Raw genomic sequence first — 110359 nt, 5'->3', positions numbered from 1 at the left:
CCTTCATCACGATCTCGCCGGTCAGCGGGTTGGAGAAGCCCACGTGCAGCACGCTCTCGATGCCGCGCGCGGTGGCGGCGGCCCGTTCCAGGGCGGCCGCGATGGCCCGGTGGTGCGGTTCGAGGTCGGCGCGCAGCTGCCGGCCGAGCGAGGTGAGGGCGACGCGGCGGCTGGTACGGATGAACAGCGGGGCGCCGACGCGGCGTTCGAGGCGCTGGATCAACTGGCTGACCCGCGCGCGCGAGAGCCGCATGCGGTCGGCCGTGCGGCCGAAGTGCAACTCGTCGGCGAGCAGCAGAAAGCACTCCAGTTCATCGCGTTCCATCGGCGTTCCCCCAGGTGGATCGGATCGGTAAGCCTGGTTGAACGAACGTTGCGATCTTCGCCGTTGTTCCGCCCCGCGCGCTGATCGAGGGTGAGTGAGCCGACAACAACCCATCACCGTCGCGCAACACGCAATGGGCAGAGGAACAGAGGACATCGTCATGAGCAAGCAGAGAGAGTCAGCCGCCCTGAAGCCCCAGGAGTGGGGCGTCCTGCTCGTCCTGTGCGGCGCGATCTTCCTGGAGGGCATCGATGTGGCCATGCTCAATGTGGCCCTGCCGTCCATCCGCGCCGACCTGGGCCTGTCCACCGGAGACCTGCAGTGGGTCATGAGCGCCTACGTCCTCGGCTACGGCGGCTTCATGCTGCTCGGCGGCCGGGCGGCGGACCTCTTCGGGCGCCGCCAGATGTTCGTCCTGTGGCTCACCGTCTTCCTGCTCTTCTCGGGCCTTGGCGGGTTCGCCACCGAGGGCTGGATGCTGATCGTCGCCCGCTTCGTCACCGGGGTCGCTGCCGCCTTCATGACCCCCGCGGGCCTCTCCATCATCACCACCGGCTTCGAGGAGGGACCGCGGCGCAACAAGGCCCTGCTCTTCTACTCCGGCACCGCAGCGGGCGGCTTCTCGATCGGCCTGGTCATCGGCGGACTGCTGGCCTCGGTCGGCTGGCGCTGGGTCTTCTTCGCCCCCGTCGTGCTCTCCGCGGTGATCCTGCTGGCCGCGCTCGCCTTCGTGCCCAAGTCGCCGCGCCCCGACCGCACCGGGCAGGGCATCGACCTGGCGGGCGGCGTCACCGTCACGGCCGCCATCGTGCTGCTCGTCCTCGGCGTGGAGCGCGCATCCCACACGAGCCTCGCCGCCACCCTCACCACGCTCGCCGCAGGTCTCGCGCTCCTCGGAGCCTTCGTCGCCGTCGAGCGCCGTTCCGCATCGCCGCTGGTCCGCCTCGGCATCTTCCGCAGCGGTGCGCTCGTCCGCGCCAACCTCGCCGGGCTGCTCTTCGCCGGGGGCTTCTTCGGATTCCAGTTCCTGGTCGTCCTCTACCTCCAGGAGCTGCGCGGCTGGTCCATTCTCGAGACCAGCTTCGCGATGATCGTCATCGGCGTCGACGCGGCGCTCTCGCCCACCCTCACGCCCAAGCTCGTCGAGCGCTTCGGCAACGCCCGGGTGATCTTCGGCGGTCTGCTCCTCGCGGCGCTCGCGTACGCCCTGTTCCTGCCGGTCGGCGCGGACTGGACGTACCTGGCGATGTTCCCGAGCCTGATCATTCTCAGTCTCGGCTTCGCCCTGGCCTACGGCCCGCTCACCATCGTCGCCACCGAGGGCGTCAAGGAGGAGGAGCAGGGCCTGGCGGGCGGACTCCTCTACACCTCCTTCCAGTTCGGCGCGGCGCTCGGCCTCTCCGCGGTCACCGCCGTCAACGTCGCCGCCACCGCCTCGTCCGCACCGGCGGACCTCCTCGACGGCTACCGCGCCGCCCTGTGGGTCCCGCTCGCCGCGGTCCTGCCGGCCGCGCTGATCGCCGCCTTCGGACTCCGCTCACGGGCGGGCAGGGTGACCGCGGCCAGCACACCCGCCGAGGAGCGCGCGGACCTTTCGGCGACCCACTGATCGCCCCACTCATCGATCCACTTCACCGATCCGCTCAGCGAAGGAGCACCCGGTCATGACCACCACCAGGACCAGTGACTTCTCCACGGTGCAGGACACGTTCTCAGCCGGATCCGGACTGACGGTCAGGGAGTGGTCAGTTCGTAGAAGCCCCTGCCGAACGTGGCCGCCACCAGGCGGTGGTTCCCGGCGTCGTACTCGATGTCGTCCACCGGCACCGCGGGCATGCCACGGCCAAGGCGCGACCAGTGGCCACCCTTGCCGCCGGAGGTGAAGACGCCCTGGTCGGTGCCGATGTGGAGCTTGCCACCCCGGGCGATGACGAGGTCGTTGACCGGGGCGTCCGGCAGATTGCCCGACAGGTCCTTCCAGTGCTTGCCGCCGTCCGCGCTGCCGTATACGTGGGGCGTGGCCGAGCCCGCGCGATAGGCGGAGTGGGTGGTGTAGACGCGGTCGGGGTCGTGCGGGTCGACGACGACCCGGGTCACCCAGGGGCGGCCCTGGGCGAGTTTCGTCCAGTGCGCGCCGGCGTCCTTGGTGACCCAGACGCGGCCGTCGTCCGTGCCGACGTAGACGGTGCGGCCGTCCGCGGCCGGGGCGATCGAGGTGATCGTGCCGTAGTTGGTGTAGATCGGGTCGGGTCCCGGACCGCCGGACAGATCGGGGCTGATGGCCTGCCAGGTGGCGCCGCCGTCCGTGGAGCGGTTGAGCACCTCGGCGCCGTAGTAGAGGACCTTGGGGTCACGGGGGTCGAAGACGACCGGCGTGAACCAGTTGCGGCGCTTGAATGTCGTCTTGTCGGCGAAGTAGGTCAGCGTGTCGCCGCCGTCCGCCGAGCTGAAGCAATTCCCGTACTGGTAGCAGGCGTAGACGTTGTTCACGTCGGTCGGGTTGATCAGGTTCTCCTCGCCGTCCCCGCCGAGGTACTCGTTGAAGCCGTCGCCGCCCCAGGAACGTATCGAGCCGTTGTCCTGTGCGCCTCCGGAGATCCGCGAGGTGTCCTGCGGCGATATGGCCGCGCTGTAGAGCTGGGTGTATGGCTCGTGGCGGGCCTTGACCCAGCCGCCGTCGCCGTTCGCGTCGGAGCGGTAGACGCCGCCGTCGTTGCCCAGGTAGACGCGGCCGGGGTGGCGCGGGTCCCAGACCATCGCGTGCTGGTCGACGTGGATGCTGGTGTCGTCGGCCGTCCAGGTGGCGGCGCCGTCCTTCGACGTCATCAGCGGTACTCCGGCGACCTGTACATGCCCGGCGTCGCGCGGATCGGTCCAGATCTTCCCGAACCACCAGCCGAACGTGGACTGTGAATCGGTGAGTTTCTTGTCCGTGGGCGTCCGCTGCCAGGTGTCGCCCGCGTCCGTCGAGGCGTAGAAGCCCTCGAAGGTTCCTTCCGTCTTGTTGACGATGGCGTACGCCCGATCGCCCGCGACGGCGAGACCGATCCGGCCGACGCCCGAGCCCTGCGCGGGAAGGCCGCCGCCGAGCCGCTGCCAGGTCCTGCCGTCGTCGCCCGACCGGAAGACGCCCGAGCCCTCGCCGCCGTAGGTGCGGCGTTCGGGCGTGCGGCGGTGGTCCCACAGGACGGCGTACAGCTTTCCGCCCCGCACGATGATCTCGGTGGCGCCGGTGAACTCGTTGGCGCCGGACAGGATCCGCTGCCAGGTCCTGCCGCCGTTCTCCGAGCGGTAGACGCCGCGGTCGCCGCCGCCGTTGTAGAGGGAGCCGGCCGCCGCCACGTAGATGCGGCGCGGGTTGTCCGGGTCCACGGTGATCGCGCTGATCGCGCCGGAGTCGCGCAGCCCGGACGGCGTCCAGTGCTTGCCGCCGTCGGTGCTGCGGTAGAGGCCTGTTCCTTCGTACGTGATGCTGCCGCCACCGGGGTTGGGCTCGCCGGTACCGGCGTACAGGGTGCCGTCGGGTGCGGTGGCGATCGCGCCCATCGACTGCGTCCAGTCGTCGGGCCAGGCGGACTTGAAGGTCTGCCCGGCGTCCGTGCTGCGCCAGACGCCACCGCTGGCCGCGGCGGCGTACAGCGTGTCCGCACGCTTCGGGTCGAGGGCGAGCGAGACGATGCGCCCGCCGATGTTCGTCGGCCCGACGGACTTCCACCGGCCGCCGGTGGTGGGCAGTTGACGCGCCTGCGCGGCGGCGTCCTCGTGCGCGTGGCGCGGAATCGACTCTCCGGGGACGGTCTTCTGCAGGTAGCGGTACTCGGCGGGCGCGGCAGGACCGCGTACCGGGCGGTAGACGTCCCCCGGTGGCGTGGGGCCCGCGGCGGCCGGAGCGGTGAACACGAGCACGCCCGCGAGCGGGGCGAGGACCAGGTGAAGCAGGCGTCTGCGACGCATGGACTCCCTCTCCTTCGTCATGGCCATATCAAGCCGTGACCCTATGAGAGGGGGGTGGGGGGCCAATAGGCCGCAAGTCGGCCTTTGTGAGGGGGGATTGAAGGGGGTGTCAGCCGAGCCCGGCTCAGTGCTGTTGCGTCGCCGGCCCGAACCGGCGGCGGTACGCGGAGGGCGTGAGGCCCGTCTCGCGGCGCATCAAGGCGCGCAGATTGGCGGTGCTCCCGAGGCCGCTGCGGCGGGCGACCACGTCGAATCCGGTCACCCCTCGCTCGATCAACCGGCAGGCCAGCGTGAGGCGTTCGCCGGTGAGCCACGCGAGGGGTGTGGTGCCGAGCTGAGCCTGGAAGCGGCGGTGCAGCGTCGCCGGGCTCAGTGCGGCGCGCGCCGCGAGATCGGGCACGGAGAGCGGTGAGTCAAGCCGCTCCTGCGCCCAGGCGAGCACCGGGGCGAGGGACTCGTCCCGCACGTCCGGTACGGGCCGCTCCACGAACTGCCGTTGTCCGCCGTCCCGGTGGGCGGCGAACACCAGGCGCCGGCTGACCGCGTTGGCGACCTCGGCGCCGTGGTCCCGGCGGACCACGTGCAGCCCGAGGTCGAGGGCGGCGGCGCTGCCCGCGGCGGTGAGGATGTCGCCGTCGTCGACGAAGAGCACATCCGGTTCGAGCCGTACGCCGGGGAAGCGGGCCCGGAAGGAGTCGGCCCACTGCCAGTGCGCGGTGGCCCGGCGCCCTTCGAGCACCCCGGCCTCGGCCAGGGTGAAGGCGCCGCTGCAGAACCCGACGAGCCGGGCCCCACGGGCGTGCGCCCGGCGGACGGCGTCGAGGACGGCCGGGCGCCGTGGCACCTCGACGTCGGGCCGGTTGGGCACGATCAGGGTGTCCGCCGACTCGGCCGCCTCAAGGCCCGCGACACCGGTGAGCGTGAAGAACCCGTCCCGCATCAGGGTGCGGGGCTCGGGCGAGCAGAGCGAGAACTCGTACAAGTCACGCCCGAGTTCGGGCCTGCGCAGCCCGAACACCTCAGTGGCACAGCCGAGTTCGAAGGGATTGGAGTTGGCATCGACGATCACGACAACACGATGCAGCGGCCCGCGACGACCACCGTCATCACCATCACCGTCACCCTGAGAGGATCCTTGCGCCATGAGCTATTTCTACCACTCGCGTGATCGCTGCCGGACGGCGGAAGGTGGAGCCATGAGCAACAACGAACCCATCGCCCTGACCAAGGCCCTGGCCTCCTTCGACGCCCTGTGGAGCCCGCGCATCGTCACCCAGGTCAATGACTACGACGTACGCGTGGCCAAGGTCGAGGGCGAGCACCTCTGGCACGTCCACGACGACACCGACGAGTTCTTCCTCGTCCTCGAAGGCGAACTGCGCATCTCCCTGCGCGAGCCGACCGGGGAACGCACGGTCACCCTCCCCAAGGGTTCGGTCTTCACCGTCCCGCGCGGCACCGAACACAAGCCGTCCGCACCGTCCGGCGCCGCGATCCTCGTCCTCGAACCCACCGGCACCTCGACGGTCGGCGACCGCCACGAGGACATCCCGGACCACGTCGACGCGACGACGGGGCACCGCCTCACACCGTAGGCGGACTCAGGCGCCCACGGTCCCGTCGACGCCCTCGCGCAGAAAGTCCGCGTGCCCGTTGTGGCGGCCGTACTCCACCAGCACGTGCACCATCACCATCCGCAGCGACACCTCTTCGCCCCACCGCGGCTGATACCCGGCCAGCTCCAGGGAGTCGGCCTGCCGCTCGATGCGGCGCGAGTTCTCCACCTCCGCTTCCCAGGCGGCGAACGCCTCGGCCCTGGTCGACGCACTCGCGTCGTACGCCGCCTGGAAGTCGATCTTGTCGGACCAGACCATGGGCGCGTCATTGTCCTCGAACGGCCGCCGGAACCAGGCGCGTTCCACCTCGGCCATGTGCCGCACGAGCCCGAGCAGCGACAGCGTCGACGGCGGCATCGACTGCTGCCGCAGCTCCTCGTCGCCGAGCCCTTCGCACTTCATGGCGAGGGTCGCCCGCTGATGGTCGAGAAACCCCCGCAACGTCTCACGCTCGGTGCCGAGCCTTGGCGGGTCTGTGCGGTTGTCGCCGGGCATGGTTCGCGCTCCTCGTCTCTGCACTGAAGGCGGGCGATGGATGTCCCTTGGAATCGATCATCTCAGCTCCGCCTGGGCGGCCGCCGGAGTAGTGAAGAGCGAGTGGCGTATATACCACTCGGTGCCGAACAGCCGCTCCCGGGCGTCAGACGAAAGGCCGGCGATCACCCCTGGCAAGGCTCCCCGCTCCACCTCGGATCGGTGAGCCAGTACGGCGGCGATCTTCTGCTCCATCCAGGGGCGGATGTCGACGGTCGCGGCGATGAGTTCATCGGGAACGCTGTAGACCGCCTTCCGCGCGTCGATCACATCCCTGAGCGCCGGCACGGCCGAGTGAGGGTGAGTGGCCAGGTACAGGGTGCGCGGCTGCCAAGGGTCCCCGGCCTGTGGGTAGAGCTTGCCGAGCCCCGCGGCCTGGACAGCCAGCATGGTCACCCGATGGGTGTGCACGTGGTCAGGGTGGCCCGGCAATCCTCCGTAGGCATCGTGGGTGATGACGATGTCCGGGCGGACCTCCCGGACATGCCCCACGAGCCGCCCTACTGCCTCGTCCAGCGGCGCATCGCACAGCCGCAGGCGGCCAGGGGCCGACTGCGGCACCTTCGCGTCGGCGTAGCCGAGCATCCGCGGTCGGCCGGCGCCGAGGATCGTCAGCGCCTCGGCCAGCTCTGCGGTGCGCGATGTGCCCTCGGCCCAGGTCGCTGTGACGACCGCGGTGCGCGCGCCGGCAGCCGCGTGGCGGGCCAGTACGCCGCCCGCCGACAGCGACTCGTCGTCCGGGTGGGCGAAGACCGCGAGCAGGCTCGGCAAGGGCATGGGTGGGACACCTTCCGGAGAGGGGCTGCCGGATCGTATTCGCGCCCAGCGTCGTGCGCTGAACTATCCGCTCTTCAAAGGCGGTTGACGTCGTAGGCAGGTCGCCGAGATCGCGGTATGCCGGGAGTTGACCCGTCAACCTCGAGAGAGACGAGGCAGCCATGTGGACCGTCGTTTTCTGGAAGGCCACCGCGGAGCGCGCGCTCCGTACCTTCGCGCAGTCACTGGGCGCCGTGCTCGTCGCCGGGGCGACCAGTCTCCTGGACGTCGACTGGGAGGCGGCGCTCGCCACCGCCGCGATGGCGACGCTGCTCGCCGTCCTCACGGCGGTCGGCGCCGGCAAGGTGGGGACCGGAGGGCCCGGCATCACGGAGACCCCGACCGCCCGGCGCGGCGGGGCCACCCCCTGACCCGAGCGGCCAGTCCTCTTCCCCCAGGGTTGCCGTCAGGCGTTCCTGATCGAGCGTCACCTGTACGTCCATGCCGCGGGCCACGGCCTCGGTGAAGGCGGCGGGAGCGATGTCGTGGACGAGGAAGGCGAAGTGCAGGGTGAACGGGCGTCGGTACGGGTCCGGTTGTCCGTCGGCGTCGAGTCGAAGGTTGGCGTTCCAGGCGGCCTGGCAGAGCACGGAGACGAGGAGTCCGAGGAACTCGGCGTCGTGCAGGGCGTCGGCGTGGTCGATCAGGACGGCCAGGTCCTTCGTGTCGTGGCCGTGGTCGTGCAGGTCGTGGCGGTCGTGCCAGCCGTGCCAGTCGTGCAGGCAGTCCACCAGTGCGTCCCAGTTGTGGCCGAAGTAGCCGGGGAAGGCCAACTCCCGGGCGAAGGCGGCGAACAGGGCTCCGGGATCCACCAACTCGCGGGCATCCAGGCGGAACACGCGGCCACCGTGGAGGTGAAGTTCGTCGGACTCCGCACTCAGCCACGGGTCGTCATGGCGCGTGAAGACGACCCAGGGCGGGCGGCGTTCGGTGAGGGTGAGGGCCACGGGCTATGCCTCCGGAAGCAGTCGCCCCGCCTCCACCCGCACCCGCTCGCCCCGGAACCGCTGCCGCAGCCTGCGGTCGTGGGACACCACGACCAGCGTGCCCCGGTACTCCGCGAGCGCCGCGTCCAGCTCCTCGACCAGCGCGGGGGAGAGGTGGTTCGTCGGCTCGTCCAGGAGGAGCAGGTCGGCAGGGCGGGTCACCAGGCGGGCCAGTGCCAGGCGGCGCCGCTGTCCCACGGAGAGGCCCCGCACCGGCACGCCGAAGTCCTCCTCCCGGAAGAGGCCAAGGGCGAGGAGCCCCGGCGCGTGGTCCTCGGGCAGGCCCGGCAGGCCTGCCGCGAACGCGTCGAGGAGGGTCTTGGTGGTGTCCTTGTCCGCGATGTACGCGATCTCCTGGGGCAAGTGGCCCACGCGCGCCGGGAGTTCGACCTGCCCGCGATCTGCGGCGACCACCCCCGCGAGCACACCGAGCAGCGTCGACTTGCCCGCGCCGTTCGCCCCGGTGACCAGGGTGCGCGAGCCCGGTTCGAGGAGCAGGTGCTCGACGGCGAGGCGCTCGCCCACCGTGACGTCCGTCAGCGAAGCCGGACGTACGAAGGGGTGGTCACCGCCCTCGATGCCGTCACCGACCGTGAAGTGCAGCGGGTCCGGCGGGCGCGGCACCGGCTCGGCGCGCAGTCTGCGCAGCCGCTCGCGCGCATTGCGTACGACACCGGACAGCTGGCCCTCCACCGAGCGCTGATGGCCCGCGAAGCGCGGGCTCTCGCTCATCCGCCAGCCCGTCGCGAGGCGGTCGGAACCGCCCTCCGCGAGCCGCTCCTGGCGCGCCACCTCGTCGCTCCACCGCCGGTAGCGCTCCTCCCAGCGGCGCCGGGCCGTGGTGCGCTGCTCCAGATAGCCGTGCCAGCCGCCGCCGTAGCGCGCCGCCGACCTGCGGTCGCCGTCGACCTCGACGATCACCTCGGCGACCCGGTCCAGGAACACCCGGTCGTGGGTCACGGCGACGACGGTGCCCCGGTGGCCGCGCAGCCGCTCCTCCAGCCAGCCGAGCGCCTGGTCGTCCAGGTGGTTGGTCGGCTCGTCCAGGAGGAGGAGTTCGGGCTGCGGGGCGAGCACACAGGCCAGCGCGAGGCGTGCGGCCTCGCCGCCGGAGAGGGAGCCGAGGGCGCGTGAACGCTCCAGGTGGGGTACGCCGAGCCCGTGCAGCGCGGCCTCCAGGCGGGCGTCGGCGCGGTAGCCGTCACGCGCCTCGAAGGCGGCGAGGAGATCCCCGTACGCGGCAAGGCCGTCCGGCCCCGCCGAGCCGAGCGCGGCCTCCGCCTCGCCGATCCGCCGCTCCAGATCCCGCAGTTCGGCCAGCGCGTCGTCCACCGCGTCCTGCACGGTGGCGTGCGGCGGAAGGCGCAGCGTCTGGGCGAGATAGCCGGTGCCGCCGTCGGACACGACGGCCACCTCGCCGTCGGCGGGGACGTGCTCGCCCGCCATCAGACGGAGCAGCGTCGACTTGCCCGAGCCGTTCTCGCCGATGACACAGGCCTTCTCGCCGGGGCGCACCGAGAGCGAGACCCGTTCCAGGACGGGCCGTTCCGGATAGCCGTACGACACGTCGCGCAGGACGAGTTGACTCACGGTGTGCGCATCCCCCTCGGCTCAGGCGGGCTGACCGAACAGCTCCCGCAGTACATCCTCCATCGTGACCATCCCGGCCAGTCTGCCGTCCGAGCCGAGCACCGCCGCCACATGGGTGCGGCTGCCGCGCATCGCGGTCAGCACGTCGTCCAGCGGCGTGGACTCACGCACCTGCGCGATCTTCCGCATGTCCGGCACCCGGAACGGCAGATCGCGCGGCGCCCGGTCGAGCGCGTCCTTGACGTGCAGATAGCCGACGATGCGGCGGCCGTCGTCCACGACGGGGAAGCGGGAGAACCCGGACTCAGACGAGAGCCGCTCCAACTGCTCCGGCGTCACGCCCACATGCGCGTACACGACCCGCTCCAAGGGGAGCACCACGTCCCGGACCGGGCGGCGGCCCAGTTCGAGCGCGTCGTGCAGCCGTTCCTGGGCACGGTCGTCGAGCAGACCCGCGTCACCGGAGTCCTTGACCATCCGGGCCAGCTCGTCGTCCGAGAACGTCGCGGCGACCTCGTCCTTCACCTCGACCCTGAGCAGTTTCAGGAGGCCGTTGGCGAACGCGTTGATCGCGAAGATCACAGGGCGCAGCGCACGGGCGACGGCGACCAGCGGCGGACCGAGCAGCAGCGCCGAGCGCACCGGCTCGGCGAGCGCGATGTTCTTGGGGATCATCTCGCCGAGCAGCATGTGCAGATACGTCGCCAGGGCGAGCGCGATGACGAACGAGATCGGGTGGACCAGACCGTGCGGCACGCCGACCGCGTCGAACAGCGGCTCAAGCAGATGCGCGATCGCGGGCTCGGCGACGATGCCGAGCACCAGGGTGCACAGTGTGATGCCGAGCTGGGCCGCCGCCAGCAGCGCCGACACGTGCTGCAGACCCCACAGCACGCTCTTGGCACGCCGGTCGCCGTCCTCGGCGTACGGCTCGATCTGGCTCCTGCGTACGGAGATGAGCGCGAACTCGGCGCCCACGAAGAAGGCGTTGACGACGAGCGTCGCCAGGCCGATCAGCAACTGGACGGCGGTCATCGCTCCTCCTCCTGGTGGTCGTCGTGCAGGGGCGCGTGCAGCAGGACGCGGGCGGCGCGGCGGCCGCGGGCGTCCACGACGTCGAGCCGCCAGCCGCCCACCTCGACGCTGTCGCCCTCGGCCGGTATGCGGCCGAGCTCGGTGGCGACCAGCCCTGCGAGCGTCTCGTATGGCCCCTCGGGCGTGCGCAGGCCGACGCGGGCCAGCTGGTCGGTGCGGGCCGAGCCGTCGGCGGAGTAGAGCGTCCGGCCTGCGTCGTCGGTGCCCGCTGGGGCGATGTCGGGCGTCTCGTGCGGATCGTGCTCGTCCCGCACCTCGCCGACGACCTCCTCGACGATGTCCTCCAGGGTCGCGACCCCGGCGGTGCCGCCGTACTCGTCGATGACCACGGCCATCGTGCGCTTGCCGGAGAGCCGGTCCAGAAGCCGGTCGACGGTCAGCGACTCCGGGACCAGCAGCGGCTCGCGCATCAGCTCGGCGACGGGGAAGCGGGCCCTGCGCTCGGCCGGTATCGCCAGGACGTCCTTGATGTGCGCGACACCGACGACCGAGTCGAGGTTGCCGCGGTAGACGGGGAAGCGGGACAGGCCCGTGGCCCGCGTCGCGTTCGCGACGTCCTCGCAGGTGGCGAGGGCGTCGAGGGCGATGACCTGCACGCGCGGCGTCATCACGTTCTCCGCGGAGAGATCGGCGAGGTTCAGGGTGCGTACGAACAGCTCGGCGGTGTCCGCCTCCAGGGCGCCCTCCTTGGCGGAGTGCCGGGCGAGCGCCACCAGCTCCTTGGGGCTGCGCGCGCTGGCCAGCTCCTCGGTGGGCTGGATGCCGAAGCGGCGTACGGAGTGGTTCGCCGTGTTGTTCAGATGCGCGATGAAGGGGCGGAACGCGGCGCTGAACAGGCGCTGCGGAGTCGCCACCCGCTTGGCGACGGCCAGCGGCGACGAGATCGCCCAGTTCTTGGGCACCAGCTCGCCGACGACCATCAGGAAGACCGTCGACAGGGCCGTGCCGATGACCAGGGCCACCGACGAGGACACCGATGCGGAGATGCCCATGGAGCGCAGCGGGCCCGCGATCAGCTTGGCGATGGAGGGCTCGGAGAGCATGCCGACCACCAGGTTGGTGACGGTGATGCCGAGCTGCGCCCCGGAGAGCTGGAAGGTGAGGTTCTTGACGGCCTTGAGGGCGCCCGCGGCGCCGCGCTCGCCCCGTTCGGCCGCTCGTTCCAGTTCGCTGCGCTCGACCGTGGTGAGGGAGAACTCCGCCGCCACGAAGACGCCGCACGCCAGCGACAGGAGCACCGCCACGAGGAGCAGGAGCACTTCGGTCATCGGGTCACCTCCGTCCCATGATCGGACAGGGACCGGGGGAATGCGCGATGTCGGGTACTGGGAGGCTCGCCCATGGGCGGACGCTCACACCTTTCCGTTTGAATCTCAGTTGAATCTCAGTTGAATCGAGTGGTCCGTACATAGTAAAGGACCAGCAAAATCCGCTCGTGCGGGCGTCCGCGGACTGGGATCTAGAGGTGCTTCACCCAGCGGCTCCACTGCGGCTCGGGCGCGTACCCGGCGGCGCGCCAGGCATGCCGCGCGAGCTCGTTGCGGTCGAGGACCATCGCGTCGCCGCGGCGCCCCCCAAGTCCCAGGAAGCGCTCCTCGGCCGCGGCGAGCAGCGCCGAGCCGACGCCCTGACGCCGCTGGTCCGGGTGCACGGCGAGGCGGTAGAGGTGACAGCGCCAGCCGTCGAAACCGGCTATCGCGGTGCCGGCGATGACGCCGTCGCGCTCGGCGATGAGCAGGGCCTCGGGGTCGCGCTCGACGAGCCGGGCCACTCCGGCCCGGTCGTCGCTGATGCTCGTTCCCTCCGCGGCCTCGCGCCAGAACCGCAGCACGGTGTCGATGTCGGACGGGGTCGCACAGCGGATGTGGAGATCACTCATGGGGAGATGCAATCAAGTCGCCGTGCGGTCTGGCGACCGGTTTCCGTGCCTGGGAGCGATGTGACGCGCGACGTGCCGTGCGCCGCGGTCCGTGTCAGGGCGAAAGGCCGACGAGCCTGCCGCTGTCGTTCCACAGCGCCTGCGCCACCTCGTCCCTGCGGGCCAGATCGGACGGGTCCGGCCAGCTGAGCCGCGCGCGCCGCAGGGCGACGAGCACGCGTCCTGCCGGGGCCGGCACACCGCCGACGGCCAGGTCGGCCAAGGTGTTCGCGGCGTCGGGGCGGCTGTTGAGATCGCGGCTGAACCTGCGCAGCGGCCGGCCGACGACCGGAGTGCCGAGCAGCGCCCAGGCCGTACGCAGCGGGAACGACAGCTGCTTGGCCAGGCCTGTCCCGAAGACCTGCCCGGGATCGTAGGCGACGACGGTGCGGCGATCGTTGCGGAAGCCGGGGTGCTCGGACAGCGATCGTGCGGTGAGCACGGCGCACAGCTTGGACGCGGTGTACGCGTGCTCGCCCGCCTTGCGCGGCTTGGCGTCGAGGCCGGGGTCCCGGTCGGGGTGCGCGAGCAGTTCCGCGTCGGCGTGCCGGGGCGGCGTCAGTCCGGCGTGGTTGGCGGGGTCGTAGGTGCCGCTCGTGGTCAGCACCACGGTCGCCGTGTCCGCGAGCGCCGGAAGCAGCAGGCGCAGCAACAGGTGGTGCGCGAGGTGATTGACGGCGAAGGCCGTCTCGAAGCCGTCGACCGTGCGACGGGTGACGTCGGGGAGGACCATTCCGGCGTTGAGCACCAAGGCGTCGACGGGGGTGTCGCCGAGCCGCTCGCGGACCGTCGTCGCGAAGGCGCGCACCGAGGCGAGGTCCGCCAGGTCGAGCGGGATCCGGTCGCCTACCGCCGGGATCCGATCGCCGATAGCCGTCGTCCGGCGTGCGCCCAGGATCAGCCGTACGTCGCCCGACCGCGTAAGACGCTCGGCCGCGATCGCTCCGAAGCCGGACGTGCCGCCGGTCATCACCATCGTGGACACGCTGCCCCCTCGGAAACCGCAGGACCGGGACGCCGTTCAGCCTAGTGAAGGGCCCGCGATGTCGCCCCCGTCGCGGGACCGCGTCAGGGCCGGTTCGCGGCGTCCACCCCTGGGGGGCCAAGTAACGTACGGCGACGCCGAGGTACGAGAACTGACGCGCGGAGCAGCGCGCCGCGGGCGAAGGAGTGCAGCGATGGGCACGGCGGCGAATCCTCCTGCCGAAGGAGAGCTGACCAGGCGGCTCGGGGTGCCGGACGCGGTGGTGATCGGCCTGGGCTCGATGATCGGCGCGGGCATCTTCGCCGCGCTCGCACCGGCGGCCGGCGCGGCCGGATCCGGGCTCCTGACGGCGCTCGCCCTCGCCGCGGTGGTGGCCTACTGCAACGCCACGTCCTCCGCACGGCTCGCCGCCCGCTACCCGGCGTCCGGCGGCACCTACGTCTACGGCCGCGAGCGCCTCGGTGACTTCTGGGGCTACCTGGCCGGCTGGAGCTTCGTGGTCGGCAAGACCGCCTCCTGCGCGGCGATGGCGCTGACCGTGGGGTCGTACGCCTGGCCCGCCCAGGCCCACGCGGTGGCGGTGGCCGCGGTGGTGGCGCTGACCGCGGTCAACTACACCGGCATCCAGAAGACCGCCTGGCTCACGCGTGCCGTCGTCGCCGTCGTCCTCGCCGTGCTCGCCGCAGTCGTGGTCGTCTGCCTGACCGGCTCCAGCGCCGACACCTCGCGCCTCGAGTGGGGACCGGACGCCTCCTGGACCGGGGTGCTGCAGGCCGCCGGGCTGCTGTTCTTCGCCTTCGCCGGGTACGCGCGCATCGCCACCCTCGGCGAGGAGGTCCGCGACCCGGCACGCACCATTCCGCGGGCGATCCCGCTCGCCCTCGGCATCACTCTCATCGTCTACGCGGCCGTCGCGATCGCCGTCCTGAGCGTCCTCGGAGCCGGGCGGCTCGCGGAGTCGGGCGCACCGCTGTCGGACGCGGTGCGAGCCGCCGGTGCGACATGGCTGACGCCGGTGGTCCGCGCGGGAGCGGCCGTCGCCGCACTCGGCTCGCTGCTCGCGCTGATCCTCGGAGTCTCCCGCACCACACTGGCCATGGCCCGTGACCGTCATCTCCCGTACGTCCTGTCCGCCGTGCACCCGCGCTTCAAAGTGCCGCACCGCGCCGAACTCGCCGTCGGCGCGGTCGTCGCCGTCCTGGCGGCCACCGTCGACGTGCGCGGGGCGATCGGTTTCTCCGCCTTCGGCGTACTGGCCTACTACGCCATCGCCAACGCCTCCGCGCTCACCCTCACTTCAACGGAGGGCCGCCCACCCCGAGCCATCCCCCTCCTCGGCCTGACCGGCTGCCTCCTGCTCGCCTTCACCCTGCCCGCGGCGTCGGTCACTTGGGGCGCGGCGGTCCTGTGCCTGGGGGCCGCGGCCTACGGCATCCGCCGCGCCGTGGCGGCCCGAGGGGCGTGATGGCCCTGGGGGTTGGCCGGGGGCCTGGGGCGCACTGCCGGGCTCAGGGGGCGAGGCTCTCCACCGCGAGCACCGGGTCGAGAGGTGCCACGAGCTCCTTGACGGCGACGGCCACGAGGCGCGCAGGCACATCGTGGTCCAGCAGGGACGTCACGTACTCGATGGCCTCCGCAGGAGACAACACCGGCAGCCGCTGCCGCAGGACCCGCACAGCACGCATCCGCCCACGCCCGGCGGCGACTTCACGCATCTCATCGTGCAGGTCGTCCACCGCCGTGCGCACGGGCAACCCGCGGATGCGGGCTCGATAGTCGGCCTCCCACTCGCCGCTCACCGCCGAGACGACACCGATCCGGTGCAGTCCTCCGTCGACACGGTCGACGAGGTACGGCCCGTTGCCCACCAGCAGGAACTCCGGGTTCCGGGTGCGCACGAACTCCTCGGCCTGCCAGTGGACGATCCACACCAGCTCATGCTCCTCGGCATCCACCACGGCCATCCGCATCGCGTCCCCCGCGGCCAACTGCTGCTGGTAGTCCCGCTCCAGCTGCTCTTCGACGGCTCGAACGGCGGCTTCTCGCTCCATCACGCGTACGGCATCTCCTGCGGCCGGTGCTTGAAGGCGACGAGGGCAGGATTCGAACCTGCGTCCACCCGGAGACAGAGCCGGGCGCTCCTCCGCAGAGCTTCCTCGTCGCTGTGGCGATCATTGCCGGAGGTGTCGCGCGGGGCAACTGATTTCCGTGGGGCGGGGGTTGGTGTGGGTCAGAGCCACTCTTGGGCCGCGGCGCGTTTGCCCTTGCCGGAGAAGATTCCCGCCGAGCGGAGGGCACCGGCCATCAGGGGGTCGGCTACGGGGACTCCGTGTACGAGCTCGGGTGTCCGGCGGAAGGCGACCGGCTCGGCCGTGGGCCGGGGCGCGGTCCAGGCGCCGGCCACCGGGTCCACCCGATGCCGGGCGCAGACCGCCTCGACCAGCGAGCGTGGGCAGTCCTCCTCGCCCCGGAGCACCTCCCATGGGAGGGGAAGGTCCGCCCAGACGTAGGTGTCCGGGTGCAGTCCGCCGCCGCTCATCCGGTGCCAGTACGCCACGTCGGCCGCCATCAGCCGGGGCACCTTGCCGGGGCAGACCTCGTCCAGGATCGCCGCCTCGCCCAGCTCGTGGAGCAGTGCGAACCAATGCGCCCGGGCCGTGTTCCACGCCTGCGCGGCCTGGTTCCACGTCGACGAGTCGTCGCCGGGGCGCACGACCATCGTGGCGCGCTCCAGGGGGTGCCGGTTCCAGGCGTCCTCAAGGAGGTCGGCCACCTGGCGCAGGAAGCCGTTCCAGCGCACAAGGAGTCGAGTGAGGTCCTCGTCGGACACCGCCGCCAACACCTCGGCCCGCGGGTGCACATGGGCGACGGCGAACCAGCAGGTCCGCTCGGGCCGCGCCCGCAGCCGCCCGAACAGGGCCTCGGCCACCTCGTCGTAGACCTGTCGCTGCCGGCCGTTGGTGAAGACGCTGCGCATGTAGCCCCGCGCCGTGACGTACGCGATGAAGGCCGCCGAGTCGGGGTCCGCGGCGAAGAGTTCGTACGGCAGGGCGTGGGCGAGGGCGCCCTTGCCCGTCATGGTCAGTTCGCGGCGGCGCTGCTCGTGGATGAGCCGCGCCAGTTTCGCCTCCATCCGGCGCAGCAGCCGGAAGCGCTTGTTGTACTGGCGCTTGGAGATCTCGCCGAGACCGGCCGCGGTGCGCTCGGCGCGGTCTAGGCGGTCCATGCCGAAGTCGTTCTGCCCGTACGCGCGGCCGATGTCCTCGCCCGCCCGCCGGATCACCGCCTCGATCCGGGCCGGATCGTCCCCCGCGCCCTCCGGGAAGTCCGGCAGGTCCTTGAAGAGGGTTGCCGCGCGGGCGAGTTGGCGCTGGGCGCCGACCGGGCGGGCGAATTCCTCGCGCATCGAGGTGTAGCCGTGCCAGATGTTGCGCAGCGAGTGCTCGGCGGCCTTGGCGAGCGCCGCCTCGGTCGCCGTGTCGAGGTCGGTGCCCTGGGCGGCGTACAAATCCTGGATGAGCCGCGCCACGTCCTCCGGGCGCTTGCGCAGCGTGAGCGAGGCGTGCAGTTCACGCAGGAGGTGTTGTTCGGCTGTCGGCGGCGGCATGCGCTTCAGCCTGTCATCGCCGTGATCAGTTCCCAACTGGTTATCCCGCCCCGGGGCGGTCGGGCGGGGTGGCTCAGAACCGAACTTTAGAAAGTTTTTCTAGAAAGTGGCTCTAGATAGTGTCGTGGCTGGTACAGACTCTCTTCCATGGTCAACAGTGAGTCCGGGCCGGTGCACCAGCCGCTGCCCGGCAACCCCTATGCCCAGCCGGTGCCTTCCGCCGGCGGCAAGCGCAGGCGCCGTGTCGTCCTCGGCGTCGGCGCGCTCGCTCTGGTGCTCGTAGGCGGGGGCGTCTTCGCCGTCATGCGTGGGGACGGCGGCGGGGGAGGTTCCCGCGAGCCCGTGGCCGCGCAGACACGGCAATCGCCGGACGGGGCAGAGGAGTCGGCGGGCCCGGAGCAGGACGCCGACGACAAGGACGACGGGCCCGCCGCCGTCATCGATGTCAATGCGGGGCGCAAGCCGGGTGAGGCGAAGGCCTGGCTCGCCATGAACGAGATCAAGCTGCCGGGCAAGGGCGCACAGCTCTTCGACGTGTGGCACGTGCCCGGGATCGTGGCACAGGCCGAGCACGACCAAGTCACCGGCTACAAGGCGGCCGACGGTACGAAGGAATGGTCGGTGCCGCTGCCCGGCGAGGTGTGCGACACCCCGGTGAACCCCACGCCGGACGGCAAGGTCGTGGTCGCGTACACGAAGTCGAAATCCGACCAGAAGGCCAAGTGCGATCAGCTTCAGGTGATCGATCTGAAGAACGGTGCGAAGGGCTGGCACAAGGAGCTGGTGCAGAAGGGGTCCCTTGACAGCACCAGGACGACGCACGTCGCGATCACGGGCGACACCGCCCTGGTCGACCAGGACATGATCGCGCACGCCTATCGGATCCGGGACGGCAAGCGGCTGTTCACGACCGAGAAGGAGCGCGAAGGGAACTGCTATCTGTACGGCGTCGCGGGCGGCGGCAAGCTGCTCCAGGTCGAGAGCTGCATCAGCGGGAACGACGTCTCGCACAGCCGGCTCACTAAGCTCGACCCCCGCACTGGCGACGTCAAGTGGCGCTACCGCAGCAAGAAGGGCTGGAGCGTCGAGAAGGTCTACTCCACCGATCCCGTCGTCGTCGCGGTCCGCAACCGCGAGGAGTCGGAGAAGTGGGCCGTCGTCGCCGTCGATGACAAGGGGAAGCAGCGGTCCTGGGTCACGCTCGACCGCGGCCCGCACGAGTTCGAGATGTGCGCCATGGCGGGGGACTCCGGCGAGGGCGTACAGAACTGCCCGGGAGGCGCCGTCGGCAAGGACACGCTCTATCTCGCGAGCGAGCCCCCGCAGGGCGACATCCTGGGGCCCAACAAGGTCGTCGCCTTCGACCTCGACTCCGGGAAGGAGAAGTGGGCCGGGTCGGGCGAGGACAAGCGGCAGGTCACACCGGTGGCGGTGGGCGGCAAGGACCGGCCGGGGGTGATCGTGTACGCGCGGCCGCAGAGCGAAAAGGGCAACGGGCAGACGGTGCGGTTCGGCCCCCGCGGAGGGAAGCCGGACGTGCTGCTCAGGCACACCTCGGCGGCCCGGCGCATCGAGGTCGGCATGTTCGCGGGCTACACGCTGTACGCCGACGGACGGTTCTTCGTGACGCCGACGAGCCTGAGCGGCAAGAGCAATGGCGCCGAGGGCGAAGAGGGGAACGGCCGGATGCTCTCCTTCGGCCGGTGATGCCGGCGCTGGGGGCGCTTCCGGCGGCCCCGCCGGTGACACCCCGGCAGCGCAGTGAACAGCCCTACCCGCACCAGTAGTTGGAGTCACGATGACGCAGCCCTTCCCGCCGCCCGAGCAGTCCCCCCAGGGGTCCTTCGGCCCGCCCCCGCCGGACCAGGCCTCCGGCTTCGGCCCGCCGCCCGGCGGCTTCGGTCCGCCTCCGCCCCATCAGCCGTCCGTGCCCGTCGTGCCGACGGTGCCCACGGCGCCCATGGGGCCACCGGGCGGCGGCAGAGGGGCCGGGCGCCGCACCGCGATAGTCGTCGCGGTCGTCACCGCGATCACCCTGATCGTCGGCGGCGGCGTCTGGTACGCCGTGTCGTCCGGCGGCGGGTCGAAGGACAAGACCTCGGCCAAGCCGGGCGGCGACCGCGAGAAGGCCAGGTACATCAAGCCCAAGGAGAAGGTCCCGGCGGACGCCAAGGCTTTTTTCAGCACCAAGGCCCTGCAGCCCGAGCTGCCCAAGGGCGAGAGCACCTGGAACTCCAAGGGTTCCTGGCTCACCGACAAGGTGTACGCCAAGGCCTCGGTCAGCAAGATCGTCGGTGTCGAGGCCACATCGGGGAAGCGGCTGTGGGACCTGCCCAAGCCCGGTGAGTCGTGCGCGGGTTCCCCGGACGTCGGCAAGGACGGCATCGCCGCGGTGGTCACGGGGGCCACCGTGAAGGACGACCGTGGCGCCCGCGGCCCGTGCACCGAGGTGACCGCGTTCGACGTCGACACCGGCGAGGAACTCTGGACGGAGTCGATCACCATCGGCTACCAGAAGGAGAAGACACCGTTCAATCAAGTCACCATCAGCGGCGACACGGTGGCCGTCGGCGGCCTGTACGGCGGTGCGGCGTTCGACCTGCGCACCGGCAAGGTCCTGTGGGAGCCGAAGCAGGGGGAGAAGTGCCGCGACGTCGGCTACAGCGGCGGCGAGCAGCTGGTGGCGGTGCGCTCCTGCGGCGACTTCGGTGCGGAGCGGTACCGGGTCCAGGTCCTCGACCCGGCCACCGGCAAGGCGCAGTGGACCCACAAGCTGCCCGCCGGTGTGCAGACTCCCAGCGTGGTCTCCAGCAAGCCGGTGGTCGTGGCCCTCGACTCCGGTGAGATCGGTCCGTCGGGCGCGACGAGCGCCTTCTCCCTCGATGAGCGCGGCAAGCTGCGGGCGAGAATCTCGCTGCCGGCCGAGAAATACCTGCATGCGTGCGGCAAGACGTCCGTCATCCAGGACTGCCGGGGCATCGTCGCGGGCAACGACAGGCTGTACGTCCCCACCAAGCAGCGCGACGGGGCGAAGAAGTTCTCCTCCACGAACGAGATCGTGGCCTTCTCCCTGGCCACAGGGAAGACGACGGGGCAGATGCTGCCGGCGGGCGACGCAAGTCCCGTCTTCCCGATCCGGATGGACGGCGGAAACGTCCTCGTCTACAAGTCCGCCCCGTTCGCGAAGGTGGTCTCCGTCGACGGCAGGACACTGAAGGGGGAGAAAGTCCTCCTTGACGCCCGCACCCGGCCCAGCACGCTGTTGCCCATGCAGCACGAACTGGTCTTCACCCACAACAAGCTGTACATCAGCTCCGACCTGCTCGCCCGGCCCAGCTCGAAGGCGCAGGAGACGGTCATGATGTACGGGTTCGCCGCCAAGTAGGCAGCCGCAGCATTTGCCCCATGGCGGCGAGCACCGACGGCTCGACCCGGTAGTAGACCCAGGTGCCGCGCCGCTCGGAGGTCAGCAGGCCCGCCTCGCGGAGCTTCTTGAGGTGGTGGGAGACGGTCGGCTGGGAGACGCCGACGTCGGAGATGTCGCACACGCATGCCTCGCCGCCCTCGTGCGACGCGACCAGCGAGAACAGTCGAAGCCTGACCGGGTCGCCGAGCGCCTTGAACATCGCGGCCGTCCGCACCGCCTCGTCGGCGGTGAGGGGGCGCTCGGTCAGCGGCGGGCAGCAGGGCTCGACGTCCGGCTCGAGGAGCGGCAGGGCCTTCGTGTTCGACATACGTCTATGTTGACATACGTCGAATCAAAGGATGCGTGGATCGGCGGCACCCTTGCTTTGATAGGTGTCTATGTTGACGCACATCAATACAGGTGCGATGCTGGCTTCCATGGAAGACATCGATGGATGTCGAAACAAGACTGGGGAGTCACCGTGACTGCGCCGATCAACCACGAGCCCGCCACCACCCTGCCCACCGTGGTGATCGGGGCAGGCCCCATCGGCCTGGCCGCCGCCGCGCACCTCGTCGGGCGGGGCATCGAGCCGCTGGTCCTGGAGGCGGGACGGGAAGCCGGCAGCGCCGTGCGCGAGTGGTCGCACGTACGCCTCTTCTCCACCTGGGCCGAGGTCGTCGACCCCGCGGCCGAGAAGCTCCTGGCCCCCACGGGCTGGGTGCGGCCGGACGGTGCCACCTATCCCACCGGCGGCGACTGGGCGGAGAGGTACCTGCGGCCGCTGGCCGACGTCCTGGGTGACCGGGTGCGCTTCGGTGCGACGGTGACCGGCGTGTCCCGCCAGGGCCGCGACCGCGTCGTCGACGCCGACCGCGACCGGCAGCCCTTCACCGTGCACGTCCAGAACGCCGACGGCAGTGAGCAGCGGATCGTCGCCCGCGCCGTCGTCGACGCCTCCGGCACCTGGTCGACGCCCGGCCCGATCGGCGGCGACGGCCTGCCCGCCCTCGGCGAGCGCGCCGCGGCCGCGCGCATCTCGTACCGCGTGCCCGACCTCAACGACCCGTCCGTACGCGCCCGTTACGCGGGCAGGCGCACCGCCGTCATCGGCTCCGGCGCCTCCGCGTTCACCGCGCTCGCCTACCTGGCCGACCTCACCAAGGAAGCCCCGGGCACCCACGCCACGTGGATCCTGCGGCGCGGCATCAGCGGCTCGACCTTCGGCGGCGGCGAGGCGGACCAACTGCCCGCCCGCGGCGCCCTGGGCCTCGCGGCCAAGGCCGCGGTCGACGAAGGGCACGCCGATGCCGTCACCGGATTCCGCACCGATGCCGTCGAGCGGAGCGGCGATCGCCTTGTGCTCGTGGCCGAGGACGGGCGCCGTCTCGACCCGGTCGACGAGGTCATCGTCCTGACCGGCTTCCGCCCCGACCTGTCCTTCCTGAACGAGCTGCGCCTCGGCCTCGACGAGCGCCTGCAGGCCCCGGTCGAACTGGCCCCGCTCATCGACCCCAACGTCCACTCCTGCGGCACCGTCTACCCGCACGGCGTGGGCGAGCTCTCCCACCCGGAGCAGGATGTCTACCTGGTCGGCATGAAGTCCTACGGCCGCGCCCCGACCTTCCTCGCCATGACCGGCTACGAGCAGGTCCGCTCCATCGCCGCATCCCTCGCCGGAGACCAAGAGGCCGCCGAGCGCGTGGAGTTGACCCTGCCGGAGACCGGGGTCTGCGGCGGCGCCGGCCTCTTCGACGAACCGGAAGCCACACCTTCCGAAGGAGGCGGCTGCTGCGCGGCACCGTCCACCCTGCAGATCGGCACTGGCGCCCCGGCCGCCACATCGGGCGGCTGCTGACCGACCCCGCCGCAGCCGCATCACCGGACGAACGCGCGACGCTCTCGACGTAGAGGAAATGCGCTCGACGGACTCCGCTTCGGCCACCGTTCGGGAGGACCCTGGAGGGAGGCCGCACCGGCCGCGCCGTGCTCCCCTCCGCGGCCGGTTCGCCTCGACTGTGGGCGCAGGCGCCGCGGGAATGCGTCGGCGCCCACAGGGTTGCCGACCACGCGATGGCAAAGACCCGCCCGGTGGGAGGCGTACGCGGTAGTCGGCCGTGACGGCTCCCCTCGGTCACGGCCGACCCGCCTCAACCATGGGGGCGGCAATGCGGGAGTGTGCCTGCCCCCGTGGGAGTGCAGGACCGGTGGCATCGTCGTCGGCTGAGTACCGGGGCGGTTCGGTGTCACCGGCTCCCCGCTCGGCTTCCCGGGGCGGCGCCACTCACACAGGTTGAAAGGTGAATGCCGTCCCGCGTCTAGACAGGTACGCCGATCCGGCCGCCCGCCGCCCGTGTGTGAAGATCTGCGCATGGTGTGGCTGACGAAACGTGTGAGGCGAACCTTCGGACTGGTGGCCGCGACGAGCGCGGCGCTGGCCCTGACGGCCTGCGGTCAGGGTGACTCCGGAGACGGGGTCTCCAGAGGCGGGGGCTCCGCCAAGGGGGACTCCGCGACCTGGAGCACCGGGGATCGCGAGGAGCGGTACAAGCGCGTCATCGAAGACCCCCACCCGCGCCCCGCCGACGTCATCGAGGCGGCCGGCGCGCCCGCAGGCGTGGCCCGCGCGGACGACGGCTCGCTGCTCCTGACGTACGAGGCCGGGAACGTCGAGGACGACGAGGGGCCCGCCGCCTCCGCCTGGCGCGTCGTCGCTCCCGACGGCAGGACGGTCGCCGAGCATGCGGAGCACACGGACGCGGAGGCGGTGCGGGCCCGGTTCAAGGGCGTGCGCGGGGGCTTCGTGAGCGTCCCGCCGGGGGAGGGCGCCGATGGGGCGTACGGCATCGACGTACACGGCAAACGGCACAAGGTCACCACCAAGGAGACCCCGCTGGGCACCCGTCCCGGCGACATCCTGCTCGCCGAGCTGGAGCCGACCCTCGTCTACCGGCCGGCCACCCGCACCGTGGCGCCCCCGGCCGCGGTCTCCGACGACGCCCGCCACATCGCCGTCGACGAGCGGGGCACGGCCTGGACCCTGAACCAGCCCCTGGCCGCGGAGGGCGACAGCATCGTCCGGCAGCGCGCCGGCCGCACCCTCCGCTCCACCCCCGTCCCGAAGCGGTACCAGGGCGGCAAACTCACCGCGCGTGGCGGCACGGCGGCGGTGGCCCTCCTGCAGGAGGAAAGCGTGCGCGGCCTCCTGGTGACGACGGACGGCGGCGGGCAGTGGCGCACGCTCACCGGCGGCGGCATTCCGTGGCAGGACCTGAAGCGTGGCCCGGAGTTCCTGGTCCTGGAGGCGCTGTCGGACGGGCGGCTGCTCGTCGGCGAGGAAGATGGCCGGCAGTGGATCGCCGACGACCCCACCAACCGAACCTTCCACGTGCTCAAGACGCCGAAGACCTTCACCTCGCTCACCGTCCACGGCACGACCCTGTACGGCATCGTGGACGCGACGACGGCGACGTACGACCTGGTGGACGGCGAAGGCCTGTGGAGTTCTCGCGACGGCGGCCGCACGTGGCAGCGCTACGAGGAGCGCGGCTGACGGCCCAACACCTCATGCACGGCCCGTCTCCTCACTCACCGCGCAGCTCCTCGATGACCGGGCCGAACGCCTCGAAGTACGGCTCGAGAATCGTCAGATACGAGAAGCCGAAACGCTCCCGCTGCGCACGCACCTGATCGGCGATGTCCCGCACGGAACCGACCAGGAGGTGCGGCAGGTCGAGCGCCTCGTCCTCGGTGAGGTGCGGGACGTGTTCCAGGAGGGGCCTGACCGCCGCGCGCGGGTCAGGGGTCACCGCGACCATCTGCGCGAGGAAGTTCAGCTCGGCGGGCTCGGCACGCCCCGCCGCGAACCGCCGATAGACGGCGACCCGCTCCTGAAGTTCGTCGGCTGTGAGGTGACTCATCTTGCCCGCGGTGTCACCGGGCACCGGCCGCGCCCCGGTGAACGCGGCTATGTCGGCGTGCTGCGCGGTCAGCTTCAGCATGCGGTCGCCGTTGCCGCCGATCACCACCGGCGGGCGGGGCCGCTGCACGGGCTGCGGCTGATGCTCGTCGGAGGCGAAGAGCCGGTCCAACTCCTCGACGGTACGCCGCAGATGGGACACCCGCTCACCCGGCGAGCCATAGGGAAGACCTGCGATGTCGTGTTCCGCCTGTACATAGCCGGTGCCGAGGCCCAGTTCGAGGCGGCCGCCGGTGAGCGCGTCAGTGGTCGCCACCTCACGGGCGAGCAGCGCCGGGTTCCAGAAACCCGCGTTCAGGACGAACGTGCCGACGCGCGGCCGCTCGGTGGCCTCCGCCGCGGCGACGACCGAGGGGAACGGGGCGGGCGCGCCCAGGTGGTCGGGGACCAGGATGACGTCGTAACCGAGTTGCTCCGCCTTGCGGCACTTCTTGCGCCACTCGTCGCCGGTGGCGGGCGTGACCATGTTGACGCCGAAACGGAACGGGCGAACCATGAACTCCCCTTGTGTATATGGACAGTTGGCACAGCGATGCCCAGTCCATCACTCATGCGCGATGGCCGCCAGCACATTCATGCGCGATGCACGCAGCGCGGGGAGCAGCGCCGCCGCGAGCCCGACGACCACCGATCCAAGGACCACCGCGATCACCGTCGACCAGGGGATCGCGAACGCCTTCATGTCCTGCAGGGCGAGCACCTGTTGCGCGCAGACGCCCCACACCAGACCGAGCGCGAGCCCGAGCAGCGCGCCGAACACGGCGATCACCACCGACTCCAGGCGGATCATCCGGCGCAGCTGCCGCCGCGCGAGCCCGATGGCCCGCAGCAGGCCGATCTCACGGGTGCGCTCGACGACCGACAGGGCAAGGGTGTTGACGACGCCGAGCACCGCGATGATGATCGCGAGGCCCAGGAGCGCGTACACGAGATAGAGCATCACGGCGATCTGCTCGCGGATCAGCTCCTTGTAGTCGGCCTGGTCACGGACCTGCACCTGCGGATACGGGTCGAGTGACTTCTCCAGGCGGTCGCGCAGCGCATCGGGTTCCGTGCCCGGGGCCGCGTTCACGTACACCGCGGAGTCCTGGCCGCCCGGTACGTACTCCTCGACCGTGCCGATGCCGAAGAAGAACCCGCCCTCCACACCGAAGCCCTCGGCGCCCTCCTGGTTGGTGAGCGCGCCCACGGTCAGTTCGGTCCTGCGCCCGCCGGGGAACTCCACCGGCAGCTTCTCTCCCACGCGGACCTCGTGCTTGTCCGCGAAGTCCCGCTCCATGGCGATGTTTCCGGGCGCGAGCGCCTGGGCGGACCCGCCCGCCACATACGTGATGCGGGCGACGTCGTCGAGCCGCTTGTCGTAGCCCGCGGCAGTCGTCTCCACGCTCTTCCCGTCCGGCATCGCCACCTTCACCGGAGTGAACCGCTGCCGCACGACGAGCCCGGCGCCCTCGGTGTCCCGCACCTTCTGGGTGATCTCTTTCGAGAACGGGATGAAATTGCTGTTCTGTACGACGAAGTCGGCGCCGAGGGTCCGGTCGATCTGCTGGTCGAAGGACTTGGTCATGGACGCGCTCGCCACCGACATGCCGGTCACCAGGGCGAGCCCCACCATCAGCGCGGCCGCCGTGGCCCCGGTGCGGCGCGGATTGCGCAGCGCGTTGCGCTGGCTCATCCGCCCGATGGAACCGAACACGGCGGGGAACGCGCCGCCCAGGACCCGGATCACCGGGCGCACCAGAAGCGGTCCCGCGATGACGGTGGCGATGAGCGTCAGAACCAGGCCGAGCCCAAGCAGGGACGCAGCCGACGAGGTCTTCTCGGACGTCGCGCAGCCCACCAGGGCGGCGGCCCCGGCCAGCGCGACCAGCGAGCCGATCAGCGCGCGCACCTTCAACGGCCGCCCCACGCCCGCGATCTCGGCGTCGGCCAGTGCGGCCATCGGCGAGACCTGCGCCGCGCGCCGCGCCGGGAGATACGCCGCGACGAACGTGACGCCCACCCCGACGACGTACGAAGCCACGGGAGTCGCCCACCCGATGACCATCTCGGTGGACTTCAGGTTCATCCCGAGCAGGCCCATCAGCTCGATGAGACCGGCCGCGAGACCGATCCCCACCGCGAGCCCCACCGTCGAGCCGACCACGCCGAGCAGCACCGCCTCGGTCAGGACGGAGCGGCGGACCTGCCGGCGGTCGGCGCCGAGGGCCCGCAGCAGGCCCAGTTCGCGGGTGCGCTGCGCGATGAGCATCGAGAAGGTGTTGACGATCAGGAAGATGCCGACCAGGACGGCGATCCCGGCGAAGCCGAGCATCACGTACTTGATGACGTCGAGGAATCCGCCGAGCTCGGACGCGGCCGAATCGGCCTGTTCGTCGGCGGTCTTCAGGTCGTAGCCGGAGCCGAGCTCGGCCGCGACACGGCGCTTGAGGACGGTGTCGCTCACGCCCGCCGCGGCGTCCACCGAGATGCCCGTCGCCGCGTCCTTGTCGCCCAGGAGTTCACGCTGGGCGGTCGGGGTGTCGAGGTAGACCAGGGCCGCGCCGGGGTTGGTGGTGGTGAACGTGACGATGCCGACGACCTCGACCTTGAAGGAGCCGGGACCGGCGAGCACCGTGAGGGTGTCGCCGATCTCCACGTCCTTCTTGTCGGCGGTGTCCGCGTCGAGCAGCGCCTGGTCCTTGCCGCGCGGCGCGTGCCCCGATGTCAGCTCGACCGGGCTGCGGTCGGTGACCAGCCAGTTCGTGGCGATGGTGGGCGCGCCGGTGGTCGGTCCCACCGAGTCGTTCTCGCTGTCGACGACGGTGATGTTGTCGACGGCCGCGTCGATACGGGTCCTTGCCACCCCGTCGACCTTCGACACGCGGTCGGCGAGGCTCGCCGGGATTGTCGGCGTCTGCCCCGACGGGATCGCCTCGTCGAGGTCCTCCTTCGGCTCGACGGTCACATCGGCCGACGTCGAGGCGAAGAGCCGGTCGAAGGTGCGGGCCACCGTGTCCGAGAAGATCAGGCTGCCCGCGACGAACGCCACCGAGAGGATCACGGCGAGCGCGGAGAGCAGCAGCCTGCCCTTGTGCGCGAGAAAACTGCGGAGTGTCGCCTTCAGCATGGCCGCGCCCCGCCTCAGCTCTCGTCGGTCGTGCTGTCCGCGCCGTCACGGGGCTGTGCGTGGATCACGTCGAACCGTTTCAGGCGCTCCAGGACCGACTCCGCCGTCGGGCGCGGCATCTCGTCGACGATCCGGCCGTCCGCGAGGAAGAGCACCAGGTCGGCGTGGGCGGCCGCGCCCGGGTCGTGGGTGACCATGACGACCGTCTGCTCCAGCTTGTCGACCGCTTCGCGCAGGAAGCCGAGCACTTCGAGGCCCGCGCGCGAGTCGAGGTTCCCGGTCGGCTCGTCGGCGAAGATCAGCTCCGGGCGGGATGCGAGCGCCCGCGCGCACGCCACGCGCTGCTGCTGCCCGCCGGACAGCTGGGCGGGCCGGTGCTTGAGACGGTCGCGCAGGCCCAGCGTGTCGATGACGTGCTCCAGCCATTCGCGGTCGGGGCGCTGTCCCGCGATGTCCATCGGCAGCGTGATGTTCTCCAGGGCGTTGAGAGTGGGGATGAGGTTGAAGGACTGGAACATGAACCCGATGCGGTCCCGCCGCAGCTGCGTCAGCTCCCGCTCCTTGAGCCCCGTGATCTCGGTGTCGCCGAGCCACACCTGGCCCGCCGAAACGGTGTCGAGCCCGGCCAGGAGGTGCATCAGCGTGGACTTCCCCGATCCGGACGGGCCCATGACCGCCGTGAACCGCCCGCGTGCGATGTCCACGTCGACCGAGTCGAGGGCGAGCACCGTCGTCTCGCCGGATCCGTACGCCTTGGTCAGGCCACGCGCGCGTGCCGCCACCCCGGCGGGCTCCGAGCGGTCCGTGGCCGGTGCCGAAGCAGGTGTGGACAAGGCCGCCTCCTGGGTTGTGGCCGGTTCCAACTCCCGTGACCCTGCTGAGAGTAGAGGGTGGGGGCGGGCGCCCGGTATCCCTCCGAGGTCGTGCCCCTGAGACGTATGTAAGGGGCACGGTATTGGCTCTCTTGCGGGTGCTAGCGGCGCGGCGCTAGCTTGATGGCATGGCGAAGACTCAGCTGAACGTACGGGTGGACGAGGGCACCGCCCGGGCCGCGAGAGAGCGCGCGCTGGCCCGCGGGATGAGCGTCAACCGGTACATCGAGGAACTGGTCAAGCAGGACGCGGGCGAAGTGGGACACACCTTCGTCGAGGCGGCCGCAGACTTCATGAAGCAGTACGAATCCGTGTTCGTCGAAGAGTTCGGTCCCGAGCGCGAGGGTCGACGTTAAGCCCTTGAACCTCAGAATCGATCTTGCCTGGCTGTTGATGATCGCCGAACACAAGACGCCCGGAGACCCGCAGGTCACCGACTGGGGTGCCCTGGTGGCCGCCGTCAGCCGGCACGAGGCGGAGATATTCGGCGTACCCGTCTACGAGAGCCCGCACGACCGCGCGGCCGCCCTGCTCCAGATGCTCCTGCACATCCCCGCCCTGGAACGCTCCAACGCCCTGTTCGCCGTGTCCGCCGCCTACGCCTATCTCGTCGCGAGCGGCCTCAAGGTCGTCACATCCGCCGAGCAGGTGCGCGACCTCGCCCGCCTGGTCAAGGAGGACAACGCGAGCGTGCACGCCATCGCGGACGTGCTGCGGCAGTGGAGCCTGTGACTGACCGCGGCGGAACCGGTCTTCAGAGGTCGGTGGCCCGCTCGTGGCGCGGCTCGTACAGGCCGACCTCGCCGCCGCCCGGCAGCTTGAACCGGGTGAGAAGACCCCAGCCCGCGTCGGTCACCGGCTGGGTGAACCGGACGCCCTTGCCGGTCAGTTGACGCACCGTCCCCTCCACGTCGTCACACATGAGATAGAGCTCGTGCGACTCCGGCCCCGGAGTGGGGTGTACGGCGACCTCGGCGGGCGGCAGCCTGAAGATGAGCCAGCCGCCGCCGGCGTCGACGTGCGGGTACTCCAGTACGTCGCGGAAGAAGGCGCGGTCGGCCTCCGCGTCGTTGCTGTAGACGATGATGTGCGCACCATTGATCATGCGGTGAGGATAGGTTCGACGAGACCGCCGAGCCGTAGGAGGACGCAGATGTCTGCCGCCATCCAGCCGATGATCGTCACCCCTGACCTGGACCGCCTGCTGCGGTTCTACAAGGAACTGCTCGGAGCCGAGGAGGTTTCGCGCGTCCCGGAGGAAGGGCCCACGTTCTTCGTGAACCTGCGCATCGGCGACTCGGAACTCGGCATCGTCTCGAACAAGGAGGTGCCGCTCGACACACCGCAGCGGATGCTCCTGAGCGTGGCGGTGGAGAGCGTGGACGACCGCCTGAAGCACGCCGAGCCTCTCGGGGGAGAGGTGCTCGCGCCGCCCAACGACATGCCGTGGGGGCAGCGCGTCGGGCACATCAAGGACCCGGACGGCAACAAGATCAACCTCACGCAACCGGTCTGACGCCCTGTCGGGGCTCTCAGTCTCCTTCTGGGCGGCGGGCGGAGCCGAGTACGCAGTACGAACTGGGCAGCCGTGGCCCCTTCGCGGGTACCAGGAAGCGCCGGTACGGGCCGATCTCGAACCCCGCGTCCCGCAGCGCGGCCAGCGGGTCCCGCGCGACGTGACAGCCGCCGAAGAGCAGGGGCCAGACCGTACGGTCAAGCACGCGCTGCGCACGCGCCATCGCCTTGCCGGGCGCCACGCCGTGCTCGAAGAACCGCAGCTCGCCGCCGGGCCGCAGGACGCGCCGCAGCTCGGCGAGGGCGCGGGGCACGTCGCGCACACTGCACAGCACCAGGGAGGCCACCGCTCCGTCGAAGGCCTCGCTCTTGACGGGCAGGGCCTCGGCCGCACCCGGCACCACGTCGACCGGGACCTCGGCCCGCACGGCCGCGGACGCGGCCAACTGCCGCAGAATGCGCTCCGGTTCGATCGCCACGACCTCGGACACGGCGGTGGGGTAGTGCGCGAAGTTCAGGCCGTTGCCCGCGCCGACCTCGATCACACGACCGGAGAGCCCGGCGAGCAGCTCCTTGCGGTGGGCGCCGACCACGCGCTCGGCGGCCACGCTCTGACGTGCGTAGAAACGGGCGAAGACCGGGTGGTGCACGGCGTCCCGGGACACAGCCTTGGCGGAGCGAGGCGACATGGGCACTCCTCAGCAGGGTGAGCGGATACCGCAATGGTGCCCCGCCGGGGCCGGTTTCCCCCACGCCGGCCGCAGCGAGTCGGGCCGACGGGGCTCCGGGGTTACGCCACCGGGGGCGGCCCGCGGGGCAGGTGCTGGGCTTGGGCTCCGGCGCTGCGGTAGCTGCCGGGGCGCGGGCTGTGCGGCCACCGCTGCGGGCCCGATTACGCGAAAGCCGCCGGGCCACGGCCCGGCGTGCTCGAAGCCGGGGACCCTCAGGGAAACGGAACGACGGCCTCCGAAATCTTCCCCCGCATCAGCCCACTGCCCCGCAGCCGCGAAGGGGGAGGGGACGATGGGCTCCGAGGTCCCGTCCCGCGTCAGCCCGGTGGCCCCCCAGACTCTCCGCGCCCCTGGTGCCTCCCGTGCCGCGAAGAGGGAAGGGGTGACGGGCTCCGAGGTCCCGCCCCGCGTCAGCCGGGTGGCCTCGCAGGCTTCCCCCGCCCCCGGTGCCTCCCGTGCTGCGAAGGGGGAAGGGGTGACGGGCTCCGAGGTCCCGTCCCGCGTCAGCCCGGTAGCCCCCCAGACTCTCCGCGCCCCCGGCGCCTCCCGTGCCGCGACGGGGGAAGGGGTGACGGGCCCCAAGGTCCCGCCCCCGTCAGCCACTGACCCTCAGGCTTCCGGTACTCCCGGCGCCTGCCGCGCTGTGAAGGGGGAAGGGGTGACGGGCTCCCGAGTTCCCGCCCTGCGTCAGCCCATTCGCCCCTCAGCCTTCCGGCGCGCCCAGCGTCGCGCATAGGGAAGGGGGACAAGACCCGAAGGTCCTGCCCCCCCGTCAGCCCAGTGGCCGTCAGACCTCCCGCGCCCCCGGCGCCTCCCGTGCAGTGAAAGCCGCCGCGTCCCACTTCCCGCCCAGCTCGGGGCCCAGCCAACTCCCCGCTCGGGTGCGGAAGTCGGGCCCTGAGAGGGCGCCCGCCCCCGCCGGGATCGCGCCCAGGAGGTTTGTTCCGGCCGACTGCGGCAGGTCCGCGAGGTTGCAGCGGGAGGCCAGGTCCGGGGCGGTCGGCCAGCTGCCGACCGTCACGCCCAACGGCGTCAGCTCGCGGGCGCGGAGCGCCTCCGCGGTCAGGGTCGTCGTGTTGAGCGTGCCGAGGCCCGCCGACGCGACCAAAAGGACCGGCGCGGCAAGGAGCCGCGCGGCATCGGCGAGGGTGGCGCCCTCGTCGTCGAAGCGGACGAGCAGGCCGCCCGCGCCCTCGATCAGGACCAGATCGTGCTCGGCCGCCAACTTCTCGGCCGCATCGGCCACTTCGTGCGGGCGGATCGGCGCCATCCCGGCCCGCCGCGCGGCGGTGTTCGGCGCCAACGGCTCGGGAAAGCGGGCCAGTTCGAGGGTGGTGACGGCATCACCCGCAAGGCGCACCACCTCCTGCGCGTCCCCCGGCTCGCCGGGCGCGACCCCGGTCTGCGCGGGCTTGAGCACGGCGACGCTCCGTCCCGCGGCAACCGCGAGTGCGGCCACCGCGGCCGTCGTCACGGTCTTCCCGATCTCGGTGCCCGTGCCGGACACCACGAGGACCGTCATGTCAGGCCTCCTTTGCTGCCGCGGATGCGGCGTGGCCGGTGCGTGTCACGTACCTGCAGCCCTTCGCGTGTGGCGGCGGGCATGGTTGTTGTGCCGGTCTTGCCGCTTTTGGCGCCTGTGCCGGACACGACGAGGACTGTCATGTCAGCCCTCCTTCGCCGCCGCGCACACCGCGCGCCCGATCCGTGCCACGTCGTCGTCGCCCGTGATGAAGGGCGGCATCGCGTAGATCAGGTCGCGGAACGGTCGTACCCACACGCCTTCGCGTGTCGCGGCGCGCGTGGCCGCTGCCATGTCGACCGGGTGGTCGAGCTGGACGACACCGATCGCGCCGAGCACACGTACGTCCCGTACGCCCGGCAGCGCGGCCGCCTCGCCGAGCGTGCCGCGCAGGCCCGTCTCGATGCGCTTGACCTCGGTCTGCCAGTCCTGCCCGAGCAGCAGGTCGATCGAGGCGCAGGCCACCGCGGCGGCGAGCGGATTGCCCATGAACGTGGGGCCGTGGGCAAGCACCGGCACCTCGCCGCGCGAGATGCCGTCGGCGACCCTCGCCGTGCACAGCGTGGCCGCCATCGTCAGATAGCCGCCGGTCAGGGCCTTGCCCACGCACATGACGTCGGGCGTGACGCCCGCGTGGTCCGCGGCGAACAGCCGGCCCGTGCGGCCGAACCCCGTCGCGATCTCGTCGAAGACGAGCAGCACGTCGTGCTCGTCGCACGCCTCGCGCAGCACCCGCAGATAGGCGGGGGAGTGGAACCGCATCCCGCCCGCGCCCTGCACCACCGGTTCCACGATGACCGCGGCAAGCTCGTCGGCGTGCCGCCCGATCAGCTCCCGCAGATGCTCCGCGTACACATCGTCGTACGCATCGAAACCCGCCGGCGGGGCGTCCGCGAAGACCTGCTGGGGCAGCACGCCCTGCCACAGCTCGTGCATGCCGCCATCGGGGTCGCACACCGCCATCGGCTGCCAGGTGTCGCCGTGGTAGCCGCCGCGCCAGGTCAGCATCCGCCGCTTGGCGGGACGGCCCAGCGAGCGCCAGTGCTGCAGGCACATCTTGACGGCGACCTCGACCGACACCGAACCGGAGTCCGCGAGGAAGACATGCTCCAGACCGTCGGGCGACATGTCGACAAGCCGCTTCGCCAAGCCGATCGCGGGCTCATGGGTGAGCCCGCCGAACATGACATGGCTCATCCGCTCCAGCTGGCCGCGGACCGCGTCGTTGAGCACCGGGTGGTTGTAGCCGTGGATCGCCGACCACCAGGACGACATGCCGTCGACCAGTTCGCCCCCGCCGTCCGCGAGCCGGAGCCGTACGCCGCTCGCCGACTCGACGACCAGGGGCTCCTGGCGGCCGGGCATGGGGCCGTAGGGGTGCCACACATGGCGGCGGTCGAGTTCGAGCAGTTCCGATACGGGGAGGTCAGGCATTGGGCGCCAGATCCGTTCCCGCTCCCCGGCGGCGTACGGCCACCAGATCCGTACGCACCTCGGAGCTCTCGGGGCTCTCCGAGGCCACCGAAGCCGCCGCGGCCACGGACGGCTCCGACGGCTCGGACGAACCACAGGGACCGCAACCGCCCCCGCCGTGCGACCCGCAGCCGCCTCCACTCTCCCCGTGCGACCCGCAGCCACCCCCGACCTCGCCGTGCGACCCGCACCCGGCCGCCGCGATCGCGTCCGCCCGGTGCTCCGGCAGCGTCACGGTGCCCGCGCCCTCGACCTCGAAGCCGGCGTCCGCGATCATCTCCAGGTCGGTCTTGCCCGCCTGGCCCTCACTGGTCAAGTAGTCGCCGAGGAAGATCGAGTTGGCGAGGTGCAGGGCGAGCGGCTGCATCGTGCGCAGATGCACCTCGCGGCCGCCCGCGATGCGTACCTCCACATCGGGGCAGACAAAGCGGACCATCGCGAGGATGCGCAGACAGCGCTGCGGGGTGAGGTTCCACTCCTTGGCCAGCGGGGTGCCCTCGAAGGGGATCAGGAAGTTGACCGGCACCGAGTCGGGGTCGAGGTCGCGCAGCGCGTAGACCACGTCCACGAGGTCCTCGTCCGTCTCGCCCATGCCCGCGATCAGACCCGAGCAGGCGGACAGGCCCGCGGCCTGCGCCTGCTGCACCGTGTCCACGCGGTCGGCGTAGGTGTGGGTCGTGGTGATCTCGCCGTACGTGCCCTCGGACGTATTCAGATTGTGGTTGTACGCGTCCGCGCCCGCCGTGCGCAGTTTGTCCGCCTGGCCCGCGGAGAGCAGACCGAGGCAGGCACACACCTCGATGCCCTCGTTCTGCTCCTTGATCGCCTCGATGGTCTGCGAGACCCGGTCGACGTCACGGTCCGTCGGCCCGCGGCCGCTGGCGACCAGGCAGACCCGCTTGGCGCCGCCCGCGACACCCGCGGCGGCGGCCTGCGAGGCCTCGTCGGGCTTCAGCCAGGTGTACTTGAGGATCCCGGCCGTGGAGCCGAGGCGTTGCGAACAGTACGAGCAGTCCTCGGGGCACAGGCCCGACTTGAGATTGACCAGATAGTTGAGCTTCACCCGTCGCCCGAACCACTGGCGCCGTACCTTCCCGGCGGCCGACACCACGTCGAGCAGCTCGTCGTCGGAGGTGGCCAGCACGGCCAGCGCCTCTTCACGGGTCGGCAGCTCGCGCCGAAGCCCCTTGTCCACCAGCGTGTTCAGCAGATCCATGGCGCTGATCCTTACGTACGAGAGCCTGCCTTTCCAAGGAGAGTTCGCACAACAGAAACGCTTTGAGGTGTGGGTATTGCCACATCCTGGCCTGGTGGCCGGACGGCTAGGGTCTGTGCACTGTCTACAAACGCACCGTCCGCAACCCCACTGTCCGCAACCGGCCCCTGACCATGCCCCGGAGGAATCCCATGGCGAGCTCGCCGTTCGACTGGATCGACGAGCAGGCGAGCCTGCGCGCACGGGCCGGCCTTGTCCGCACTCTGCGTCCCCGCCCCGCTGACGCTCCCGGCCTCCTCGACCTGGCGAGCAACGACTACCTGGGCCTGGCGCGGCACCCCGAGATCACCGAGGGCGCGGCGGCCGCGGCGCGCCGCTGGGGCGGCGGGGCGACCGGATCGCGCCTGGTGACGGGATCCACCGAGCTGCACGCGGACCTTGAGCGCGAACTCGCCGAGTTCTGCGGCTTCGAGTCCGCCCTCGTGCTGTCCTCCGGATACGCCGCGAACCTCGCCGCGGTCACGGCGCTCGCCCCGCACGGCTCGCTGATCGTCTCCGACGGGGGCAACCACGCCTCGCTGATCGACGGCTGCCGCCTCGCGCGCGGCACGACCCAGGTGGTTCCGCACTCCGATCCCGCCGCGGTGCGCAAGACGCTCGACGGCCATCGCGGCCCGGCGGTCGTCGTGTCGGACACGGTCTTCTCGGTGGACGGCGACGCGGCCCCGCTGGCCGAACTCTCCGCAGCCGCCGGTGAGTTCGGCGCCGGTCTGATCGTGGATGACGCCCATGGCCTCGGCGTGCTCGGCGACGGCGGCCGCGGCGCACCGCAGGCGGCCGGGCTCGCGGGCAGCCCGCACACCGTGGCCACGGTCACCCTGTCGAAGTCCTTCGGCAGCCAGGGCGGCGCGGTGCTCGGCCCCGCCAAGGTCATCGACCACCTGATCAACGCGGCCCGCACCTTCATCTTCGACACGGGGCTCGCCCCGGCAGCCGTCGGTGCCGCGCTGGCCGCCCTGCGGCTGCTGCGCGCCGAGCCCGAGCGGGCGGCGCGGGCCCGCGCGGTCGCGGCCGAGCTGCATGAACGCCTCACGGCGGAAGGTCTGCAGTCGGTGCGCCCCGACGCGGCCGTCGTCTCGGTGCGCGCCCCGTCGCCGGAGGCCGCCGTGTGCTGGGCCGCCGGCTGCCGCGGCGCGGGCCTGGCCGTCGGCTGTTTCCGTCCGCCGTCGGTCCCCGACGGCATCTCGCGGTTGCGGCTGACCGCCCGTGCGGATCTCACCGGCGCGCAGATTGCCGATGCCGTACGAGTGATCAGCCGCACCGCACCCCGGTAGTCACCGGGGGTCCGCCCGTCACCGGAGGCCGTGGACGAAGGCCTCCCAGGTGGCGTGCGGGAAGAGCAGGGCGGGCCCTGCGGTGTGCTTGGAGTCGCGCACGGCGAGCAGTCCCGACTTCGGCCCTGAAGTCAGCGGGGCTGTCTCGACGCAGTTGTTCATTCCGTTGCTGTGGGTGCTGCGCTGCCACCGTGCGCCGTGCAGAGACGTGCTGTCGGATACGTACCGAGGCAATGCAGTCATGGTGCCCCCTTACGCGCCGTCACCTATCCCGGCGATGTGATCCGTTGATTCCTCGGGTGAAAGTGCTTGTCCTAGAAGGGAGTTGAAGGCATCCGTGTATGCCTGGAGGTCTTCTTTCCGTTCGAGGTAGAGGCTACTCGTCAAATGGTCGAGAACAACCACATCCAGATCAGCAATGTTCGGAAATGAGAAGATAACGAAAGAACCGAGGAGTCCCCTGTGCTCTCCCGCGGCGAACGGCAGCACCTGCAACCGCACATGGGGCAGCTGTGCCGCCTCCTGTATCCGCTTCAGTTGCCCCGCGAGCACCTGCGCCCCGCCGATCTGCCGGTGCAGCACCGATTCGTCCAGGATCACGCTCAGTCGCAGCGGCCGTCTCGCGCGCAGCACGTCCTGGCGGGCCAGACGCACCTCCACCAGCGCGTCCACCTGCTCGTCCGGCAGACCGTCCAGCGCGGCCCGGGTCACCGCTCGCGCGTAGTCGGGCGTCTGGAGCAGACCGGGCACGACATTGGTCTCCAGGGTGCGGACGCGGCAGGCCTGTGATTCCAGACTGATGAAATCGCGGTACGCCGGTGGCAGCAGCCCGCGGTAGGCGTGCCACCAGTGGTGACGCCCGCCGCGGTCGTCGGCGCCCGCCAACGCCACCAGCAACTGGCGGAGTTGGGCATCCTTCACCTCGTACGCGTCGAGGAGGAGATGTACGTCCGCGGCCTTGACACCGCTACGCCCGGTCTCGATCCGGCTCACCTTCGACTGGTGCCAGCCGACCCGGCTCGCGGCCTGGCCGCTGGTGAGCCCCGCGAGCGTGCGCAGCGCACGCAGTTCGGCGCCGAGCTTGCGGCGGCGCACCGCGGGACCGTGCTGCATGTCCGTCTCCTTTCCGACGGAGCCTCATTTTCCGGCCTCCCCCGGTCTCTCACGGGCGACAGTAGAGGAAGTGCCGGTCTCGCGCCCAAATACGGTCTGTCGTAGCAGAGTTCACCGCTTTGAGCGACAGATATATGCACATCTCGGTGGATCGCCACACGTGAGGGGCCCAGTAGTGGCAGTCTGGCGCGAAGCACCATTCCGGGACTGTCCTCGTGCCTTCCGCTACGAGTCGGAGTCCAGTCCCGGTGGGAAAGGGACAGCGTCGCCATGGCAGACCTTCAGGAAGCATCCGTCACTCTGCCGAGCGATCCTGCCTCGGTCTCCGCGGCCCGGAAGTACGTGTCGAACGTCCTCACGGAGTGGGGCCTGCCCGGCGACGCCGAAGTGGCCGACACGGTCCGGCTCATCGTCTCCGAACTGGCCACCAACGCCGTGCAGCACACCCTCGGACAGTCGCCCACCTTCACCGTGGGCATCGAGCTGGACCGCGAGGAGCAGCTGCGCATCGGCGTCACCGACAGTCACCCCCGCTACCCCAAGCGGCTGCCCGCCGCCGTCCAGCAGGACAACGGCCGCGGCATGGTGATCATCCGCTGGCTGACCGTCGAATGCGGCGGCAGACTCTCGGTCACCCCCACCCCCGAAGGCGGCAAGACCGTCTGGATCGCGCTGCCGTGGACGGGGGCGGTCCGGGGCGAGGTGCCGTCGCCCTCGTCCTCAACCCGCTGAGCGCCCGAACGCCCCACGGAGCAGGGCCCGGAAGGTGTCGGCCGCCGGGTGCGAACCGTCGGTGCGGTGGACGACCGAGATCGTACGGCGGAGACTTCCCGGCTCCAGCGGCCGGACCCCCACCGGGGTGGCCGCCGTCCGCGCCACCATCTCCGGTACGACGGCGACGCCGAGACCGGCGCTGACCAGCGCGCACACCAGCGCGTAGCCCGGAGTCTCGACAAGCACCGAGGGGGTCGCCCCGGCCCGTGCGAGCGCCGACTCCACGCCGTGCCGGGGCGGATGCGTCGGCGCCATGCTGATCAGCGGCTGCCCGGCGAGCTCGGCGAGCGGCAGCCGCGACGAGAGGCCCGCCAGCGCGTGCCCGGGCGAGGTCACCAGGACCAACTCCTCGACCAGGACCGGCTCCGCGCTCACGGACGCGGGCAACGGCACCGGATCCGACGGCTCATAGGTGTGCGTGAGCGCCAGGTCGACCTCGCCCGCCGCGACGGCAGCCACACCGAGCGGCGGCTCATAGCCCCGCAGCGTCAGCTCGATGTCCGGATGGGCACGGCGGAACGCGGTCAGCGCGGGCGGCACCAGATGGATGCCTGCCGTGGTGAAGGTCCCCACGCGCAGCCGGCCGCCGGACAGGCCCGACAGCTGGGCCAGTTCGTGCCGCGCCCGCTCCATCTCGTCCAGGACCCGGCGCGCCCGGGCCAGCAGCAGCTCGCCCGCACCGGTCAGCCGCGCCCCGCGGTGATGCCGGACGAGGAGCGGGGTGCCCGCCTCCCGCTCCAGCTTGGCCAGCTGCTGGGAGAGGGCGGGCACGGTGTAGCCGAGGCGCTCGGCGGCGCGGGTGATCGACCCGGCCTCGGAGACCGCCACCAGTGCGGCGAGCCGCGTCGGGTCGTACATGGTGTCTCCCGTGTCTCCCGCCGCGGCGGGCCGTCGGCGTGGGGGTAAACGCCTGCTTAAGGCAGACACAGGATATTCCACATACCTGCTGAAGGCAGAAGAACGGCAGGCTGGGGCCATGGACGCACAACTGGTCGCCTTCACCGGAGTCGCCGCGGGCATGGTCGCCATGCCGGGCGCCGACTTCGCCGTGGTGGTGCGCAACGCCATCGCCTCCCGCCGCGCCGGGGTCACCTGCGCGATCGGTGTCGCGGGCGGGCTCCTGGTGCACACGGCGCTCGCGGTGGCCGGGGTCGCGGCGGTGCTCGCGGCGGTGCCGACCCTCTTCCGGGCGCTGCAGATCGTCGGCGGCGGCTATGTGCTCTACCTGGGCTACCGCGCCCTGCGGTCGGTGGCGCGGCCGGTGCGGGGTGCCGGTGCGCCGGGGGAGGAGGAGAAGGCGGTGGGCGGCAGCCTGCGGCAGGGGTTCCTCACCAATGCCCTCAACCCCAAGGCACCCATCACGTTCCTCAGCGTGCTGCCCCAGTTCGTGCCCGCGGGGAGCCCCGCGATGCCCAGGACGCTGCTGCTGGCGTCCATCATCGTGGCGCTCGCCCTGGTGTGGTTCCCGGTCGTCGCGCTTCTGGTGGACCGGCTCGGCCGCTGGCTGCGCCGGCCGCGTACCGCCCGGGCGATCGAGGGTGTCACCGGCGGCGCGCTGAGCGTCCTCGGCCTGGTGCTGCTCATCGAGGCGGCTCTGGCGTGACGTCCTGCCGCGCGGCCGTGCGGCGGGCCAGGCGGGGGAGTACGCGGGGGAGCACGCCCCACAGGCCCCCGCACACGAGCAGCGTGCCCGCGCTCGCGATGATCCCGCCGGTGCGGCCCACCGCCACGTCCACGACCAGGAGCACCGATCCGGCGAGGGCGAACATCAGGACGGCCATGCCGGCCCTGGCGAGCTGCGAAGAGACCCGCACGATCAGCGGTTTGGCACGCTGCTGGAACAGCGCCCGATGCACCGCGGCCGGCGCCGTGAACAGGGCCGCCGCAAGGACGGCGAGCAGCAGCGTGGTGACGTAGGTGGCGCGCTGCACGTCGTCCAGGGTCCGGAAGCGGGGCGTGAAGGCGAGGGTCAGCAGGAAGGCGAAGAGGATCTGCACGCCGGTCTGCGTGACCCTCAACTCCTGGAGGATCTCCGAGAAGTTGCGGTCCGCGCGCTCGAACGGCGTCTCGTTGCGGGTGTCGTGAGCGGCGTGGGAGCCATTGTCGTCGGCCATGCCGCACGAGTATCCGGGTCGGCGCGCGCCAAGCGCGGCGGACGCGCCGGGCGACGACGCCGGCCGAAGGGCCGGCCGCCGCCGCCCGGCGGCAGGTCAGCGCACCCTGCCGTACGAGACGCTCTTGCTCCAGATCTTCTCGAGCCGCACCACGGTGTTCGACTTCGGGGCGTGCCAGATCCGGCCCTTACCCGCGTAGATGCCGACGTGGTAGACGTTCCGGCCGGAGTGGAAGAAGACCAGGTCGCCGCGTGAGCGGTTGGACGCGGAGACGTGCCGGGTCTTGTTGTACTGCTGTGCGGCGGTGCGCGGGAGCTTCTTGCCGGCGCGCTTGAACGAGTAGAGCGTCAGGCCCGAGCAGTCGAACCGGTTGGGCCCCGCGGCGCCGTAGCGGTAGGGCGAGCCCTTCTTGGACGCAGCGATCTTCAGGGCCTTCGTTCCGTGTGTCGCGGCCTGGGCCTCCGTCGTGAGCCCTGGAGCCACGAGGGTGCCGCCGACGACGGCGAGCGTGAGAGCCGATGCGCAACCGGCCCTGGTGAGCAGCGACGGAACATGATTCAGCGCGGTCATGCGCAACCCTTCGTCAGCCGCCTGTGAAGGATGACCTGTCGGATTCGGGCTGACAAAGTTGCCCGGCCGCGGTGTGCGGCTTCACCCCAAGGGCCGTTGTCCGGACCTTCCGGACCGACCCGTCGTGCCTGGGTCCTCCACTCCTGCCGGTGCACCGATGTCGACCGGGCATCCGGGCGGCGGCAGGACTCGGCGTCCGCCCGGACCGCCCCGCCGCTGTGGCGGGGGCTTGTCGTCGGAAGGGATCTTGACCCGTCAACGGCGAGAAAACCGAGCCGAAACGGCGTTTTGTGAGGCTCCTCACGGCTGAACCGTTCAGGTGGACAACGCCGGATAAGGGCACCCTTCGCAGGGCTCGACGATCGCTCTACCAGCACCGGAAGGAGTCATTCCGGCCGTCGCGTACACCGCTGACGCACCTGTGACCGACCCCGTTGACGACGACCTGCTACGCCGAACGGGGTAGCCCGTCTGGTCCGTTTGAGACCGGCCCCGGACGGCTACAGCCCTGCCGGGCAGCCGACTTGATGGGGAATCAGGGCGCCGAAGGGGGCGGGACGGTGACCCGGCAGGACCGCCGCTCCCCGTCGAGCACGCGCAGCGCCCGCGCCAACGTCGGTGCGTGCACGGCGGTCTCGCCCCGCTGGTGCATCAACGTCAGCGCGTCCCGCAGCGCGGTGGCGCTGCCGACCAGGGCCTGGGCGGCGCGCAGTCCGCCGTACGTGTCGGACGCGCGGGCGGGGTTGATCCGGCCCAGCAGATCGACCACTTCGAGGTACCGGTCGATCAACTCGCCCTCGGCGCGGGTCAGTGCGGGCAGCGGAGGCAGTTCGGGCGGCAGCATCACCGGCTCACCTCGCGTCCGGGGTGCGGAGCGAGTCCTTGCTGCCGCGGAGCGAATCCTTGCGGCTGGGGATGATCCGGTCCACCAGGCCGTACGCGAGCGCTTCGGGCGCGCTGAGGATCTTGTCCCGCTCGATGTCCGCCGCGATGCGCTCCGGGCTCTGCCCCGTGTGCCGTACGAGGAGTTCCTCCAGGAGCGCACGGGTGCGCTGCAGCTCGGCCGCCTGAATCGCGAGGTCAGATGTCTGGCCCTGGATCGGCTCGCTGATCGAGGGCTGATGGATCAACACCCGGGCGCCGGGCAGCGCGTGGCGCTTTCCGTGGGTGCCGGCGGCAAGGAGGACCGCGGCCGCCGACGCGGCCTGACCCAGGCAGGTCGTCTCCACGTCGCAGGTGACGAACCGGATGGTGTCGTAGATCGCCGTCATCGCACTGAACGAGCCGCCGGGGGAGTTGATGTAGAGCGAGATGTCGCGGTCCGGCGCCAGGTATTCGAGGTGCATGAACTGCGCCATCACGTCGTTGGCCGAGGTGTCGTCGATCGGGGTGCCCAGGAAGACGATGCGCTCCTCGAGCAGCTTCGAGTACGGATCGAGAGTCCGCTTTCCCGAGCTGGTGCGCTCGGTGAACTCGGGCAGGACATAGCGGGCGGACGGTCGGTTCATGGCACGTCACTCCTCTTCCCGGGACCGGATGCGCCGGCCCGTGGCTCCTGTAGAAAATGTACAGGACGTACGTAACGATGGTCGGTGACGGCGGGTGAAACCGGTGGACAGAGATCACGAGAGCGGCAGACTGGCGCGCATGACCTCAACGGACCCCAAGGCCGACCTTTGCCGCTACCTGCAGTCCGCCCGCGACGCCCTGCTGTGGAAGCTCGAAGGCCTCTCCGGGTACGACGTCCGCCGCCCGCTGACGCCGACCGGCACCAACCTGCTGGGCCTGGTGAAGCACACGGCGGGCGTGGAACTCGGCTATCTCGGCGACACGTTCGGGCGCCCGTCCGGCGAGCCGCTGCCCTGGCTCGACGACGGCGCCGAGGGCAACGCGGACATGTGGGCCGCCGCCGACGAGTCACGTGAGTTCATCGTGGAGCTCTACCGCCGGGCATGGGCACACGCGGACGCGACGCTCGACGCGCTGGACCTGGACACGATCGGCAAGGTGCCGTGGTGGCCGAGCGGCAGGGACGAGGTGACGCTCCATCACGCCGTGGTGCGCGTGATCGCCGACACGCACCGGCACGCGGGCCACGCCGACATCGTCCGGGAACTCATCGACGGCGCCGTGGGCATGAACGAGGGCAACGACAGCATGCCGTCCAACGACAAGGCGTGGTGGGAGAACCATCGCGAACGCCTGGAACGGGTGGCCCGGGAGGCCGACCCGCAGGCGTGACAGCCCCGTTGGCGCGTTGGCCGAACCTGCCGCGGGGCCGTAGTGTCTGCCCGTCGCAGGCGAAGAGGATCACGGGGGGCAGCGGTGATGTGGACGAGGTGCCGCAGAGCGGCAGGTACGGCGATGGCCGTGGGGATGGTCGTCGTGGCCACCGGGTGCTTGCCGAAGGATTCGACCGACGCCCCGAAGGAGTCGCCCGACGAGCCGAAAGCGAAGGACTCGGCGTCCGCGTCCGCGTCCCCGTCGCTGTCGCCGTCTCCGTCCCGGCCGCTGACGGCCAAGAAGCTGAAGTCCCTCCTGCTGCGTGAGGGCGAAGTGCCGCAGGTGGACAGCGCGCCCGTACAGGGTCCCGTTGCCAAGTACGATCCGCGGGTTCTGGTGCCGGGCCCTGGATGCCAGGACGTGTTCGACGCCCTCGTCTCGCACGACGCGTCCACGTCCGTGATCCAGGACTTCTGGTGGAAGGACAACCAGTGGGGCGGCCGGACCTGGCTGGCCTCGTATGCCGGGCAGGGGGCGGCAGAGCAGTTCCAAGGGCTCAAGAAGGGGCTCAAGACCTGCAAGACGTTGGTGGGGACGACCCCGGACCAGAAGCTCAACTCCCGGATCACCATGGCGAAGGCGCCCGAATTGGGCGACGAGGCGGTCGCCTTCGACCTGAGCATGGACGGCCCGGGTGACACCGTGCTGACCGACCGTCAGACCTTCGTGCGGGTGGGCGCCCTCACCGTGAACATGAGCGACCGCAACGCGCAGCGCAATCCCGGGTTCCCGCTCGACGTGGTGATCGACAAGCAGGTCGCCCGGCTCACGCAGGAACCGCGCACCTGACCCCGGTGGACGCGGTGTGCGGACCTACGCCTCGGATCCGTAGGTCCCGTACTCCGGAAGTCCGGTCGATGCGAAGACATGCACCGACAGGCCGCCCGGTGTCGTCTGCTGGCTGACGAGCCGCAGACCGGCCGGCGCGCCGCCGTCCGGGAACAGCCGCCGGCCGCTGCCCACCACGACCGGGGCGATCGCGAGCCGCAGCGTGTCGACGAGCCCGGCGGCCAGCAGCGACTGGGCGAGCCGGGCGCTGCCGTGGATCTGCAGCTCCCGGCCGGGCTGCCGCTTCACCTCGGCGACCTGGGCGGGGACGTCGCCGGACAGGACGGTGGTCGGGTTCCAGTCGGCCTCGGTCAGGCTGTGGGAGGCCACGTACTTCGGCAGGCCGTTCATGATCCCGGCGAAGGGGTGGTCGGTCATCTGCGGCCAGTCCCGCGCGAAGTTCTGGTAGGTGCGGCGGCCGAAAAGCAGCGCGTCCGCCTCGCCGAGCCAGGTGCCGGCAAGGCGCTCGAACTCCTCGTCCAGGTGCGGCACGAACCAGCCACCCCGCGTGAAGCCGTCACTGGTGTCCTCGTCCGGGGCCCCCGGACCCTGGGAGACACCGTCGAGCGACAGGAACTCCTGCACGACCAGTTGCATCACGCACCACACTCTCTTCGGCAGCCACGACGGCGCCACTGTCCCATGCCCTCGGCGGCAGGTTCGGCCGACAGGCTGGGGGCCGCTCGCGCGCGGGAAGGAGCCGGGTCCGTACGCGAAGGAGGTTACGCAGCGTGACGCTGCGGGGGCGGGTGGCGGTTAAGCTGGGGGACATGGCCTACGAGATTCCGGTGACGCAAGCCCGAGCAGAGCTCGCCGATCTGATCAACCGCGTTGTGTACGGCGGTGAGCGCGTGGTCGTCACCCGGCACGGCAAGCCGCTCGTGGCCCTGGTCTCCGCCGCCGACCTGGAGCGGCTGCAGGAGCTTCCGGACGCCGCCGATGAGCAGGTGGTCAGCTCCGTCTCGTCGGTGCGCTCCACGTCGTCGTCGGGCGCGGGCCGGCAGCAGCGTTTCGGAATCGCCGCCGAACACCGGGGTCCCAACGCCACGTAGCCGCACCGCCTGGTCAGCGGGTCGGCACAGCCGTCTTCGTGCTGGTGGATCCGGTGCGAGATTCAAAGAGAAGGATCGTACGTTTTACGGGGTGACCTCACTCTGCGGCCGGTCCCGTCGCGCGTCAAGAAGGGGTAGTCGCCTACGTCGCGTGGCGGCCCGCGCGGCCCGCCGAGTATGGGCGAACCCAGCTGACGGTCATCGAACGGTCAAGTACTGGTTAACCTCGCTGAAACTCCGTCCAACTAGCCTGCGACGCCACGCCACCAGGGGATTTCGTAACCGGGGTGCGCAAGATCCAGCGCAATGCCTGTGTGTTACATCTATATCCGTCGCGGTGGCCGCGGCAGCCGGACCCCGCACGGTCCGGAGCGAGGACTGTGAGGTGGGACGCGTGCAACTGACCCCGCACGAGCAGGAGAGACTGCTCATTCATGTGGCCGCTGACGTGGCCGAGAAGCGAAGGGCGCGGGGGCTGCTGCTCAACCACCCCGAGGCGATCGCCCTGATCACTTCGCACATTCTCGAGGGCGCCCGCGACGGCCGGACCGTCGCCGAACTGATGTCGTCGGGGCGCAAGGTGCTCACCCGTGACGACGTCATGAGCGGCATCCCGGAGATGATCCACGACGTCCAGGTGGAGGCCACCTTCCCGGACGGCACCAAGCTCGTCACCGTCCACGACCCGATCGTCTGACGGGGGTTCCTGAGCCATGACTTCGGTGCACCCGCCGATACCCGGCGAGATCCTCTTCGCGGACGAGCCCGTCGCCTACAACGAGGGCCGCGCGACCACCGCCCTCACCGTCCTCAACGCCGCCGACCGCCCCATACAGGTCGGCTCCCACTACCACTTCGCCGAGGCCAACCCCGGTCTCGACTTCGACCGTGCGGCCGCGCACGGCAAGCGGCTCAACATCGCCGCCGGCACCGCCGTGCGCTTCGAGCCCGGAATCCCCGTCGACGTCGAACTCGTCCCGCTGGCCGGCAAGCGCATCGTGCCCGGCCTGCGCGGCGAGACCGGAGGTGCCCTCGATGCCTGAGCTGTCCCGTGCCGCGTACGCCGATCTGTTCGGCCCCACCACGGGCGACCGGATCCGGCTCGCCGACACCGACCTCCTCGTCGAGATCGAGGAGGACCGCTCCGGCGGACCCGGACGCTCCGGTGACGAGTCGGTGTTCGGCGGCGGCAAGGTCATCCGCGAGTCGATGGGGCAGTCCCGCACGACCCGCGCCGAAGGCACACCCGACACCGTCATCACCGGCGCCGTGATCATCGACCACTGGGGCATCGTCAAGGCCGACATCGGCATGCGTGACGGACGCATCACCGGCATCGGCAAGTCCGGCAACCCGGACACCATGGACGGCGTACACCCCGATCTCGTCATCGGCCCGGAGACCGAAGTCCTCGCGGGCAACGGCAAGATCCTCACCGCCGGCGGCATCGACACCCACATCCACTTCATCTCGCCGACCATCGTCGACGAGGCGCTCGCCTCCGGCGTCACCACCCTCATCGGGGGTGGCACGGGGCCCGCCGAGGGCAGCAAGGCGACCACCATCACGCCCGGCTCCTGGCACCTGGCCCGGATGTTCGCGGCGATGGAGTCAAGCCCCGTCAACATCGGCTTCCTCGGCAAGGGCAACACGGTCTCCAGCGAGTCCATGCACGCCCAACTGCGGGCCGGCGCGGTGAGCTTCAAGATCCATGAGGACTGGGGCGCCACGCCCGCCACCATCGACGCCTGTCTGAACGTCTGCGAGGACACCGGCGCCCAACTCGCCGTCCACACCGACACCCTGAACGAGGCGGGCTTCGTCGACGCCACGTTCGGCGCCGTCGCGGGACGCACCCTGCACGCCTTCCACGTCGAGGGCGCGGGCGGCGGGCACGCCCCGGACATGATCACGGCGGTGTCGCTGCCGAACATGCTGCCGAGCTCCACCAACCCGACCCGGCCGCACACCGTCAACACCGTCGAGGAACACCTCGACATGCTGATGGTCTGCCACCACCTCAACCCGGCGGTCCCCGAGGACCTCGCCTTCGCCGAGTCACGCATCCGGCCCACCACCATCGGGGCCGAGGACATCCTGCACGACCTCGGCGCCATCTCGATCATGTCGTCGGACTCACAGGCCATGGGGCGCATCGGCGAGGTCGTCATGCGAACCTGGCAGACCGCGCACGTGATGAAGCGTCGGCGTGGCTCCCTGCCGGGAGACACGCGCGCGGACAACCGGCGTGCGCGTCGCTATGTCGCCAAGTACACGATCAACCCGGCCGTCGCGCAGGGCATCGACCACGAGATCGGCTCGGTCGAGACCGGCAAGCTCGCCGACCTCGTGCTGTGGGACCCGGCGTTCTTCGGCGTCAAGCCGCAGGTCGTCATCAAGGGCGGGCAGATCGCGTACGCGCAGATGGGCGACGCCAACGCCTCCATCCCCACGCCGCAGCCGGTCCTTCCGCGGCCCATGTTCGGCGCGCGGGGCGCGGCACCGGGGCTTAACTCGGTCAACTTCGTAACCCAGTCCGCGCTCGACGACGGGCTGCCCGAACGGCTCGGCCTGGCCAAGGAGTTCACCGCGATCCGCTCTACGCGGGGGCGTACCAAGGCCGACATGCGCGAGAACGACGCCCTGCCGCGGGTGGAGGTCGCTCCCGACAGCTTCGCCGTCACCATCGACGGGGAGCTGGTCGAACCGTCACCCGCCGCCGAACTGCCGCTCGCGCAGCGGTATTTCCTGTTCTGATGGCGGATGTGCGTGATGTCTAGGGCCGCACTGCTCGTTCTGGCCGACGGCCGCTTTCCCGCCGGAGGGCACGCGCACTCCGGCGGGGCCGAAGAGGCCGTCAAGGCGGGGCGGGTCAGCGGAGCCGCGAGCCTGGAGTCCTTCTGCCGGGGGCGGCTGCACACGACGGGGCTCGTGTCCGCCGCGCTGGCCGCGGCCGCCGCGCTGGGGATCGATCCGCTGGATCTTGACGAGGCCGCCGACGCCCGTACGCCGTCGCCCGCGCTGCGGGTGGCCGGGCGGCGGCTCGGGCGGCAGATGATGCGGGCCGCGCGGGCGGCGTGGCCCGATCCCTCGCTGGACCAACTGGCCGCCGCCCGTCCCAAGGGCGCGCATCAGCCGGTCGTGCTCGGGCTTGCCGCCCGGGCTGCGGGGCTTGGGCCCGAGGATGCCGCGTACTGCTCCGCGTACGAGTGCGTCAGCGGGCCCGCGACCGCGACGGTGCGGTTGCTGAGCCTTGATCCCTTTGACGCCACGGGGGTGCTGGCCCGGCTCGCCCCCGAGCTCGACCTCGTCGCGCGGGAGGCGGCGGAGGCCGCGCGATGCGCTCTCGACGAGGGTGTCGACGCGCTGCCCGCGGCATCCGCACCGCTCCTGGAGGTCGGGGCGGAGGCCCACGCGGCGTGGCCTGTGCGGTTGTTCGCGTCGTAGAGATCGCCCCCCCCGAGGGCTTGAAGTGGCCGCCGCACAGGGCGAAATGAACTGCTGAACCAGAGGAGTCGCACCATGCATCTCGATCACTCCCACGACGAAGCCGCCGCCGTGAGCGCCGACGCACATCGTCCCGACGGACGCCGCCGTGCCCTGCGCATCGGGCTCGGCGGGCCCGTGGGGTCCGGCAAGACCGCCACCGTCGCCGCGCTCTGCAAGGCGTTGCGGGACGAACTGGCGCTCGCCGTCGTCACGAACGACATCTACACCCGCGAGGACGCCGAGTTCCTGCTGCGCGAAGCCGTGCTGCCGCCCGAGCGGATCACCGCCGTGGAGACCGGGGCCTGCCCGCACACTGCGATCCGCGACGACATCTCCGCCAACCTGGAGGCCGTCGAGGACCTGGAGGACGAAGTCGGGCCGCTGGACCTGATCCTGGTCGAGTCCGGCGGAGACAACCTCACCGCCACCTTCTCCAAGGGGCTCATCGACGGGCAGATCTTCGTGATCGACGTCGCCGGCGGCGACGACATTCCGCGCAAGGGCGGACCCGGTGTCACCACCGCCGATCTGCTCGTCGTGAACAAGACGGACCTCGCGCCGTACGTCGGCTCCGACCTCGGCCGGATGGCGGCGGACGCCAAGGCGCAGCGCGCCGAACTGCCCGTCGTATTCCAGTCGTTGAGGTCCGAAGAGGGTGTCGGGCCGGTGGCCGCCTGGGTGCGTGAGCAGTACGCCGCCTGGACCGCGTCCGCATGACCGTCGCGATCGCGGCCTCCGGGGTCCGCGCCACCGCCCGTATCGGCGCGCGGGGCAACGGCCGGGGCGGCACCGACCTGCCCGTGCTCGACGGGGAAGGCCCGCTCGCCGTGCGCCGCACCCGCTCGGCGGGAAAGGGCGCCCACGTCACGCTCGTCGGGGCGATGAGCGCGCCGCTCGGGGGCGACCGGCTGACCGTGGAGGCCGCCGCCCACGCGGGGGCCCGCCTGCGCGTCGGGTCCGCCGCGGCCACGCTCGCGCTGCCGGGCCAGTCGAAGGAGCCCGCGCGCTACGACGTACGGATCACGGTCGGTGACGATGCCGAGCTGCGCTGGCTGCCCGAGCAGTTGATCTCCGTACGCGACAGCGAGCTGCGCGTCACCACGCGGGCCGAGCTCGCCGCGGGCGCGAGCCTGGTGCTGCGGGAGGAGCAGGTGCTCGGCCGGACCGGGGAAGGGCCTGGGCGGCTCACCAGCCGGCTCACCGTGCGCCGCGCCGGACGGCCGCTGCTCGACCAGGAGCTGTCCTGCGGGCCCGGCGCACCCGGGGGATGGGACGGGCCCGCCGCCCTCGCCGGGCATCGCGCCATCGGGCAACTGGTCGTCGTACACCCGGAGTTCGAGCAGGAGAAGCCCGCGCCCGCGCTGCTCGGCGACGGGGCGGTCCGGATGCCGCTCGCCGGTCCCGGCGTCCTCGTCACCGTCGTCGCGCCGGACGCGCTGCGCGTGCGGCGCGCCCTCGACGAGGCGTTGCGCACTCTGACGTGAACGGGGGCATATCCGCTCAGCGGAGTTCCCTGCACCGCCTATCGGATTGGCAACTGGGGGTGGGAGTTGGCCTGCGGTTGGAGTGTCTCTCACCTGCGATGATGGTCCGCTGACGTCCACGGTTGTTCGCGGCTGTGCGTCGGCGTTGTCACGCGGATAGTCACTCGGAGGGCGCTCACATGCCGGTCCCCAGGTCACAATCACAATCTTGAGTCTCCGACGAACCTGGGGCGGTGGCAGGGTCAGGTTTGCCTCGCGACCAGTCCGCCCGCCCGTGCCTGGCGTAGGATCGCGCAGCGAATGAAAGCGCCCTGTGTCCAGGCGAGTTGGGGGAACCTTGGAAGCAGCGCGGGTCTTCTTCGGCCTGACAGCACCGTTGGTCGTGTCCTGGGAGCGAAAATGGTTCACGGCTCGTCCTGGGCTATCGGTTTTGCTCACACTCGTGTACGGCACCTACGCCATAGCTCCATACATCGATGAGCCCAGGTCTTGGAGCGCGTTAGCAACTGCAGCACTGCTAGCGCTGGGCTGCATCCTGCTCTACCGGTCTCCATCCACCCCGTCTCTCGGGTTCTCGATCACGAGTCCACTGCCCACGGGAGTGAGCACCAGCAAACAGCTAGGCGTCGTGACGGTGATGCTTGCCGTGCTAGCCGGCATATGGACAGCGTGGGCTACAGCCTCGATGTTCGTCGATCACCTGCTACAAAATGACACGCTGGCCGTGATGCTCTCCGCTCTACTCATTGCAGTCTTCGGTGGGGGAGCCTTTGTCAAGGCGGCAACCGACCCCGTGGTAGAAGAGGTCTATAGGCTACCTAACGGGTCAAATAGGGATACCGCCCTTGCGTTGATTCGTAGCGGCGGTCGGGGTATCGGCCTCATCGAGCGTGGGCTGCTGTTCGCTTTCCTCGCCGCTGGTCAACCCGAGGCCGCCGCCTTGGTGTTGGCGGCCAAAGCGTTGGCACGTGCTCCAGTCGATCACGTCAACCAAGCATCGAAGTACTTCCTTACCGGTACGCTGGCAAGTGTCATCGCAGCATTGGTCATGAGTGTGGCTGCACGCGCGGCAGTGGGGCTGCCTATCCTCTAGGAGGATCTTTGGGACTGCGGCAGCACCCCTTCGTCCGTGAGTTGCTAACCCTGCACTTGCCCACAGATGACTATGTGGTGGCCGGAAGCGGCCCATTGCTTGCGCATGGTCTCAGGCAGGACGTGAATGATCTCGACATCGTGGCACGTGCGGACGCCTGGAAGATCGCTTTGAGCATGGCCGACGCCACGGTACCTCCGTCAGGTCATGGTCTGATGGTGGTGCTCTTCGATGGCGACATCGAGATCTTCGACCGGTGGCTGCCGGGGGCGCCAGATGCTGACGAATTGATCAATTCGGCGGAGCTGGTAGAAGGTATCCCTTTTTGTCCACTCTCTCGGGTCCTGGAGTGGAAAACGCGCTCCAATCGGGAAAAGGATATGCGGGATATTAAGCTGATTATGGAACGTGTGGATGTAAAGTGAGCATTCCCGTCTGCTCACCCTGCAGGTCGGCGCGTAGGTCGGCGGAGCGGCTTTGGGCTGGAGCTGCTTTGGGGCGAGTGATCATGGCCCCGTAAGCTCATCGCGAGTCGGGCAGTCTGTGGACCTGCCCGTTAAAGCACGACGTTGGGGCCATGATCTTAGAGGCTCGCCCCAAAGTGGCTGCGTAAAGCCGTGGAGCCGACCGCCCCGGCCGATGGGCCTCGTCCATGGGAGCGGGTTCGACGGCATCGCGCCGCCGCCGCGATCCGGCCTCGGTTTGTAAGCACAAAGCGTCTTTTGCCTGTACGGCTCCTCCCCCTTGCCCCATGCTTGCTCTTCTCCCCTTGTGGGTGCGGATGGGCGACGACGCGTGCGCCCCGCTGGCGGAGACATGGCGAGGGCTCGCGCGTCGGCGCCCATCCGGCGCCGACGCACTCTGTGCGGCTCACGATTCCTTGCGGATCGACCTAACTCTGTTAGGCCTCTGGTTTTTGGGGTTCTAGGGGTCTGCCTGTACGTATGCGACTAGGGCATGTTGTTGCTCTTGGTCTTTTCCCTCTTCAGAGGCCGGATCGCGGCGGCGGCGCGATGCCGGCGTATACGCGTCACCGCGGGCGTTGGCCCTCAGGCGTGGGCGGTGTTGGCGACCCTGGCGGTACATGGTCTGCGAGCGGAGCGAGCCTCTTGATGATGTAGGGAAACTTTGTCCGCGCTGCGGTTCCTAGAGCGGGCTCGACTGCTCGATGATCCAAGTTCGATAGGCAGGCGTGGCATCGGTGATCGGCATGGTGATGATGCTGGGCACTTTGTACGGATGCTCTCGTTGCGTTCGAGCGATGATCTCGGGAACGCGATCCGGCACAGTGCGCAGGGTGGCAAGCGCCTCGTCGGCTTCGTGAACCTCGCCCTCCCACCTGTACGTGGTGCTGACCGGACTGACGTGCCCAACAGCGCACAGCCGATCGGTCACCATGTTGCGCACCAGGGACTTGAGCCACTTCGCATCCGGCGCGGTGATCAGGACTGCGCAGACCTCCGTCACAGGGATGTCCCTCGATCCTCTCGGAGCCGGGTGTTCAGCTCCACGGCCTCATCCTTGGTTCGGGCGGCTGTTCCCCACCCGGTCATGACCTTGCCGTCAAAACCGAGACCCACCCAGCGGCCGGACATGCTGATCCCGTGGGGGTGCAGTACGAAGTAGAGAGTCCCCTTCGAACGCACCGGACCATCGTTGGCTACGTACCAACCCATGAGGACTTCTTGGTCCCATAGGCGGAGCTCCCCACGCCAGTGGTAGCCACCTGCTTCGACACTGAGGCCGCGAGCCATGGTGTCGAGGTGAATCAACTCCTCTTGCTGCGCGAAGCTGACCTGCTGCGCTGCGATGGCCTCTTCCCCGCCCCTTGAGGTCTGCCACGTCATCCACCAAGTGCCCGACAGGTCGATTCGGTGTGCGGGTTGGCCAGCCAACTCGTTGACGGTGATCCCCAACGCGTGCGCGATGGCTACGGCAACGGACAGTACGGGCTGTTGCTCGCCGGCTTCGTACCGCCTGACCTGGCGGCGATCGACGCCTGCGGCTGCGGCCAGATCGGCCTGAGACATGCCCAACTCGCCACGCCGTTTTTTGATCACTTCATGCAACTCCATGCTTCCCATATTAGGGGACGCCTTAGTCCTTGACGAGCGGACACATTGGTCCCCATGATGAGAGGAAGAATTAGTCCTCTCCTGGAGGGCTAAAAAGTAGGGGGCTGTTTGTCGCCTCGGGTGACTGTGCCGCTCCCTCCCTTCGATCAAGGAGTAACCGTCGTGCGGATCATGCCTCTGAACCCGGAGCGTTGGACGTCTGTGATGTTGATGCAGGCCCCGGAGCCGAAGATCAAGAACAAGAAGACGGACGAGAAGGCGTACGACACGAACACGGGCGAACTGCTGATGAGCGTCAACGTCGCTCTGATCAACATCGACGGCAAGCCGGACGTAGACACCTTCACCATCCCGGAGTCCGGGATCGCCGAGGGTCTGGTGCCGGGGATGCAGGTGACCTTGGTCGAGCCGTTCGGCCGCCCGTGGGAAAACGACTTCGGGCACGGCATCAGCTACCGCGCAACCGCCGTGATGGCCGCTCAGGTTCCGGCCATGGCCAACGGCAAGGGTTGATCGCCATGACCGAACTCTTAGTGCTTGCCGCCCTGTTGGTGCTGGTCGCCCTGATAGCGCGGGCCAAGGCTCCGGCCGTGTACTGGTCGCTGTTCGGCCTCCCGGCTGCTCTGTACCGGATCCTCTCGGCCTACCGGCAGACCATGGAAGCCTGTGAGCTGACGGTCTCCCCTCCCTGGTGGAGGGTGCTCGCCAAGAACGCGACCAGCCAGCAGGATGCACGGCCCGGCGTCCCGAAGGTGCGCGGGATCCGCCCGACCACCACGGGATTGCGGCTGCGGCTTCACCTGGCGGCAGGTCTGGCCCCAGACGATGTGGTCAAGTCGGCTGACCGGCTGCGGCATGCCTGGCGCGTGTACTCGATGCACGTCGCCGAACTCAAACCCGGCGTGGTCGAGCTGCGCATGACCGGCTTCGACATCCTCGACCGCGTACGGATGCCGCGCCGGCTGGCCCCTGGCCCACTGTCCGCGGTAGTGGCCCTGCGCGAGGACGGACGCCCCTTCGTCCGCGACTACCGCAAGATCCCCCACGCGTTGACGCTGGGCGCGAGCGACTCCGGTAAGTCGATGTACCAGCGGTGTCTGATCAAAGCCCTCGCCCCGCTGGATGTGGCGCTGGTCGGCATCGACTGCAAGCGCGGTGTGGAGCAGGCCCCGTTCGCGGAACGTCTCTCCGCCCTGGCCACCGACCCGGATCAGGGCACAAGGGCTGCTTGACGCCCTGGTGACGGAGATGGAAGACCGCTTCGACCTGCTGTGCCTGCATCAGGGCATCGCCCCGGGCACTGCTCTTCAAGACATCACCTCTGACATCTGGGGCCTGCCCAGGCACCTGCGTCCGGTGCCGATCGTGGTGCTGATCGATCAGATCGCCGAACTGTTCTTCGTGGTTTCCACCGAGGACCGCAAGCGCCGCGATCACGTCGTCACCCAGCTCGTGCGCCTGGCCCAGCTGTCCCGTGCGGTCGGTATCTATCTGGAAGTGAACGCGCAGCGCTTCGGTACCGATCTCGGCAAGGGTGCTACCGCCCTGCGTGCCCAGTTGACCGGCCGTGTGGTGCACCGCTGCAACGACAAGCAGACCGCGGAAATGGGATTGGGCGACATCAGTGATCTCGCCGTACCGGCCGCTACCGCCATCGCCCCGGAGCGCCGCGGCACCGCGATTGCCGGGGACACCTCGGGCGGCTGGACCCGGATCCGCACCCCCAAGACCAGCCTGGGGGAGGTGGCCACGGTGTGCCGCCAGTACGCCCACCTGGTCCCCATGATCCCGGCCCTGCGCCCCTTCCGCCCGGCCCGCACGGAGGTCCCGGCTCCCGCGAAGGCCCTGTAGCCACACCCCCTCAACGGTCGGCGTGACCACTCTCGCGCCAACTCCCTACCCCCTCCATGCCTGATCCAGGAAGGACCACCCGTCATGTGCGCGAACTGCGACGACTTGAACCGCACGGTGCTGCTCCTCGGCTTCCTGTGCATCTACGCCGAACAGCCGGGCGCCGACCAGGACTTCGCCGATGTCGTTGGCGGCGCTCTGGCCTCCTCGCTGCCGATCGACTCCGCTCCGACGTTCTTCGACCCGTCCGGGGAGTGAGCGCCATGGCCGCGAAGAAGACCCCGGCCCGCAAGCTCACGGCCGCGAAGTGCAAGCCGTGCAAGGGCACGGGAGAGGTCTCCCGCCCCGTCCGTGTCGGCCGTAAGCACCGCGTCGTCGGCGAACAGACCGGGATGTGCCTGGCCTGCTTCGGCTCCGGAGAAGCCCCCACCAACTGAACACCGCCGGTACCGGGCGGCCGGACTCCACACCCCGCCCGGTACCGGCCCCAACTCACCAAAGGAGCACGTGATGGACCTGTTTGGAACCTCACCCAAGACCGCTCAGACACCGAGGTCCGTACCGAAGCGCGAGTGTCCGCAGTGCTGGCGCCACGCCTACGACCCCCAAATTCACCGGGGCCTGCGGGGGGACTGCGCTGCATGCGTTGACCACATGATCAACGGCTGCCCCGGCTTCAACCGCCGCTGAACGCCACAACCTGCCCAACTACGCGAAGGAGGTGAAGACATGTCCCGCTCGATCCGTCCCGATGCCGTCCTCATCCAAGCCGTGATTGCCGGAGCCCTGTCCTTTGCCCACCTGCACGACATCGCCGACGCGGCCGGACAGACCGGCTGGAAAGCCTGGGCCTACCCGATCTCGGTAGACCTGCTCCTCGTCGCGGCCTGGCGACGGCTCCGTACCGGAGACACCCCGCGCCTGGCCTGGTTCTGGTTCGTGGTCGCCCTGATCGCCTCGCTCGGTGCGAACGTCGCCACCGCGGGCTTCCTCGACCTGGCCCACGTCCCGGCCTGGCTGCGCTTCCTGGTTGCCGGCTGGCCCGCGCTCGCTTTCCTCGGCGGCACCCTCCTGGCCCACCACCCCGACCACGCACCCGAACCGGTGGCGACGCTGCCCGCCGTGCCGACCGAATCGGCCCCCGCTGAACACGTGGTTGAGCCGGTGGCCGAAGCGCTCGATGCCCCCGAACCTGCTCCCAACGCTCCCGCACTTCCTGCTGCTGAGCCCGTGGTGAAGGTTCCGCGGGCGCTCGTGGATCGCGCTCAGAAGATCGCTGACGCTCACCGCGCCTCGACCGGTGGCCCGATCGACTCCACCACCCTGCGTACCCGCCTGGGTGTGCCCGCTCCCATGGCTGAGGCCATCACCCTCCAACTCGCCTGAAAGGACAGACCTGTCATGACCGTTCCGCTCTGGCTCGCGCTTGCGGTCGTCGGCTACCTCGGCGTCAAGCTCTTCCGTCCGCCGCTCTGGCTCGTCGCCCTGCTCCTCCTCGGCGGCTACCTGCTGTCCGACAGCCTCTTCGCCCCACTCATCGACACCCAGGTCAAGTAACCCCACCCAGAAGGGAGATCCACCGATGTTCAAGCCCAAGTACCCCACCCCGGACACCTACCCCACGATCAACACCGCCGTGCCCCCGGCCCCCGATCACAACCCCGCTCCGGCGCCTCAGCCCGCTCCCCTGGCCCGCACCTCGGCAGCCGTCGAGCTGGTCAAGAGCAACCCCGTGCTGGTCCTTGGCGGGCTTGTCGTCGGCGGTTTGCTGCTGACCTCGATGTTCCTCGCCATCGCCATCACGGCCGGCTCGCTCGCCCTGCTCGCCGTGGTCATCCGCTCGCTCATGAACGACCGACGCTGACCGGCCCCCGGGGCGGCCTCAACCGCCAAGTCTCATCCGCCCCGGACGGCACGGCCCCTACCCGATCAAGCAACCGGAAGGAAGTCCCATCATGCACGCAACCCGTACCCGCATCTGCGGCCACTGCGACGGATTCGCCGCCGCCGCCATCGACGCCGGATACCGGCTCCCGGACGGCACCCGAGCCACTGAGACGGCACTCTGCCCCGCCTGCGACGGCAAGGGAACCTACCTTGCGCCCGCCCGGCCGCGGGCTGCTGTGGTCACGAAGGCGGGTGCCAACGCATGAAGACCGCCACCCTGACCGCTCACCTTGAAGCCGACACCCCGACCCGGCTCAGCATCTTCGGCGACCGGCCGCACGAGGCGTTCGTCAGCCTGCGTATCGGCGGCGGCCTGATCGACATCTCCCTTATCGCCGTTCCCGGCACCGCCGATGCCCTACGCGACCTCGCCACCCAGGCCACCCAGGCGGCTCAGGTCCTGGACGACATGGCCAAGGACCCTGCGGCGGTGACGGCATGAGCACCTCGCCACGCAAGCGGCGTGTTCTGGATCTGTGCTGCGGTGTCGGTGGCGCCGGTATGGGCTACCACCGGGCTGGCTTCGAGGTCGTCGGCGTCGACCTGCACCCTCAGCCGAACTATCCCTTTGAGTTCCACCAGGCCGACGCGCTCGACTTCGTCCGCGAGCACGGTGCCGGCTTCGACCTCATCCATGGCTCATGGCCGTGCCAGCACCACAGCGCCCTGACCAAGGGCACCAACCAGGGCCGCGAATACCCCGACCTGATCCCCGCCGGCAGGGCCGCGATGCTCACCACCGGCCGCCCCTTAGTGATCGAAAACGTGCAAGGTTCCACCGTCCGACGTGATCTCACGCTGTGCGGGGAGATGTTCGGCCTCGCAGTGATCCGGCACCGCTACTTCGAGATCCACGGCTTCCCGACCTTGCAGTACCCGCACGTGCCTCACCGGGGACGGGTAGCCGGCATGCGGCACGGCCAGTGGTATCAGGGCCCCTATTTCGCGGTCTACGGCGAAGGCGGCGGCAAAGGCACGGTCCCACAGTGGCAACAGGCGATGGGCATCGACTGGACCGACGTCCGCCACGAGATCGCCGAAGCCATTCCCCCCGCGTACACCCAACACCTCGCAGAACAGTTCCTCGACCACCTCGCGGCGGAGGTGACGGCATGACCACCCCACTCCCCAACATCCAATCCCTCACCGTGTGGCAGCCCTGGGCATCGGCCATCGCCTACGGCACCAAGAAGATCGAAAACCGCACATGGCCCACCGCCTACCGCGGCCTGCTCCTCATCCATGCCGGACTCACCCAAGACCGCCACGCCTGGAATGCCCCGCTCGCCCGGCCGTTCCTGCGCCGGCCGCAGCCCAAAGGCGCCATCGTCGCCGTGGCCCGGCTCATCGACTGCCACGCCCCGGACGGCTACTGCACCCTGTGGTCGGCCCCCGGACAGTGGCACTGGAAGCTCACCGATGTGACTCGGCTGTCCGAGCCGCTGCCCTGGCCTGGCGACCGCGGGCTGTGGACCCCACCTGACGGACTCCTGTCGGCTCCCCTCCTTGCTGAGGCGCTCGGGGTGGCCCATGACTGACACCACGTTGGACCCCACCGCCCTGGGCGATCTGCTTCGGGTGGCTGCGGCCCCGGACTTCGACCGCTGGCGTGATCAGATCCGCCGCACTGGGGGCTGCGCCAACCCCATCCACCTGACCGGCTGGACCACCACCCAGGACAAGACCACAGGCCAACTGCTGCACCACACCACGAGTGACGACCAACCCGGCGGACGGCTCCGGGTCGCCTGCGGAAACCGCCGTGCCTCGCGCTGTCCGCCCTGCTCCTACCTGTATGCCGGGGACGCCTACCGCCTCATCCGTGCGGGCCTGTGCGGTGACGACGCCATGCACATCCCGGCCACCGTGCGCGAGCGTCCCCGCGTCTTCCTCACCCTCACCGCACCCTCATTCGGGCCCGTCCACAATCAGCCCGACACTGGCCGCTGCCGCTGCGGAAACCGGCACCGTGACGACGATCCGGCCCTTGGGACCGCGCTCAACCCGAGCACCTACGACTACGCCGGGGCGGTGCTGTTCAACAACCATGCCGGGGACCTGTGGCACCGCTTCATCAACCGGCTACGCCGTGAGATCGCCTTACGCGCCGGACTCACCCAACGCGAGTTCGCCGACGTCGCCCGGCTGTCGTACGGCAAGGTCGCCGAATTCCAGAACCGCGGCGCCATCCACTTCCATGCCGTGATCCGCCTCGACGGACCGGAAGGCTCTGCCAGCCAACCCCCGGCCTGGGCCACGCTCGACCTACTCACCGACGCGATCAACGCAGCCCACCACCACCCCTACACCGCGGTCCGCGTGCCGGCCGTTTCCAACCAGCCCGCCCGCGATCTGTCCTGGGGCACGGTGCTCGATGTCCGGCCCATCACCGCGTTCGCCACCGACGACATCAACGAAGGCAAGGTCGCCGCCTACGTCGCCAAGTACGCCACCAAAGCAGCCGAATCCACCGGCGCCACCGACCGCGCCGTGTACTGCGCAACCTGCCGAGGCTCCGGCGGCTTCCCCACCATCGAGCACGTCGACGGCACCCCGGTCTATTGCCGCACCTGTGAAGGCTCCGGCATGGGCCAAGACCCGGCCACCCTGCCCGTGCCCGACCACATCCGGCGCCTCATGGTCGCCTGCTCCGAGCTTCAACGCGTCTACCCGAAACGGATGCTGGCCCGCTGGGCTCACATGCTCGGCTTCCGCGGCCACTTCCTCACCAAGTCCCGCGCCTACTCCTCGACCTTCACCGAACGCCGACAGGTCCGCGCCGACTACCGCGCCGACCAGCAACGCCAAGCCCTTGGCCTACCCGACCCGGACACCACCCTGGTCCTCGCGCACTGGAGCTACGCCGGACACGGCCACACCCCCGGAGAGTCCTGGCTCGCCGCCGGCATCGCCGAAGACATCCGCACCAACCGCGAAACCGCACGTGAAGCCCTGCAAGACCAACATGGACTGGAAGGAGCCGCAGCATGACGACCACTCCCGCTCAACTCCTCACCGTGCCGGAGGTCATGGTGCGGCTCAAGTTCGGACACTCCAAGGTCTACGACCTGATTCGTTCCAAGCGCCTCGTCTCCATCACCGAGGGACGCGCCCGCCGCATCCCCGAAAGCTCGCTCCAGGACTACATCCGCGAGCGGCTCGTGGAGGCGGCCTGATGACAAAGCGACGCAGCAGGGGTGACGGCGGCCTCCACTGGGACGCCAAGCGGCAACGCTGGATCGCCACCGCGAGCCTGGGCCACGACTCAAGCGGCAAGCGGATCGTGAAGCGAGCGAGTGGTACGACGAAGACAGCAGCCAAGAACAAGCTCAAGGAGGTGCTGCGCGACTACGAAGACGGTCTCGCCATCGCGCCCACCGACTACACGGTCAAGGACGCCGTGACCAACTGGCTCGCCTACGGTCTCCCTGGTCGGGATGAGCGCAGCACCCTCGGCACCTACCGGAGCCTCTGTAAGAATCACCTGATCCCCGATCTTGGAGCAAGGAAGCTGCGTGACCTTAGTGCCGACGATGTGGACAGGTGGTTGCAGCGGAAGGCCGCAATCCTCAGTACGTCCTCGCTCACGATGGTTCGTGCCTGCTTGAACCGCTCCGTGAAGCGAGCCATGGCGCGAGACAAAGTGAAACGCAATGTAGTTGAGCTGAGCGATGTGCCGAACGGACAGCCTGGGCGCCCCTCGAAGTCCTTGTCTCTGGCGCAGGCTGAGGGAATTCTCGTCGCGGCGGAGGACTCACGGCTCTACGCGTACATCGTCGTGTCTCTGCTCACCGGGGGCCGTACCGAGGAACTCCGCCCACTGCGCTGGGAACACGTGGACCTTGAGGGTGATCCGGACGCGGTGCCTGCGATCCCTCCACACATCGCGGTGTGGCGTTCGGTCCGGCGCACGGGGGATACCAAGACTCGGAAGTCCCGTCGCACGCTGGCTCTGCCCGGCCGGACTATCGACGCTCTCAAGGTCCAGCGAAAGCGTCAGGATATGCAACGCCAGGCCGCAGGCGCCAAGTGGCAGGAGAACGGGCTCGTGTTCGCCTCGGCTGTCGGTACGCAGTTGGACGCGACGAACGTGCGACACGAGTTCCGCCGAGTCCTCGGGCAGGTCAAGGCCCAAGGGGTCGAGATCAAGCCTCACGAGTGGACTGCGCGAGAGACCCGGACGTCCTTCGTGTCGATCCTCTCCGACAACGGAGTGCCGATTGAAGAGATTTCGCGGCTGGTGGGGCACTCCAGTCAGGTCACGACCGAGACCGTGTATCGGAAGCAGCTCCGTCCTGTGATCCAGACGGGGGCGACCGTCATGGATGACATTTTCCGGCGCCCTCCGGAGACGTAGTCACTCAGTTAGTCACGCATGCAGTGGTCGGGGCCTGATTCCTCAGGGGATTGGGCCTCTTACCTGGACGAACCGCTCACCGGTTCCAGCGGCCCGGTTATCGGATTGGTAAAGAAACAGCGGCCCTGTCTGTCGCACTGAACCCGATGACCGCCAGGATCCTCCTACTGTTCGAAAATCGACAGGGAAATCGACAGGGGGAGGAACCAGTTGAGACGCACCACAGCATTCGGCGCCGCGGGCACGCTCATCACGGGCTCGCTCATAGCGGGCGCGATCATGGCGCCCGTCGCGAGCGCCGACGCCCGCCGGAGCGGCACCAGCGCTGAAGCCCGCCAGCGGACCGGCGCCGAGGCCCGCGGTGTCGCGCTCGCCGCGCAGCGCGCGGCCAAGGCCGGCATCGACTGGCAGGCATGCCCCGCGGACTGGGGCCTGGACAAGGCGATCAAGTGCGGCTGGGTCACCGTCCCGCTCGACTACGCCAAGCCCAACGGCAAGAAGATCAAGCTCGCCGTCGACCGCATCGGCAGCACGGGGACGAAGGAGGAGCGCCAGGGCGCGCTGCTCTACAACCCCGGCGGCCCGGGCGCCTCCGGCCTCCGCTTCCCCAACCGCGTCGTCACCAAGGCGAAGCTGTGGGAGAAGACGGCCAAGGCGTACGACTTCGTGGGCTTCGAGCCGCGCGGTGTCGGCCACTCGGCGCCCATCTCCTGTGTCGACCCGCAGGAGTTCGTCAAGGCCCCCAAGCTCGACCCGGTCCCGGACTCCGAGGCCGACAAGAGCGCCCAGCGCAAGCTCGCCGCCGAGTACGCGGCCGGCTGTGCCGAGCGCAGCGGCGAGATGCTGCCGCACATGACCACGCCGAACACCGCACGTGACCTGGATGTCATCCGGGCCGCGCTCGGTGAGAAGAAGCTGAACTTCCTCGGCGTCTCCTACGGCACCTACCTCGGCGCGGTCTACGGGACGCTGTTCCCGTCGCACGTCCGTCGTATGGTCGTGGACTCGGTGGTCAACCCCTCGAAGGAGAAGATCTGGTACGAGGCCAACCTCGACCAGGACGTCGCCTTCGAGATCCGTCTCAAGGACTGGATGAAGTGGGTCGCCAAGTACGACGCCACCTTCCACCTCGGCGACACCGCCGGGAAGGTCGCCGGGAACTGGGACAAGCTGCGCGCCGCGGCGAAGAAGGAGCCGCTGGGCGGAGTCGTCGGCCCCGCCGAGCTCATCGCCTACTTCCAGAGCGCTCCGTACTACGACTCCGCCTGGGTCGAGATCGCCACGAACTTCTCCAAGTACGTGGCCGGTGACGCCAAGCCGCTGATCGAGGCAGCCAGCCCCGACCTGTCGGACACCGCGGGCAACATCGCGTCGGAGAACGGCAACGCCGTGTACACGGCTGTCGAGTGCGCGGACGCCAAGTGGCCCACCAGCTGGAAGAAGTGGGACCGCGACAACACCCGTATCCACCGTGACAACCCGTTCATGACGTGGTCCAACGCCTGGATGAACCTGCCCTGCGCGACGTGGAAGAGCAAGCAGCACGAGCCGGTCGAGGTCAAGTCCGGCAAGGGCCTGCCGCCCGTCCTCATCGCCCAGGCGACCCGCGACGCGGCCACGCCGTACGAGGGTGCGGTCGAGCTGCACAAGCGGTTCAAGGGCTCGCGTCTGATCACGGAGAAGGACGCCGGCTCGCACGGCATCACGAACCTGGTCAACCCGTGCCTCAACGACCGTGTCGAGGCCTACCTGCTCACCGGCAAGCTGGACAGCAAGGACGTGACGTGCGCCCCGCACGCCACGCCCAAGCCGTAACGGCACGCCGCTAGGCATGTGAGCGAGGGGGCGACCGGATCATCCCGGTCGCCCCCTTCGCTATGCGGCCTCTTGCGCGATCGCGGCCTTGCGCGGCTCGGCGATCGCCTCGTAGTCCGCGGTCCGCAGCGCCAGCGAACGGTCCAGACGGGCCGCGTTGAAGAAGATCTCGTCGTGGGCGAGGAGCGCCGGATCCACGACCAGTTCGAGCTCCGGGTCGAAGGAGAACGGCAGGATCGTGCCGCTCACGCTGCCCGCGAGCCGCTCCGCCGCCTCCTGCGTGGCGAAGCCGGCGTACGTCCCGCCGAGCAGCTGCTTGACGGCGTTCAGGTCGACGCGCCGGTCACCGGGCACCACCGCGAGCACATACCGCTTCGTCTTCTTGCCGATCTTCACCATCACCACGATGCACTTGGCGGCCTCCTGGAGGGTGTTGCCCCGCAGCGCGCTCACCGCCTCCGTGGCGCCCTCCGCCTCGTGCTCGATGACGCGGTACGCCGCGCCCCGCTCGTCGAGGAGTCCGATCAGCTTGGTGTACTGGGTGTGTTCGCTCATGGGCAGACCGTACGTCAAGAGATCAACTCAGCGGCATCCGGGGGAATTTCCGCTTGCTCGCCGCGGCGGCCCGCTCGGCCTCCTCCGCCTTCACGACAGCGGCGTACTTGTCGACGTACTCCTGGCCGGAGAGCCCGAGGATGGCGTACATGATCTCGTCCGTCACGGCGCGAAGCACCGCCTTCTCGTTCTCCATGCCCGCGTACCGCGAGAAGTCCAGGGGCGCCCCGAAACGGATCGTGACGCGCTGGAAGTTCGGCACCTTCTGGCCCGGCGGCTGCGCCTCGAACGTGCCGATCATCGCGCACGGGATCACCTGAACCTGCGCCTTCAGAGCCATCGCGGCGACGCCGACCTTGCCCTTGTAGAGGCGGCCGTCGTGCGAGCGGGTGCCCTCCGGGTAGATGCCGAGCAGCTCGCCCTTGCGCAGCACGCCGAGGCCCTCGCGGATCGCGGCCTGGCCCGCCTCCTTGCCGGAGCGGTCCACGGGGATCTGCCCCGCGCTGTGGAAGAACGCGGCCGTGAGGCGGCCCCTGATTCCCGGCCCCGTGAAGTACTCGGCCTTCGCAAGGAACGTGATCCGCCGCTTGATGATGGCGGGCATCAGGAAGTGGTCCGAGAACGAGAGATGGTTGCCCGCCACGATCGCCGCACCTGATTCCGGTACGTGCTCAAGACCCTCGATGCGCGGCCGGAACATCAGCCGCAGCAGCGGCCCGAGCACGACGTACTTGAGAAGGTAATAGAACACCCGGCTGCTTCCTCACTTCTGCGGACCGGCCTGGCGCTGCGTCGTCGCAGGTCACTGGTCTTCTCGCAGCGGTCAGTGTAAGTGCGGCACCGCCCGGTGTAACTACCCCCGATCCGCGGTGTGTTGGCCAGATACGGGAGAAGGGACCGAAACCCGTGGGTCCCGGTCCCTTCGTGTAACTGTGCCCGGCTAGGGGAGTCGAACCCATTGAGCCTACGGAGACGGCGAACCGAACCCTGAAGATCACGCCCAGCGCACCTAGCGCATTACCGGAGCCCTTAAGGCGTACTGCGGAATCGGTGGCCCCGTCAAGGCGCGCGCCTAAGCCTGGAACAGGGGCATCGCCACGTTGCGTTCCTGCTCCGTCAGGGCGAGGTCCGGCGCCACCAGGGCCGTGGTGGCACCCTCCGCCGCCGTCTCGCTGACGCGCCAGAGACGGTTGCCGAGCGCGGGGCGTTCCGAGAGGGGGACGACGCGCACGCCGGTGGTGAACCGGGTGAGGCTGGAGTCGCGGACGACGAGGCGTGCGCCGCGCCTGCCGTGGACGAGGATGGCGTCGGTGGGGGAGTTCTCCAGGGCGCCGCGCCGGGCCAGGTCCGCGACGGTGCCCAGGATCGCGAGCCGCGAGGCGTCGGCGACGAACACCGCGTGCCGGGCCCGGTTGTAGACCGCGGGCAGACCGACCTGGATCACATTGCCGGAGATCATCACCTGCCCGGCGGCGGGGCCGCGCGCGGTGCCGATGTGGATGCCCTGCGCCACCCCCTCGACGACATTGTCGGTGACACGGGCGGTGGCCAGGGTGTGCCCGGCCAGGACGATGCCCTGCAGCGCACCGCCCAACTGGGCGGCGGTGCCGGCCGCGACAAGGGTGTGCAGCCGTTCGCGCGGCGTCGCGTTGACCCGGGTCGAGGCCACGCTGCGCCGGGCCGGGCCCAGGGTGAGCCCCGGAGTGCGGGCCATCAGCGCGGCGACCTCGGCCTGCAGGCCCGCCCGGATCTGCGTCAGCTGGAGGCCGTAGCGGGTCGCGCTGGGGTCGGCGGCGATGCGGGCCAGTTCCGATGCGATCACTACGGGGGAGATCCTGATCGGCGTCGACGTGGGGACGTACTGGATGCGATTGCGGCTGACGAGCGCGGAGTTCGCGTCGAGGACGAGGATCCCGATCTGGCGCACCCCCACCTCCAACCGGTTGTCCTCGAAGGCCACTTCGGGCACGACGCCGGCGCCGAACGGCCCGCGGAAGGTGAGGCAGGCCGCCGAACGGTCGTCCCCCGCGGTGTCCGCGCACGCCACGTCGCAGTCGCGCACCCGGACCTTGGTGCAGCCGGTGAAGGTCAGCGCGCCGTCGAGGTGTTCGGTGGTGGTCGGCGCGCCCTCCGCCCGCAGCCGGGAGACCTCTACCTCCGTACAGCCCTCGAAGAACAGCGCGCACTTGTCCTTGGTCGGGGCGAGCACGGTCGCGGAGCCGACGCCGGTGACGACGACCCGGTGGCGTCCGGTCACCCGGATCGGCTGGTCGATGACGAACCGGCCCGCCGCCAGGCACAGTTCACCGCCGGTCGACGGCAGCAGATCCACCGCCGACTGCAGATCCTCGCCGGGGAACGCGGTGACCGTGCAGGTGCCCCGGGGCAGCCGGGTCAGCTGGGGGAACTTGGGGCGGCCGTCCTCGATGACCGTCTGCGCGTCGAAGTCGACCAGGGCGAGCGGCAGCGCGGTGTGCGGCGTGCCGTCCGGCGGTGCCGCCGAGAGCCGCTCCACGCCGTCCGCCGACGCCGGGCGCAGCCGCGCGCCCCACCAGTCGCCGGACAGATAGCTCCCGGTGCCCGCGCTGAACCGCAGGCCCAGGTCGACGCCGCGGACGAGCGCCGTGACCTGGTTCGCCGCACCCACGGACTGACCGTCCCAGCGGCGGACCACCAGGCCCGTCGCACCGCCAGTGGCGGACACGGGGCGGTTGAGCACCAGGACGTCCCCCGCCACGTCCGGCGTGACGGAGGCGATGGAGTACAGCTCGCCGTGCGGCGCCCGGTCCGCGCGCCGGCTGCGCCGGCCGACCTCCACCAGGTCCTGCTGTGCGAACTTCACCGCGGGTGCGGCGGCCAGGGTCACCTGGGTGCCGCTGAAGGCCTTGACCCGGGCGGTGGCCGCTCCGTTGTCGGCCGCCCAGACGAACCGGGCGGTGGCCGCGGTGCCGCCGTCCAGGACCTCCACGCGCAGCATCCCGTCGGGCAGCAGGCCGAGCGGATCGCCCGGCGGATCACAAGGGTCAGGGGTCACCTCGGAGTCGGCCCGCGTGACGCTCAGGCGCCCGGTGGAGAGCCGAGGGAAGGCGAGGGCATCCAACGCCGCCCGGGCGGACCCCGCCACGGTGGGCACGACCCGCAGCCGGTAGCCGACCCGGGTGCGGGCACTCGCGTCCAGCGGCTCAAGGGCGGGATCGGCGATCTCCGCCCAGTCCTCGGCGGGCTGGACGTGCTCGCTGAACACATCGAGGAAGACCACGGCCCGCCCGACGCCCGGAATGCCCGGCGGGGTCTCCTGGGAGAAGTAGCTGAACGGGGCGGGCGCGAACGCGCACAGTCCGTCCGCCCAGATCCGCCCGGCTTGGACGGTGACCTGGCGCAGCGCGGGTATCGGGTTCTGGACGAAACCGACCTGGAACGCCGGGCTGCCATCGGGCACCCCGCCCGAAGGCCCCACCACATCGCGCACCGCGTCGGCCGCGGCACGCGCCGCCGCGTCGAGATTGAGATTCCACTCGTGGTCCAGGAGGACCCGGCCCTGCTGCATCCGCGCACCGGTCCAGCGCTCGGCGTCCCGCAGCGGGACCTTGGTGTAGTCGCCGGTCATCGTTCCTCCCAGGGCGCGACGGACACCTCGGCGGTGAGGCCGAGAGGGGTGAATTCGCCGATCCGGCGGCGGAGCCGGCGGATCCGGGACGCGCGCCGGGTGCGGTGGTACGCGCCCACCTCGCCGCCGTCGCCCGCGGCGGCAAGGAGCGGATGCTCGGGCTCCAGCTCCAGGCAGTAGTAGCCGGACGACTCGAACGCGTCGGAGACGAAGGCGGGGGCCGGTGCGGTGCGGGAGCGATACGTCGCCGGATGCCGGGCCGGGGTGGAGAGTTCGGGCCCGAGGTAGCTGGTCCGGATGCAGCCTTCCTGCTGTTGTACGACGTCCACGCCGTCGGCGAAGACGCAGTCGCGGGCGTCGACGGCGTCCACCCGGACCGGACCCGCGAACGTGACCGAGTCGGCGTGCAGCACCGGCCCGAAACGGTTCACCGGGCCGACCGCGTCCGTCGGCACGCCCTGGTCCGCCGGGCCGCAGGCGCGGAATCGGCGCAGTCGGCCGTCGACCACGCACTCGGTCAACTCGACGGGGCGCGCGGACAGTTCGGCACGGACCGGGCCGAGCACGCAGCGCGTGGCGGAGAGCGCAAGCTCCCAGGCGTCGCGGTGGGTCCGCAGCCCGCCCGCGCCCGGATCCATCGTGAGCCCTTCGAGGTGCAGCCCGGCGAGATGCTCCCCGGCGGTCAGCGAGCCCTTCAGGAAGAAGCCCTCCAGGCTGATGTGCGCCCCGGCGAGGTCGATGCCGAGGTCGCCGACGACCACCGGGGTGACCAGGGGAGGGGCGACGATCCGCCAATGGGGCAGCCGCGGGGTGAAGGACTGCGCCGGCGGCGCGGCGAGGCGGTCACCGGCGAGCAGCCGGATCTCCACGTCGGGTGCCCCGGCGACGGACTCCTCGGGTGCGAGCCCGGCGCTGCGGGCCTCGGCCAGCTGGAAGGCGTCGGTGAGGTTCGTCGCGATGCCGGGGCCGCCGGCCGTCGACACCTCGACCACCACGCGCGCCGCCGGGGCGGCGTCCGTGAGGGCGGCGAGCGCGCCCACCCGGCCAGGCACGGCCCGGTACCAGGTCGCCCGCACCGGCCCGTTGAGCTCGCTGCCGAGCTGCACGAACCCGCGCTGCGCGTCGACGAGCACCTGGGTTTCCGCGGGCGGGGCGGTGACGGTACCGGTGGCCGGCACGCTCCCGAACCGGAGTCGCTCCCACGAGACGGGCCCCTCCTTGGTGGACAGCGCGATCAGCGGCGGCTCCGCGCCGGGCGGCGTGGCCAGGGGATGATCCGCGCTCAGCGTCAGCGACTCGCCGTACGTGATGTCCCCGGGCCCGGCGAGCGCCTCCAGGACGCGGTACGTCGCCCGCGTCGGGGCGTCCGCCTCGTCGCCCGTCCGGTTGACCGGGTCCGCGCCCTCGGAGGCGACCCGCGCCTCGCGGGGCCGCAGATACAGGGGCGCGGCAATGCCCAGCGGATGCAGCGCGAAGCGGCCCTTGAGCGTCGACTGGTCGAACGGCGCCGCCTCCGTGTCCACCAACTGCCGTACGGACCAAGGCCAGACGACAGCGGTCACGGCCCGCGGCGTCCACGGCCCCGCCGGGCGCACCCCGCGCCTGCTCCGCTCGAAGGGCGTACCGAGCCGCCTCAGCGACGCCCGGTCCCGCAGGTCGAGCGACGCCGTCCGGGGCGGCGGCGGATGGCCGAGGCGCTGCGCCCACAGCGTCGTCTGCCAGCCCTCGCCCACCCGCGCGATCAGTCCCGTCACGGCGAACGCGAAGTCCTCCAGGGCGGCCGGAGTGCCCTTGCGGCGCCGCAGCGCCACCGCGTGGGCGACCTCGAGCCGCTCGGCGTCCGGGCCAAGGCCGAGGAGCGCGCCGATGTAGGGCACCGCCCAGTCGGCGCAGCTGTCGATGAACAGGTCGTCGTACGCCCGCCGGATGTCATCGACGAGCAGCATCCGCTGCCGGTCCACACCCGCGAGGAGCGCGTCGAGAAGCCGCGGGCCACCGGGTTCGGCCGCGTCCCGGAGCGCTGATGGCAGCAGGCGTGCGATCTGGTCCGTGTTCGGGGGTGGCGGGGTCTGGGTCATGGGTGTTTCACCGGGGTTGTTGATGTGTGGGGCAGGGCGTGGGGAGTTCGTGGTGGGCGGTGGGTGGGTGCGGGGTGCTGTGGTCCGGCGCGTCCTGCAGTGCCGATGGCAGCGGGCGTTCCATCGGGTCCGTCTCCTCGGGTGGCCGGGGTCTGGGGCAGGGCGTGGGGAGTTCGAGGTGCGCGGTGAGTGGCTGCGGGGTGCTGTGGACCGGGGCGTCGCGTAGCACCGATGGCAGTCGGCGCTCCATCGGGTCCGTCTCCGGGCGCGGCCGGGGTTCGCGTCATGGCTGCTCCACCCTGATCGTGAACTCCTCTGCCGGTACGACGAGTTCGTGCCGTTCGGCGAGGAGGCGTGCCGGGGACTGTGTGCCGACCTGCAGGACCGGTCCGGCCACGCCGAGCACGCCCGGCACCCCATGGACCACGGCCAGTACGTCGGAGCGGTCAAGGGCGCGGCCGAGCGGACGCTCCAGCGGGTCCAGCGGTCCGCCGCGTGCCGTGAGCGCGGCCCGTACGGCAGTGGTCACCTCGGCGGGTACGCGGCGCGGATCCACGGATATGCCACAGGACAAGGGGATGCCGCGCACCACCGCCGCCGTGACGCACAGCGGCACCGTCACATCGCGCCCGGTGTCGAGGAACGCGGCGAGCGCCCGCAGTTCGTCCTCCGCCGGGGCCTTCGGCCGCCCGTCCGCCGCGAGCCGCAGGAAGGCGACATGTTCGCCCGTGCCTCCGCAGGGGCAGCCCGGCGGCCCCGCTCCGCGCCAGGCGGTGGCGTGGCTGACGCCAGGGAAGGCGAGCGCCAGATCGGCCAGGTCGGCACGGGAGACCGCGCGGCCGAACGCCCGGGCCCGGCCCGGCGCGAGGCGGGCGATGCGCCGCTCGTCGTCCTGGTCGGCGCCCCCGCTGGTGGGCCCCGCACCGCGCACCCCCGTCACCCCCGGCACCCGGCCGAGCAGCGTGTCGATCGCCCCGGACGGCACCTCGCCCGCCGTACCGCCGCCCGTGCGGTGCGTGGAGGTGACGTTGCCGCGCCCGGTGGGCAGCCGTGCCCCGGACGTGCCGTCGCCGAAGCGGACGCGCACCGATCCATCGGCGTCCAGGAGGCTGACGTAGGCCTCCGCGTCGCCCGCCCCGAACAGCGAGGGAAGTTCCTGCCAACGCACTCCGCCGACCCGCACCTCCAGGCTGGAGACGATGCCGCCGTCTGCCGCGACGTCATGGGCCACCGGCGGCCTGGCCACCGCCAACTCCTGCCCCGGCAGCGCGGCGTCGCCGCTGCCCAGCGTGCCGGACTCGGTGCTGCCGTGCCGGAAGGCGAGGAGGTTCGCCGACGCGGGGGCGCGGCCGAGCGGGGCGCCGCGCACCGGGTCGCCTGCCGCGACGGTGAGGTCGAGGACCAGGCCGCCGGGGAGCGGCGGGTCGGCGGACGGCCCTTCGGGGACCTGCTCCTCCGGCGCCTCCTGATCGGCCGCTGCCGTGCAGGCGTACACCCGCCAGTCGGTGTCAGCAGGGCCCGTTCGCACGGCGATACGGGAGGGGACCGGGCCCGGTGCGGGGAACACCCGCACGCGCGCGGGCCCTTGGGTGCCGATCCGGTCGGGGATCTCATGGGTGCGGGCCACCACCCGGCGGTCCACGACGTAGGCGGTCACAGGCCGCCCCGTGACCTGCGCGCCGCGCAGCGTGGCCACGTCGGCCGCGAACTCCAGACGGGACGCCCGGGTGCGGGTGCCGGGCGCGGCCCGCCAGTCGACCGGGGTGTGGCGGTCGGCCCGCAGGATGTCGCAGGCGTCCGACTGCCAGTCGACGAGCGCGACCGTGCGCTGCGCGGACAGTTCCTCCAGAGCCGTGTCGAGGACGAGATGACGGGCGGAGAGCGGAACGTCGCCCGGCTTGTCGTAGAACTGGTCCCCCAGCGGCACATTGGTCGCGCTCCCGGTCGCCGACAGATGCACCAGATCGGTGAGGCGCCGCGCGCCGCCCGCGGTGGCGAGGACCCGGTAGGCGGCGAACGGCGTCGTCTCCGGGCTCAGCAGTTCCTCGAGGTCGCGGTCGAAGGTGACGACGACCGTGCCGAGATCCTCCGCACGCTCCTCCACCACGGCCACCGCCACGGGCCGGCTCCGCGGGGTCTGCGCCAGACCGAGCAGCCGCAGCAGCCACAGCCAGTAGTCGAACCAGTCGAAGCCGGTCGGCAACACCGGCACCTCCGCTCCCCGTTCGGCCACGAACAGCACCCGGTCACCGGGCCGGAACCCCGGCTCGCGCAGGAACCGCATCGACCGCCCCGTCGGCAGCGCGGGCCGTGGCACCGGAGTCACCGTCAACCCGGCCCAGTCCGCCCGCAGTTGGGTGTCCCCTTCGACCTCGAAGGTCTGCGCGTCCCGGCCGGGCACGGCGGGCGACTGCAGCCGTGTCCCTGCGGGCACCAGCGGTGATGCGCCCCGGTCGGTGAGCGCGACGGCCCAGCCGCGCGCGGCCACCCGGGGCCGTGGCCGGAACCCCACCAAGGCGGCGATGCGCCGCAGGTCACGCCAGTCGGCCGCGGTGCCGATGAAGGCCTCGGCGGTGGTGAGCGAGGTGTAGGCGGCCACCCCGTCGGCGACGTACGCCCACAGCCGGGCCAGCGGCAGCGCGGCGGGATCCCCCTCGATGTCCCAGTCCCGCCCGAGCACCGGCGCCCCCGGCGCGGGCCTGCTCTGTTCCACGTCCCGGATCAGGGCGGCCAGGAAGTCGTGGAAGGTGCCGATCGCGCGGTCGGGCCGGGGCAACCCCGGGGCAGGCGTGGGAGGTTGAAGCGTGGGCGGGTGCTCGCCGCACGGGCGGCCGGGGATACAGCTCATGAGTGACCTCGCGCGGTGCTCTCGTCAGGGCGGGCGGTGTCGGCCGGGTGCCGTGGGTGCCGTGGGTGCCGTGGGTGCTGTGCGGCGAGTGTCCTGCGCGCTGCCTCGCGGCGTCCGCAGCTGTCCCCGTTCATGAGTTCACCTCGCGCAGCGTTTTCGTCGGGGTGGGCCGTGTCGGCCCGGGGAGGTGGATGCTGTGCGGCGACCGATCCGTGCGTCTTCGCGCTCCGGCTGCCGCCGTCCCCGTTCATGAGTTCACCTCGCGCAGCGCTTTCGTCGGGGCGGGCCGTCTCGGCCGGGTGCCGTGGGCACTGTGCGGCGACCGGTCCGTGTGCCGCCCCGCGGCGTCCGCCGCCGTCCCCGCTCATGTCCCGCCCCGCACGCTGATGTCGAGACGGCCGCGCTCCGGCCGTGCGGGATCGTCGTCGAGCACGGGGATCTCGGCCGCCCCCACGCGGATCACCTCGTGCACCGTGCCGGGAGCTTCGCCGAGGTGGCGCGCTTCGAGCAGCTCGACCGCGTCGACGCCGGGGACCGCGGCGACGGCGGCCAGCGCCGCGGAGACGTACACCGGTTTGCCCAGTTCGAGGCGGGAGGGGTGGAAGAGGCCAGGCCGCGCCGCGCTGCCGGGGCGCAGGGCCCGCAGCGCCGCCCGCCGGACGGCCTCGGGGTCGTTGCCGGGCAGCGCGCACAGCCGCAGGGCGATGAGGAGACCGACCGGCGCGCCCTCGGCGACCGTCGCCTCGGTCCCCAGCATGCGGACGTCCTCCAACAGCACGCCCAGAGAAGCGAGTCGGGCCGCCCGGTCGGCCGCCGCGTCCGGGGCGTCGAGCAGGTCGACGACCGTACGGATCAGCGGCCAGGAGCCCGATGTGCCGCGCTCGGCAGCCGCACCCTGCACGCCCGGCGCACGGGCGGCCGCCACCGCGTGATCGGCGGTGGTCACCGCCCGGCGCGGGGCGACCGCGAACGCCTCGGGCGCGTCCCGGCGCACCACATCCAGTGGAGCCGCGTCCCTGCCGCCCGTGGCGGGCAGCGGGTTGCGGGCCACGAGCGAGGACACCGTCCGCCACACCGGCGGCGCGTCGAAGCCCTGCGCCGCCGCGGTGTCGTGCTCAAGGAGGCGCAGCGCGTTCGCCGGTACGTTGCCCACCGCGCCGCCCCCGGTCTCGTACCGCGCCGCGACCCCGCCGGCCAGCGGCGGCAGGAGCCCCACCGCGCCGGTGCGGAAGCGCAGCAGGGGCGGCTCGTGGTCCTCGAACTCCAGGACGCAGGCGAGCCGACCGGGCGAGGTCACATCGAGCAGCGCCCGCACCAGGGCGACCTCGACCCGCGGTCCGGACGGCAGCGCGGCGCGGACCTCCATGCGGTACGGCACGCCGGAGGGCCGCAGGGCCACGCCCGCTCCGCCACGGCCGGGCATCCCCGCGGAGTTCAGCATGTACGCGCCGGGCACGCCGCCCTCCGCCGGCCGCAGCACCCCGGGACCGCCCACCAGACGGCCGTGGTGCGCGGGCACGGCGTTGCCGCGCGCCACCGTCACCTCCGCGCCGCCCGCGCCCGTGTCCACCGACGCCGGATACGCCCGCGGCAGTGCGTCCGCAGCGGCCCAGCGCACCCGGTACAGGGGCAGCCCCGCAGCGGCCAGCGGATCGTGGAACTCGGCGACCTCGGTGAGCGTGACCGCGGCCGCGCGCCGGCTGGGCAGCGGCTCACGGAACCGCGGCCGCCCGTCCGCGCCGACGGCGGGCCAGTCCGTCCCCAGCACCCGCGCCGCCCAGTCGCGGTGCCGGGCGATGTCCTCCGGATCGACGACCTCGAAGACCAGGCGGTCCCCGGCGGTCAGCCAGGGCGCGCCCTGCGCACTGCTGGGCCTGGGGCGCACCAGGATGCATTCGGTGGCGCCCGCGGGCAGCCGGCACAGGTCCTCGCCCCAGTCGTAGAGGGCGATCTCGCCGAGCCCCGGATGGACCGAACGGCCCTCCTCCAGGACGAAGCCGAGCCCGGCGCCCTCATCGGCCACCGCCGTGTCCCCGCGCACCACTTGGACCGTGCCGCTGCTCGGATCGGCCTGGAGCAGGACGAGTGTGCGCGCCGCGGCCGACTCGGGCACCTCGTAGTCGACCAGGTGGGCATGGCGGCGCACGGACGTGCGCAGCCTCGCCGTCTCCAGATAGGCCTCGGTGGCCACCCGGTCCAGCTGATAGTGCATCAAGTCGCCCATGTGCGCGCAGAGTTCAAGGACCGTGATCACCGGGTCGGCGGGCGACAGATCCGCCGTCGGGTCATCCCGGCGCAGGAACTCCACGAGGGCCGCACGCAACGACCGCCAGTCCCGGGCCAGATAGTCGTGCACCGGCGAAGGATCCACCGGCGCCACGGCCTCATCCGGCGTCGAACACGCCCCGGGATCCGGGCACTCCGTACGCAGCCGCACGGGCAGCCGCACCCGCAGCGGATCGAACGGCAGCGGCGGAAGCGCGGGATGCGCTCCGTCGGCGGGCCGCTCGGGGAAGACGGACAGGAGGTGCCGCCCCGCATCCGCCTGCCCGTTGATCCGCAGCTCAATGTGCGGTTGCGGCGCGGCCACCACCTGCGCGCCCGCCACCTCGGCCCGCCGCCCGCCGGCCGGCGGCCGCAGCTCCCAGCGGCGCGGGTCCGCGAGCGCGGCGGGCGGGTCCGCGTACAGCCACACGTCGACCGCCGATCCGCCCGGCACCGGCCGCGCGCCCGCCGCCCGCAGCCCGTGCGCCGCGGCCCCCGGGGCGCGCAGCCGGGCCGGGCGGTGCAGCGGGGGACAGGCGGGGAGCAGCGGTTCCTCGGTCATCGCCGTCAGGCCTCCAGCCGTGCCGAGACGCTCGCCGCCGGTCCCGGCGGGCGCTGCGGCCGGTAGTCGACGGTGACCTCCAGCGTGGCCTCGCCGAGCCGCGTCACCGTGATCCGGTCCACGAGGACGCGGCCGGCCAGCTCCCGCTCCAGGGCGCCCTTCGTCCGCATCTCCAGGAGCCCGTCCAGGAGTTGGGGCAGCGGCTCGAAGAGTGCCGAGGCGCCGAGGCCGGGGCCGAAGCCCGGCCGGTGCAGCCGCTCGGTGGCGCCGGTAAGCAGCACCAGACGTACGAGATCCGCCAGATGGCCCGCCTCGTCGGTGACCGCGAGGCGGCGCGCGGACGTCAGCCGCAGCGGATGTTCGGCCGCCGCGCTCATATCGCCTTCACCTTCGTCTGGAAGCCGCTGACCTGGGCGGTGCCCTGCGGCGCCCCGCCCGCGTTGACGCAGAGGGCCACCGAATCCGACAGGAGCACCGCCTTGCCGCCCGTCTTCACCTTCGTCGCGGGCCGCTGCCACTCGACGCGCAGGCAGGGGGAGGGGGTGCCGCCGATGTTGAAGGCGCAGCCGCTGATGGTGGTCGGGTCGCCCACCACCGCCACCTTCTTGCCGCCCACCAGGAGCGTCGACGACGGCGTCAGTCGGCCGCTGCCGCCGTGCGGGCAGACGATGGTGATCCCCTCGTGGAGCAGCTGACCGGGCACTCAACTCACCTCCAGGGAACCGCCGTTGAAGGAGATCTTCGACGACGTCACCTCGATCTTCTGCTGCTTGAACTCGGCCGTGATGCCGTTCGCGTCCATCCGGATGACCGCTCCCGACGCCGCGGTGAGCCGCAGCGCCCGGTCGCCCGAAGGCTCGTCGATCAGCTCGACCTTGTGGCCGCCCGGCGTGATCAGCAGCACCACGTCCGGCCCTGCGCCCGGCACCCCGCCGCCGTCCGCCCACACCGCGCCCGACCACACGGGCACCCGGCTCACATCGCCCGCGGGCCATTCGACGAAGACCAGGCTCTTGACGGGCGGCACGGCGGCGAAGCCGACCCCGGGCCCCGCGAACGGCGAACTGGGCAGGCACCAGCCGGACGTGGCATCGCCGAGCACCTCGGGCACCTGGACCCGTACCCGGCACAGGTTCTTGGGGTCCTCGTTGTCGGTGACCGTGCCGATGTACCGGCCGTGGAACCGGTCCGTCATGGCCGTCCCCCCCTCCCTCATCCCGGCCCTCACAGGCCGAACCCCGTGGCGCCCAGGGCGTTGCGCCGCAGGGTCACCTCCTGCCGGTGGGCCTCCAGCGTCACGACGTGCCGCACCCGGTCCACCAGATAGCCGCCGGACAGGACCGGACCCAGGCCCCGCACCAGGACCGTGCGCCGGGCCCGCAGCAGCAGCCCGGTCCGGTCGGTGTCCACGGCCGCGGTGAGCGTCACGCCGTAGGCGCTGTGCTGCGCCCGCCCGGTGGCCGCCTGCCGCACGTCCACTTCTCCGGCCGCGTCCTGCGGCGCGAGCAGCTCGGTCGCCCGGGCCGCGAGGGACACCTCGGCCATCGCCTCGTCGTCACCCGCGGCGTCCGCGGTGACGGCGGCGGCCGCGAGGGGCGGCGTCCGCCGGGCGATCACCCGCCGACCGGCAAGGAGGTCGACCCGTATCTGAGCCCGGTGGGCGTCCCCGCCGAAGCCGAGCGCCAGCTCGCCCTGGGGCTCGGCGAGCGGCGCGGGCGGGTGGAAGTGGCCGGTCACCTGTCCGCTGTCGTCGGCCTCCAGATACGCCACGTACCCCCATTTGACGGCCAGTTCGCGTACGAAGGACCAGTCCGTGCCCCGCTGCATCACGGTGTGCACGTCCGGGTCGAACCCGGCCGGGGTCGACGTGACCTCCGCGCGCAGTTTGTGCTCGGTGAAGATGGTCTCGGCCATCGCGCTGTCCCGCTGCCCGGGCCAGGCGACGGCCTTCTCCTCCCGGTCGAGGTCCAGGCTGCGGTCGATCGCGAGGACGGTGAGCGTGGAGCGCCCCTCGGCGTCCAGGTCCCACACGGCCCGTGCGGAGTAGCCGTCGAACCGGTAGCTCCTGCCGTCCCGTTCGAGGCGCACGGCAAGCGGCGTACGCGGCGTCACGAGCGGATCGAGGAGGCTCGGCCAGCCGCCGCTCGCGTCCGGGTCGACGCGCATCGTGACCATCGCGGCGTCCGCTTCGTCGGTGGCCTCCTCGGCGCGTACCTCGATCAGCGCGTCCAGCGTGTCACGGTCGGCTTCCGTGCCGTCGATCTCCAGGAGCATCCGGGTGGTCGCCACGGTCAGCCTCCCGGCAGGTCGACGGCGACACCGGGGGTCTCCAGGCGGGTGGCGTCGGCGAACGGATTGGCGTCCGCGATGCGCCACCACTGCGTGGAGTCGCCGATGAGTTCCGCCGCCATCAGGTCCAGGCGAGCACCGGGGGCCGTCAGCACCTGCCCTCCGGGCGGCGGCGCGGGCACGGTCCGCGGTGCCGACATGGTGCGTACGGTGCCGTCGGGCAGCGTCACGGTCAGCGGCGACTGCCGGGCGTAACGGGACGTGGGATCCATGCCGCCGCTCACCCGCCCAGCTCGGACATCTGCGGCAGCTGGAGCACGGCCTTGACCTCGCGAAGCCCCTGGTAGAAGTCGGCGGCCAGCCGTGCGAGCCGGTCGTCCTTGGGGAGTTCGGCCCTCAGGAGAACGGTGAGTCCCAGGTCCGCGGTGGCGTGCACCGGGTTGAGCGCGCTGTCGAACGCGGTCTCCTGGATCGTCAGCGACTTCAGCGTGACCGGCGTGATCCGCCCCGGACCCCACACGAACAGCGCGAGCGGCAGCCGCCCCGCCGGGATCGCCGTGCCCTTGGCCGCCCCGGGAGGGCGCGGCAGGATCTGGCCGCCGACCGGCTGCATCAGCATCTCGATCGCCGCCAGGCGCGGGGCGATGCCGAACGCCATCGTGATGGCGCCTTCCTTCTCCAGGCCGTCGGTGGCGTCCAGTTCGAGTTTCAGCGCGTACGTCTCCCTGGCGGGCTGCGCCGCGACGCCCCCGCTCGCCGCTGCGGGGCCGGTCAGGACGCGCGTGACGTTCACCGGGTTGTACTGGAACGACACGATCACCGGGACGAGCCCGAGCAGTGGGTCGGCGTACGACAGCAGCATCCCCTTGGTCAGCGCCATGCCCCCGCCTCCCGCCGTACGTGCGCGGCGACGGCCTCGGCGACGGTGGCCTCCGGGCCGTCGGGAACGGGGCGGCCCGCGAGCCGGGCGGCGATCAACGGCCGCAGCAGAAAGGGATCGGGGGCCGCCGGGACTTCCACGGTGATGTGGTGCGGGCCGTCGGGACTGGTAGGACTGTTGGGTTTGATGGGACCGTTGGGATTGATGGGACAGTTGGGGCGATCGGTCATGCCGTCTCCTCCGCCCAGACCTTGCCGAGCTTGTCGTATTCGCGCCGCAGCGCGTGGGTGAGATGCGCGGGCCGCACCCGGCCGCCGTCCGCCGCGGCGAGGAACGCGGCGGCGAGCGCCGCGTTCTGCACAGAGCCGCCCGCGAGTTCCCGCCGTGCCAGGGCGTCCACGTCCAGGCCGTCGCACGGCGTGCCCTTGGGGAACGCGCGCCGCCACAACTCGCGGCGCAGCGCCCGGTCCGGCACCTCGAAGCGGATCGAGAAGCGCAGTCGCCGCAGGAACGCCTCGTCGAGGGCCTGCTGTTTGTTCGTCGCAAGGACCACAAGGCCCGTGAAGGTCTCCACGCGCTGCAGCAGGTAGTTGACCTCCAGGTTGGCCCAGCGGTCGTGGGCGTCACGCTGTTCCGTGCGCTTGCCGAACAGCGCGTCGCACTCGTCGAAGAACAGCAGGGCGCCGCAGCGCTCCGCGTCGTCGAAGGCGCGCGCCAGGTTCTTCTCGGTCTCGCCGATGTACTTGGAGACGACCGCCGACAGATCGATCCGGAACAGGTCCTGGCCGAGCCCGTTCGCCAGCGCCTCGGCCGCCATCGTCTTCCCGGTGCCCGGCGGCCCCGACAGGAGCACCGCCACGCCCTGACCGCGCGGCAGCCGTCCGCGGAAGCCCCACTCGTCCAGGACCACGTCCTGCAGGGCGACATGGGCGATCACCTCGTCGAGCTGGGCCCGCACATCGGGCGCCACGACCAGGTCGTCCAGGACGAAGCAGGGCGTCAACAGGTCGGCCAGGCGCCCCAGTTCATGGCGCGGCAGGTTCCGCGCGGCCCGCCACACGTCGTCCACGGTCCATTCCCGTCCGGCCGCTGCCGCCTCCGTGCGCGCCTGCGCCAGGGCGACGCCGGCCTGCGGGCCGTCCAGGGTCAGCCGGGCGCCGAGCCGTCGCCCCTGCGCGCGCGCCTCCTCGGGCCCGAGCCCGGCAGCGCCGAGGGCCGTCTCCCACACCGCGGCGCGATCCGCCGGGGAACGCCGCGGCACAGACACCACTTGGGCGCCGCAGGGATCGGAATCGGCGCTGCCGCACGCGATCAGCGGGCCGTCGCCGGGCGTCCAGGCGAGCGCGGGCAGCCGGTCGGCGGGCAGCACGGGAACGTACCCGCCGAAGCGCGCGGCGAGACGCACCTCGGGGTCGCTCAACTCACGTGCGTCGAAGGGCAGTTGGCCGATCTCTGTTGCAGCCTCGTACGCGATCCCGGTGAGGTCTCCGGCGCCGCGCAGGAGGACGGCGCCGCCACCGAGCAGCGCGGCGACGCGAGCGTTGCTGGCAGTGCCGTCACTCGGGCGCGGCGCGGCACCGGGGAGCGTGAGCCCCGCGAGGAGCCGACGAGCCGTCGCCGTGAGGGCGAGCGGACCCTGGGGGCCCGCCCCAGGGACGAGGACACCGAGCCGGACCAGCGGATCGGCGGGCTCCCAGGAGGGCGGAGGCGCCGCGCCGAACGGCAGCAGCGCGAGGCGAAGCAGCGCGGCGGAGGCGTGGCGCTGGGCACCGTCGTCGTGCCCGCAGCCGAGGAGCACGCCGAACTGCGGGTCGGTCTCCGCCCACCAGACGGCCGCGGTGGTCAGCCGCTCGACGGGATCGAGGTCGAGTGCGGCGCACAGCCGGGCGTACGGCTCGTCGCTCGTCGCGGAGGCCACGACGCCCGCGAGGTGGGTGTCGAAGTGCCGCCGCGCCGCCTCGTCAGCGGGTGGCGGAGCGCCGACGGTTCCGAAAAGACTCTGGAGGTCCGTGCCTTCGGAGGCCGGCCCCCACACCGCTCGCAACCGGCCGAGGTAGCCGCCGAGCGCACAGCACAGCGCGTCGAGCGCGGAAGCGAGTGCGGAGTCGGGGGCGGGTACGGGGGCGGCGGCCTCGTTCATGACCGCACCTCCACCGCGCGGGGCCGGCCCGCCAGACGCCGACAGCGCAGCGAGACGACCGGACGACCGGGCAGGTCCGGCACGTCGAAGGTCACCGAGGTGGGAGTGACCGCCACGACGGGGACCGCGACCCCGTCGAAGAAGAGCTCGGTGCCCGGGGCGCAGTGCGCGGTCGTCAGGGTGACCCGGTCGCCCACGGTCAACTGCCCGTCCCCGGGCACCGATACGACGACCGGTGCAACGGCGAGCGCGACACGCCCACGGCTCACGGACAGCCCGTCGGTGCGCCTGTGCACCACCAACTCACGTACGGCGGGCACCAGATCATGCCTGGGCAACCGCAGCGTGAAGACTTCCCGATCCTGCCCGACCACCACCATCGGCCATCCGAGCGGACCGTGCCCCGCCGGATCGCCCGGCTCGGCCGAGAGGAGGAAGAGATCGCTGGGAACGGCCCCTTCGACGCGCACGGATGTCGTCTCGTCACCGCCGATCCGGTCGGGCCTCGGCGCGTCGAGCCGAGGCCCCGTGGAGGTGACGGAGAGCGTGCGCACGGCGGACACCGGTGGCCCTTCCGTGTATGTACGCCGCGGCTCGATGACGACCAGACTCACGGTGTACGCCACGGACAGCCGCAGCGGTTTGGTGGAGGCAGTCCAGAGCTTCGAGTAGTTCTCCAGGTCGAACTCCTCCAGCGTGATGCGCAGGGGCTCCACGAGAACAGGCTCGGGATCCGGCAAGAACGGAGACCCGGCGCCGACGATGGGACTCTCGTGCAGCCGGCGCATCACGGCGGCGAGCGAGGTGTGAATGATCTGCTCGGAGTCGCCGCCGGTGGTCGGCGTCGCCCCGTACGCGCTGAGCAGATAGTGGAGTTGCAGGGCGAGCGGCGGAGCACCCATGGAGGTACGGCTGCCGGCACCCGGGTGCTCCATGGAACGGAACGCGGGATTGGGGGAGACCCGGTACAGAAACCAGTTCAACCGGGGCCCGGGCTCGTCCCGGTCCAGCGGCCCGACGGTGACGGAGGGCTTGACACTGATCCCGGCATCGACGAACCCGGCGTCGGTGAGCCGCTTGAGCGTCTCGTCGACGGCCATGAACGCGTTGGCCGGCGTCACCATGACCCACCGTGCCGGGACCGGCCCTGCCGACGGTCGGCCAGGGAGGCGAGAGGGTCGGGGGAGGGTCCTGCGGGGGCCGCCGGGGCTACGACGGTGATCTGCCCGATATGGACATCGGGGACTTGGCCCGCGGCCGCGTGGTCGGATACGTGGGCGGAATGCGACACTGCCGGTTCGCCCGCGCGAGGCGATCCCTCGGGAGAAGTCGGGGGGAACGGGGCACGGCCCGCGGCCCCGAACAACGAGGCACCCGCACCACTACGCCCCGCCGCGCGGCCGGCAGAGGCCGCCCGAGCGAGGACTCCGAAATGGCCGAGGGGATCCTCTGAGCCACCCGGCTTGAGGGCCTCGCCGGGGCTAGCGGTGCCGTTCGGCTTGCCTGGGCTACTGGTGCCGCCCGATCGGCCGGGGCCGCCAGACGCATGGCTCCCGGTGTTGGCCTCTGCCATGGCGCGGGCGACTGAACGGTCGGGGCCGCCAGGCGTATCGCCCCCGGTGTTGGCCCCTGCCACGGTGCGGGCGACTGAACGGTCGGGGCCGCCAGACGTATCGCCCCCGGCGTCGGTCCCTGCCACGGTGCGGGTGCCCGAATGGCGGGGACCGCCAGACGCATGGCCTCCGGTGTTGGCCTCTGCCATGGTGCGGGCGACTGAACGGCCGGGACGGCCAGACGCATGGCCCCCGGTGTCGGCACCTGCCACGGCGCGGCCGTCGGCCCCGGCTTCAGCAGCGCTCCCGGATTCGGACCTCCTCCCGGCAGCGGCCCCGGGGGCGGGCCTGCTTCCGGCTCCGGTCCTGGGTTCGGATATGGCCCCGGCACCGGTCACTTCATGTCCCGTCCTGGGCTCGGGCCTGTTTCCGGCGGCGGTCCCGGGGTCGGGCCTACTCCCGGCTCCCGTCCTGGGTGCGGACCTGGCTCCGGCACTGGTCCCAGGTTCGGACTTGGCCCCGGCGCTGGTCCCTTCATCGGCGGTCCTGGGCTCGGGCCTGCTCCCGGCAGCGGCCCCGGCTCCGTCATCTGTCCCGGGCTGAGTGCTGGTCCGGGGCGCGGCTGCGGATCCGTTTCCGCCATCGGTCCCGAGCTGGGTACTGCCCTGGGTCCTGGCTCCGGTCCCTGCCCGGTCACCGGTCGTGGCTCCGGTCGCGGCTCCGCCATCCGTCGCGAGCTGAGTACTGCTTCGGGTGCTGGCTCCGGTCGCGGCTCCGCCATCTGTCCCGAGCTGGGTACTGCCCTGGGTCCTGGCTCCGGTCCCTGCCCGGTCACCGGTCGCGGCTCCGGTCCCGATTCCGTCACCCGTCCTGAGCTGAGTGCTGCCCTGGGCCCCAGTCTCAGTCCGAGTCTCAGTCCGAGTCCGAGTCCCAGTCTCAGTCCGAGTCCCTGCTCCAGGCCCTGCCCCTGCTCCAGTCCCTGCTCCAGTCCCTGCTCCAGCGCCTGCCCCCGCCTCAGCCCCGCTCCCCGCCCGGTCTCCGCTCCCAGCCCCGTAACCCGTCCGAGCCTCAGTGCCGGTCCCTGCCCGGCCACCAGCTGTGGTCAGGAGCTGGCCCGCCCTCTCCTCGGCTCCGCTCCCAGCGGCCGCCGCGCCGGTCCCGGATCCTGCGCCGGCCCCGGCTTCGCTCCCAACTCCAGTGGCTGTCCCCGCCTGGGTTGCTGCCAGGGTCCCGCCCGCAGCCCCCGAGTCGGCCCCCGCTCCCCAGCGCTCGGCTCCACCGCCCCTCCCGGACCAACTCCCGGCTTCGGCTTCGGGCATGGCCGGGATGCCAGCACGGGCTCCGGCCATGCTCCCGGTCTGGCTGCTCCCGCCCGGAGGCCCGGCAGCAAGTCCGTTCCACGTTCCAGTGACCGCACCGGTCCAGCCCCTCCCGGCCACAGAAGCGGCATCAAGCCCGCCCCGCGCTCCGGCCCCACCGTCGGTCTCGGTCTCACTGCCGGTTGTTCCGATCCCTGCCCTGGCGCCCATATCGACCCAAGGGGACTCGCCGTCATGAGCCCAGCTTTGGAGGCCGGCCTCCCCGCCCCAGCGAGTTGGGGCGGCACCGGACCCCACTTCCCCGTGCGCCCTCCTCGCCTCAGCCCCCTCACTCCACCGAACCCCGCCAGGCCCAAGCCCAAGCTCATGCCCAAGCCCAGTCCCAAGCCCAAGTCCTCCGTATCCGCCCCACCCGGAAGCCCCCCGCACTCCCTCCCGCCCCGCCCGCGCAGTCATCCGCAACAGGCTGCCGCCCACCTCGCCCCCAGCCACCTCAATCGCCCCCCACAGCTATCGCGGCCAACCGGCGGCGCCGCACGCGGGGGAGGGCCTCGATCGTCGCGAGGTCCCAGCCGTACGCGGAGGCCAGTACATGGACGTCATGGTCCAGTTCGTCAAGGAGGGTCAGCAGGCCCCGCAGCACCAGCGTCTGGACGTCGACCGGGTGCTCCACCTCCCTGCCGCAGGCGGGGCAGTCGAAGGTCAGCGGGCCGGCGAGCGAATCGTCGATCAGCTCGAAGTCGTGGGGGGCCGGGGCGCGTTCGGGGATGCCCACCGTGCAGCGGCGCAGCAGCTCCGCCCGCCCCGCGGCATCCGGCGGCAGGTCGAGGAGATCGCCGTACGTGGGCTGGCGCAGGCCCCCCGCGCGACCGAGCACCGCGGTGCGGGGCCGGGCCGGCGGGACGGTGTCGGGGCCGAGCCGTACCGTGCTGAACTCCCCGCAGCCACAGGCCAGTACGGGCTCGATGTCCCGGCCGGTGAGCTCGCGGTGCAGGGCAAGGAGCAGCCGGTCACCCGTGGCGACGGGCAGCTCCGCCGGGTCATGTCCGGCGGCGGTGAGGAGCGCGATGACCTGTCCGAGCTCGGTCGTCCGCTCCCGCGCAGCGGCCAGCACGGAGAGCACGGCGAGCTCGGCGTCAAGTGGGGAGGGCGTCATGGCCTACGGCTCCGCCGGTGTGACCCAGGCGGTGTCGCGGTCGAAGGTCTCGAAGGCCAGCTTGATGGTCTCGATCGCCACGGCCGCGGTGGCCGCGTCGAGCTGGGGGAGCGCCGTGTACTCCGAGACCCAGCACCGGTTGAGCTTGTACGAAAGGACCTTCTGCTGGGCTTCGTTGTAGAGGTCGACCACGACATCCTTGCGGAAGTCCTTGAGCGACATCGGGCTGCCGGTGGCGTGCACCTTGTTCGCCCAGGCCTCGAACTCCCGGTCAAGGGTCACCCCGCGCTCCAGGGTCACGTCGTCGTAGCTGGTCACCCCGGGGCTCTTGCGCTGCCGTGCCGGATCGGAGCCGTCCCGGTGGGCGACCACCGTGGTCTTGCGGCTCAGCGGGCCCATCTTGGACAGTCCTGCCACCGTGCGCCCGTCCCACAGCACACGGAACATGAAGCTCTTGTAGGGGTCGAAGCGGTCGACGCCGCCGACCTTGAAGGGCGCCACGTCATGCCTCCAGTTGCGAGATCTGAGTGATCGTCACGATCACGAACTCTGCGGGCTTCAGCGGTGCGAACCCGACGACGACATTGACCCGGCCCAGATCGATCTCCGACTGCGGATTGACGGTCTCGTCGCAGGTCACGAAGAAGCTGTCGCCCTCGGCACGGCTCGTGCTCTGCTGGAACGCCCCCTGCTCGAAGAGCGTGCGCAGGAAGGACGTCACCGCGAGCCTCAACTGGGTCCACAGATCAGGGTCGTTGGGCTCGAACACCGCGAACTGCGTGCCCAGATAGAGCGATCCCGCGATGAAGTCCGTCAGCCGCCGCACCGGTACGTACTTGAAGTCCGAGCTCTGGGTGTCGGCCCCCTTGAGCGTCCGCGCGCCCCACACCACGGCCCCCGCCCCCGGGAACGTACGCAGCACATTGACGCCTCGTGGGTTCAGTACGCCGGACAGCGCGTCGTCGGTGGGCACGTCGAGCCCGGCGATGCCCGCGAGGGGCCCGTCCGCGAGACCGGCGGGTGCCTTCCACACCCCGCGTCCCGCATCCGTGCGGGCCATCACCCCGGCGACCGCCCCGCACGGCGGCAGGCTCAGCGTCACCGGGAGGCCACCGGGCCCGGTGTCGATCATGGTGACGCGCGGATAGTAGAGCGCCGCGTGCTCACCGAGCGCGGGCAGTCCGCCGAGGCCGGGGGCCGGGCTCACCGGCCAGTCCCGGGGTGTGTCGACGATCAGGAAGGCCCGCTCGCGCGTGCAGTACGCCATCGCCTCGGTCAGCTTCTGGTTGTTCACCAGCGTCGTGGGCTTCGTCAGGTCGGAGGCGGGCAGGTCGGGCAGGCAGAGCAGGTTGAACCGGGGGAATTCGAGGGTGCCGAAGGCGTAGATGCCGCCGACGCCGGACGACGGGACGACGCTGTCGGCGGAGAATGCGCCGTTCGCTCCGCCGGCGAATCCGATCGGCCCCGATGTGGTCTCGTTGGGCCGGATGCCGGCCGCACCGGACAGCTCGATGCCGCCCCAGGCACGGCCGAGGCCGAGTGTCTGCGACGCGTCGTTCTGCGCCGCGGGCAGCACGGTGACGCAGCGGTCGGCCCCGCCTCCCGCGGCGGTCGTGGTGAGCTCGAACCGGGTGTCGGGCGCGGGGATGTTCGTCTTCGATGTGAGCTGAAGGCCGGCGGCCTGGGCGGCGGCGTCGATCGCGTTGCGCACCTCGGTCTTGGTGCGGTCGGCGGGCGCCGCGAAGGGCAGCACCAGATCGACCGCGGGTCCGTGGTCGACCGAGACCCGCAGGGTCGCGTTGGCCGCCCCGAGCCTGACCGTCGAGGCACCGATGTCGATGCCGCGCGACACGGCCTGGTCGGTGGTGGTCTGCGCGCCGGACGCGAGCGCGGTCGTGACGAGCGCGGAGTCGGCGAGCACCCGTGGTGCGAAGCGCGGATGGGCCGTGGCCATCGAGAGCCCGGTGTACGCCTCCTCGGCGAGCACGGCCGATTCGCCGGTACGCGGGTCGGGGCCCCGCAGCCGCAGGGTGATCCCGAACTGGTCCTGCGGATTGTCGGACGTGCCGTAGGCGACGACCGCCTCCATGCCGGTGCCGCCGAGCTTGTTGGCCCACGACCCCGCTCCGCGCGCGGTCAGCACGATCCGTGCGGGCGGCGGGCTGCCGGTGCCGCCGAGCAGCGTCACGGAGGCGGCGGGCGCGGGGCTGACCGTGGTGCCCACGGTGACCGTGCCGACGACCCGCACCACCACGGCCTGCGAACCGCCGTTGGCGAAGAACATCTGCACCGCGTGCCCCATGGGCCGCGCCTCGTCCCAGGGCGTCCCGAAGGTCCGTACGTACTGCGCGAGCGAGCCGACCGGCACCGGCACGTTCACCGGCCCCCGCCGGGCCTGCCCCACGAAGGCCGCAACCGATGTGGCGACACCGGCGATCGAGTGTGCGCCGGAGGGGACCTCCTGAACATAGACACCTGGATACGAAGTCTGCACAGGCATCGCGTGCCTCCTTCACGACTCCACGACTCCACGACCGGGACCGCTCAGCTTTGCCGCCGCCCGTCACGCGCCCGTCACCGCAGGTCCCGGGACAGCACGATTCCGGTCCCCCGGTCGAGCGAGCGCACCCGGAAGCGACGGCTGCCGCGCCGCTGCCCGAACCCCTTGACCCGGTAGGGGAACCGGGACTCCGTCCACAGGCAGGCCGCCCCGCCCGGCGAGAACGACAGCGCGGACACGGCACCGAAGCGGAACCCGCGCACGGGGTGCTGGCGGTAGGGAAAGGTGACGTCGAACTCCAGCACGCGACGCCCCGTCACCGCGTACCAGGCGGGGCGGAGCGCGGCGACGGCGGGAAGCCGTCCCTCCGTGATCTCGGCGGCGCGCTCCCCGCCGAGGGCGAGTACCGCGAGGCGGCGGTACACCGACTCGTACACGACGAGACCCCCGCTCAGCCAGGCCAGCGATGTGGAGATGTGCGGCGGCGGATCGACTCCCATGGTCCGCCAGCCCGCCCCCTCCCACAGCCGCAGCTCGACGACATCGCGGGTGCTCTGCGGCAGGACGGTCACCAGAAGCCGGCCGTCCTCCGGCGCCGCGGCGAGCGCGCCGATCCGCCCTCCGGGGCGCGGCACGGGCTCGGGGGCCAGCCCCGGCAGGGAGATGCGGACGAGGTGCGCGGCGCCGGGCCCGGCCGCCGCCCACAGCCTTCCCGACACGTCCTGGGCGAGATGCACCGCCGCCGGTGCGCCGGCGCGCACGGCGAGCGGACGCCCCCGGTCTCCGACGCCCGCGTAAAGCTGCCAGCCCGCCGCCGTACTGAAGAAGCTCAGCACGTGGGTCCCGGCGGGCAGTCCTTCTTGCCGCCACGGTAGGGCGCGGGGGCATCGTCCCAGCCGACGCAGGTGCCGAGCGCCTTCGGCTTGGGATCCATTCCGGCACAGCAGGCACGGGCCAGCGTCCCGGCGAACGTATTGCTGTTGGGGCCCGTGAGCTTGTAGAGGCTGGGGTTGTTGTACGCGCGGAACGTGGCGGCCATGCACTCGGGGACGGAGGTGACGCCGGCCTTCGGCTCACAGGCCAGACAGGTGGGCGTCTTACCGCAGGGATCGGGGGAGTTGTCCCACTTCTGGCCCGAGGTGCCGGTGAGCGGGTTGTCCAGGGTGCCCTGCGGGCACATCGGGCTGATGATCGCGTAGTTGAACGGCGGCGCGTCGATGTAGGCGTGGTTGCCGAAGGGGCCGATCTGCAAGGGCCGCGCACACACCCGCACCCCGCCACTGCCCGTGACGGGCCCGATCGTCGGCGGCCGCGGCGCGACCAGCGGAGCCGCCTCACTCCCCGCGCCCGCCGCCGTCACCTCCTCCCAACCACCACTGGCCCCACCCCCACCGGACTCCCCGCCTCCGCCGATGCCGGGCTCGGACGTCCCGTCCGAGAGGCGGCGCAGCATTTGCTGGGAGGAGCGCTCGGCCGTTGGGCTCTCCGCGCTCGCCGACGGTGTGTCATCCCAATTCGCCCACGCTCCACCGGACTTGTCGCCCCCGCCGACGCCGGGCTCGGACATCCCGTGCGTCCGGCGGCGCAGCATCTGCTCGGCGGAGTGCTCGGCCGTCGGGCTCTCCGCGCTCGCCGACGGTACGTCGTCCCAACTCGCCCTCGGGCCACCGGACTTGTCGCCTCCGCCGATGTCGGCCTCGGGTATCCCGTCGGGTAGGCGGCGCAGCATCTGCTGGGAGGAGTGCTCGGCCGCCGGACTCTCCGTACTTGTCGGCGGTGCCTCTCCCCAACTCGCCCTCGCCTCAGTGGACTTGTCGCCTCCGCCGAGACTGCGCCCGGACATCCCGTCCGACACGCGGCGCAGCACCCGCTCGGCGCCCGTGTCGGCCGCGCGTTCCTCGGGGTCGGCGGGATCGCCGACCCGCATCGGCCGCACCGGGCCCGCGCCCCCGCCGGAGCCCCGCTGCTGCAGTACATGCGTCAGCTCATGGGCCAGCACGCGCGCGCCCGCGGGCTCCTCGGGCCGGTAGCCGCCCGCGCCGAACACGACGTGCTCGCCCACCGTGTACGCCGTGGCATCGAGTTCGCTCGCCGTGGCGGCGGCGAGCGGACCCGTGTGCACCCGCACCGAGCCGAACCCCGCGCCGAAGCCCCGCTCCATCGTCCGGCGGACCCCCGGCCCCAGTGGCGTGCCCGGCTGCGCGAGCACCTGATGCACCCCGGCGGGCACCGGGGGCGCGGCGCCGGCCCCGCCGCTGCGCCGCACCTTGTCGCGATCGCAGCCCTGCGGCGGGCAGGTGTGACCACCGCAGCGCCGCACTACAGAGGGCGCGTACGTATTCATCGCTCCAGACCAGCAGGGGCGCGTCACCACTGCGTCACGTCGTGGTACAGCAGGGCGACCAGGCCCGGCGCGGGCCGCACGCCGAGATCCCGGTCCAGGAGCCGCGCGTATGCGTCCAGGCTGCGCCGCCCCTCGATCCAGTTGCCCTCGGCGAGATGCGCCTCGATCAGTACGCGCTGTGCGCTCTCCCGCAGCGGCTCGGCGCAGACCGCCGCCATCGCGGCCTCCACGGATTCCGCGTGCAGCCCCCGGCGGGCCAGCTGCCTGCTCTGTGCCTCCAGGGCGTGCAGCAGCCGCTGCCGGACGCGCTCGCGCTCGATCAGCGCCCAGTCCTCGTACCAGCCCGGCAGCAGGTCGAGCGCCTCCATGTCGCGCGGCACCATCCGCAGCTCGGCGCTGGACGCGGTCCCCTCGATGACCCGGGTCGCCCACCGGCTGATCGCATCGACGTCGAGCACCACATCGGCCCGCAGACAGAGGCCGTACTTGTCGGTGTCGAGCAGCGGCACGCCCATCTGCCGCAGCCGCCACAGCGCGGAGCGCAGATTGCCGCCCGCCCGTGCCTCGTCGTTGACCGGCCACAGCGATCCGGCGGCGGACATCCGTTCCACGCGGCCGTGGCGCAGCGCGACGAAGACGAGCAGGCGTTTGCCGCTCCGAGGCACCTCCATGCGGCGTGCGCCGACGCTGACGAAGGGTTCCCCGAGAAGGTGCAGGACAGGGAGCGGGTCGAGAGGGTCCTCCGCGATGACTGCCTGCGGGAAGTCGGGCACGGTCACGCACCCCCTGAACGGCCGGCCGCGGCGTGACAGGGGACGGATTCGTCACCGATCGGTGACCGGGCGCTGAGTGCCGGTGTATCAGGGTGTCTCAGGACTCCGGCTCCCCGGCGAGAAAGGCGAGCAAGAACTCCCGCACGGTCTGTACGGCGGTCTCGGCATCTGTCGTAGAGGTCCGCACGGCCGCCGTGTCGCGCTCGACGTCCGCGTACATCCGCACCGTGATCAGCACGCCACGGCTCTGCACCTCCACCCGGACCAGACAGACGCCGGCCCTGGGCTGCTCGGGAAGCATGTGCACAGCCTGCCAGGCCGCCGTCACCGTGGCGTTCGGCCGGGCGGCGACGGTGACGCCGCGGAAGAGGGCCGCGAGGAGACCTCGCGGCGCCGCGGCTTGGGCGGCGACCTGGGATCCGCTGCTGCGCGGCCGGCCGAGCGACTGACCGGCGGCCCATCCGGGCCACGCACCGCACCCGTACGGGTGACCGCCCGGCGCGTCCCCTTGGTGAGCGCCGGTGACGGAGGTGCCCTGGCCTCTCTCCGGCGCCGCAGCGCGCCACCGTCCCAGGAGGTCCCATGAGGTCCCGCCCCACGTCCCGCCTGCGCCCCCTCGCCACGACCGCCGCCGCTCTGATCGCGCTCTCCGCGGCGGCCCCCGCGTACGCCGTCGAGCTGCCCCCTCAAGACCGAGGAGACCTCTTCCTGACCGTCTCAGGGGCCGAGAACACCTGGATCCGCGGCGTGCTGCTGACCTGCGAGCCCGAGCCGTCGGGCCGTCATCCGCACGCGGCGAAGGCCTGCGCGGCGATCGAGAGGGCGGGCGGCGACCTCGACGCGCTGCCGGCGGAGTCGGGGATCTGCACCAAGCAGTACGCACCGGTCACCGTCAGCGCGAGCGGCACGTATCGGGGGCGCCCGGTCGGCTGGCACAAGACGTACGACAACGCCTGCACGATGACGTACTCGACGGGCGACGTCTTCCGCTTCTGACGCCGCCCCGCACGTCCTCCTGCCGCCGTCGCGCGGCGCCCCTCAGGGGGTGCTGCGCGACAGCACCATCGCCAAGGTGAGCATCCCGATCACGACCCAGCCGAACCACAGCCAGCCGTTGCTCCCGAGCGCCACGCTGTAGGCCGTCACCGCGACCAGACCACCGATGGTGAATACACCCATCGTCTTCGTCGAACCAGGCATAGCCCTGCCTCCTCCCGGCAGCCCCGGCGCCTCGACGCCAAGACCGCGGCCTGAGACCATCCTGACCCGCGAAGACCCTTCGCCGCTAGCGCCCGCGCGCGGCCAGTGATGCCAGATAGGCGTTGTACGCCTCCAGCTCCTTGTCACCGTCACGGTCCGCGGCCCGGTCCGTACGCCGTGCCTGGCGCTGTTCGGAGCGGTACCACTGGAAGAGCAGCGCGAGCAGCACAAGCACCGAAGGCACCTCGCTGAACGCCCAGGCGATGCCGCCCGCGGCGCTCTGATCGGACAGCGCGTCGATGCCGAGGGAGGCGGGCGGGTTCTTGTAGGTGCCGATCATCGGCTCGGACGCCATCATCAGCGCGATGCCGAAGAACGCGTGGAAGGGCATGCCCGCGAAGAGCTCCAGCATCCGCATGATGTAGCCGGGCCGGTGCGGCCCCGGGTCCACGCCCATGATCGGCCAGAAGAAGACCAGGCCGACCGCGAGGAAGTGCACCATCATCCCGATGTGGCCCGCCTTGGAGCCCATCAGTGTGTCGAAGATCGGCGTGAAGTACAGGGCGTACAGGCTCGCGATGAACAGCGGGATGGTGAAAGCGGGGTGCGTGATGATCCGCATGTACCGGCTGTGCAGCACCCAAAGGAGCCACTCGCGCGGGCCCTTGCGGCCCTTGCCCGCGACCGGAAGGGCGCGGAGGGCGAGGGTGATCGGGGCGCCCATCAGGATCAGGATCGGCGAGAGCATGCTGATGACCATGTGCTGCACCATGTGCACGCTGAACATGACCATGCCGTAGTCGTTGAGCTTGGTGCACATCACGAGCAGGATGGTCAGCACGCCCGCCACGAAGGACACCGTGCGGCCCACCGGCCACTTGTCGCCGCGCCGCACGAGCCGTGCCACGCCCCAGCCGTAGAGGGCCAGGGCCACCAGGCTGCCGATGAGGAAAAAGGGGTCGGCCGAGAGTTCAAGACCCCGCCCCAGCGTGAACGGCGGCAGGTCCATGTCCATGCCGTGCCCGCTGTGATCCATCCAATGGCTCCTGTTTCGTGCGGTTGTGCGCTGTGTGTCCGCACCAGACTAGAACGGCCCCCGGACGCCGTTGCGTCCGGGGGCCGTTCAAGAAGGGCATGGGTTCGCGCCCCGAAGGGGCGCGGGGCTGTGACATATGCGGCTCCGCCGCGTGGGCGCGACCAGCCACGAGGCACCTGCAGGTGCGTGACGGCCGGGTGCGGCACATCCAGCGGAGCGTTACAGCACGCACTCCGCCTCGGCGTACCGCTCGTCCGGCACCGTCTTCAGCGTCTCGACCGCCTCGGCCAGCGGCACCATCGTGATGTCCGTGCCGCGCAGCGCCGTCATCTTGCCGAACTCGCCGCGGTGCACAGCCTCCACGGCGTGCCAGCCGAAGCGGGTCGCGAGCACCCGGTCGTACGCGGTGGGGGTGCCGCCGCGCTGGACGTGCCCGAGGATCACCGGACGCGCCTCCTTGCCCAGGCGCTGCTCCAGCTCGCCGGAGAGCCGCGTGGCGATGCCCGCGAAGCGCTCGTGGCCGTACATGTCCTTGACGCCCTCGTCGAACTCCATGGAGCCGGGCGCCGGCTTGGCGCCCTCGGCGGCCACGACGATGGCGAACTTCTTGCCCGCGGAGAAGCGCTCGCCGACCTTCGCGGTGAGCTCCTCGATGTCGAAGGGGCGCTCCGGCACGACGATGGCGTGCGCACCGGCGGCCATGCCCGAGTGCAGCGCGATCCAGCCGGTGTGCCGGCCCATGACCTCGACGATCAGGACGCGCTGGTGGGACTCGGCGGTCGTCTTGAGCCGGTCGAGCGCCTCGGTGGCGACACCGACGGCGGTGTCGAAGCCGAAGGTGACGTCGGTGACGGCGATGTCGTTGTCGATCGTCTTCGGCACGCCGACGATCGGGAGCCCGCCGTCGGACAGGAGACGGGCCGCCTTGAGCGTGCCCTCTCCGCCGATCGGGATGATCGCGTCGAGGCCGAGGTCCTGGACGTGGCCCTTGGCCCGCTCCACGCCGTCGCGCAGATGCGCGGGCTGTACGCGGGACGAGCCGAGAATCGTTCCGCCGCGGGCCAGGATGCCGCCGACCGCGTCAAGGTCGAGCTTGCGGTAGTCGCACTCCAGCAGACCCTTCCAGCCGTCGTGGAAGCCGATGACCTCGTCGCCGTGGTCCACGACGGCGCGGTGCACGACCGAACGGATGACGGCGTTCAGGCCGGGGCAGTCGCCGCCGGAGGTCAGGACACCAATGCGCATAGCCCGGGAAACCTTTGCAACGTGGGCCGAAATCCGGACCACGTCGTCCGGCTGGAACCCCGCCACCCTATAGGCGGCAGGGGGCGGGGCTGCACCGGGCGTCCGACTGCTGGACGCCGCCGCTCACTTGTGCGGCAAGGGCTTCAGGCGGGCTGCTTCAGGCGGGCTGATTCAGGCCGGCTGCTGGGCCGCCGCCACGCGCTCGGCGCGCAGCGCCTCGTACCAGCGGTCGTCCGTCGGCGGCAGCGCGTTCACATCGAGGGCCAGCTTCAGGAGCAGGTCCGCGATCTGCGGGTTGCGGGCCAGGACCGGGCCGTGCATGTACGTGCCGAAGACCGTGCCGTTGTACGCGCCCTCGGTGCCGTCGCCCGTGCCGTTGCCCCGGCCCAGCGTGACGCGCGCGAAGGGGCGCGCGGAGGGGCCGATGTGCGTGATGCCCTGGTGGTTCTCGAAGCCGGTCAGCGGGGGCAGGCCCAGCTGCGGGTCGATGTCGCCCAGGACGTCGCCGACGCACCGCTCGCCCTCGCCGCGCGTGGAGATCACGTCGAGCAGGCCGAGGCCCGGCTCGCGCTGGCCCAGGTCGTTGATGAACTCCTGGCCCAGGATCTGGTAGCCCGCGCACACCGAGAAGACGATCGCGCCGTTGCCGACCGCGCGCTGCAGACCGCCGTCGCGCCGCAGCCGCTCGGCGGCCAGGCGCTGCGGACGGTCCTCGCCGCCGCCGATCAGGTAGATGTCGCCGGAGGTGGGCACCGGCTGGTCGCTGCGCACGTCGTAGCGCTCGACCTGGAGGCCGCGTTGGTGGGCGCGGCGCTCCACGACCAGGGCGTTGCCCTGGTCTCCGTACGTGCTCAGCAGGTCGGGGTAGACCCACACCAGCCGCAGGCTGTTGTCGCTCATGCTCATTCGTCCCTACGAGGGTCTAGAGGGTCCGGTGGGGTCAGTTGCCGACGCGGCGGCGCAGGTCCTGGAACGCGGTGTAGTTCGCGATCGTCTCGATCCGTCCGGGCGGCGCCAGCTGCACGGCCTCGTCGAGGGACTCGCACACCCGGAAGTCCAGGCCCGCGACCTCAAGACGCACGGCCAGGTCCAGCTTGCGGTCGCCGAGCACGAAGATCGGGTGTCCGGCCAGACGCGTGTAGTCGACGTCCCACAGCCAGGAGGTGTCGGTGCCGTCGGCGCCGCGGGCGTTGACGGAGAGCACGACGGGGGTCGGCGGCGGGTCGATGAGAGAAAACGTTTCGAGCCAGCCGGCCGGGTTCTTCGCGAGCAGCAGACGCAGATCGCGGCCCTGGAACTGCACGACGTCATAGCGTCCCGCGACGGCCTGGACCTGGTACATGCGCTCCAGGGCGACCTGCGGCGGCACGCCGAAGACGGCGGCGACGGCGGCCGACGTGGTCGCGTTGGCCTTGTTCGCCCGGCCCGGCAGCTGCAGATGGATCGGCCAGGCCGAGCCGTGCGGGTCGAGGACGTGGTCGCCGGAGAGCACCCAGCTGGGCGCGGGGCGGCGGAATCCGCACTCGCCGCAGAACCAGTCGTCGCCGGGGCGCTGCATCACGCCGCCGCAGGAGGGGCAGGACCAGGCGTCGTCCTTCCACTCCTGGCCCGCGGCCACCCACACCACGTTCGGGGACGAGGACGCGGCCCAGACGACCAGCGGGTCGTCCGCGTTGGCGATCACGACGGCCTTGGAGCCCGCGAGGCCCTCACGCCAGTTCTCGGCCATCATGCGGGTCTCGGCGGCGCGGTCCAGCTGGTCGCGCGAGAGGTTGAGCAGCGCGATCGCCTTCGGCTCCACGTCACGGGCGACACCGGCGAGGTACTTCTCGTCGACCTCGATCACGCCGAACTTGGCGTCCGAGCCGCCCGCGAGGGCCGAGGTGATGCCGGCCGGCATGTTCGCGCCCAGCGCGTTCGACACCACGGGCCCTGCGGCGCGCAGCGCCTCCGCGAGCAGCCGGGTCGTGGTCGTCTTGCCGTTCGTGGCGGAGACGAGCACCACGTCCAGGTGCGTGGCCAGTCGCCCGAGCAGGTCGGGGTCGAGCTTGAGTGACACGCGGCCGCCGATCACCGATCCGCTGCCGCGGCCCGCCGCGCGCGAAACGGCCGCGGCGGCCTTGCCTGCCGTCACGGCCAGCTTGGCCCGCGGCGACAGCGGGTCCGTGTTGCCTGCCATCAGTTCTGGATCCTCCTTGCGTACGGCGCCGCGTCTGCCCCCGGCAACGCGATGGACCTCAGCCTATCGAGATCCACTCGCAAGCCCGAACCGCGGCACCACCCCGGCCCCGGGGCTATCCAAGGACCGTACCCTTGCGGCCATGCGACACGGCTCGATCCCGGGCGCCTCTGGGCGCGTACGACCCCTGACCCTGCTCGGTGACCCCGTGCTGCACAACCCCTGCGAGGAGGTCACCGACTTCGGCCCCGAACTGGCCCGCCTCATCGAGGACATGTACGCCACGATGTACGCCGCCCAGGGCGTGGGCCTCGCCGCCAACCAGATCGGCGTGAACCAGCGGGTCTTCGTGTACGACTGCCCGGACGACGAGGACGTGCGCCATCTTGGGTACGTGGTGAATCCGCGCCTGGTGGAAGCGGACGGCGTCACTGTGCGCGGGCCCGAGGGCTGTCTGTCGCTGCCGGGTCTCGAGGCGGGCACGCCGCGCTTCGACCACGCCGTGGTGGAGGGCTTCGACCGGCTGGGGGAGCCGGTGCGGGTGCACGGCACCGGCTGGTTCGCGCGCTGCCTGCAGCACGAGTGCGACCACCTGGAGGGCGGCGTCTACACCGACCACGTCACCGGCTGGCGGCGGCGCAGGGTGCTGCGGGCCGCCGCCAAGGCGTCCTGGAGCGGCTGAACCCCGCCCCGGGGCCCGCTCAGAAGCCGGGGCCGCCGACGCGGTCGGCTGCCGCCGCGAGCCGGCCCCACAGCAGATCGGCCAGGCTGCTGACCAACTCGGCGCGCGAGCACGGCCGTTCGCCGAGCCACCAGTCGCCGGCGGCGTGCATCATGCCGACGATGCCGTGCCCCCACACGCGGGCGAGCTGTGCGCTGCCAGGACCGAGGTCGATCCGCTCCTCGATGACCTGCGCGAGTTCCTCGCCCATGCGGCGCAGCACCGGGGCGGAGTGCAGGCCCACGTCGAAACCCTGCTCGCCGGAGGTGGCGCCGTCCGACGGATGCATCAGGAACCGGTACACCTGCGGGCGGGCCTCGATCGCCGCGAGGTAGGTGTCGAGCGTCTGCTCGACCCGCTCCCTGCGCTCGGCCGGGGCGTCCAGGGCGGCGCGCAGCGAGCCGAGGAGCGCGTCGGTGTGCCGCTTGGCGAGCGCGGCGTACAGGCCGCCCTTGTCGCCGAAGTGGCGGTACAGGATCGGCTTGGTGATGCCCGCCTCGGCGGCGATGGCGTTCATCGAGGCACCGGGACCGTCGCGCAGCACCACCCGGTCGGCGGCCTCCAGCAACTCGCGCCGCCGGCGCTCGGCAGACCGCTGCTGCTCGGTCTGCTGTGTGGTGGTCTCCATAGCGTTTCTCTCCCCGCCCGTGCGATTGCGTGACGCACGCGCAACGTAACACCCCACAGGATGTGCCGATCGAACGGGCGGCCGGGAGTTGACAGCGGCTACCGGCCGGTAACAGACTCCCGTTACCGCAAGTAACGCTTGTCTTGATCGCAGGTCCTGGAGGGGTCATGGCCGAGTTCACCATGGAGCTCAACGACGAACAGAAGGAGGTCCGGGACTGGCTCCACGGTTTCGCCGCTGATGTGATGCGCCCCGCGGCCGCCGAGTGGGACGAGCGCGAGGAGACGCCCTGGCCCATCATCCAGGAGGCCTCGAAGCTGGGAATTTACTCCCTGGACTTCTACGCCCAGCAGTTCTTCGACCCCACGGGCCTCGGCATCCCGATGGCGACCGAGGAGATCTTCTGGGGCGACGCGGGCATCGGCCTGTCCATCATGGGCACGGGCCTGGCCGCCGTCGGCGTGCTCGCCAACGGCACCGAGGAGCAGATCGGGACCTGGATCCCGCAGATGTACGGCGACGTGAACGACGTGAAGGTGGCCGCCTTCTGCTCCTCCGAGCCCGACGCCGGGTCGGACGTGGCGGCGATGCGCACCCGCGCGGTCTACGACGCGGCCAAGGACGAGTGGGTCCTCAACGGCACCAAGACCTGGGCGACCAACGGCGGCATAGCCAACGTCCACGTCGTCGTGGCCGTCGTCGACGCCGAGCTCGGCTCGAAGGGGCACGCCTCCTTCATCGTCCCGCCGAACACCCCCGGCCTCTCCCAGGGCCAGAAGTTCAAGAAGCACGGCATCCGCGCCTCGCACACCGCCGAGGTCGTCCTGGAGGACGTACGGATCCCCGGGCACTGCCTGCTCGGCGGCAAGGAGAAGCTGGACGAGCGCCTGGCCCGCGCCCGGGAGCGCGCGAAGTCGGGCGGCGAGCGCGTCAAGAACGCGGCGATGGCCACCTTCGAGGCCTCGCGCCCGGCGGTCGGCGCCATGGCCGTGGGCACGGCCCGTGCTGCTTACGAGGAGGCCCTGGAGTACGCCAAGACGCGTACGCAGTTCGGTCGCCCGATCATCGACAACCAGGGCATCGCCTTCCAGCTCGCCGACATGCGTACGCAGATCGACGCGGCCCGTCTGCTCGTCTGGCGTGCCTCGTGGATGGCGAGCACCGGCAAGAAGTTCGAGTCGGCCGAGGGCTCCATGTCCAAGCTGTATGCGAGCGAGGTCGCCAAGAAGGTCACCGCACAGGCGGTGCAGATCCTCGGCGGCAACGGCTTCACGCGCGAGTACCCGGTGGAGCGCATGCACCGCGACGCCGCGATCTACACGATCTTCGAGGGCACGAGCGAGATCCAGCGCCTGGTGATTGCCCGTACGTTGTCGGGGATGCCGATCCGCTAGCACTGCAGGCGGCCGCGTGTTTGATCTTCGAGGTTAGGCCGGCTCCGAAGGCGGGCGCAGCAGGCGCCCGCATCGAGTGAACGGGGTGTGTCTGTGCGGAAGTTGACTTCCCTGCTCGGCGTGGTGGCGATGACGGGGGCGGCATTCGCGGCAGGAGTGACATCGGCCGGTGCGGCAGCACCGGAGGCGGCGCCCACGGGCGTGCTGATGAGCGAGTCGTGCCCGCTCAAGGGCAAGTTCGCCGGCTGTTACTTGGAGCGCGGGCAGCAGTACACGGTGTGCACGCGGGGCAGTGACAACCGCTGGTCGTACATCGACTACCGGGGCACGAAGGGCTGGATCCCGAGCGATTGCGGGCCCGTGATCTGATCCTCGGCGCGCAGCGGATGAGGTGAACCGCAGGGTCCGGCGCCGGAGACGGCACCGGACCCTGCTGCCGATGAGGCTTACCTCGTCTCTCCGCCGGCGGGCGCAGCGCCACCGTCGTACACGTACGGCGTCGTCACGCTCAGCGGCGCGAATCCCAGGCGCTGGAGGATCGGGCGGCTGTCGTCGGAGGCGTCCACCTGGAGGTAGCGGTAGCCGCGTTCGGCGGCGATGCGGGTGCGGTGGGCGGTCAGGGCGCGGTAGATGCCCTTGCCGCGCCAGTGCGGTGCGGTGCCGCCGCCCCACAGTCCTGCGAAGTCGGTGCCGGGGTGGAACTCCATCCGTGCGGAGCTCACCGGCTCGTCGCCCGCCATGGCGACGACGGCGACGATGGTGTCCGGGGTCTCGGTCAGCTGGGTGAGGACCCGCTTGGCGAGGCGCTCGCCGAGTCCCGAGCTGTCCTCGCCGAAGGCCACCTTGTGGGCGTCCGCCATCAGCCGGACGCCGGCCGCGTCCGTCACCGGGAGCAGGCGTACGCCCTCCGGGAGTTCGGGCTCCATGGGCAGTGCCGCGGCCTCGGCGACCATCACCGTCTCCGGCGGTTCGGGTACGAAGCCGGCCGCCCGCAGCCGGTCGGCGAGGTCGGCGGGGCGGTCGTGGGAGTGCAGCTTCCACTCGAACTCGCGCCCGAGAGCGGTGTAGTACCGCACCTGCTCGGCGATCGTGGCGTCCGCCGTGGCCGCGTCGACGTCCGCCCAGTGGATGCCGTTCCAGTCGTGTGCCGCGCCCGTCTGCCGGACGACGGCCCCGACTCGCTCGACCCGCGCGCCGGGGCTGTCGCTGCGCGCCTCGCGCCTGATCTGCCGGTCGTACTCCGCGAGCACCGCTTCGTGATCCATCCGGTCACTCCATCAGCGGCCGCGGGGCACGGCAACCCCATTACGTCGCGCGGCGCTCCAGCTCCATCTTCGGAAGCAGCGTGCGCAGCCAAGCCGGCAGCCACCACGCCCGGCGGCCGAGCAGCTGCATCGCCGCCGGGACGATCAGGCAGCGGATCACCAGGGCGTCGAGCAGGATCGCCACGGCGAGGCCAAGGCCGAACTGCTGCAGCATCCGGTCGGGGCTGAGGATGAACGCGGCGAAGACCACGATCATGATGGCCGCGGCCGCCGTGATCACCTTGCCGGTGGCGGCCAGGCCCTCACGGACCGCGGCCTCCGGGTTCTTGGTGCGCTCCCACTCCTCGTGGATGCGGGACAGCAGGAACACCTCGTAGTCCATCGAGAGCCCGAAGACGATCGCGAAGATCATGACGGGGATGAAGGCCTCGATCGGGCCCGGCTCGACGCCGAACCAGCCGTGCTGGAAGACGAGTGTGATCACGCCGAGTGCCGCTCCGATGCTGACGAGGTTGAGCAGCGCGGCCTTGAGGGGGATCAGCACGGACCGGAAGACCAGCAACAGGAGCAGGGCCGAGAGGCCGACCACGATCGCGACGAACAGCGGCATGCGGTCGGCGACCGTGTGCGCGAAGTCCTCCGTGGCGGCGGTCGATCCGCCGACCAGGAACTCCGCGCCGGTCTCCCGCTCAAGGGCGGGCAGTACGTCACCCCGCAGAGCGGCCACCAGGTCCGAGGTCGCCTCCGCCTGCGGTGCGCTGTCCGGGAAGGCCATGACCGTGGCGACCGAGCTGTCCTCGGCCGGGATGGGCGGGCTCGCGGCGGCGATGCCAGGCGTCTCGGCGAGGGCGTTCTGGAGCCGCTCCGCGGCGGGCCGGCCGCCGCCGTCGGCGACGATCACCAGCGGGCCGTTGAAGCCGGGCCCGAAGCCCTCCGCGAGCAGGTCGTAGGCCTGGCGGCTCGTCGTCGACTCCGCGTCGTTGCCCGCGTCCGCGAAGCCGAGGCGCAGACCGGAGGCCGGCGCGGCGAGCGCGCCGAGCGCCACGACGGACAGCAGCAGCGCGGCCCACGGACGGCGCTGCACCCGCTCGGCCCAGCGCCGCCAACGAGCCCCCTCCGGCGGCCTGTTGCGCCGCTCACGCTTGGCCGCACGCTCCATGACGTGCCGGTGGATGCGCTTGCCGAAGACACCGAGGAGCGCGGGCAGCAGCGTGAGCGAGGCGAGCATCGTGACCAGGACGGTCAGCGCGACCGCGAGCGCGACGCCCTGCAGCGAACCGATCCCGAGGGCGACCAGGCCCATCAGCGCGATGATGACCGTGCAGCCCGCGAAGAAGACGGTGCGGCCCGCCGCGTCCAGGGCCGTGCGCGTGGCCTGTTCCGGGGTGACGCCCTTGAGCAGTTCGCCCCGGTAGCGGGAGAAGATCAGCAGCGCGTAGTCGATGCCGACACCTAGCCCGACCAGCATCATGATCGGCGGCGTGAAGTCCGCGACGTTCGCCAGGTGCGAGGCCAGCGCGATGAGGCCGATCGAACCCCCGACGGCGAACAGCGCGGTCACCACCGGCAGGCTCGCCGCGACGAGCGACCCGAAGAGGAAGACGAGGATGACCAGGGCGCCCAGGATGCCCGCGCCCTCGGCCGGACCCCCGCCGCCCTCCTCCGCCTCACGGACCGCGTCACCGCCCACCGATGCCTCAAGTCCGTCCCCCGCGACGGACTCGGCGGTGTCGATGACCTTGCGTACGTCCTCTTTCGCCACCTCGCGCGATGTGCCGTCGAGCGTGACCGTCGCGTACGCGATCGTGCCGTCCTCGGAGACGGCCGCCCGGTCCTCGTAGGGACTGCGCACGTCGGTGACGCCCGGCAGGCCCGCGACCTCGTCGAGCATCGGCTCGACGCGGTCGCGGGCCCCTTCGACCCCCGAGCCGTCCTTGAGGACGATCTGTACGACGTCGCCCGCCTGGGCCGCGCCGTGCTCCTCCAGGAGTGTCCGCGCGGACTGCGAATCGGTGCCGGGCAGCGAGAAGTCGTTGTGATAGTCGCTGCCCACCAGGCCCGCTACGGCGGTGACCCCGATGACCGCGGCGACCCACAGCGACAGGGCCCGCCATCTGTGGCGGTGCGAGAAGGCGGCCAGGCGCTCGAACAGGCCGGCGCGGCGGGGAGGAAGACCAGTAGGGGCGGTGAGAGTGTCCACATCCAGCAGGCTAGGAAGCGGAAGGCGCCGGATCGTCGCCCTCACGGGGGCACCGCACCACGACCGCCTACCCCACGAGTTGTGGGCGTGACCCGACCCCGTACCCCGCTGGTTGCGGGGCCGCTACCGCTGGTCGAGCCAGCCGGGCAGCCGCATCCCCGACTCGTACGCGATGATCACCAGCTGCGCCCGGTCGCGCGCGTCGAGCTTGGTCATGATCCGGCTGACATGGGTCTTCGCCGTCGCGGGGGAGAGCGTCAGCTCGGCGGCGATGCCGTCGTTCGACAGGCCCGCCGCGACCAGCGCGAGCACCTCGCGCTCCCGGCTCGTCAGCGGGGCGAGCCGTTGCGCCGGATCGGGCGGCGCGGGGGCGCGCATGGCGAGATCCGCGATCAGCCGACGGGTGATCGCCGGGGCCAGGAGCGCGTCGCCGCGGGCCGCCACCCTTACGGCGTGCAGCAGTTCGGCCGGTTCGGTGTCCTTGAGCAGGAAGCCGCTGGCTCCGGCGCGCAGCGCGTCGTACACGTACTCATCAAGGTCGAAGGTGGTCAGGATGACCACCCGCGTCATGGCGAGTGCCGGGTCCGCGACGATCCGGCGGGTGGCCTCGATGCCGTCGGCGACCGGCATCCGGACGTCCATCAGGGCGACGTCCGGGAGGTGTTCATGGGCGAGCCGGACCGCGGCGTCGCCGTCGCCCGCCTCCGCCACGACGCTCAGGTCCTCCTCGTCGTCGAGGATCGACCGGAAACCCGCGCGCACCAGGCGCTGGTCGTCCGCGAGCAGGATCCTGATCACGCCGTCAGCCTTTCACCGTCGTACGGAAGGGCCGCCTCGACCCGGAATCCACCCTGGGAGTCGCGGCCCGCGCTGAACGTGCCGCCCGCCTCCTCGGCGCGCGCCCGCATACCGCGGATCCCGCTGCCGTCGCCCTGCCGCACCGGCGGCCGCGCCACCCCGTCGTCCCGGACGCACAGGGTGAGGCCGCGCTCGCCGTACTCCACGCGCACGAGCACCGCCCTGGCCCGGGCGTGCCGGATCGTATTGGTGACCGATTCCTGGACGATGCGGAACGCCGCCGCGTCGATGCCGGCCGGCAGCGCCCGCGCCTCGCCCACGGACTCCGTCCGCAGCGTGAGACCGGACCGCTCGGCGCGCTCGGCCAGCTCGGGCAGCCGGGCGAGGGAGGGCTCGGGCGCCGGCCGGGTCGGCGCGGCCTCGCCCCGCTCCCGGAGCACTCCCAGCGCCGCCCGCACCTCGGTGAGCGCCTCGCGGCTGGTGTCCTTGATGGTGCGCAGGGCCTCGGCGCCCTGTGCCGGATCGCGCTCCAGTCGGTGCAGCGCGGCGGCCGCCTGCACATTGATCACGGACAGCGTGTGGCCGAGGACATCGTGCAACTCGCGGGCGATCCGCAGCCGTTCCTCGCCCGCCACCCGTTCCTCCGCCTCGCGCAGATAGGCGGCCCGCTGCCGTGACACCACGCCGATCGCCACCGCGGCGACCAGCCAGCCGGTCATCAGGACCAGCGAGATGCCGTCGATCGGGGGATTCGCCTTGTGCAGGGAGCCGAACCCCACCCCGCCCAGCGCGAGCGCCGCGAGCACGACCGCCACCAGGAGATGCCCGGCGGCCGACACCGCGTACAGCGCGACGGCGAAGACCAGCAGCAGTGGCCCGTCCGTCGCGGACAGCAGGTAGTACGCGGCGGTGCCGACCAGCGTGAGGACGCCGACCGCCACCGGGTGCGTGGTGCGGAAGTGCAGGGCGCCGCAGGTGAGTACGAGGATGACGAAGGGCAGTGCGTCGTAGCGCCCCGGCCCCTCGCCGCGCACCAGGGCGACGAGGGCGCCGACGGTGACGAACAGCGCGACGGCGACGGTCACGAGCATGTCGGTGTGCTGCCGGGGGTGGAGGTTCACGTACGCGAGCCTATGTCCAGGGGGATGGGGGGCTCGTGGCTATGCGTGCCAGTGGCAGCGCAGCCCGGCGGTGGCGAAGCCGGGCCCGAAGGCGACGGTGACGCCGCGGGCGCCGTCGGCGGGCGGGTCGGTGTGCGTTCTCTCCAGGACCCGCAGGATGCTGACGCCGCCGAGGTTGCCCTCGTCGGCGAGGGTGTCGGTGGAGTGCCGGGCGTCGTGGGCGGTGAGGCCGAGGGCGGTGGCGGTGTCGGCGATGATGCGGGGGCTGCCGGGGTGGATCACCGCGAAGTCGGGCTTGTGCGGACCCTGCCAGGCCAGCACCGCGGGCAGGACGTCGTCCGCCGCGGTCACGGCCTTCTTGGTGGAGTCGAAGTGGAATCCGTCGGTGGCGATACGCCCTTGGTAGCGGTCCAGGCTCTCCGGCAGGACGTACTCGAAGCTGTCGTCGATCGCCATCCCGGTACCGACCGGTTCGCTGGTGACGACCGTCGCGGCGGCGGAATCCCCGAACAACGCCTTGTAGATCATCGATTCGATGCTGGTGTCGGCGTGGTTGTAGACAGCGGATATGACCTCCGCGGCCACGACGAGGACCTTGCTGCCAGGGCGGACTGCCACGAGGTCGGCGGCACGTATGAGGGCTTGGACGCCCCCGGCACAAGCCATGGTCGTCAGCGCGATGCGCCGCACCGTGGGGCGCAGACCGAGTCGGGCACAGAGCTGTACGTCGAGGTTGGGCACGGCCCAGCCGGTGACATGGGCGGTGACGATCGCGTCGATGTCCTGCGCGGCCAGCCCCGCCGCATCGAGGGCCGCGTGGGCGGCACGTTCCGCCATCACGAGAGAGTCCTGGAAAGCGGCCTCCGCCCGCACACCGACGTCGGCCGCGCCCGCGATGCCGGGGGAGTCGATGGGGCGAGTGAAGAAGCGCGTGCTCACACCGCAGTTGCCCACGGCGCGCAGGATCGCGCCGAGCCGAGGATGGTCGGGGTGGTGCGTACGTATATCGTCCGCGATTTCGGCGGTGGTGATCTTTTGTTCACCGAAGACGGTCTGGGGTCTTGACACATAGGCGGGCACGGGTGACTCCCACGGGGGCTGGATCGGAGTGGGGGGACGTGCGGCACAACGTACTTCACCGCGCTGAACTGGTCCCCTACCCGAAAGCCGGAGGATTGGGAGATATGACGTGCCGTCAGTGGGCCCGCAGCATGGGGGCGCGGGTGTGGGCCCGCTTCTCGCCCGGGTTGAACACCATGATGATCAGCCGTGAGCCGGGTGCCGTCATGGGCTGCGCCGCACACATGGTGAGCCAGCCGGGCCCCTGTTGAGCGTGGCGCAGGGGACGTTCGTCGCCATCGGGATGTGAGAAGAACTCACTGGCTTCGTAGAGGGGAGCGGCCTCGGCGTCTTCGAGTACTTCCTTCTCTATCTGGCGCAGCACCTCGTCGTCCGGCCGGGACGCGAGCGCGGCGCGCAGTTGAGGCAGCACCATCGGGGCCCAGGCCGTGTGCCAGTCCGTCAGGGCTTCGCGGCCGCCGGAGTCCAGGAGCATCCACCGCATCGTGTTGGTGGGAACGACCCCGTTGGTGAACAGATCGGCGAACGGCTTGTTGTAGGCGAGCATGTCCCACGACGCGTCGGTGACGTACGCCATGTGCCCGATGCTCTCGACCGCCTCCTGCCAGACCCCGGGGATCTCCTTGCCCGAAGACTGATGCAACGGCCCCGGCGGCTCCTGCAGCAGCGCGTACCTGCAGAGCGAGACCCACTCCTGTTCGTTCAACCCGAAGAGCCGTGCCACGTCCCGGAGCAGGGAGGTGGGCGGATTGGGGTAACTGCCCGACTCCAGGCGGTGATACGTCCCGATCGTCCGGTGCAGCAGTTGGTCCACCTGATGCTGCGAGAGCCCGCGGGCGCGCCGCCCCTGGCCCGTGGGGCGGCTGAAGCCGTGCGATTCGGGGGCGATGAGGGCGCGTCGTTCGCGGAGCAGAGCGCGCAGCGCCGTCTTGTTCATGGTGGGTAATCCCTCTGGGTACACGCCGAGTTGAGCATCAGCAGTCTAAATATTCCTAGCGGCTTTGGTAGTAAAGATTGCCCGAAGAAAAACGATCAGTGCGTACGGCATCATGGTCAGCGCGGGACCACCGACCTGCGAGTTCGATCGTCGGTGGGCACGCGGACACAACTGTGGGGCATCTTGACCGGGGAGCTTGAAATTGGCTGAAATTCCTCGGCGTTGGGTACCCCCTAGGCCCATTGGGCCGTAGCGGGAAGAGTATGGATCGGTTGTTCGTATTCCGATGCGTGTGGTCGGAAACGTCGCAGTCCGGGCCTACGACGCAACACTTCTCCGAACGGTTCCCTGGGTCCACTGGCTGCGGCCGGTGCCGTCACTCGCCATTACGTAGCGGCCACGGTACCGGCCGCCCGCGGTTGTCCACGGGCGGAAATCGCACGGTCCGGACGGCTCATCCGGCGGGCAGTTGCTCCTCCGCGTCGGCCAGGATTTCCGTCACGCGCAACCCGAATCGCACGTCACAGGCGTGCGGTCGGCCGGAGCCCGCGGCCGCCACGAGCGCGTCGACCGCCGACCGAAACGCGTCGAGCGACCCGCCTCCCGAAGGCATAAGGGTCGTACCCGCCTCACCGCGCAGTTCCACGGTCACGCCCGACGCTTTCGCGGGCGCCGTCAGGCTCAGCGCCGCCGTGCTCGACGCCCCGCCGGAATGCCGCAGGACCAGGTGGACCGTGTCCGCGGGGCCCGCCGCGGCCGTAACCGCGGTGACATCTCCGAGCAACGGCACCAGCATCGACAGGGCGTGCGGGCCGACGTCCCACAGGCCGCCCCGCCGGGCACGCCATGGTGAGTCGAACGGGCTGCTCCCGTCGGGTGCGTAGAACGAGCCGTACCACTCCGCGCGGCCGGTGAACCAGCCGCCGGTCGCCGCCTGCCGGGCCACCCAGTCCGAGGTCGGCGCGGCGAAGCGCAGCGTGAAGAAGACGACGGACGCCACCCCGGCCGCGTCGGCCGCCGCCGCGAGGTCGCGCGCCGCGGCCACCGACGTCGCCACCGGCTTGTCCAGGAGCAGATGACAGCCCGCCGCCGCGGCCCGCGCGGCCAGCGGCGCCTGCACGTCCGGGGGTACCGCGAAGGCCACGGCGTCGCTCACGGCGAAGAGTTCGTCCACCTCGGCGTACGCAGGGACCTCGTGCGCCGAGGCGAGCGCGGCCGCCGCCTCGGGGCGGCGGCCCCACACGCCGCCGAGCTCCACGTCCGGGTGCGCGGCGAGCGCGGGAGCATGTGTGGACGAGGCCCAGGGGCCCGTGCCGACAAGGCCCATTCGCAGTCTCTTCATGGTCGGCATTATGGCTGACTCGCGACCTTCGGCGAAGGGCAAAGTCCAGTGAACACAAGGGCGTTGGCTCTTCTTCGCTGATGCCGTGTACTCGCGAGTGGCTGGATCGCGTATCCGAACTCACCAGTAGTGAAAGCCCATTCACCCGCTATGGTGAATTCGCATTCACCTCGCTTCTTCTGTATTCATTCCTCCCCGGTTACCTGCCTACTTCCCTCCCCCTTCGCGCCCGAGCTGGAGCGATCATGAAGCTTGTCCCGATATCCGCCGGAGAACGCACGGGCACATGCACCCGACTGACCGTTCCCGTGCTGGCCTTCGGCGGCATCCTCATGGCGGTCATGCAGACGGTGGTCGTACCGCTGCTCCCCGATCTGCCGCGGCTGACAGGCAGTTCACCGGGCGCGGTGTCCTGGCTCGTCACCGCCACGCTCCTGGCCGGTGCGGTCCTCACGCCCGTGCTCGGCAGGGCCGGCGACATGTACGGCAAGCGGCGGGTGCTCCTCGCCGCGCTCGGCCTGATGACCGCGGGGTCGGTGCTCTGCGCGCTGACCTCGGACATCCGGGTGCTGATCGCGGCCCGTGCGCTGCAGGGCGCGGCGGCCGCGGTCGTGCCGCTCTCGATCAGCATCCTGCGGGACGAACTGCCGCCGGAGCGCACCGGATCCGCCGTGGCCCTGATGAGCTCGACGGTCGGCGTCGGGGCGGCGCTCGGCCTGCCGCTCGCCGCGCTGATCGTGCAGTACGCCGACTGGCACGCCATGTTCTGGGCCACGAGCGCGCTGGGCGCCATCGGGCTCGCCCTCGCCTGGTGGACCGTGGCCGAGTCGCCGGTGCGCTCGCCGGGCCGGTTCGACACCTGGGGCGCCCTTGGGCTCGCGGCCGGGCTCGTCTGTCTGCTGCTCGCCGTGTCCCAGGGCGGGCAGTGGGGGTGGAGCAGCGCGCCCGTGATCGGCCTGTTCGCCGGGGCCGTCGTCATCCTGTCCGTGTGGTGGCGACAGCAACTGCGGGCGGAGCAGCCGCTGGTGGACCTGCGCCTGGCGGCCGGGCGGCGGGTGGCGCTGCCCCATGTGGCCGCGCTCCTGGCCGGGTTCGCCTTCTACGCCAACTCCCTCGTCACCGCCCAGCTGGTGCAGGCGCCCGTCGCCAGCGGCTACGGCCTCGGCCTCTCGATCGTGGCGACGGGCCTGTGCCTGCTGCCCAACGGAGTGATCATGCTGGTCCTCTCACCCGTCTCGGCCCGCGTCTCCACCCGCCACGGCGCCCGCGTGACCCTGGCGATCGGCGGTGCCGTCATGGCGCTCGGCTATGTCGTACGGATCGTGGACAGCCGCCACCTGTGGGTGATCATCCTGGGCGCGGCCGTGGTCGCGACCGGGACCACCTTCGCGTACTCGGCCCTCCCCACCCTGATCCTGCGGGCCGTGCCGCCGACCCAGACGGCGTCCGCGAGCGGGGTGAACGTGCTCATGCGCACCATCGGGCAGAGCGTGTGCAGTGCCGCGGTCGCCGCCGTGCTCGTCCAGCACGCCACCACCGTGGACGGGCTACGGGTGCCGACCCTGCCCGGCTATCAACTGGCCTTCGCGATGGCGGGAATCATCGCGCTCGTCGCCTGCGCCACGGCCCTGGCCATACCCTCGGAGAAGGCACCGGACGGTCCGGAGCGGACGGCAGGGCGGCCAGACCCCCTGGCGGCGGACGGCCCCGGAAGGGAGAAGCTGACGCCATGACCGCCTCGACAGCGGACGCCTGCCCCGAGGTCCACGGCCGCCGTGACGCCGAGGGGACCAAGGCCGCCATCATCCGGGCGGCCCGGTACCTCCTGGCCCGGCACGCGCACGCCGACATCACGCTCAGGGCCGTGGCCGAACGGGCCGGTGTGAGCCCTCCGTTGATCCTCAAGTACTTCGGCAACAAGGACGCGCTCTTCGCCCGCATCATGTCCTTCGAGACCGACACCGACGCCCTCCTGGACGCGCCGCTCGCCGGGCTCGGCCGGCACATGGTCCACCATCTGCTGACCGGCCAGGCCGAGCACGGCGCCGACCCCATCCTGCGCATCGTCTTCGCCCCGCTCCACGGCGAACAGGGCGACATCCTGCGCACCAACTTCCGTACGCAGGTGGCGCAGCGCCTCGGCGAACGCCTCGAAGGACCGGACGCGGGGCTGCGCGCCGAGCTCGCGGTGGGCACGCTGCTCGGCCTGGGCGTGATGTACGGCATCGCCCGCGGGCCGCATGTGCGCGGCACGCCGATCGCCGAGATCACCGAGCGGTACGCGCCCACCGTGCAGGGCTTCCTCACACCTCCGTGAGGGCGCCGTCCGTCCGGGCACCCTGAGCCGCCAGGCCGCGCTCGGCAAGCTCCGCGAGCAGCGCCGTGCCGATGGGCAGCGCGGCATCGTCGAAGACGGCGTACGCGGAGTGGTTGAACGCCGCGTCGTCCCCGGCGCTCCGCGGCCTGGCACTGACCATCAGCTGCGCGCCCGGCACCGCGGCGGTCACCCGGGCGAAGTCCTCCGACGCCATCAGCGGCGACGGCAGCCGTACGAAGGTGCCCGGCCCGTACAGCGCGGTGGCCGCCTCCTCGGCCAGGTCCACCACATCGGCGGTCAGCTGGGCGACGTGCAGGCGCTTGAGGTGCGTCTCGCGCACGCGCTGCCCCATCTGCGTATCGTCGACCGTGCGGTCGCGCTGCGTGCGGTCAAGCTCATGGGCCGTCTCCTGGACGCGGGGGGCCGCGGCCGTCGGGTTCGTGCCCATAGATCTCTGGAACGGAGAGTACGCATGAATGACGCGAGTGAACGCCCTTTCCTGGCCCGCAAGTTGGGCATGCAGCGGCATCCGGAGGGTGGCTGGTTCGTCGAGACGTGGCGGGCGCACCACACCTTCACGCCGACCGGATACCCCGGTG

The 110359-nt window shown here is 71.2% G+C and carries 114 protein-coding genes, 1 tRNA gene, 2 pseudogenes and 1 riboswitch (2 of these 118 cut by a window edge); of the genes and pseudogenes, 47 read left to right on the top strand and 70 right to left on the bottom strand.

What is annotated here, in order from left to right; genetic code table 11:
- Positions 1–325, bottom strand: partial view of a LysR family transcriptional regulator gene (locus OG453_RS40830; protein ID WP_266873773.1) — the 5' end (the start) only. The gene continues 605 nt to the left of window position 1, outside the view; 325 of the gene's 930 nt are visible here — the first part of the coding sequence; the start codon lies at positions 323–325; its stop codon lies beyond the left edge, outside the window.
- A gap of 160 nt (positions 326–485) precedes the next feature.
- On the opposite strand from OG453_RS40830, the gene OG453_RS40825 reads away from it, so the two are divergent.
- Complete coding sequence (locus OG453_RS40825) at positions 486–1934, top strand: MFS transporter (RefSeq protein WP_266873772.1); 1449 nt, start codon at positions 486–488, stop codon at positions 1932–1934.
- Positions 1935–2059: 125 nt separating this feature from the next.
- On the opposite strand, the gene OG453_RS40820 is transcribed toward OG453_RS40825, so the two are convergent.
- Positions 2060–4279 carry a glycosyl hydrolase gene (locus tag OG453_RS40820; protein WP_266873771.1) on the bottom strand — a complete coding sequence of 740 codons (2220 nt, stop codon included), beginning with the start codon at positions 4277–4279 and terminating at the stop codon, positions 2060–2062.
- Positions 4280–4403: 124 nt separating this feature from the next.
- Entirely contained in the window at positions 4404–5348 is a 945-nt protein-coding gene (locus OG453_RS40815) for a helix-turn-helix domain-containing protein (RefSeq protein WP_323178739.1), read from the bottom strand.
- Positions 5349–5475: 127 nt separating this feature from the next.
- On the opposite strand from OG453_RS40815, the gene OG453_RS40810 reads away from it, so the two are divergent.
- On the top strand, positions 5476–5874 hold the full coding sequence (locus OG453_RS40810; RefSeq protein WP_266873769.1) for a cupin domain-containing protein: 399 nt from the start codon (positions 5476–5478) through the stop codon (positions 5872–5874).
- A gap of 6 nt (positions 5875–5880) precedes the next feature.
- On the opposite strand, the gene OG453_RS40805 is transcribed toward OG453_RS40810, so the two are convergent.
- Entirely contained in the window at positions 5881–6390 is a 510-nt protein-coding gene (locus OG453_RS40805) for a DinB family protein (RefSeq protein WP_266873768.1), read from the bottom strand.
- A gap of 57 nt (positions 6391–6447) precedes the next feature.
- Entirely contained in the window at positions 6448–7206 is a 759-nt protein-coding gene (locus OG453_RS40800) for a PIG-L deacetylase family protein (RefSeq protein WP_266873767.1), read from the bottom strand.
- A 161-nt stretch (positions 7207–7367) separates the two neighbouring features.
- On the opposite strand from OG453_RS40800, the gene OG453_RS40795 reads away from it, so the two are divergent.
- On the top strand, positions 7368–7616 hold the full coding sequence (locus OG453_RS40795) for a holin (RefSeq protein ID WP_266873766.1): 249 nt from the start codon (positions 7368–7370) through the stop codon (positions 7614–7616).
- A 255-nt stretch (positions 7617–7871) separates the two neighbouring features.
- Here OG453_RS40795 and OG453_RS40790 read toward each other — a convergent pair.
- The 6 genes and pseudogenes from OG453_RS40790 to OG453_RS40765 form a co-directional block, all read right to left on the bottom strand.
- Positions 7872–8084, bottom strand: a pseudogene (locus OG453_RS40790) (barstar family protein); the annotation flags it as partial.
- A 111-nt stretch (positions 8085–8195) separates the two neighbouring features.
- On the bottom strand, positions 8196–9821 hold the full coding sequence (locus OG453_RS40785) for an ABC-F family ATP-binding cassette domain-containing protein (RefSeq protein ID WP_266873765.1): 1626 nt from the start codon (positions 9819–9821) through the stop codon (positions 8196–8198).
- Between the two features lie 21 nt (positions 9822–9842).
- Complete coding sequence (locus tag OG453_RS40780; protein WP_266873764.1) at positions 9843–10856, bottom strand: hemolysin family protein; 1014 nt, start codon at positions 10854–10856, stop codon at positions 9843–9845.
- Positions 10853–12184 (bottom strand): hemolysin family protein, encoded by a 1332-nt coding sequence (locus OG453_RS40775; protein ID WP_266873763.1) that lies wholly within the window; start codon positions 12182–12184, stop codon positions 10853–10855. The genes OG453_RS40780 and OG453_RS40775 overlap by 4 nt, the downstream gene beginning before the upstream one ends.
- A 191-nt stretch (positions 12185–12375) precedes the next feature.
- Entirely contained in the window at positions 12376–12795 is a 420-nt protein-coding gene (locus OG453_RS40770) for a GNAT family N-acetyltransferase (protein WP_266873762.1), read from the bottom strand.
- Between the two features lie 94 nt (positions 12796–12889).
- Positions 12890–13810: an SDR family NAD(P)-dependent oxidoreductase gene (locus tag OG453_RS40765; RefSeq protein WP_266873901.1), complete on the bottom strand. Its 921-nt coding sequence runs from the start codon at positions 13808–13810 to the stop codon at positions 12890–12892.
- A gap of 202 nt (positions 13811–14012) precedes the next feature.
- On the opposite strand from OG453_RS40765, the gene OG453_RS40760 reads away from it, so the two are divergent.
- Positions 14013–15284, top strand: coding sequence for an APC family permease (locus OG453_RS40760; RefSeq protein WP_266873761.1), 1272 nt, complete (start codon positions 14013–14015; stop codon positions 15282–15284).
- 43 nt (positions 15285–15327) lie between these two features.
- On the opposite strand, the gene OG453_RS40755 is transcribed toward OG453_RS40760, so the two are convergent.
- The 3 genes from OG453_RS40755 to OG453_RS40745 all read right to left on the bottom strand — a co-directional run bounded on the left by OG453_RS40755 (position 15328) and on the right by OG453_RS40745 (position 17426).
- A complete protein-coding gene (locus tag OG453_RS40755) occupies positions 15328–15873 on the bottom strand; it encodes a YrhB domain-containing protein (RefSeq protein WP_266873760.1) in 546 nt (181 codons plus the stop codon).
- 34 nt (positions 15874–15907) lie between these two features.
- A tRNA-OTHER gene (locus OG453_RS40750) sits at positions 15908–15980 on the bottom strand.
- A 69-nt stretch (positions 15981–16049) separates the two neighbouring features.
- Complete coding sequence (locus OG453_RS40745; protein WP_266873759.1) at positions 16050–17426, bottom strand: hypothetical protein; 1377 nt, start codon at positions 17424–17426, stop codon at positions 16050–16052.
- Positions 17427–17573: 147 nt separating this feature from the next.
- On the opposite strand from OG453_RS40745, the gene OG453_RS40740 reads away from it, so the two are divergent.
- Together OG453_RS40740 and OG453_RS40735 are read left to right on the top strand one after the other, a co-directional pair.
- On the top strand, positions 17574–19133 hold the full coding sequence (locus OG453_RS40740; protein WP_266873758.1) for a PQQ-binding-like beta-propeller repeat protein: 1560 nt from the start codon (positions 17574–17576) through the stop codon (positions 19131–19133).
- Positions 19134–19224: 91 nt separating this feature from the next.
- Positions 19225–20811 carry a PQQ-binding-like beta-propeller repeat protein gene (locus tag OG453_RS40735; RefSeq protein ID WP_266873757.1) on the top strand — a complete coding sequence of 529 codons (1587 nt, stop codon included), beginning with the start codon at positions 19225–19227 and terminating at the stop codon, positions 20809–20811.
- On the opposite strand, the gene OG453_RS40730 is transcribed toward OG453_RS40735, so the two are convergent.
- The gene (locus OG453_RS40730; protein ID WP_266873756.1) at positions 20783–21160 is read right to left on the bottom strand and encodes a helix-turn-helix transcriptional regulator; all 378 of its coding nucleotides are present in this window, start codon (positions 21158–21160) and stop codon (positions 20783–20785) included. The genes OG453_RS40735 and OG453_RS40730 overlap by 29 nt on opposite strands.
- Before the next feature lie 153 nt (positions 21161–21313).
- On the opposite strand from OG453_RS40730, the gene OG453_RS40725 reads away from it, so the two are divergent.
- Together OG453_RS40725 and OG453_RS40720 are read left to right on the top strand one after the other, a co-directional pair.
- A complete protein-coding gene (locus OG453_RS40725) occupies positions 21314–22690 on the top strand; it encodes an NAD(P)-binding domain-containing protein (RefSeq protein WP_266873755.1) in 1377 nt (458 codons plus the stop codon).
- 555 nt (positions 22691–23245) lie between these two features.
- A complete protein-coding gene (locus tag OG453_RS40720) occupies positions 23246–24385 on the top strand; it encodes a hypothetical protein (RefSeq protein WP_266873754.1) in 1140 nt (379 codons plus the stop codon).
- Positions 24386–24416: 31 nt separating this feature from the next.
- Here OG453_RS40720 and OG453_RS40715 read toward each other — a convergent pair whose 3' ends face one another.
- Genes OG453_RS40715 through OG453_RS40705 form a run of 3 tightly spaced genes read right to left on the bottom strand, consistent with a single transcriptional unit; the run spans position 24417 to position 28753 of the window.
- On the bottom strand, positions 24417–25307 hold the full coding sequence (locus tag OG453_RS40715; RefSeq protein ID WP_266873753.1) for an LLM class F420-dependent oxidoreductase: 891 nt from the start codon (positions 25305–25307) through the stop codon (positions 24417–24419).
- Between the two features lie 48 nt (positions 25308–25355).
- Positions 25356–27920: an ABC transporter permease gene (locus OG453_RS40710; RefSeq protein WP_266873752.1), complete on the bottom strand. Its 2565-nt coding sequence runs from the start codon at positions 27918–27920 to the stop codon at positions 25356–25358.
- Positions 27921–27934: 14 nt separating this feature from the next.
- Positions 27935–28753, bottom strand: coding sequence for an ABC transporter ATP-binding protein (locus OG453_RS40705; RefSeq protein ID WP_266873751.1), 819 nt, complete (start codon positions 28751–28753; stop codon positions 27935–27937).
- A gap of 167 nt (positions 28754–28920) precedes the next feature.
- Here OG453_RS40705 and OG453_RS40700 point away from each other — a divergent pair, with 167 nt between their 5' ends.
- Both OG453_RS40700 and OG453_RS40695 read left to right on the top strand, forming a co-directional pair.
- Positions 28921–29148 (top strand): antitoxin, encoded by a 228-nt coding sequence (locus OG453_RS40700; RefSeq protein WP_135330050.1) that lies wholly within the window; start codon positions 28921–28923, stop codon positions 29146–29148.
- A gap of 4 nt (positions 29149–29152) precedes the next feature.
- On the top strand, positions 29153–29524 hold the full coding sequence (locus OG453_RS40695) for a fic family toxin-antitoxin system, toxin component (protein WP_266873750.1): 372 nt from the start codon (positions 29153–29155) through the stop codon (positions 29522–29524).
- Between the two features lie 22 nt (positions 29525–29546).
- On the opposite strand, the gene OG453_RS40690 is transcribed toward OG453_RS40695, so the two are convergent.
- On the bottom strand, positions 29547–29897 hold the full coding sequence (locus OG453_RS40690; protein ID WP_266873749.1) for a VOC family protein: 351 nt from the start codon (positions 29895–29897) through the stop codon (positions 29547–29549).
- Positions 29898–29945: 48 nt separating this feature from the next.
- On the opposite strand from OG453_RS40690, the gene OG453_RS40685 reads away from it, so the two are divergent.
- Positions 29946–30308: a glyoxalase/bleomycin resistance/extradiol dioxygenase family protein gene (locus tag OG453_RS40685; protein ID WP_266873748.1), complete on the top strand. Its 363-nt coding sequence runs from the start codon at positions 29946–29948 to the stop codon at positions 30306–30308.
- 16 nt (positions 30309–30324) lie between these two features.
- On the opposite strand, the gene OG453_RS40680 is transcribed toward OG453_RS40685, so the two are convergent.
- From OG453_RS40680 to bioB, 5 genes are all read right to left on the bottom strand, one after another.
- On the bottom strand, positions 30325–30996 hold the full coding sequence (locus OG453_RS40680) for a class I SAM-dependent methyltransferase (protein WP_266873747.1): 672 nt from the start codon (positions 30994–30996) through the stop codon (positions 30325–30327).
- Positions 30997–31825: 829 nt separating this feature from the next.
- Positions 31826–32560 carry a dethiobiotin synthase gene (gene bioD / locus OG453_RS40675; protein WP_266873746.1) on the bottom strand — a complete coding sequence of 245 codons (735 nt, stop codon included), beginning with the start codon at positions 32558–32560 and terminating at the stop codon, positions 31826–31828.
- A complete protein-coding gene (locus tag OG453_RS40670) occupies positions 32557–32703 on the bottom strand; it encodes a hypothetical protein (RefSeq protein ID WP_266873745.1) in 147 nt (48 codons plus the stop codon). The genes bioD and OG453_RS40670 overlap by 4 nt, the downstream gene beginning before the upstream one ends.
- A 1-nt stretch (position 32704) precedes the next feature.
- On the bottom strand, positions 32705–33994 hold the full coding sequence (locus OG453_RS40665) for an adenosylmethionine--8-amino-7-oxononanoate transaminase (protein WP_266873744.1): 1290 nt from the start codon (positions 33992–33994) through the stop codon (positions 32705–32707).
- The gene (gene bioB, locus OG453_RS40660; RefSeq protein ID WP_266873743.1) at positions 33987–35249 is read right to left on the bottom strand and encodes a biotin synthase BioB; all 1263 of its coding nucleotides are present in this window, start codon (positions 35247–35249) and stop codon (positions 33987–33989) included. Before bioB ends, OG453_RS40665 begins: the two co-directional genes overlap by 8 nt.
- A 191-nt stretch (positions 35250–35440) precedes the next feature.
- Between bioB and OG453_RS40655 the strand changes: the two genes are divergently transcribed.
- Complete coding sequence (locus OG453_RS40655) at positions 35441–36583, top strand: 8-amino-7-oxononanoate synthase (protein WP_266873742.1); 1143 nt, start codon at positions 35441–35443, stop codon at positions 36581–36583.
- A gap of 18 nt (positions 36584–36601) precedes the next feature.
- Here OG453_RS40655 and OG453_RS40650 read toward each other — a convergent pair whose 3' ends face one another.
- Both OG453_RS40650 and OG453_RS40645 read right to left on the bottom strand, forming a co-directional pair.
- Entirely contained in the window at positions 36602–36826 is a 225-nt protein-coding gene (locus OG453_RS40650) for a DUF397 domain-containing protein (protein WP_266873741.1), read from the bottom strand.
- A 9-nt stretch (positions 36827–36835) separates the two neighbouring features.
- Entirely contained in the window at positions 36836–37696 is an 861-nt protein-coding gene (locus OG453_RS40645; protein ID WP_266873740.1) for a helix-turn-helix transcriptional regulator, read from the bottom strand.
- A gap of 270 nt (positions 37697–37966) precedes the next feature.
- Between OG453_RS40645 and OG453_RS40640 the strand changes: the two genes are divergently transcribed.
- Positions 37967–38428, top strand: coding sequence for an ATP-binding protein (locus tag OG453_RS40640; protein ID WP_266873739.1), 462 nt, complete (start codon positions 37967–37969; stop codon positions 38426–38428).
- On the opposite strand, the gene OG453_RS40635 is transcribed toward OG453_RS40640, so the two are convergent.
- A complete protein-coding gene (locus OG453_RS40635) occupies positions 38417–39328 on the bottom strand; it encodes a LysR family transcriptional regulator (protein ID WP_266873738.1) in 912 nt (303 codons plus the stop codon). The genes OG453_RS40640 and OG453_RS40635 overlap by 12 nt on opposite strands.
- A 118-nt stretch (positions 39329–39446) precedes the next feature.
- Between OG453_RS40635 and OG453_RS40630 the strand changes: the two genes are divergently transcribed.
- A complete protein-coding gene (locus OG453_RS40630; protein ID WP_266873737.1) occupies positions 39447–40073 on the top strand; it encodes a LysE family translocator in 627 nt (208 codons plus the stop codon).
- On the opposite strand, the gene OG453_RS40625 is transcribed toward OG453_RS40630, so the two are convergent.
- The 4 genes from OG453_RS40625 to OG453_RS40610 form a co-directional block, all read right to left on the bottom strand.
- Positions 40051–40584 carry a DUF6328 family protein gene (locus OG453_RS40625; RefSeq protein WP_266873736.1) on the bottom strand — a complete coding sequence of 178 codons (534 nt, stop codon included), beginning with the start codon at positions 40582–40584 and terminating at the stop codon, positions 40051–40053. The genes OG453_RS40630 and OG453_RS40625 overlap by 23 nt on opposite strands.
- Positions 40585–40680: 96 nt before the next feature.
- The gene (locus OG453_RS40620; RefSeq protein ID WP_266873735.1) at positions 40681–41154 is read right to left on the bottom strand and encodes a C40 family peptidase; all 474 of its coding nucleotides are present in this window, start codon (positions 41152–41154) and stop codon (positions 40681–40683) included.
- Positions 41155–41157: 3 nt separating this feature from the next.
- A riboswitch (cyclic di-AMP (ydaO/yuaA leader) is annotated at positions 41158–41324 on the bottom strand.
- Between the two features lie 365 nt (positions 41325–41689).
- Positions 41690–41998, bottom strand: a complete 309-nt coding sequence (locus tag OG453_RS40615) for a hypothetical protein (RefSeq protein ID WP_266873734.1) — start codon at positions 41996–41998, stop codon at positions 41690–41692.
- Positions 41999–42005: 7 nt separating this feature from the next.
- Positions 42006–42662, bottom strand: coding sequence for an ATP-dependent Clp protease proteolytic subunit (locus OG453_RS40610; RefSeq protein ID WP_266873733.1), 657 nt, complete (start codon positions 42660–42662; stop codon positions 42006–42008).
- 139 nt (positions 42663–42801) lie between these two features.
- Here OG453_RS40610 and OG453_RS40605 point away from each other — a divergent pair, with 139 nt between their 5' ends.
- Together OG453_RS40605 and OG453_RS40600 are read left to right on the top strand one after the other, a co-directional pair.
- A complete protein-coding gene (locus OG453_RS40605) occupies positions 42802–43395 on the top strand; it encodes a DinB family protein (RefSeq protein ID WP_266873732.1) in 594 nt (197 codons plus the stop codon).
- A gap of 123 nt (positions 43396–43518) precedes the next feature.
- Positions 43519–44226, top strand: a complete 708-nt coding sequence (locus OG453_RS40600) for a hypothetical protein (protein WP_266873731.1) — start codon at positions 43519–43521, stop codon at positions 44224–44226.
- A 24-nt stretch (positions 44227–44250) separates the two neighbouring features.
- On the opposite strand, the gene OG453_RS40595 is transcribed toward OG453_RS40600, so the two are convergent.
- Entirely contained in the window at positions 44251–44862 is a 612-nt protein-coding gene (locus OG453_RS40595; protein ID WP_266873900.1) for a dihydrofolate reductase family protein, read from the bottom strand.
- Between the two features lie 173 nt (positions 44863–45035).
- On the opposite strand from OG453_RS40595, the gene OG453_RS40590 reads away from it, so the two are divergent.
- The 9 genes from OG453_RS40590 (at position 45036) to OG453_RS40550 (ending at position 51808) form a co-directional block, all read left to right on the top strand.
- Positions 45036–45317: a type II toxin-antitoxin system Phd/YefM family antitoxin gene (locus OG453_RS40590; RefSeq protein WP_266873730.1), complete on the top strand. Its 282-nt coding sequence runs from the start codon at positions 45036–45038 to the stop codon at positions 45315–45317.
- Positions 45318–45711: 394 nt separating this feature from the next.
- The gene (locus OG453_RS40585; RefSeq protein ID WP_266873899.1) at positions 45712–46014 is read left to right on the top strand and encodes an urease subunit gamma; all 303 of its coding nucleotides are present in this window, start codon (positions 45712–45714) and stop codon (positions 46012–46014) included.
- Positions 46015–46030: 16 nt separating this feature from the next.
- Positions 46031–46360 (top strand): urease subunit beta, encoded by a 330-nt coding sequence (locus OG453_RS40580; protein WP_135330071.1) that lies wholly within the window; start codon positions 46031–46033, stop codon positions 46358–46360.
- Positions 46353–48074 carry an urease subunit alpha gene (locus tag OG453_RS40575; protein WP_266873729.1) on the top strand — a complete coding sequence of 574 codons (1722 nt, stop codon included), beginning with the start codon at positions 46353–46355 and terminating at the stop codon, positions 48072–48074. The genes OG453_RS40580 and OG453_RS40575 overlap by 8 nt, the downstream gene beginning before the upstream one ends.
- Before the next feature lie 15 nt (positions 48075–48089).
- On the top strand, positions 48090–48764 hold the full coding sequence (locus OG453_RS40570; protein WP_266873728.1) for an urease accessory protein UreF: 675 nt from the start codon (positions 48090–48092) through the stop codon (positions 48762–48764).
- Positions 48765–48839: 75 nt separating this feature from the next.
- Positions 48840–49523, top strand: coding sequence for an urease accessory protein UreG (gene ureG, locus OG453_RS40565; RefSeq protein ID WP_266873727.1), 684 nt, complete (start codon positions 48840–48842; stop codon positions 49521–49523).
- The gene (locus tag OG453_RS40560) at positions 49520–50290 is read left to right on the top strand and encodes an urease accessory protein UreD (RefSeq protein ID WP_266873726.1); all 771 of its coding nucleotides are present in this window, start codon (positions 49520–49522) and stop codon (positions 50288–50290) included. The genes ureG and OG453_RS40560 overlap by 4 nt, the downstream gene beginning before the upstream one ends.
- Before the next feature lie 442 nt (positions 50291–50732).
- Positions 50733–51383 (top strand): hypothetical protein, encoded by a 651-nt coding sequence (locus OG453_RS40555; RefSeq protein ID WP_266873725.1) that lies wholly within the window; start codon positions 50733–50735, stop codon positions 51381–51383.
- A gap of 8 nt (positions 51384–51391) precedes the next feature.
- On the top strand, positions 51392–51808 hold the full coding sequence (locus tag OG453_RS40550; RefSeq protein WP_266873724.1) for a hypothetical protein: 417 nt from the start codon (positions 51392–51394) through the stop codon (positions 51806–51808).
- A gap of 721 nt (positions 51809–52529) precedes the next feature.
- Here the strand turns inward: OG453_RS40550 and cutA are convergent.
- Together cutA and OG453_RS40540 are read right to left on the bottom strand one after the other, a co-directional pair.
- Positions 52530–52850, bottom strand: coding sequence for a divalent-cation tolerance protein CutA (gene cutA / locus OG453_RS40545; RefSeq protein WP_266873723.1), 321 nt, complete (start codon positions 52848–52850; stop codon positions 52530–52532).
- Positions 52847–53458: a helix-turn-helix transcriptional regulator gene (locus OG453_RS40540; protein WP_266873722.1), complete on the bottom strand. Its 612-nt coding sequence runs from the start codon at positions 53456–53458 to the stop codon at positions 52847–52849. Before OG453_RS40540 ends, cutA begins: the two co-directional genes overlap by 4 nt.
- A gap of 171 nt (positions 53459–53629) precedes the next feature.
- On the opposite strand from OG453_RS40540, the gene OG453_RS40535 reads away from it, so the two are divergent.
- The 15 genes and pseudogenes from OG453_RS40535 (at position 53630) to OG453_RS40460 (ending at position 63428) form a co-directional block, all read left to right on the top strand.
- Positions 53630–53971, top strand: coding sequence for a hypothetical protein (locus OG453_RS40535; RefSeq protein WP_266873898.1), 342 nt, complete (start codon positions 53630–53632; stop codon positions 53969–53971).
- A gap of 5 nt (positions 53972–53976) precedes the next feature.
- Positions 53977–55309, top strand: a pseudogene (locus tag OG453_RS40530) (FtsK/SpoIIIE domain-containing protein).
- Between the two features lie 84 nt (positions 55310–55393).
- A complete protein-coding gene (locus tag OG453_RS40525) occupies positions 55394–55567 on the top strand; it encodes a hypothetical protein (protein WP_266873721.1) in 174 nt (57 codons plus the stop codon).
- A 5-nt stretch (positions 55568–55572) separates the two neighbouring features.
- On the top strand, positions 55573–55746 hold the full coding sequence (locus OG453_RS40520) for a hypothetical protein (RefSeq protein ID WP_266873720.1): 174 nt from the start codon (positions 55573–55575) through the stop codon (positions 55744–55746).
- A gap of 292 nt (positions 55747–56038) precedes the next feature.
- Positions 56039–56695, top strand: coding sequence for a DUF2637 domain-containing protein (locus OG453_RS40510; RefSeq protein WP_266873719.1), 657 nt, complete (start codon positions 56039–56041; stop codon positions 56693–56695).
- 15 nt (positions 56696–56710) lie between these two features.
- Entirely contained in the window at positions 56711–56866 is a 156-nt protein-coding gene (locus OG453_RS40505) for a hypothetical protein (protein WP_266873718.1), read from the top strand.
- Between the two features lie 25 nt (positions 56867–56891).
- A complete protein-coding gene (locus OG453_RS40500; RefSeq protein ID WP_266873717.1) occupies positions 56892–57173 on the top strand; it encodes a SpdD protein in 282 nt (93 codons plus the stop codon).
- Positions 57174–57264: 91 nt separating this feature from the next.
- Positions 57265–57462: a hypothetical protein gene (locus OG453_RS40495; RefSeq protein ID WP_266873716.1), complete on the top strand. Its 198-nt coding sequence runs from the start codon at positions 57265–57267 to the stop codon at positions 57460–57462.
- Complete coding sequence (locus OG453_RS40490) at positions 57459–57698, top strand: hypothetical protein (RefSeq protein WP_266873715.1); 240 nt, start codon at positions 57459–57461, stop codon at positions 57696–57698. Before OG453_RS40495 ends, OG453_RS40490 begins: the two co-directional genes overlap by 4 nt.
- Positions 57695–58372 carry a DNA cytosine methyltransferase gene (locus OG453_RS40485; protein ID WP_266873714.1) on the top strand — a complete coding sequence of 226 codons (678 nt, stop codon included), beginning with the start codon at positions 57695–57697 and terminating at the stop codon, positions 58370–58372. Before OG453_RS40490 ends, OG453_RS40485 begins: the two co-directional genes overlap by 4 nt.
- Positions 58369–58794 (top strand): ASCH domain-containing protein, encoded by a 426-nt coding sequence (locus OG453_RS40480; protein ID WP_266873713.1) that lies wholly within the window; start codon positions 58369–58371, stop codon positions 58792–58794. The genes OG453_RS40485 and OG453_RS40480 overlap by 4 nt, the downstream gene beginning before the upstream one ends.
- Positions 58787–60247, top strand: a complete 1461-nt coding sequence (locus tag OG453_RS40475) for a replication initiator (RefSeq protein ID WP_266873712.1) — start codon at positions 58787–58789, stop codon at positions 60245–60247. The genes OG453_RS40480 and OG453_RS40475 overlap by 8 nt, the downstream gene beginning before the upstream one ends.
- A complete protein-coding gene (locus tag OG453_RS40470; RefSeq protein WP_266873711.1) occupies positions 60244–60432 on the top strand; it encodes a helix-turn-helix domain-containing protein in 189 nt (62 codons plus the stop codon). The genes OG453_RS40475 and OG453_RS40470 overlap by 4 nt, the downstream gene beginning before the upstream one ends.
- Positions 60432–61613, top strand: a complete 1182-nt coding sequence (locus OG453_RS40465; RefSeq protein WP_266873710.1) for a tyrosine recombinase XerC — start codon at positions 60432–60434, stop codon at positions 61611–61613. Before OG453_RS40470 ends, OG453_RS40465 begins: the two co-directional genes overlap by 1 nt.
- A 210-nt stretch (positions 61614–61823) precedes the next feature.
- Positions 61824–63428 (top strand): alpha/beta hydrolase, encoded by a 1605-nt coding sequence (locus OG453_RS40460; protein ID WP_266873709.1) that lies wholly within the window; start codon positions 61824–61826, stop codon positions 63426–63428.
- Between the two features lie 60 nt (positions 63429–63488).
- On the opposite strand, the gene OG453_RS40455 is transcribed toward OG453_RS40460, so the two are convergent.
- The 22 genes from OG453_RS40455 to OG453_RS40350 all read right to left on the bottom strand — a co-directional run bounded on the left by OG453_RS40455 (position 63489) and on the right by OG453_RS40350 (position 90598).
- The gene (locus OG453_RS40455) at positions 63489–63983 is read right to left on the bottom strand and encodes a YbaK/EbsC family protein (protein WP_266873708.1); all 495 of its coding nucleotides are present in this window, start codon (positions 63981–63983) and stop codon (positions 63489–63491) included.
- Between the two features lie 22 nt (positions 63984–64005).
- Positions 64006–64734 carry a 1-acyl-sn-glycerol-3-phosphate acyltransferase gene (locus OG453_RS40450; protein ID WP_266873707.1) on the bottom strand — a complete coding sequence of 243 codons (729 nt, stop codon included), beginning with the start codon at positions 64732–64734 and terminating at the stop codon, positions 64006–64008.
- 321 nt (positions 64735–65055) lie between these two features.
- On the bottom strand, positions 65056–67590 hold the full coding sequence (locus OG453_RS40445; RefSeq protein ID WP_266873706.1) for a DUF6519 domain-containing protein: 2535 nt from the start codon (positions 67588–67590) through the stop codon (positions 65056–65058).
- Positions 67587–69668, bottom strand: a complete 2082-nt coding sequence (locus tag OG453_RS40440; protein ID WP_266873705.1) for a hypothetical protein — start codon at positions 69666–69668, stop codon at positions 67587–67589. The genes OG453_RS40445 and OG453_RS40440 overlap by 4 nt, the downstream gene beginning before the upstream one ends.
- A gap of 283 nt (positions 69669–69951) precedes the next feature.
- The gene (locus tag OG453_RS40435) at positions 69952–72444 is read right to left on the bottom strand and encodes a baseplate J/gp47 family protein (RefSeq protein ID WP_266873704.1); all 2493 of its coding nucleotides are present in this window, start codon (positions 72442–72444) and stop codon (positions 69952–69954) included.
- A gap of 436 nt (positions 72445–72880) precedes the next feature.
- Complete coding sequence (locus OG453_RS40430) at positions 72881–75343, bottom strand: hypothetical protein (protein WP_266873703.1); 2463 nt, start codon at positions 75341–75343, stop codon at positions 72881–72883.
- 5 nt (positions 75344–75348) lie between these two features.
- On the bottom strand, positions 75349–75720 hold the full coding sequence (locus OG453_RS40425) for a hypothetical protein (RefSeq protein WP_266873702.1): 372 nt from the start codon (positions 75718–75720) through the stop codon (positions 75349–75351).
- On the bottom strand, positions 75717–76046 hold the full coding sequence (locus tag OG453_RS40420; protein ID WP_266873701.1) for a hypothetical protein: 330 nt from the start codon (positions 76044–76046) through the stop codon (positions 75717–75719). Before OG453_RS40420 ends, OG453_RS40425 begins: the two co-directional genes overlap by 4 nt.
- Positions 76047–76538 (bottom strand): phage baseplate assembly protein V, encoded by a 492-nt coding sequence (locus OG453_RS40415; RefSeq protein ID WP_266873700.1) that lies wholly within the window; start codon positions 76536–76538, stop codon positions 76047–76049.
- 29 nt (positions 76539–76567) lie between these two features.
- Positions 76568–77632 carry a hypothetical protein gene (locus OG453_RS40410; protein WP_266873699.1) on the bottom strand — a complete coding sequence of 355 codons (1065 nt, stop codon included), beginning with the start codon at positions 77630–77632 and terminating at the stop codon, positions 76568–76570.
- A gap of 2 nt (positions 77633–77634) precedes the next feature.
- Positions 77635–77904 (bottom strand): hypothetical protein, encoded by a 270-nt coding sequence (locus OG453_RS40405; RefSeq protein WP_266873698.1) that lies wholly within the window; start codon positions 77902–77904, stop codon positions 77635–77637.
- Between the two features lie 8 nt (positions 77905–77912).
- Complete coding sequence (locus OG453_RS40400) at positions 77913–78512, bottom strand: hypothetical protein (protein ID WP_266873697.1); 600 nt, start codon at positions 78510–78512, stop codon at positions 77913–77915.
- Positions 78503–78742, bottom strand: coding sequence for a hypothetical protein (locus OG453_RS40395; protein ID WP_266873696.1), 240 nt, complete (start codon positions 78740–78742; stop codon positions 78503–78505). Before OG453_RS40395 ends, OG453_RS40400 begins: the two co-directional genes overlap by 10 nt.
- On the bottom strand, positions 78739–80652 hold the full coding sequence (locus tag OG453_RS40390) for an ATP-binding protein (protein WP_266873695.1): 1914 nt from the start codon (positions 80650–80652) through the stop codon (positions 78739–78741). Before OG453_RS40390 ends, OG453_RS40395 begins: the two co-directional genes overlap by 4 nt.
- The gene (locus OG453_RS40385; RefSeq protein WP_266873694.1) at positions 80649–81776 is read right to left on the bottom strand and encodes a DUF4255 domain-containing protein; all 1128 of its coding nucleotides are present in this window, start codon (positions 81774–81776) and stop codon (positions 80649–80651) included. Before OG453_RS40385 ends, OG453_RS40390 begins: the two co-directional genes overlap by 4 nt.
- A 2241-nt stretch (positions 81777–84017) precedes the next feature.
- Positions 84018–84680 (bottom strand): hypothetical protein, encoded by a 663-nt coding sequence (locus OG453_RS40380; protein WP_266873693.1) that lies wholly within the window; start codon positions 84678–84680, stop codon positions 84018–84020.
- A 3-nt stretch (positions 84681–84683) separates the two neighbouring features.
- The gene (locus tag OG453_RS40375) at positions 84684–85181 is read right to left on the bottom strand and encodes a phage tail protein (RefSeq protein ID WP_266873692.1); all 498 of its coding nucleotides are present in this window, start codon (positions 85179–85181) and stop codon (positions 84684–84686) included.
- A 1-nt stretch (position 85182) separates the two neighbouring features.
- Positions 85183–87180, bottom strand: coding sequence for a phage tail sheath C-terminal domain-containing protein (locus tag OG453_RS40370; protein ID WP_266873691.1), 1998 nt, complete (start codon positions 87178–87180; stop codon positions 85183–85185).
- Positions 87181–87254: 74 nt separating this feature from the next.
- Positions 87255–88016 carry a hypothetical protein gene (locus OG453_RS40365; RefSeq protein ID WP_266873690.1) on the bottom strand — a complete coding sequence of 254 codons (762 nt, stop codon included), beginning with the start codon at positions 88014–88016 and terminating at the stop codon, positions 87255–87257.
- A complete protein-coding gene (locus OG453_RS40360; RefSeq protein ID WP_266873689.1) occupies positions 88010–89524 on the bottom strand; it encodes a DUF4157 domain-containing protein in 1515 nt (504 codons plus the stop codon). Before OG453_RS40360 ends, OG453_RS40365 begins: the two co-directional genes overlap by 7 nt.
- Before the next feature lie 23 nt (positions 89525–89547).
- Positions 89548–90303 carry a BTAD domain-containing putative transcriptional regulator gene (locus OG453_RS40355; RefSeq protein ID WP_266873688.1) on the bottom strand — a complete coding sequence of 252 codons (756 nt, stop codon included), beginning with the start codon at positions 90301–90303 and terminating at the stop codon, positions 89548–89550.
- A gap of 91 nt (positions 90304–90394) precedes the next feature.
- Positions 90395–90598 carry a hypothetical protein gene (locus tag OG453_RS40350; protein ID WP_266873687.1) on the bottom strand — a complete coding sequence of 68 codons (204 nt, stop codon included), beginning with the start codon at positions 90596–90598 and terminating at the stop codon, positions 90395–90397.
- A gap of 281 nt (positions 90599–90879) precedes the next feature.
- Here OG453_RS40350 and OG453_RS40345 point away from each other — a divergent pair, with 281 nt between their 5' ends.
- Entirely contained in the window at positions 90880–91293 is a 414-nt protein-coding gene (locus OG453_RS40345) for an SSI family serine proteinase inhibitor (RefSeq protein ID WP_266873686.1), read from the top strand.
- A gap of 42 nt (positions 91294–91335) precedes the next feature.
- Here the strand turns inward: OG453_RS40345 and OG453_RS40340 are convergent, their stop codons facing one another.
- From OG453_RS40340 to OG453_RS40320, 5 genes are all read right to left on the bottom strand, one after another.
- Positions 91336–91497 carry a hypothetical protein gene (locus tag OG453_RS40340; protein WP_167828718.1) on the bottom strand — a complete coding sequence of 54 codons (162 nt, stop codon included), beginning with the start codon at positions 91495–91497 and terminating at the stop codon, positions 91336–91338.
- An 85-nt stretch (positions 91498–91582) separates the two neighbouring features.
- The gene (locus OG453_RS40335) at positions 91583–92533 is read right to left on the bottom strand and encodes a cytochrome c oxidase assembly protein (protein WP_266873685.1); all 951 of its coding nucleotides are present in this window, start codon (positions 92531–92533) and stop codon (positions 91583–91585) included.
- Positions 92534–92752: 219 nt separating this feature from the next.
- Positions 92753–93778, bottom strand: coding sequence for a 6-phosphofructokinase (locus tag OG453_RS40330; protein ID WP_266873684.1), 1026 nt, complete (start codon positions 93776–93778; stop codon positions 92753–92755).
- 171 nt (positions 93779–93949) lie between these two features.
- Positions 93950–94678, bottom strand: a complete 729-nt coding sequence (locus OG453_RS40325; protein WP_266873683.1) for a type 1 glutamine amidotransferase — start codon at positions 94676–94678, stop codon at positions 93950–93952.
- Positions 94679–94718: 40 nt separating this feature from the next.
- Positions 94719–95957, bottom strand: a complete 1239-nt coding sequence (locus OG453_RS40320; RefSeq protein WP_135330083.1) for a MurT ligase domain-containing protein — start codon at positions 95955–95957, stop codon at positions 94719–94721.
- A gap of 142 nt (positions 95958–96099) precedes the next feature.
- On the opposite strand from OG453_RS40320, the gene def reads away from it, so the two are divergent.
- On the top strand, positions 96100–96639 hold the full coding sequence (def, locus tag OG453_RS40315) for a peptide deformylase (protein WP_266873682.1): 540 nt from the start codon (positions 96100–96102) through the stop codon (positions 96637–96639).
- Positions 96640–96658: 19 nt separating this feature from the next.
- Here the strand turns inward: def and OG453_RS40310 are convergent, their stop codons facing one another.
- Positions 96659–97306: a TetR family transcriptional regulator gene (locus OG453_RS40310; RefSeq protein WP_266873681.1), complete on the bottom strand. Its 648-nt coding sequence runs from the start codon at positions 97304–97306 to the stop codon at positions 96659–96661.
- Between the two features lie 167 nt (positions 97307–97473).
- Here OG453_RS40310 and OG453_RS40305 point away from each other — a divergent pair, with 167 nt between their 5' ends.
- A complete protein-coding gene (locus tag OG453_RS40305) occupies positions 97474–98700 on the top strand; it encodes an acyl-CoA dehydrogenase family protein (RefSeq protein ID WP_266873680.1) in 1227 nt (408 codons plus the stop codon).
- A 93-nt stretch (positions 98701–98793) separates the two neighbouring features.
- Entirely contained in the window at positions 98794–99069 is a 276-nt protein-coding gene (locus tag OG453_RS40300; protein WP_266873679.1) for a hypothetical protein, read from the top strand.
- A 77-nt stretch (positions 99070–99146) separates the two neighbouring features.
- Here OG453_RS40300 and OG453_RS40295 read toward each other — a convergent pair whose 3' ends face one another.
- From OG453_RS40295 to OG453_RS40265, 7 genes are all read right to left on the bottom strand, one after another.
- A complete protein-coding gene (locus OG453_RS40295) occupies positions 99147–99965 on the bottom strand; it encodes a GNAT family N-acetyltransferase (protein ID WP_266873678.1) in 819 nt (272 codons plus the stop codon).
- A 40-nt stretch (positions 99966–100005) separates the two neighbouring features.
- The gene (locus OG453_RS40290; RefSeq protein ID WP_266873896.1) at positions 100006–102117 is read right to left on the bottom strand and encodes an MMPL family transporter; all 2112 of its coding nucleotides are present in this window, start codon (positions 102115–102117) and stop codon (positions 100006–100008) included.
- 171 nt (positions 102118–102288) lie between these two features.
- The gene (locus OG453_RS40285; RefSeq protein ID WP_266873677.1) at positions 102289–102963 is read right to left on the bottom strand and encodes a response regulator transcription factor; all 675 of its coding nucleotides are present in this window, start codon (positions 102961–102963) and stop codon (positions 102289–102291) included.
- Positions 102960–104084: a sensor histidine kinase gene (locus tag OG453_RS40280; RefSeq protein WP_266873676.1), complete on the bottom strand. Its 1125-nt coding sequence runs from the start codon at positions 104082–104084 to the stop codon at positions 102960–102962. The genes OG453_RS40285 and OG453_RS40280 overlap by 4 nt, the downstream gene beginning before the upstream one ends.
- 39 nt (positions 104085–104123) lie before the next feature.
- On the bottom strand, positions 104124–105164 hold the full coding sequence (locus OG453_RS40275; RefSeq protein WP_266873675.1) for a PhlD: 1041 nt from the start codon (positions 105162–105164) through the stop codon (positions 104124–104126).
- A 115-nt stretch (positions 105165–105279) separates the two neighbouring features.
- The gene (locus OG453_RS40270; protein ID WP_266873674.1) at positions 105280–106101 is read right to left on the bottom strand and encodes a helix-turn-helix domain-containing protein; all 822 of its coding nucleotides are present in this window, start codon (positions 106099–106101) and stop codon (positions 105280–105282) included.
- Between the two features lie 454 nt (positions 106102–106555).
- Positions 106556–107452 carry a Gfo/Idh/MocA family protein gene (locus tag OG453_RS40265; RefSeq protein WP_266873673.1) on the bottom strand — a complete coding sequence of 299 codons (897 nt, stop codon included), beginning with the start codon at positions 107450–107452 and terminating at the stop codon, positions 106556–106558.
- Positions 107453–107688: 236 nt separating this feature from the next.
- Here OG453_RS40265 and OG453_RS40260 point away from each other — a divergent pair, with 236 nt between their 5' ends.
- Together OG453_RS40260 and OG453_RS40255 are read left to right on the top strand one after the other, a co-directional pair.
- Complete coding sequence (locus OG453_RS40260) at positions 107689–109176, top strand: MFS transporter (protein ID WP_266873672.1); 1488 nt, start codon at positions 107689–107691, stop codon at positions 109174–109176.
- Positions 109173–109760 (top strand): TetR/AcrR family transcriptional regulator, encoded by a 588-nt coding sequence (locus OG453_RS40255; RefSeq protein ID WP_266873671.1) that lies wholly within the window; start codon positions 109173–109175, stop codon positions 109758–109760. Before OG453_RS40260 ends, OG453_RS40255 begins: the two co-directional genes overlap by 4 nt.
- On the opposite strand, the gene OG453_RS40250 is transcribed toward OG453_RS40255, so the two are convergent.
- Positions 109747–110208: a M20/M25/M40 family metallo-hydrolase gene (locus tag OG453_RS40250; protein ID WP_266873670.1), complete on the bottom strand. Its 462-nt coding sequence runs from the start codon at positions 110206–110208 to the stop codon at positions 109747–109749. The two genes, OG453_RS40255 and OG453_RS40250, sit on opposite strands and share 14 nt — an antisense overlap.
- Before the next feature lie 24 nt (positions 110209–110232).
- Between OG453_RS40250 and OG453_RS40245 the strand changes: the two genes are divergently transcribed.
- Positions 110233–110359, top strand: the 5' portion of a protein-coding gene (locus tag OG453_RS40245) for a cupin domain-containing protein (RefSeq protein ID WP_266873669.1). 320 nt of this gene lie beyond the right edge of the window; 127 of the gene's 447 nt are visible here — the first part of the coding sequence; it begins with the start codon at positions 110233–110235; its stop codon lies off the right edge, out of view.

The sequence above is a fragment of the Streptomyces sp. NBC_01381 genome (genome assembly GCF_026340305.1).
In the GTDB taxonomy this organism is placed as follows: domain Bacteria; phylum Actinomycetota; class Actinomycetes; order Streptomycetales; family Streptomycetaceae; genus Streptomyces.
The sequence above is the reverse complement of the archived record's forward strand: the minus strand, read 5'-3'. Positions and strand labels throughout refer to the sequence as shown.

Excerpts from the sequence above, each read along its gene's own strand:
- OG453_RS40390 (WP_266873695.1), bottom strand. The coding sequence starts at position 80,652 with ATGAACGAGGCCGCCGCCCCCGTACCCGCCCCCGACTCCGCACTCGCT.
- OG453_RS40635 (WP_266873738.1), bottom strand. The coding sequence starts at position 39,328 with ATGTACGACCCGACGCGGCTCGCCGCACTGGTGGCGGTCTCCGAGGCC.
- OG453_RS40670 (WP_266873745.1), bottom strand. The coding sequence starts at position 32,703 with ATGACAGTCCTCGTCGTGTCCGGCACAGGCGCCAAAAGCGGCAAGACC.
- OG453_RS40295 (WP_266873678.1), bottom strand. The coding sequence starts at position 99,965 with ATGGATCACGAAGCGGTGCTCGCGGAGTACGACCGGCAGATCAGGCGC.
- OG453_RS40610 (WP_266873733.1), bottom strand. The coding sequence starts at position 42,662 with ATGAACCGACCGTCCGCCCGCTATGTCCTGCCCGAGTTCACCGAGCGC.
- OG453_RS40685 (WP_266873748.1), top strand. The coding sequence starts at position 29,946 with ATGTCTGCCGCCATCCAGCCGATGATCGTCACCCCTGACCTGGACCGC.
- OG453_RS40715 (WP_266873753.1), bottom strand. The coding sequence starts at position 25,307 with ATGGTTCGCCCGTTCCGTTTCGGCGTCAACATGGTCACGCCCGCCACC.
- OG453_RS40360 (WP_266873689.1), bottom strand. The coding sequence starts at position 89,524 with ATGAATACGTACGCGCCCTCTGTAGTGCGGCGCTGCGGTGGTCACACC.
- OG453_RS40765 (WP_266873901.1), bottom strand. The coding sequence starts at position 13,810 with ATGGTGATGACCGGCGGCACGTCCGGCTTCGGAGCGATCGCGGCCGAG.
- OG453_RS40780 (WP_266873764.1), bottom strand. The coding sequence starts at position 10,856 with ATGACCGCCGTCCAGTTGCTGATCGGCCTGGCGACGCTCGTCGTCAAC.
- OG453_RS40415 (WP_266873700.1), bottom strand. The coding sequence starts at position 76,538 with ATGACGGACCGGTTCCACGGCCGGTACATCGGCACGGTCACCGACAAC.
- OG453_RS40525 (WP_266873721.1), top strand. The coding sequence starts at position 55,394 with ATGTGCGCGAACTGCGACGACTTGAACCGCACGGTGCTGCTCCTCGGC.
- OG453_RS40760 (WP_266873761.1), top strand. The coding sequence starts at position 14,013 with ATGGGCACGGCGGCGAATCCTCCTGCCGAAGGAGAGCTGACCAGGCGG.
- OG453_RS40805 (WP_266873768.1), bottom strand. The coding sequence starts at position 6,390 with ATGCCCGGCGACAACCGCACAGACCCGCCAAGGCTCGGCACCGAGCGT.
- OG453_RS40600 (WP_266873731.1), top strand. The coding sequence starts at position 43,519 with ATGGCCGTGGGGATGGTCGTCGTGGCCACCGGGTGCTTGCCGAAGGAT.
- OG453_RS40255 (WP_266873671.1), top strand. The coding sequence starts at position 109,173 with ATGACCGCCTCGACAGCGGACGCCTGCCCCGAGGTCCACGGCCGCCGT.
- OG453_RS40795 (WP_266873766.1), top strand. The coding sequence starts at position 7,368 with ATGTGGACCGTCGTTTTCTGGAAGGCCACCGCGGAGCGCGCGCTCCGT.
- OG453_RS40655 (WP_266873742.1), top strand. The coding sequence starts at position 35,441 with ATGGCGAGCTCGCCGTTCGACTGGATCGACGAGCAGGCGAGCCTGCGC.
- OG453_RS40495 (WP_266873716.1), top strand. The coding sequence starts at position 57,265 with ATGCACGCAACCCGTACCCGCATCTGCGGCCACTGCGACGGATTCGCC.
- OG453_RS40735 (WP_266873757.1), top strand. The coding sequence starts at position 19,225 with ATGACGCAGCCCTTCCCGCCGCCCGAGCAGTCCCCCCAGGGGTCCTTC.
- bioB (WP_266873743.1), bottom strand. The coding sequence starts at position 35,249 with ATGGATCTGCTGAACACGCTGGTGGACAAGGGGCTTCGGCGCGAGCTG.
- OG453_RS40825 (WP_266873772.1), top strand. The coding sequence starts at position 486 with ATGAGCAAGCAGAGAGAGTCAGCCGCCCTGAAGCCCCAGGAGTGGGGC.
- OG453_RS40630 (WP_266873737.1), top strand. The coding sequence starts at position 39,447 with ATGGACGCACAACTGGTCGCCTTCACCGGAGTCGCCGCGGGCATGGTC.
- OG453_RS40590 (WP_266873730.1), top strand. The coding sequence starts at position 45,036 with ATGGCCTACGAGATTCCGGTGACGCAAGCCCGAGCAGAGCTCGCCGAT.
- OG453_RS40535 (WP_266873898.1), top strand. The coding sequence starts at position 53,630 with ATGCCTCTGAACCCGGAGCGTTGGACGTCTGTGATGTTGATGCAGGCC.
- OG453_RS40455 (WP_266873708.1), bottom strand. The coding sequence starts at position 63,983 with ATGAGCGAACACACCCAGTACACCAAGCTGATCGGACTCCTCGACGAG.
- bioD (WP_266873746.1), bottom strand. The coding sequence starts at position 32,560 with ATGACGGTCCTCGTGGTGTCCGGCACGGGCACCGAGATCGGGAAGACC.
- OG453_RS40820 (WP_266873771.1), bottom strand. The coding sequence starts at position 4,279 with ATGCGTCGCAGACGCCTGCTTCACCTGGTCCTCGCCCCGCTCGCGGGC.
- OG453_RS40625 (WP_266873736.1), bottom strand. The coding sequence starts at position 40,584 with ATGGCCGACGACAATGGCTCCCACGCCGCTCACGACACCCGCAACGAG.
- OG453_RS40500 (WP_266873717.1), top strand. The coding sequence starts at position 56,892 with ATGTTCAAGCCCAAGTACCCCACCCCGGACACCTACCCCACGATCAAC.
- OG453_RS40800 (WP_266873767.1), bottom strand. The coding sequence starts at position 7,206 with ATGCCCTTGCCGAGCCTGCTCGCGGTCTTCGCCCACCCGGACGACGAG.
- OG453_RS40320 (WP_135330083.1), bottom strand. The coding sequence starts at position 95,957 with ATGGCAGGCAACACGGACCCGCTGTCGCCGCGGGCCAAGCTGGCCGTG.
- OG453_RS40405 (WP_266873698.1), bottom strand. The coding sequence starts at position 77,904 with ATGGATCCCACGTCCCGTTACGCCCGGCAGTCGCCGCTGACCGTGACG.
- OG453_RS40575 (WP_266873729.1), top strand. The coding sequence starts at position 46,353 with ATGCCTGAGCTGTCCCGTGCCGCGTACGCCGATCTGTTCGGCCCCACC.
- OG453_RS40445 (WP_266873706.1), bottom strand. The coding sequence starts at position 67,590 with ATGACCGGCGACTACACCAAGGTCCCGCTGCGGGACGCCGAGCGCTGG.
- OG453_RS40250 (WP_266873670.1), bottom strand. The coding sequence starts at position 110,208 with ATGGGCACGAACCCGACGGCCGCGGCCCCCCGCGTCCAGGAGACGGCC.
- OG453_RS40305 (WP_266873680.1), top strand. The coding sequence starts at position 97,474 with ATGGCCGAGTTCACCATGGAGCTCAACGACGAACAGAAGGAGGTCCGG.
- OG453_RS40730 (WP_266873756.1), bottom strand. The coding sequence starts at position 21,160 with ATGTCGAACACGAAGGCCCTGCCGCTCCTCGAGCCGGACGTCGAGCCC.
- OG453_RS40645 (WP_266873740.1), bottom strand. The coding sequence starts at position 37,696 with ATGCAGCACGGTCCCGCGGTGCGCCGCCGCAAGCTCGGCGCCGAACTG.
- OG453_RS40340 (WP_167828718.1), bottom strand. The coding sequence starts at position 91,497 with ATGCCTGGTTCGACGAAGACGATGGGTGTATTCACCATCGGTGGTCTG.
- OG453_RS40605 (WP_266873732.1), top strand. The coding sequence starts at position 42,802 with ATGACCTCAACGGACCCCAAGGCCGACCTTTGCCGCTACCTGCAGTCC.
- OG453_RS40505 (WP_266873718.1), top strand. The coding sequence starts at position 56,711 with ATGACCGTTCCGCTCTGGCTCGCGCTTGCGGTCGTCGGCTACCTCGGC.
- OG453_RS40665 (WP_266873744.1), bottom strand. The coding sequence starts at position 33,994 with ATGCCTGACCTCCCCGTATCGGAACTGCTCGAACTCGACCGCCGCCAT.
- OG453_RS40680 (WP_266873747.1), bottom strand. The coding sequence starts at position 30,996 with ATGTCGCCTCGCTCCGCCAAGGCTGTGTCCCGGGACGCCGTGCACCAC.
- OG453_RS40330 (WP_266873684.1), bottom strand. The coding sequence starts at position 93,778 with ATGCGCATTGGTGTCCTGACCTCCGGCGGCGACTGCCCCGGCCTGAAC.
- OG453_RS40485 (WP_266873714.1), top strand. The coding sequence starts at position 57,695 with ATGAGCACCTCGCCACGCAAGCGGCGTGTTCTGGATCTGTGCTGCGGT.
- OG453_RS40265 (WP_266873673.1), bottom strand. The coding sequence starts at position 107,452 with ATGCCGACCATGAAGAGACTGCGAATGGGCCTTGTCGGCACGGGCCCC.
- OG453_RS40465 (WP_266873710.1), top strand. The coding sequence starts at position 60,432 with ATGACAAAGCGACGCAGCAGGGGTGACGGCGGCCTCCACTGGGACGCC.
- def (WP_266873682.1), top strand. The coding sequence starts at position 96,100 with ATGCGACACGGCTCGATCCCGGGCGCCTCTGGGCGCGTACGACCCCTG.
- OG453_RS40745 (WP_266873759.1), bottom strand. The coding sequence starts at position 17,426 with ATGCCGCCGCCGACAGCCGAACAACACCTCCTGCGTGAACTGCACGCC.
- OG453_RS40370 (WP_266873691.1), bottom strand. The coding sequence starts at position 87,180 with ATGCCTGTGCAGACTTCGTATCCAGGTGTCTATGTTCAGGAGGTCCCC.
- OG453_RS40710 (WP_266873752.1), bottom strand. The coding sequence starts at position 27,920 with ATGCTGAAGGCGACACTCCGCAGTTTTCTCGCGCACAAGGGCAGGCTG.
- OG453_RS40325 (WP_266873683.1), bottom strand. The coding sequence starts at position 94,678 with ATGAGCGACAACAGCCTGCGGCTGGTGTGGGTCTACCCCGACCTGCTG.
- OG453_RS40430 (WP_266873703.1), bottom strand. The coding sequence starts at position 75,343 with ATGACCGAGGAACCGCTGCTCCCCGCCTGTCCCCCGCTGCACCGCCCG.
- OG453_RS40640 (WP_266873739.1), top strand. The coding sequence starts at position 37,967 with ATGGCAGACCTTCAGGAAGCATCCGTCACTCTGCCGAGCGATCCTGCC.
- OG453_RS40470 (WP_266873711.1), top strand. The coding sequence starts at position 60,244 with ATGACGACCACTCCCGCTCAACTCCTCACCGTGCCGGAGGTCATGGTG.
- OG453_RS40380 (WP_266873693.1), bottom strand. The coding sequence starts at position 84,680 with ATGACGCCCTCCCCACTTGACGCCGAGCTCGCCGTGCTCTCCGTGCTG.
- OG453_RS40740 (WP_266873758.1), top strand. The coding sequence starts at position 17,574 with ATGGTCAACAGTGAGTCCGGGCCGGTGCACCAGCCGCTGCCCGGCAAC.
- OG453_RS40350 (WP_266873687.1), bottom strand. The coding sequence starts at position 90,598 with ATGCTTCCCGAGCAGCCCAGGGCCGGCGTCTGTCTGGTCCGGGTGGAG.
- OG453_RS40595 (WP_266873900.1), bottom strand. The coding sequence starts at position 44,862 with ATGCAACTGGTCGTGCAGGAGTTCCTGTCGCTCGACGGTGTCTCCCAG.
- OG453_RS40480 (WP_266873713.1), top strand. The coding sequence starts at position 58,369 with ATGACCACCCCACTCCCCAACATCCAATCCCTCACCGTGTGGCAGCCC.
- OG453_RS40770 (WP_266873762.1), bottom strand. The coding sequence starts at position 12,795 with ATGAGTGATCTCCACATCCGCTGTGCGACCCCGTCCGACATCGACACC.
- OG453_RS40620 (WP_266873735.1), bottom strand. The coding sequence starts at position 41,154 with ATGACCGCGCTGAATCATGTTCCGTCGCTGCTCACCAGGGCCGGTTGC.
- OG453_RS40270 (WP_266873674.1), bottom strand. The coding sequence starts at position 106,101 with ATGAACAAGACGGCGCTGCGCGCTCTGCTCCGCGAACGACGCGCCCTC.
- OG453_RS40810 (WP_266873769.1), top strand. The coding sequence starts at position 5,476 with ATGAGCAACAACGAACCCATCGCCCTGACCAAGGCCCTGGCCTCCTTC.
- OG453_RS40540 (WP_266873722.1), bottom strand. The coding sequence starts at position 53,458 with ATGGAGTTGCATGAAGTGATCAAAAAACGGCGTGGCGAGTTGGGCATG.
- OG453_RS40520 (WP_266873720.1), top strand. The coding sequence starts at position 55,573 with ATGGCCGCGAAGAAGACCCCGGCCCGCAAGCTCACGGCCGCGAAGTGC.
- OG453_RS40570 (WP_266873728.1), top strand. The coding sequence starts at position 48,090 with ATGTCTAGGGCCGCACTGCTCGTTCTGGCCGACGGCCGCTTTCCCGCC.
- OG453_RS40775 (WP_266873763.1), bottom strand. The coding sequence starts at position 12,184 with ATGACCGAAGTGCTCCTGCTCCTCGTGGCGGTGCTCCTGTCGCTGGCG.
- OG453_RS40440 (WP_266873705.1), bottom strand. The coding sequence starts at position 69,668 with ATGACCCAGACCCCGCCACCCCCGAACACGGACCAGATCGCACGCCTG.
- OG453_RS40385 (WP_266873694.1), bottom strand. The coding sequence starts at position 81,776 with ATGGTGACGCCGGCCAACGCGTTCATGGCCGTCGACGAGACGCTCAAG.
- ureG (WP_266873727.1), top strand. The coding sequence starts at position 48,840 with ATGCATCTCGATCACTCCCACGACGAAGCCGCCGCCGTGAGCGCCGAC.
- OG453_RS40490 (WP_266873715.1), top strand. The coding sequence starts at position 57,459 with ATGAAGACCGCCACCCTGACCGCTCACCTTGAAGCCGACACCCCGACC.
- OG453_RS40400 (WP_266873697.1), bottom strand. The coding sequence starts at position 78,512 with ATGGCGCTGACCAAGGGGATGCTGCTGTCGTACGCCGACCCACTGCTC.
- OG453_RS40335 (WP_266873685.1), bottom strand. The coding sequence starts at position 92,533 with ATGGATCACAGCGGGCACGGCATGGACATGGACCTGCCGCCGTTCACG.
- OG453_RS40650 (WP_266873741.1), bottom strand. The coding sequence starts at position 36,826 with ATGACTGCATTGCCTCGGTACGTATCCGACAGCACGTCTCTGCACGGC.
- OG453_RS40475 (WP_266873712.1), top strand. The coding sequence starts at position 58,787 with ATGACTGACACCACGTTGGACCCCACCGCCCTGGGCGATCTGCTTCGG.
- OG453_RS40425 (WP_266873702.1), bottom strand. The coding sequence starts at position 75,720 with ATGAGCGCGGCGGCCGAACATCCGCTGCGGCTGACGTCCGCGCGCCGC.
- OG453_RS40615 (WP_266873734.1), bottom strand. The coding sequence starts at position 41,998 with ATGCTGCCGCCCGAACTGCCTCCGCTGCCCGCACTGACCCGCGCCGAG.
- OG453_RS40580 (WP_135330071.1), top strand. The coding sequence starts at position 46,031 with ATGACTTCGGTGCACCCGCCGATACCCGGCGAGATCCTCTTCGCGGAC.
- OG453_RS40395 (WP_266873696.1), bottom strand. The coding sequence starts at position 78,742 with ATGACCGATCGCCCCAACTGTCCCATCAATCCCAACGGTCCCATCAAA.
- OG453_RS40310 (WP_266873681.1), bottom strand. The coding sequence starts at position 97,306 with ATGGAGACCACCACACAGCAGACCGAGCAGCAGCGGTCTGCCGAGCGC.
- OG453_RS40345 (WP_266873686.1), top strand. The coding sequence starts at position 90,880 with ATGAGGTCCCGCCCCACGTCCCGCCTGCGCCCCCTCGCCACGACCGCC.
- OG453_RS40510 (WP_266873719.1), top strand. The coding sequence starts at position 56,039 with ATGTCCCGCTCGATCCGTCCCGATGCCGTCCTCATCCAAGCCGTGATT.
- OG453_RS40700 (WP_135330050.1), top strand. The coding sequence starts at position 28,921 with ATGGCGAAGACTCAGCTGAACGTACGGGTGGACGAGGGCACCGCCCGG.
- OG453_RS40690 (WP_266873749.1), bottom strand. The coding sequence starts at position 29,897 with ATGATCAATGGTGCGCACATCATCGTCTACAGCAACGACGCGGAGGCC.
- OG453_RS40560 (WP_266873726.1), top strand. The coding sequence starts at position 49,520 with ATGACCGTCGCGATCGCGGCCTCCGGGGTCCGCGCCACCGCCCGTATC.
- OG453_RS40260 (WP_266873672.1), top strand. The coding sequence starts at position 107,689 with ATGAAGCTTGTCCCGATATCCGCCGGAGAACGCACGGGCACATGCACC.